Consider the following 113,464-nt stretch of genomic DNA (forward strand, 5'->3'; position numbering starts at 1 on the left):
CAAAACCCATCAGGGACAGCAAGCTCAGCTTGCAAGCAAAGTCCGAATGTACGGGTGCAATCTTCCTTCCTCGTCATTACGTCTGGAAGCTTGACAAACGGGGGCGTCCATGTACGTCCGGCGGCAAAACGCCGCCTGCGTGCCGGGCACTGAAGATTATTCAGTGCCGGATGCTAGCATGGCGCGCGGAAATATTGGGGCAATCCCTATTGGGGTTAACCCTGGTTTGACGTCAACTTTCCAGCAGGCCGGCCATGCCCTGTCGCTCGAGCAATGCATTGAGATGATCCCAGCCGTGAAAATCTATGAGCATCTGGCCTTTATTGCGTGCGCCCATCTTCAGCGTAACGCGTGTGCCAAGATGGTCGGACAGGGCGTCCTCGAGGCGCTTGGCGTCGCCCGACTTGGCTGCGTGCTTGCGCGCAGGGGAAGCCGCCTGACCGGCCTCTTGCTGGCTGCGCGCCACAAGCTTCTCGGCCTCGCGCACCGACAGTCTGCGCGCCACAATTTCATTGGCCAGCAGAATCTGGCTGGCGGCATCCGCCGCCAGCAGCGCGCGGGCATGGCCCATATCGATGTCGCCCGCCAGCAGCATGGTCTGCACCGGCTCGGCCAGATTGATCAGCCGCAGCAGATTGCTGGTGGCCGATCGGGAACGCCCTATGGCCTGGGCCGCCTGCTCATGGGTCAGGTTGAACTCGTCCAGAAGGCGGCGAACGCCATGCGCCTCTTCAAGCGGATTCAGGTCTTCACGCTGGATGTTTTCTATGAGCGCCATGATGGCGGCGTTTTCGTCGGCCACTTCTCGCACGAGCACGGGGACCTCGGCCAGCCCGGCGAGCTGGGCTGCGCGGAAACGCCGCTCGCCCGCTATGATCTCGTACTTGCCGGCCGCCCTGCCGCCAAGCGGCCGAACAAGAATAGGCTGCATGATTCCCTGGGCCCGGATCGAGTCAGCCAGTTCCGCAAGCGCGCCTTCGTCCATGCGCGTGCGGGGCTGGTATTTTCCCGCTTTCAGGGCGTCGATGCGCAGAGAGGAAGGCTGCTTTTCTTCCGGCGCATTCCCCAGGGTGCCGATCACACCCGCATCCTTGCCCAGCAATGCGTCCAATCCACGGCCAAGGCCTTTGGGTTTCTTCGTAGCCATATCGATTTCCTGTTCCAGTATCTATCAGATTCAGATGCGCGGACGTGCCTGCAGGCGCAACGCTTCCTTCTTGACCCGACGTATGAGTTCGTTGCCGAACTCCACATAAGCTTTGGCGCCTCGTGAGCTCTTGTCGTACACAATACCCGGAAGGCCATGACTGGGCGCCTCCGCCAGCCGCACATTGCGCGGCACTATGGTTTCAAAAACCCGATCGCCGAAATGCGATACGATTTGAGCGGAGACCTGCTGCTGCAACGTGACGCGCGCATCGAACATGACGCGCAGCAGGCCTATCAGACGCAAGTCCGGATTGAGATTGTTGTAGACTCGTTTGATCGTATTGACGAGATCCGAGAGGCCTTCCAAGGCAAAATATTCGCACTGCATGGGTATGATGACGCCATGGGCCGACGACAAGCCGTTCAATGTGAGCAGCGACAGGGTCGGAGGGCAGTCTATCAGCACAAAATCGTAGTCGTCGGCAATCTGGGCTATCGCGTTCTTCAGCTGGCGTTCGCGATCATCCATTTCGATCAGGTCGATTTCTGCGCCTGACAGCTCGCGGTTCGAGGGCAGCACATCGTAACCGCCAGCCTCGGACTTCACACGCGCTTGCGCTATGCCCGCCTCACCGAGCAATACCTGGTATAGATTGACATCGGCCGCGTTCTTGTCGACCCCGCTGCCCATCGTGGCATTTCCCTGAGGGTCCAGGTCGATCAGCAGCACCCGCTTGTCCAGCGCCGCCAGGGCTGCAGCCAGATTGATGGCCGTGGTCGTCTTGCCGACGCCACCCTTCTGGTTGGTAATGCAAAAGATGCTGGCGGTATTGTTGGCGTTCATGGTTATCCTTTGCGACTCATCCAGACCAGGCAACGCTGCGCGTCCAGTTCCGGTACATGCAATGCCTGTACATGATCTATGCGCCAATCGGTGAGCTGCTCGAGCGCAGTGGCTTCTTCCGAAGGCTGGTGCCCTTTCATGGCAACCAGCCACCCTTGTGGACGCACATGGCGCCCCGCAAGTCCGGCAAAGTCCGCCAACGCGGCAAACGCGCGCGAAATGACGAGATCTGCATTACCAGACTCCAGCGATTCTACCCGCCCATGTGTGGCATGGAGATTGGGCAGGGCTAAAACGCCCGCCATCTGACGTATGAAGGCTATTTTCTTTTCCACCGCATCGACACAGGTGACCTGCCACGACGGTCGCATGATGGCCAGGATGAGTCCGGGCAGGCCGGCTCCCGCACCAATATCCATGACAGATACTGTTTTTTTATACAGCATTTTATCCAATGATGGCAAAATCGACAGGCTGTCGAAGACATGCTGCACAAGCATCTGCCCCGGCTGGCGAATTGCCGTCAGGTTATAGGTGCGATTCCATTTGTGCAACTGCCCCACATACGTCTGCATGGCTTCGGCCTGGAGATTGTCAATAGACAGGCCCATGGCCTGGCCCGCATCCACAATGCGGGAGAGATAACTCTCATCCCCCATCAGGCGGCCCGATTTCGGTATTGCATCCGCTTTATATGGATGAGCAACAGTGAGATGGCCGCAGGCGTCACACCAGAAACCCGGCTGGCCTGGCCTATGGTCTCGGGCCTGCTTGCCTTGAGACGCTGCCGCACTTCGAATGACAGGCTTGTAATGGCATCGTAGTCGAGATCATTGGGAATCACCTGCGATGCCTGCGATGCCTGGCGTTGCACTTCTTCCATCTGCTTGGCCACATAGCCTGCGTACTTGACCTGAATTTCCACCTGCTCGGATGCCACTTTGTCTTCCAGGCCTGGCGCAGCGACTCGCTGGCCGTCGGACGACTCCAGGCTTATCAGCGTTTCGTAGTCAAGCTGAGGACGCTTCAACAAATCGAGCAAGGAATAGTCTCGTTCCAAAGGCTTGCCAAACAAACGTACAGACGTGCTGTCATCGAACGTGCGTGGGTGAACCCAGGTGGACTTCAGGCGTTCTATCTCCGCGGCCACCGCATCACGTTTCCGGTTGAACCTATCCCACTGCCTATCGCCGACCAGACCCAGCTTCCGTCCTATTTCAGTAAGACGCATGTCCGCATTGTCTTCTCTCAGACTCAGTCTGTATTCCGCCCGTGACGTAAACATTCGATATGGCTCTGTCACGCCGCGCGTGATTAAGTCATCCACCAGCACACCCATGTACGCATCGCCGCGCCCAGGCGTCCAGCCTTCTTCGCCCTGCACGCGCCGCGCGGCGTTCAGCCCCGCCAGCAAGCCTTGCGCCGCCGCCTCTTCGTAGCCCGTTGTACCGTTGATCTGCCCCGCAAAGAACAAGCCGCTTATTGCCCGGGTCTCAAGCGTGGCATGCAATTCACGTGGATCGAAATAGTCATACTCGATTGCATATCCCGGACGCATGATCACGGCATTTTCCAGTCCACGAATTGACCGCAGCATGGCAAGCTGCACATCGAATGGCAAGCTGGTGGAAACGCCGTTGGGGTAAATCTCCCGCGTCGTCAGGCCCTCGGGCTCCAGGAATATCTGGTGGCTGCTTTTGTCGGCGAAGCGGTGGATCTTATCCTCTATAGACGGGCAGTAACGCGGGCCTATGCCTTCGATCGTGCCTGCATCGCTGTACATGGGCGAACGATCAAGCCCCGCCTTAATGATCTCGTGCGTACGGGCATTCGTCTGGGTAATCCAGCAAGGCAGCTGTTCAGGATGCATGGATGCCGCCCCAAGCACTGAGAATACTGGAACGGGATTGCTGTCCCCTGGCTGCATTTCCGTTTTACTGAAATCGATGGTGCGTGCATCAATTCGAGGTGGCGTCCCCGTCTTCAGGCGCCCTTGCGGAAGCTTTAGCTCCTTGAGGCGCTGTCCAAGACTGATGGCAGGTGGATCTCCCGCTCGCCCTCCGGAATAATGATCCAGTCCAACGTGAATCAAGCCATTCAAAAAAGTACCGGCAGTCAGCACAACTGCGCGCGCGCGAAAGCTCAACCCAATCTGTGTACGTGCGCCTACAACACGGTCGCCCTCGAGCAGCAGATCATCCACCGCCTGCTGAAAGATAGTCAGATTCTGCTGATTCTGTAGAACGGTGCGGATGGCCTTCCTATATAGGGAACGATCCGCCTGTGCGCGCGTAGCTCGCACGGCAGGCCCTTTTGACCGGTTCAATATACGAAACTGTATGCCTGCATGATCTGTGGCTAGCGCCATGGCGCCGCCCAGGGCATCCACCTCTTTGACGAGATGGCCCTTTCCTATCCCGCCTATGGAGGGATTGCAGGACATCTGTCCCAGGGTTTCCATGTTGTGTGTCAGGAGCAGGGTGCGCACGCCAATACGTGCAGCAGCCAAGGCGGCTTCTGTGCCCGCGTGTCCGCCGCCGACCACAATGACGTCGAATTCGTCAGGGTAAATCATTGAATCGCTTCAGCGAGGAAATGTGCAATGTTCAATTATACGTCGTGCGATCTAATGTTTCACGTGAAACAAACAACTGACGTTCAATGCATTGCTTATTTATACCGCGAACCGCACTTACTCCAGCCGCATGAAATGGGAGGTGAAATCTGACGCGTGTACACCTCGAACTCATCTTCTCGTCGGCATCTATCTCATTTAGAAAGAAGGAGGGCATGCTACTTTTCCACTTGTAATGGAACCCACGCACTTCCATTATCGGATTTTCCTCTCAGCCATAAGGCGTTTTCAAGTCAATTGATGTCCAATGGGGAGCATATCGCTTTAACAGGTAAGTGAGATTTCCCACAATGCTTGCGTATGGCTACACTGTTTCACGTGAAACATTACTATTGACGTCACAAAGTGCCGTCCACACGGCGCATAGCCATGCTACCAAAGCCAACGGGCTTCCAAATGCATACCAAGCACATATAGCGGAACATTTGCTAAGAGAAATGCTGCCCCAATTTTCTGAGAAAAATAGCCTTGCTAGCGAGAACGGTGCCACACATTGTCGCTCCGGGGTAAATTACGCCAAATACCTTGTCAGTTTGCTCGACCTATTGACGTCAACAACACACTTCTTTAACCGGCCCGCCCCAAGTAAATAGCATTGTTTCACGTGGAACAATCTCCTATTGCTCACCCTGTAGGAACCTTGTGGGCTAATAGCCATACCCCCAGTAAACATTGCCGCGACACGCTATCGCTATCTGCCCCTTAATAAGAGCATTGCTCATCTGCAGTTTCAGCGACATCCATCTGCCAGCATACAAGGCCTTATTAGTAGCTCAGTTGGGTACCACTAATCCATGGTATTTATCAGTTGGAAACCAATAAGATGGAACAGATCAACAGAAAGCGGCTTGGAAGAAATGTACCGGCCGCACTCTCAAACCAAGACGCACTCTCACAGCCCATAGGCAGTGGGGTTGCTGTCGCAAGTCTGGACCGTGCCTACAACGTGGTCTGTACATACGTTTCCCGCCACCCGCGTAACTCGAAAAGCCACTACTTCTCGTAGCTATCCTGCTAGCATCGTTTACTTATAGCGCCAGTGTTTTTTCGATGGCACCTCATTTCTGTAAAAGCCACGACTCATTAAGCTAACCCAGCCCCTTTCCGGACACAGACATAGGTAACCTGCTTTGATTAGTTCGACATTATCCCAACTGCACTAAGCAGAGCCGCGCACAGTCAGTTCCCGATAGATGAATATGAACGATCAAATTGTTCCACGTGAAACCATCCTTAGCGTGCCAAGAAGCTGTTGCTTAAAGTATTCAATTAAACTCTTGTCAACGCAGCTTGCGGTATTTCTAACGCGGCCCTAACCAAGCTGTGGATAACTTCGTGCATAAGCCTGTAGATAGCGTAGGGATAATCTGTGGAAAGCCAGGGATAACTTTTCCGCAATACAGCACTATGAGCCCAGCATTATCTTGATCTCGCGCTAACAAAAAACGCCTGCAGTTACCTGCAGGCGTCTTCAGATCAAACTATAGGGTGTCTTATAAAGGACGAATCTCCGCCGCCTGAGGGCCCTTAGGGCCGTCTTTCACTTCATACTCCACTTCCTGACCTTCGTTCAGGCTGCGATACCCGCGGCCCTCGATTGCCGAAAAGTGTGCAAACACATCGCTACCACCTTCATCCGGAGTAATAAAGCCGAAGCCCTTATCCGCATTGAACCATTTAACTTTGCCCTTCTGAGCCATATGCCTAGCGTCCTAAAAATATAAAAATATGCGTATAACCAAGAACGCCGACACGAAACGAAACAGACCGCATTAAATTCCGCCGATATCCATCAGCCAAAATTCAATATACCGCCACCCGCGAAACCTGCGACTACTTGATTAAAACTGCACATATGAGCATAACCACGCCCAAGTGGATTATCAAATGAATATTTACCCCAGTGTGGTATTTTGCCGTCATATATATAGTCGCTTCAGGCCGCATTTACCAACGCGGATAATTGAAGGGATAAAGTTGAATTGCCTCATCATTATTCCGGGGGCAATAAATAATCAAATCAGCAATCAGATAATCGAGAAATGAAACTCAAGTCAAAACTGCCGGAAATAGGCACAACCATATTCACAATAATGAGCCAACTGGCCACCGAGCATGAAGCCATCAATCTTGGTCAAGGCTTTCCGGATTTCAATCCCCCGGGGCAGTTGTTGGAGTTGGTAAACAAAGCCATGCTTGACGGCCATAACCAATATCCTCCCATGGCTGGCATACCTGCGCTGCGCCAGCAAATCGCTTCAAAAATGGAAAGCAGTTATGGGCATCACTATGACTGGAATACAGAAGTCACAGTGACCGCTGGCGCCAGCGAAGCCTTGATGGCAAGCATTCTTGCCTTGGTGGGTGCCGGCGATGAGGTGATCGTCATCGAGCCTTTTTATGACCTGTATATACCCGTCATTCGCCTGGCTGGTGGTACGCCGGTAATTGTCGCCATGGATGCGCCATCTGCGTCCTGCCCGTCATATCGCGTGAATTGGCAGGCTGTCCAGGATGCCGTTACACCCAAAACGCGCATGCTGATTCTCAATTTTCCCCATAATCCGACTGGTATCCGTCTACAGGAAAGCGACCTGGCCGCGCTGGAAACCATTATCCAGAAAACAGGCATTCTTTTGCTTTCGGATGAAGTTTATGAGCATCTGGTGTTTGATGGAGAGGGGCATCTGAGTCTTTCCTGCAGTCCTATATTGGCCGATCATGCCATTACTGTATTTTCTTTCGGCAAAACATACAGCGCGACCGGATGGAAAATAGGCTATTGCTGTGCGCCTGCTCCGATTACCGCCGAGATCCGGAAAGTACATCAATTCAATGTATTCACTGTGACTTCTCCCATGCAATTCGCGCTTGCGCAATATATGCAAGACCGAACCCATTGGCAGGATTTGCCCGCCTTTTATCAACAAAAGCGCGACCGCCTTGTCAAGGGCCTTTTGACCACCCGATTCAAACCGCTTCCGGCAAATGGCACCTTCTTTCTGCTTGCCGACTACAGCCAGATTTCAGACATGCCGGAAGCCGAATTCGCACGATGGCTGACAATCGAACACGGTGTTGGCGCGATTCCGGTATCCGCCTTTTACCGGGATCCTGCCGCTACCGAGTCCAATCACCGCCTGGTTCGCTTCTGTTTTGCCAAACGTGACGACACCCTGAATACCGCCATTGAAAAGCTCGCCGGTGCTTGAAGGGCCTGCGGCATGGCATTTGCAAGTTCGTCGTCGACTTGTCCGGCATGTCTGTGCCGACGCGATGCAGTATAGCCCCAGACGTGGCAATCTGGCCAAAGGCCCTGGGGCTGGAAATCCAGAGGTTTTTAATAACTGTTCTTATATCAAAAGATTGGTAATGATGGGTGTCTGTGGATAAGTGGCATAACTGAAAAATTCTCTTGGATATCAATTGATTGTGCGCTGGAGTTGGATGGGCATAACCAAGGTTTAATTGACGGATGGTTTGGGGACAACTTTCGCTGCTACATTGAAATGTTTCCTTATCCATAGCTCATCAACAGGCTATTCACAGTCGCTGTCTACAGTAGTTATCCACAGTCGTTGTCACGGCACCAGTGAAAATTTATTTTGAAACTATATGTAACCTGCTCTGCAGCCGTACCGCATTTGCTGCAAAGATTGGCTTCGTGGCTGCGGTGTATGGAGGCGCCCCTGACGGGCTTGGAAGCGGCAGCGATTTGAAGGCGGGGAGTGTCGCGGGTATCGGAGGACGCGATGAATACACGATACGATGTGGCTGGCTCGCAAGGCATGTTTCAGCCGGGTTCCGACGACAAAGTGCTGGCGAACAAGGTTGGCATAATCTTGCCGTCGGAAATGGATGAAGCCGAGCTTGTGCTGCTGCAGAAACTCTACGAGGCCGTGTTGGGACGTCTGCCCGCAGGGCGCATAACGATGAGTCTGTTACGCACCTGGCATAGGCGCTGGCTGGGAAATGTATACAGTTGGGCTGGCCAGCCTCGCACAGTGAATATGAGCAAGGGCGGTTTTCCATTTGCGCCTTCGGCGCAGGTGCCGCGTCTTATGTCGGAGTTCGATGCCTGTCTGGCGCGTTACACACCGTGCATCAATATGGACGTCGAGCAGGTTCAGGAAGCCATTGCCGTCACCCACGTCGAGTTTATTCTGATACACCCGTTCAGAGAGGGAAACGGACGCATATCGCGCCTGCTGGCAGATGTGATGGCGGGGCAGTCAGGCCGGGGTCCGCTGGATTACAGTTGCTGGGAGTCCAACCGGGATGCCTACATAGCGGCCATACAGCATGGGCTGGGCCGCAATTACGAGCCCATGAAATCCTGGGTGGAGAAAGCCTTGCGAAGCTGACAACAAGGCTGTGCCGATAGAGAGCGGCACAACCAGCGGATGGTTCAGGCAGCGGCCAACGAGAGTTGCTGGAACTTGCTGGTTTGCGCTTTGAGAAAAGCTTCGAGTTCTTTGACAGGCTGGCCCGTTTCGATGGCAGTGGAACTGGCCACTGCACGAATGATGCGCATCTGGAGGGACATTTCTGTGCCAGCGGGTTGAATGTTCATTGAATGAATTGGATTTTCCACGTTTCGATTATAGTCTTTGCGCACTCGATTAAGAAGTTTCACAGTCTGCCCCGGCCTTGTTTGTTACCCTGAAACCACAGGAAAGCAGCCATTCCAGCTTCTTGTATGTATTACAGGGGAAAACAGCCATATGGATACGATTCAGCATTACACCGATCTAGAGGCAGCCTTGCAAAAGCTCTTCGAGCAGCGCGCAAGTTGCCGGCGCTACGCATCAATGCCCGTTCCCTTGCGGGCGGTTGACATGATAATGCGCAGTGCGCAGGGGCGAAGGCACGATGATGCGGGCCGTTACACGCCGTCCGCTCACGCGCTGTATCCACTTAGACTGTACTTGCTCTCGCGCCGCGTAGCAGGGCTGGAGCGTGGGTTGTATCGGGTCGATACGGAATCATCGGGTGGTCACGTCAAGCTGGCCGATGCGCCGCCTGTTGGTGCGCTGCTGTCCGCGTCATTGGCCGACGACGCATGTCTGGAGGAGGCGCCGGCGATTGCGGTGGTGGCGGCGCGAACGGATGAGGCCTTGGCCCATTTCAGCGGCCAGCAGGCGGATGGGTTGCGCGGAGCGCGCTACGTGGACGTGGAGGCCGGTGCGGCAGTACAGAATATGTCTCTGTGTGCCGCTGCGCAGGGCCTGGGCGGCGTCCTGGTTATGGGGCTTGATGAGGCCCGTACGGCACAGGTGCTGGCCTTGCCGAAAGGCGACGCGATAGTGTGTCTTTACTGTATGGGTCTGCCGGCAAACCAATCTTGATGCGATGTTGACCTGTTTGTCAGGCAAAGCGGCGCGCTGCGGCAACACAGATTACGACACCGGCGGTGGGCAGGATCATTGTCCAGTCGACGTGCTCGTGCAGTATGAGCGCGGCAAGCATCAAGCCGAGAAAGGGCTGCAGCAGCTGTAATTGACCAACCGAAGCGATACCGCCGCGTGCCAGCCCGTGATACCAGAAGAAAAAGCCGACCAGCATGCTGAACACCGATACATAGATCAGCCCGAGCCAAGCCGCTGACTGTATACCTTGCCATGTCGCGGGGCGCCAGGCGACGCTCAACCCCAGCATGACAGGCAGGGAAAGAGCCAATGCCCAGGAAATGACTTGCCAGCCGGCAAAATCGCGCGCCAGGCGGCCGCCTTCAGCATAGCCGTAGCCGCACGTAATGATAGCCGCCAGCATGAGCAGGTCTCCCCGAAGCGTGCCTTCGGCATGTTGAGTCAGCGCAAAAGCCACTACGCACAAGCTGCCCAGTATGGTGAAACACCAGAACAGCGGTTTGGGCCTTTCTCCCGCGCGCAGGACGCCGAAGAACGCCGTGGCCAGCGGCAGCAAGCCGACAAACACCAGGGAGCGGGCCGCCGTGATGGACTCCAGTGCGAATGCCGAGAAGAGGGGAAAGCCCACTACCACGCCAAGCGCAACCACAGTCAGCGAGGCAAGGTCTTTCATCTTTGGCCGGCGCGCCCGCAAAAATACCAACAGCGCAATACCGAGCAATCCGGCAATGGCCGCACGAGCAGCGGTCAGGAATACAGGATCAAAGCCGGTGATGGCGACCCGCGTGGCGGGAAGCGACCCGCTGAAAATAGTGACGCCGATCATGCCGTGTATCCACGCACTGGCGGATTTATTCATCAGATGCTCCGGTAACCGCGGGCCATGCGCAGTCAGTCATTGAAAATCCGGGGGCGGTGTGCTTCCCTGCGGACAAGTGTGGATGTACTTATTGTGCAAACCGGAGGATAGTGTGTACATACACAATATATGTACAATCTGATGAAACTGTACCGGTATAAATTCAAGTACACATATGGCCTTCAAATTGCCGATACGCGGTGAGCCCAGTCACACCCTCACTGCCCAGGTCGCCGGACATATCAAGCAGCACATTGCCACGCGGCAACTGGCTGTCGGCATGCGGTTGCCCTCTATTCGAGGCCTGGCCGAGGCCATGGCTGTTTCGCGGTCAACGGTCATAGAAGCTTACGACCGCTTGGCGGCTGAAGGATTGATCCGTGCACGGCAAGGTTCCGGATTCTATGTCTGTCCAATGCCACAGCCTTTATCCCTAGCGGATATCGGCCCCAGGCTTGATCGTGAAGTCGATCCGTTCTGGGTGGCGCACCAGGCCCTGGCCGGAGGAGGCGGGCTGCTCAAGCCGGGCTGCGGCTGGCTGCCGCCAGAGTGGCTGGCGCAGGACAGCCTGCGGCGCGCCTTGCGGTCTATTGCGCGATCCGACGCGACGGAGTTGGCCGACTATGCCTCCCCATTGGGCCTGGGAAATCTGCGGCAGTGGATAGCCCGCCGTCTTGCCGATTTTTCCCTTGAAGCGAGTCCCGATCAGATACTGCTCACCGACTCGGGCACGCAGGCGCTGGACCTCGTCTGCCGTTTTCTGATCGAAGCGGGCGATACGGTACTGGTGGATGATCCTTGTTATTACAATTTCCATGCCCTATTGCGCGCACATCGCGCCAAAGTGGTGAGCGTGCCTTACACGCCCAACGGGCCGGACATTGCATCTTTCGAGCGCGTTTTGCGCGAGCACGCGCCGCGTCTTTATCTGACTAATTCCGTGCTGCACAATCCCACAGGTTCAAGTCTTGCGCCGGCGGTTGCGCATCAGGTGCTGCGCCTGGCCGAGCAGCATGCGCTTACCATTGTTGAGGACGACGTATTCGCCGATTTCGAGAGAGATCACGCAACGCGGTTGGCGGCATTCGACGGGTTGAAACATGTCGTGCATATCAGCAGTTTTTCAAAAATGCTGTCCGCATCTGTACGCTGCGGCTATATTGCCGCACGGCCGGATTGGATTGCCGCGCTCTCCGATCTCAAGATCGCAACCACTTTTGGCGGCAGCCGCATGTCGGCATTGCTTGTGTATCGCATGCTGAACGACGGCAGCTACCGGCGCCATTGCGAAACCCTGCGCAACAGGTTGGCGCGCGCCATGGGCCCGGTTGCTGCAAACCTGCGACGCCTGGGCATGAAGCCATGGATCATGCCGCGCGCGGGCATGTTTCTATGGTGCGAGCTGCCGCGAGGCATGAACGCCACCGAGATTGCGCGCGCCGCGCTTGCCAGGGATATTGTGCTGGCGCCCGGCAATGTATTCAGCATGTCTGGCTCGGCGGCCAATTTTCTGCGCTTCAATGTGGCGCAATCGCAGGACAGGCGTTTATACAGTGTTCTTGCGGACCTGCTGGTCAAGCCAGGCCGCAGAAAGACGCAGCAGGAATCAATGGCGGAATGATTTGCCGCTGATGCCAGCGCACGGGTCTGTTCGGTCGGCGGTGGGCACAACAAAATTGCGATCGTACGCCATGGTTGTTGCAGGCGCTTCAGTAATGCCGACCGAAAGGCTGTCCATGCCGGTCAGCATGCGCGGCACGCCCAGGTCGCGGCGAACATGACCGTTTCCGGCAAGCAGGGCCACAGGCTGCAGGGGCTTGCCCGCACCCGTTCCATTGCGCGCTGCCTTGCGCACGATACCGCTCATGACGGCATCGCGCGCGATCTGCGCGGTCGCCATGCCCTCGTGCAGGCTCTTGGGAAGCATGCCGCAGTGCGACTGCACCACCTCGTCAATCTGGCCTTGAAGCAGCGCGGGATCGGGCCCATGCGACAGGCCAAGGGCGGCTATCGTTTGTTGATCGAATACTGCCGAAAGGCCGCCCCGCATGACGCGCCCGGCATCCTTGCGTGACAGATTGGCGGCCCAGAGCGGCAAGTGGTATTGGAGAGCCAGGGAAATGACGGGCTTGTAGTAATCCCAATGCCAATGGCTCTTCCCGGGTGCTGCGGTTCGAATGACGCAATCCGCGTCCTGGCAAGACTGCATGGCCGCACTGAGCTGCGCCTGATGCTCGCGGTCAAATTGTTCCATGACAATAGCGGGACGCCAACCGTTCTTAATGGCAATCTCCATGGCCTGCCAGCGCAGGCGGTGCCCGTCTGGATTATCATGCACTTCGCCGAGCAACACCACCTGATGTTGCGGCAGAAGCTGCGCCAATGAAGAGGCCTTGCCGCCAGCATCCGCGACGGCGTTGGAAGGCGAGGACATTGAGCACGCGGTCAATAGCGCGGCTGGCGTCATGCCGAGCTGCATACGGAACGGGGTGCGGCCAAGCGTATTCATTGAGAACTCCATTCGGGACCTGTCGCGCGGGTTTGCGGCAACGTGGCGCGGGCACGGCGACGTTGCGTGCTCGGCCAGCCTGTACAGGCTCCGTCAGCCAGCGAATCCACCATCGTCGAGAAAGGCTTGCTCTTGCGGCGTGGTGTCGCGCCCGAGTATCGCATTGCGGTGGGGAAAGCGGCCGAACAGTTCAATGATGCGTAGATGTTCTCGCGCATGGTGCAGCCAAGGGTCGCCGATGCGTTGATTCAGTGCCAGGGCCCTGTGCTGATCTTCCATATTCTCGGAATGCGACAAGGGAAGGTAGCAGAATACACGCAGCTCCAGCGGCAGCTGGCCGTCCAGGTCCGCATCAAGCAGGATGCGCGCGTAGCGGCGGGCAAGAGGATCCGTGGCATACATATGACCCGTGCCGCGAAAGGCATTGCGTGGGAACTGGTCGAGGAGAATCATGAGGGCCAGCGCCCCTTCCGGGCTTTCCAGCCAGTCTTCCAGTTCCCGGCGGGCGGCCGCCATATGCAGATCCAGAAAGTCGGCGCGAAACCGGGCATCGAACGCGGTGTCTTTCTCAAACCATTTTTCAGGGCCGGCATCGCGCCAGAAGGTTACGACGTTGTTTGCGTTCTGCATGATGAAAAAAGCTCCTTGGGCTTGCTTCGTGCGCTGTTAGCATACCTCATGGTTGTGAGCTGTCGCCATGACGTGCTGTATGCGCGATAATTCCTCCATGTCGCTTGCTCTCGCCTATACCTATCTGATCGTCGCCATCGTTGCCGAGGTCATCGGCACGACCGCCTTGAAGGCGTCCGCAGGCTTCACGCGGCTCTGGCCGAGCCTGCTTACAGCCGCGTCCTATGCCCTGGCGTTCTATCTGTTGGCGCTGACGCTCCGGGTACTGCCCACGGGCATTGCCTATGCGATCTGGTCCGGCGTTGGGATCGTGCTTGTGTCGCTGGCCAGCTGGTTCGTCTACAGGCAGGCGCTGGATTTCGCCGCCATGCTGGGCATGGGCCTGATCATTGCCGGCGTCGTCGTGTTGAACTTGTTCTCAAAAAGCGTTGGACATTGAGGCTGCCCAAGCGCTTCTCATCTGACTTGCAGGGAGACAGGCCCATGGTTTCACCTGAGACACCATCAGCGAGCATATCCGCACAGCGACCGGTCGCTGCCGTCATCGCAGTGGTCGAGCGCCAGGGCCATTTATTGCTGGTCAGGCGCGGCAACGCGCCCGATGTAGGCCGTTGGGGATTTCCGGGAGGAAAGATAGAGTTTGGTGAAACCGTCTTTGAAGCCGTCGTGCGGGAGCTGCGGGAAGAAACCGGTGTGCGGGGCCAGGCGCTTTACACGATGGATTCCGTGGATGTGTTGGTGCCGGGAAAGGGCCGGCTGGCGCGTCACCATTATGTACTGATCGCCGTTAAATGCCGCTGGCTGTCCGGAGAACCCGTGGCGGCCGATGATGCCCTGGAAGCGCGCTGGTTCACGCCAATGGAGCTGGGAAGCGGCCAGTGGGACCTCAGTGACCGGGTCATGGACATAACCCGGCAGGCCTTGCAGCCATAAAGATACACCCGAGCTTTCCGTCCGTGCTAGCGCTGCCCGATCTGCCACCAATCGGCCATGCCTGCCCGTTCCCATTGGCGGTGTACATAGCGGCGAATCTTGTCCGGGACGCTGTCGCCATTGGCTACCAGACGATTCAGCATGACCGCCAGATCCGTATCGGCAATACACCATGCGCCAAACAAGGGATCGCCTTCGTTGTCGATAAGCCGGCCGGCTGCCGCCAGAAGCTTGTCAGCGTCTTGTTGGGCCTGCGGTGACAGGGGCGCGGGCCTGCGCTCGCCATGAAAAATCCACGTGGGGCGCTCGCTGCGCAGTGCCGCCATGTCGCTGCGTATCCATGCCTGGATTTGCCTGGCCATGGCGCGCTGCTGGATATCTTGCGGCAGCGCGCAAGGGAACTGTGGCGGCGGGAAAGCCTCTTCCAGGTATTCGACTATGGCCGACGATTCCGACAGAGAAAAGTCGCCATGAACCAGGGTTGGCACACGCGCCGTAATCGACAGGCGCGTGTAATCCTGAGTGTGATGCGCGCCGGCACCCAGGTCGGTTTCCACCATATCGAACAGCAGGCCTTTCTCCATGAGCGTTGCATAGGCGGACAGGGCATAGGGACTGGCATGGTTGCTATCGACGTACAGCACGATGTTGGCTTTCATCGGATGCTCCGTATTCGAACGTTGATGACGAGGCTAGGCGAGGCGCGGCCCGGGTCGCGCAAGACGCACCCCGAGCCCTGGCGTCATTTTAAATGATTCCTTTCCGGCCTAGCACCATCCACAAACCGCAGAGAATGCCGGCCATGCCGATGAGCCCATAGGTGGACAGGGCATTGCCGAACACGAGGAAATCCAGCAGCACGGTCACCAGTGGAACAAGGTAGAAGAGGCTGGTGACATTGACGAGGTTGCCGCCACGTATCATGCGGTACAGCAGCAATTGCGCCGCCACGGATATGCCTAGCCCCAGCCACAACAGCGGTATCACAAAGCCCGGTTGCCAGCTTGCCTCGAAAGGCATGAACGGCGCGCAGACGAGAGACAGCACAAGGCTGACCACATATTGCAGCGGTAAAACGTCTGTCGGCGCCTGCTGAATGCGTTTCTGCAACAAGGATCCGCTGGTAATGCAGGCGAGTGCACACAGCGCCAACAGTATCCCCGTGACCGAAAATCGCGCCAGCACGACGCTCTGCCACACGACCAGTGCCAGGCCGGCAAGCGCCAGCAGGAGGCCGGCCAGGCGCGACGGAGAGTAGCGGCGCTCTGTCAGCAGCAAGGTCAGTACGGGCTGCACACCCAGCAGCGTTGACATGACGCCGGGCGTTACGCCGTGATCCATGGCCAGCAGATAGCATAACGAATAAAGGCCTATGAGCAGCGCGCCGGCCAATACCACCTGCAGCCGCGTGCCCGGCGCTGGCAGCCAGCGACCGCGACGCAGGCGCAGGGCGGACAGCACGCATAGTGCGAGAGAGAAGCGCAGCACGAGGAAAGCCAGCGGCGAACCGTTGTCCAGACCCCAGCGCGTGAAGAGCGGGGCGCTGCCCCAAAGCAGGACGAACAGGGCGATGGTGGATGCCATGCGCCATGACGTGTGTTTGTAAGTCATGATGTTTACTCATCTGTCGATGCATTTGAACGGCAGCAGCCCTCCGCAGGCACAGTAAGCCCATGGAAAGAAACTGAAGCCAGGAAACCGGCTGGAGATCAGCCTGCCACGACGACTGCGGCAACGCCGACAGGCGGCGCGCAGACGATCGTCGGCGGAGCGACAGATGAAACTGGCGGGGGAATTTGCGCGCACGCGCGCCGGCCCGCCCGAAGCGGCAGCCAAGATTGCGAATGTGCGCGTGCGTTCATGATGAGGTGTCGTTGTTCGGGACAACCGGCGAGTGCCGGATGGAAAATACTATATCACGTTTGAGACCCGGCCAAGATCGCAAGAATGCGGGCGGTGTATGACATGCAGGGCTTGCTGTCGCGGCTCAGTCGGAAATGGTTTCATGCACGCCGCTGGCGCCTTGGCGCCAGTAGCTGGCGGCGCGAATGTGTTGTTTGTCGATGCCGCATTCCTCTACCAGGTACGCGCGAATGCTGCGCACGACGGCGGATTCGCCCGCCGCCCACACATAGCCTTCGCCCTCGGGCAACTGCAGGCGCCGCACCACGCGCTCCATGACGGACATGCCGCCTGTATATCCCGCGCCGCGATAGGCCCAGTGGATGGTGGGATCGCTGTGTGTGGCTAATGGTATGCGGGCGTCGGGATGGCGTGTTTCCAGCACGGCCAGAATCCGAGCCTCTTCGGGCAGCGCTTCGAGGCGACGCGCCACGGCTGGCAATGCTGTCTCGTCTCCGATCAACAGGTGCCAGTCGTAATCGTGGGGAATGATGAAAGAGCCGCGGGGGCCGCCTATGCCCACGGTCTGGCCGGGACGTGCCTGGGCCGCCCAGCTAGCGCCTGGCCCATGCCCGTGGAGCACGAAATCAATATCCAGTTCGAGTTTCTGTGCATCGAAACGGCGCGGCGTGTAATCGCGACTGACAGGACGGGGTTGTCCTTCGGGGAATACGAGGCCCTTGGGGCCCAGTTCGGGCAGCACCAGGCCGTCTTGAATGGATGGCGGCAGAAAGATCTTGACGTGATCATCAAACCCGGGGCTGATGAAATCGTGCAGATCGGGGCCGGTGAAGGTAATGCGCAGCAGGTAGGGGTTCAGTGACGCGACGCGTTTTACCTGTAGAACGCGTATCTTGAGTGGGTGCATGACCTTGCGCACGATGCGTTGATCTTGCTGGACGGATGTTGTCATTGCGGCTCCTGGGTGTTGGTGGTGTCGCCTTCTCCTTCCTGGATATCCTTGGTTGCCCGCCGAAGTATGGCCGCGATGCGATGTTGCTGCGCCGCGGTCGCGTCGCTGTGCCGCCCCAGCGCCTCTTTCAGCGCGCGCCGCGCCTCGACGAATTCGCGCAGCCAGCCCGTGGCCGCGAACATCTCTTCATCGGTTTCACCGCCATGCCGCCACGCATGCCGCACCCACGCCATCTTGCGGGCGACGTGGCGCAGGCTCGCGAACATGCGCTCGGCCCGCTCGCGCTGGGCGTCAAGATAAATGCGGCCGGCTTCTGTGAGGCTGTATTGCTTGCGTGTACCGTGTGTACGCACGCTGGTGTAGCCGATGTCCTCCAGATAGCTGAGAGCCGGGTACACCACGCCGGGGCTGGGACTGTAAAAGCCATTCGATAGCGCCTGCAGTGCCTTGATGAGCTCATAGCCGTGGCGGGGCTGCTGTTCAAGCAATGCCAGCAACATGACTTGCAGCTCGTCGGCCGAGAATTTGCGGCCGCGCATGGGGCCGCCGCCATCGTCATCCATGTCGTGGGGATTGCCCCAGCCGCGTGAATGCCCGTCCCGGTGCCCATGACCCCTGCCATGGGCGAGGGACGAGGGCGAAGCGTTAAGCATGCGTGCGCGAAGAAGGAAGGGAAGATTGGGCCAGAAGAGCATACAGTGCATCTCTATGTTGTAAGTTATATCGTAAGATATATAAGTCTGCGCGGGAAGTCAAGGAAAGTCTGCGCAGTCCTGCAACGCTCAGACTTGTTGATGTGTTCATTATTGAGTATATTGAAGACATTAAGACTGCAAGGAGCTGACATGCCCCGCAGGAACACCACCACCATGACAGTGCGCCTCAGTGGCCCTCTGAGCGAATTCGTTGCCGCAAATGTTGGTGAGCAAGGCGACTATGAGAACGTCAGCGAGTATGTACGGGACCTCATTCGTCGTGACAAAGAAACCAGAGAGGCGACTGCATTCGAGCGGCTCAAGGCCGAACTCACCCATGCTTGGGCGGCGCCAGAGCCGTCATACAAGCCCTTGACGGCAGCAGACATTATCGCGCGTAACCGAGTCTGATCTGATTTCCGTTATGGTCAAGGCACAGATACGCGTTCAGGAAGCCGCATCCTGGCGGCTGGACGATATTTACCGCTATACGCACGAGCGATGGGGAGCGCAACAGGCCGAGCGCTACATCACGGGTATATTTGAGGCATTTGAGGGTATTGCCACACACCAGACAGTATCCCGTACTATTCCGGCCACGTTCGGCATTGATGGTTATTTCTTCCGTTATGAGCGGCACTTTGTCTATTGGCGCCGTCTCTCGAATGGTGACATCGGTATCGTGACCATTCTGCATGAGAAGATGCACCACATTGGGCGCTTGCGAGAGGATTTCGGTCTTTGAGTGCCCAACGTGTATGCGGTATGCGTGTCTCTTGAGGAATATCCAAGCGCATTGTGGAGCCATCGTTCGCCGCTAGGCTGTCAGAATGGGTGTAAAAGGGTTGTTAAATAGGGTGGATGAGCTAATTGGGTGTTCGAGACCGCTGCGCCTTTCGATACGCCACGCCTGATGGCCGAATTCGTGGCCTGGTTCAACGAGGAACGAGAAACGGGTCGCCTTCACTCACTGCTGCTGATTGGCATCTGGGTTGTGGTGTTTCTGGAGATCCACCCGTTCCAGGATGGTAACGGTCGCTTGAGCCGGGTGCTGACCACCTTGCTGTTGCTGCAGGCCGGCTATGCCTACGTGCCCTACAGTTCGCTGGAAAGCATGATCGAGCAGAACAAGGAAGCCTATTACCTGGCACTGCGCCAGACACAAGGCAGTATCCGCACCGATGCACCGAACTGGCAGCCTTGGCTGGTGTTCTTCCTGCGTGCATTGTCACAGCAAGTACGCCGCCTGGAACGCAAGGTCGAGCGCGAGAAGCTGGTGCTGGCCAAGCTGCCGGATCTGGCGTTGCAGATTGTCGAGTTCACGCGCGAGCATGGCAGGATCACCATGGCCGAAGCCATCCGCCTGACCGGCGGTAACCGCAACACGCTCAAGCAACATTTCCGGGCGCTGGTGGAACAGGGGCATTTGGTTCAGCAGGGTGGTGGGCGTGGGACGTGGTATGAGCTGCGCTGACATACCTGTCGAACCGGACAAGACGCCAATACCATGAGCGAATACCAATACTATGAATTCGCGGCCATTGACCAGCCGCTGACTCGTGCCGAGCTGGCCGAGCTGCGTGCTGTCTCCACCCGAGCTGTGATTCCCCCCAGACAGTTTCGTCAATCACTATGAATGGGGCAATCTCAGGGCCGATCCTGCTGATTGGATGCATCGCTACTTCGACGCCTTCGTCTATTCCGCTAACTGGTGCTGTTGCCAGTGGACGTCCATGGACCCCAACCTATTTCCCAATACAGAAGCTGGAAAAAATCTCCCCCAGCAGGTCGTCGCTTGTGAACTGCCCCGTGATCGCGCACAGCGCCTCGTGCGCCAGGCGCAGTTCTTCGGCAAACAGGTCCAGCACCTGATCATTGTGGCTGGCGTGGCCGGCTGCCACCGCCAGGCGGTCACGGGCGGATTCCAGCGCGGCCAGGTGGCGTTCGCGGGCAAGCCAGGGAGATTCGGCGCCGGGGTTCCAGCCGGCAATGTCGAGCAGGCGGCGGCGCAGCTCGTCCAGACCGGCGCCGGTTCGGGCTGAGATGTATAGCGTACGGTGTGGGCCGGCGTCCGGGTTGTTGGCCGCGTCATCGGCGGTTTCCCATGGCGCCTGACCGTCGGAAAGCAGATCCACCTTGTTATTGACTTTGAGCACGGGGGTTCCCGCCGGCAGGCGAGCGGTGATGGCGCTGTCCAGCGCATCTTGCGGATTGCGTGCGTCCTGCAGATGGAGAATGACATTCGCCTTCTCAATCTCGGCCCAGGTCCGCGCTATGCCTATGCTCTCAACCGTGTCTTCGGTTTCGCGCAACCCGGCAGTGTCGATGATGTGCATGGGCACGCCGTCGATATGGATCTGCTGGATGACCTTGTCGCGCGTGGTGCCCGCGATGGGCGTGACAATGGCGATCTCGTCGCCGGCCAGGGCATTGAGCAGACTGGACTTGCCGACGTTGGGCTGGCCGGCAAGCACTACATGAAGGCCTTCGCGCAGAATCATGCCCTGGCGGGCCTGGGCAGTCAGCGCCGCGAGATCCTGCCGTATGCCGCCCAGCGTGGCGGCGGCCTGGTACTTCTCGAGAAAGTCGATTTCTTCCTCGGGAAAATCGAGTGTGGCTTCGACCAGCATGCGCAGGCGCACAATGCGGTCGCTGAGCGCATTGACCTTCTCGGAGAAAGCGCCGCTGAGCGAGGCCATCGCACTGCGGGCGGCGGCCTCGGACGAGGCGTTGACCAGGTCGGCTACGGCCTCGGCCTGCGCGAGATCCATGCGGTCGTTCAGAAAGGCGCGCTGGGTGAACTCGCCGGGCTCGGCCAGCCGCAAGCCGGCATCGCGGCCGGCCTCCAGGCAGTGCTGCAGCACGCGGCGCAAAACGGCCGGGCCGCCATGCCCCTGAAGCTCCAGTACATCTTCGCCGGTATAGGATTGAGGCCCCTTGAAGAAAAGGGCGATGCCCGCATCCATGGCTTGGCCCCGGCTATCGTTGAAGGGCAGATAGTGGGCATGGCGCGGCTGTAGCGCCTTGCCGGTCAGCCGCACGACAAGCGGCTCGAGGTTGCGACCCGAGATGCGGATGACACCGATGCCGCCGCGCCCGGGCGCGGTGGCGATGGCGGCGATGGGCTCGTGGGCGCGAAGAATCATGGCAAATGAAACGTAGTATAAAAATGGCTTCGGCGCAGTTGCCGCCGCAGCGGCCCATGCGTATCCAGAACAGGAGTCATCATGCCATATCTCATCGAAACCTTCGACAAGCCCGATTCCCGCGAATTGCGTCTTGCGGTCCGGGACAAGCATTTGCAATTCCTGGAGACCAACAAGAAGCTGCTGCTGGCTTGTGGCGCCAAGCTTGATGATGAAGGCGTCGATGCGTCAGGTGGTATCTACATTCTGGATGTGGACTCGCGTGCCGAGGCCGAGGATTTCATCAATGCCGATCCGTTCACCGAAGCGCAATTGTTCCAACGCATTGATATCACGCGCTGGCGCAAGGCCTATTTCGACGGCGAAAACTGCCTGTAAAAGGCGCCAGGCGCAGGCGGCAAGCGCCGCCTGCGGTCCGGCTGGGGGCGGTTCCCCGCGCCTGGGCGAGATTCAGGCGCCGGCCTCGTCGGGCGAGCCTGAGTCCGCAGGCGTGCTGGCGGTTTTCTCGACTTCAGCGATGGCCGCCGACACGCCAGCGCCATAGGCGGGGTCAGCCTGGTTACAGTGATCGATGTGCAGTTGCTGCACATCCTTGCTTACCCCGGCAATGGCGCGCGCCGTGTTGTAGAACAGCGCATTCTTCTGTGCGTCGCTCATGAGACGGAACAGCGCGCCGGGCTGGGAGAAGTAGTCTGGGTCCTCGCGATGGTTCCAGTGATCGGCGGCGCCTTCCAGGGACAAAGGCGGCTCGCGGAACTCAGGCTGCTCTTCCCATTCGCCGCTGCGATTGGGCTGGTTGCCGGTAGTGCCGCCATAGTTGCCATCCACGCGCATGGCGCCGTCGCGATGGAAGCTGTGATAGGGGCATTTGGGCGCATTCACCGGTATCTGATGATGATTCACACCCAGGCGGTAGCGGTGCGCGTCGCCGTAGGAAAACAGGCGAGCCTGTAGCATGCGGTCCGGCGAAAAGCCAATGCCTGGCACCACGTTGGCGGGCGAGAAGGCGGCCTGCTCCACCTCGGCAAACACATTGTCGGGATTGCGGTTCAACTCGAGCTGGCCCACTTCTATCAGCGGATAGTCGCCATGAGGCCAGACTTTTGTCAGATCGAAGGGATTGAGGTGATATGAACCGGCATCTTTCTCCGGCATGATCTGCACATACAGCGTCCAGCGTGGGAAATTGCCGTTTTCTATGGCCTCGAACAGATCGCGCTGCGAGCTTTCACGATCGCGGCCGACCAGCTCGCCGGCCTCGGCGTCGCTCAGGTTCTTGATGCCCTGTTGAGTGCGGAAATGGAACTTGACCCAGAAACGCTCGTTTTCGGCATTGATGAAGCTGAAAGTGTGGCTGCCAAACAGATGCATGTTGCGATACCCGACCGGAATGCCGCGGTCGCTCATTACGATGGTGATCTGGTGCAGCGCTTCGGGCAGGCCCGTCCAGAACTCCCAGTTGTTCTGCGCGCTTCGCATACCCGTGCGGGGGTCGCGCTTGACCGCGTGGTTCAGATCAGGGAATTTCAGCGGGTCGCGGAAAAAGAAAACGGGCGTATTGTTGCCGACCAGGTCCCAATTGCCTTCCTCGGTATAGAACTTCATCGCAACACCGCGGATATCGCGTTCGGCGTCGGCTGCGCCACGCTCGCCCGCCACAGTGGAGAAGCGAATGAACATGGGCGTCTGTTTGCCGATTTCGGAAAAAATGCGTGCCCGGGTATAACGCGTGATGTCGTGTGTCACGGTAAACGTGCCATAGGCGCCCGATCCCTTGGCATGCATGCGCCGTTCGGGAATGACTTCGCGATCGAAGTGGGCGAGTTTCTCCAGGAGCCATACATCCTGGAGCAGAGCCGGACCGCGCGGTCCGGCGGTCATGATGTTTTGGTTGTCGGCGACGGGCGCGCCGGCGGCGGTGGTCAGTTTCTTCATGGGCCTTGCCTCCTGGCTGGTTGACGGTAGGCTCAGTGTATCGGGACACATCAATTTGGTAAAATTGATTATTACTAGATAGACAATAGATTATTACTATAAATCGTCTCGTCGCCTGCCAAATACCATCGTCGCTGGACCAGGTTCGCTGCGGCATGCGCCGGTGTCCACGCTACACACCAAGAGAGGACTGCAGGGTTTCGCGCTGTGCGGTCAGTTCGCCCGACGTGCCGCTCCATACCGCGCGCCCTTTTTCGACGATGTAGTGGCGATCGGCCAGGGGCAACAGGGAAGCCAGGTTCTTGTCTATGCACAATATGGTCATGCCTATTCGCTTCAGCTCGGCCAGGCAATGCCAGATCTCCGCGCGTATCAGCGGCGCCAGGCCCTCCGTGGCTTCGTCGAGGATAAGCAGCCGAGGGTTGGTCATCAACGCGCGGCCTATGGCCAGCATCTGTTGTTCTCCCCCGGACAGTTTGTCGCCGCCGTTGCGGGCGCGTTCCTTCAGGCGGGGGAACAGGGCGTAGATACGTTCCAACGTCCATGGCTCGAGCGCCGCCTGGCGGTTGTGCGCCGTTGCCACCAGGTTTTCCTCCACCGAAAGATTGGGAAAAATCTGTCGGCCTTCCGGCACCAGGCCCACCCCGGCACGCGCGATCTTGTAGGGAGCCAGGCCGGCGATGTCCTTGCCGGCCAGGGAAATTGTGCCGGCAACCGGGGCAGCCAGCCCTACGATGGCCTTGACGCTTGTGGATTTACCCATGCCGTTGCGGCCCAGCAGCGTAACGAACTCTCCGGCGCGAACCTCGAAACCCATGCCGAAAAGCGCCTGACTGGCACCATAAAACACGTTGATCGCATCAACCTTGAGCAAGGGCGCCGTCATTATTCTTCGTCTCCCAGATAGGCTGCGCGTACATCGGGATGCGAGCGTATGTACTGCGGATCTCCGGTGGCAATATTGCGTCCGTAAACCAGGACGCTTACCGTATCGGCCAGCCGGAATACCGCGTCCATGTCATGTTCCACCAACAGCATGCCATAGTCGCCCTTGAGCGAGTGCAGCAGTTCAGTCATCTGCGCCGACTCGGCCTGGCTCATCCCGGCCATGGGCTCGTCCAGCAGGAGCAATCGCGGCTTGCCGGCCAGGACCATGGCCAGTTCCAATTGGCGCTGCTCGCCATGCGCCAGGTCGGCGGCGGCAACATCGCGCCGGTGCGCCAACCCCGCACGAGCCAGCGATGCCTCGGCGGGACCCACCAGCGCGGCCTGCGACGATACGCGGGTCCAGAAGCGAAAGCTATGCCCCTGTTGCGCCTGCACGGCCAGCATTACATTCTGCAGCGCGGAGAATTCCGGAAAGATGGATGTGATCTGATACGAACGGGCCAGGCCGCGCAGGGCGCGTTGCGCCACCGGCTCGCCACTGATATCGGCGCCATCGAACAGAATGCGCCCGGAATCGGGGCGTATTTCGCCGGCAAGCTGCGTAATCAGCGTGCTCTTGCCCGCGCCGTTGGGTCCGATGACGGCATGGATTTCACCGGCGGCCACATCCAGGTCCACATTGTCTGTGGCTACCAGCCCACCGTAGCGCTTGACGAGATTCCGTACGGAAAGCAGGCTCATCTCCCGTCTCCCTGCCGTTGCGTGGCCATGCGCCTGCGATCCAGGGCGGTGAGCAGGCCGGCCAGGCCCTGTCGGCTTACAAGCACGACCAGCACGATCAGCGGTCCAAAAATCACCATCCAGTGGTTGGTCAACTGCTTCAGCCCCTCCTCCGTCAGTATCATGGCAAGCGCGCCGAACAAGGGGCCGAACAGGGCGCCGATGCCGCCGAGCATCACCATGACGATCAGCTCGCCGGACGTCTGCCATGACATATAGGATGGCGAGGCGAAATTGGTGAGATTGGCATACAACAGGCCTGCCACGCCGCACAGGGCGGCAGACAATGTGTAAGCGGCAAGCCGGTAGCGGAAGGTGGGAAAGCCCAGGGCGCGCATGCGCCGCTCGTTGCTCTTGCTTGCGCGCAATACAGTGCCGAAACGCGAGTGCACCAGCCGATGACAGCCGTACAAAGCCAGGCACAGCAGCGCAAAGGCCGTGAAGTAAAGCGTATTGGCGCCGTCCAGCCGCAGTACCCCGAAATCGCTGTTCTGGCGCAGGCGCAGTCCGTCGTCGCCGCCGTACTGGCTCAGGCTTACGAACAGAAAATAGAACATCTGGGCAAAGGCAAGGGTAATCATGATGAAGGAAATCCCGCGTGTGCGCAGCACGATGGCGCCGGTTACCAGCCCCACCAGGCCGCAGCACGCCATCGAGATCAGCAGTTGCAGCCAGCCGTTGTCTATTCCGTGAAAGCCGGGAATGGCCGCGCTGTAGACCCCCAAACCGAGAAACAATGCGTGGCCGAAACTGACCAGCCCGCCATAGCCCAGGATCAGATTCAATGACAAGGCGGCGAAGGCCAGGATCAAGATACGGGTGAACAAGGTGATGACGAAGGGATATGCGCCGGCGTACAGCGGCAGCAGGCCCAGCAGCACCAGCAAGGCCACGCCGAGCAGCGTGCTGGCGGAATGCCGTGTCGAGACGATGGTGCGAATGCTCATGCGAAGGAGGCGGAAAAGTGGGCGGGCATGGAAATCAGCCGCGGTGAACGGGAAACAGCCCTTCCGGGCGGATGGCGAGCACGACAGCCATCAGAATGTAAATCATCATGGATGCCAGCGCAGGCCCGGCGATGTCGGCGCTGCTGCGTTCCAGGAAGGTGCGCAGCAGCGCGGGCAGCAGCGTGCGGCCCAGCGTGTCCACGACGCCGACGATGAGCGCTGCGTAGAAGGCGCCGCGTATCGAGCCGATGCCACCGATCACAATGACCACCATGGTCAGGATCAATATCGGCTCGCCCATGCCTGCCTGCACCGACATGATGGGGCCGGCCAGCAAACCGGCCAGGCCTGCCAGCGCGGCGCCCAGCGCGAACAGCATGGCATTGAGTAGATTGATGTTCACGCCCAGCACGCCGACCATGGTACGGTTGGTTGCACCGGCGCGAATCAGCATGCCTATCCGGGTCCGGTGTATGAGCAGATAGCAACCCAGCGCCGTGAGCAGGCCGGCGCTGATGATGACAAGGCGATAGGCGGGATAGCGGATGCCGAACAGGTTGATGGTGCCGATCAGGAACTCGGGCACTTCCATGTAGTAAGGGGATGATCCCCATATCATGCGCGCCAGTTCGTTGAAGAACAGGATCAGTCCAAAGGTGGCCAGAACCTGGTCGAGGTGGTCGCGGCGGTACAGTTTGCGCAGGGCGATCCAGTTCAGCGCCAGGCCGAGCGCCATCATGGCAGGTATCAGCAGCAGCGCGGCCAGCACAAAGGAGCCGGTGTAGTTGTACAGCGAGGCCGCAAAAAAAGCGCCCATCATGTACATGGAGCCGTGTGCAAGGTTCACGAAGCTCATGATGCCGAACACGAGCGTCAGGCCCGCGGCCATGAGGAACAACAGCACACCCAGCTGAAGACCATTGAGCGTCTGCAGGACAAATAAGGTAAGGCTCAAGCAGGCCTCCGGGTTGGGGCGGAAGAAATGAAGCGCGCCGATGCGGAATCACGCGTCCGCATGGCGGCAATGGGTCGGGGGCGGCCACGCAAAAGGGCGCCCCCGGACCGACTTGCGGCTACTTCATCGGACATTGCGCGGCAAAATTGGCGCGCGTCTTGATGACAATAGGCGTCTTGGCTTGGAGCTCGGCGCCGTTGCTGCCCTCCACCACATCCACGCGATAAAAAGGCGCATTGGGGAACTGATTGGATGCAAAGGAGAAGTCTCCCCGCACCGATTCGAAATCGGCTTCCTTCAGGGCCGCGCGGAAAGCCTCTTTATCGCCCAGGTCGCCGTTGACCTTGGCCAGCGCCGAGTCGAGGAGGTTGGCTGCGTCGTACGACTGGGCCGCGTACATGGACGGCTGACGTTCATAGGCCTTGACGAAGGCTTCGACGAACTGCTTGTTCTGCGCGTTGTCGAGATTGGGAGCATAGGGAGCGCTGGTAATTGCGCCCACGGCCAGCGACTTGAGGGCCGGCAACGTGGAGCCGTCGATGGTGGACACCGAGATGAGGGGCAGCGTGCCCAGCAGCCCGGCCTGGCGGTACTGTTTGACGAAGTTCACGCCCATGCCCCCGGGATAGAACACATATACGGCATCGGGCGAGGAGGCCTGCAGCTGTGCGAGCTCCGCCGAGTAATCGGGCTGATTGACGGTGGTGTACACCTCGTTGACGATGTTGCCGGTATAGTCGCGCTTGAAGCCCGACACGGCATCGCGGCCAGCTTGGTAGTTAGCCGCCATCACATACATGTTCTTGTACCCGAGGTCGGTTGCCAACTGGCCGCCGGCCTCATGCAGCTGGTCATTGTCCCAGGAGGTGGAGAAGAAAAAGGGCGAGCAGTCCTTTCCGGCAATGGGCGCCGGGCCGGCATTGGATCCGATCAGGAAGACTTTGGCATCGGTGATGGGCTTGTGTATGGCCATCATCACATTGGAAAAGGTTACCCCTGTAATGATGGGCACTTTTTCGCTCTCGAGCAGGCGCGTTGCCGCTTGCACGCCGACGTCGGGCTTGAGTTGATCGTCTTCGCGGATAACTTCCACCGGAACGCCGCCCAGCTTGCCGCCCTTCTGTTCGATGGCCAGCATGAAGGCGTCGAGCTGATCCTGACCAAGCGCGCCGCCGGGACCCGAAAGCGTGCCGATAAAGCCGATCTTGATGGGCTCCTGTGCATGGCTGGTACCCGCGATCCCAAGCGCCGCGCAGACCAGGGCGCTGGCCAGTCCCAGGCGCAGAAGCTGGCGCCGGGCGGGTAATGTGGCTGAATTCATGTATGTCCCCTTTTGATCAAAATAGCCGCAATGGCCATGCGAGTGAGTTTTATATTAATGATGCGGCAATTTACATTAAGCCTAAAGCTTTTTGTATCAGGATTTACCCAATGGCGGCGGCGCGCCGCTTAGCGCATGTAAAAGACGTGCAAAAGAAAACGCCCCCTCGCCGACTGGGCTCGCAGGTGCCGGATAAGCATCCGGCGTTCGCGAGAACAGCCTTGAGGGGGCGCCGGGGCTGGCTGCCGCGGGACGGGGATTAGCGGCTGGCCGCCGCCTTTTCCTGGTCCAGCTTGTGCATGATGTAACGCTGCTGTGCGATGGACACGGCGTTGTTGACACACCAGTACAGCACCAGGCCAGCGGGGAAGAAGAACATCATGCCGCCGAATACCAGAGGCATGATCATCATGACCTTGGCCTGGGTGGGGTCTGGCGGCGTGGGGTTGAGTTTGATCTGCAGGAACATGGTGGCCATCATGATGGCCGGCAGAATGAAATAGGGATCGCGTGCCGAGAGGTCGTGAACCCATAGTATCCAGGGCGCACCGCGCATTTCGACGCTGCCCAGCAGCACCCAGTACAGGGCGATGAAGACGGGAATCTGAACCACCATGGGCAGGCAGCCGCCCAGAGGATTGATTTTTTCAGTGCGGTACATCTCCATCATGGCCGCATTCAGCTTGGCCTTGTCGTCGCCGAACTTGTCCTTCAGGGCCTTCATGCGCGGGCCCACCTGCTTCATCTTGGCCATGGAGCGGTAGCTGGTGGCCGACAGCGGATAGAACACCGCCTTGATCAGCAGCGTGAGCACCACGATGGTCCAGCCCCAGTTGCCCAGCACGCTGTGGATCCAGGTCATGAGCTTGAAAACGGGCTTGGCGATGATGGTAAGCCAGCCGTAGTCGACCACCAGTTCCAGGCCAGGCGCCAGGGCGCTCATGGCTTTCTGGTCTTGCGGGCCAACCCATAGATGGGCATCGACCGCGTGGTGCTGCCCGGGCTGTATCGTGCCAACCGGCTCTATGCTACGGATGGCATACAGGTTGTCGGACAGGCGCAGGGCCTCGTTGTGGCGCTTGGTGCCTTCTGGCGGAACCCACGCCGTGGCAAAGTAGTGCTGCACCATGCCGATCCAGCCGTTATCGGCCTGCTTGGTGTAGGTGGCCTTGCCCTTGTCGATATCCGAGAACGCGATCTTCTGGAATTTGTCTTCCTCGGAATACAGCGCCGGGCCGGTGAAGGTGCGGTAGAAATGGGAGGAGTCGGCCGGCGCATCGCCGTCGCGGGTGAGCTGCAGGTACAGGGAGGGCGAAATCGCCTGTCCGCCGGTGTTGTAGATGTCGTGCCGAACGTCGATATCGTAGCGGCCGCGATGCAGGGTATAGGTTTTGACCACCTTCACGCCGTCCGATTCCGCCTCGAACACCACGTCCAGCTTGTCGCCCGTGAGCGAGGTCTGGGTTGACACGAGCTTGAAGGGGGTAAGGTGGGTGGGGAACTGCTCGCCCTTGGGCGCGCCCACCACACCGGTCTGGGCCACGTACAGGTCGTCCTTCGTGTCGTTCAGCAGCACCATAGGCTGGTCTTCGGTGCCGGGTGCGTTGTAGTTCAGAAGCTGGGCCCTGACAAGCTGCGCGCCCAGCGTGTCGAAAGTCAAGGTGTAGACGTCTGTATGAATGGTGACCTTCTCGGACGCCGGCTGCTGTGCCTGCGTCTCGGCCCTGCCGGGCACCGTGGCGTCCTGGGCCGCGTGCGCGGCAGACTGCTGCACGCCTGCGGGCACGCTGGTATCTTCGGCCTGGGCCGCGTCTTGCGAGCCGGACTGTGCGCCCTTCTTGTCGCCGGACTGGGTGACGGCGGGCGTTGTGCCGAACAGCGAAGCCTTGCCATTGTGGACCTGCCAGTTGTTCCAGAGCAGCAGGAGCGAGAAAGAGAAAATCATCCAGAGGATGGTGCGTCGGATGTCCATAGCGCCTGTTATTGAATATATAAGCGGGGCAAAAGCCCAACAGTTTAACCTAGCCCACCTGAATGGGAATTGAGCCCGGAGCGGGGCGGGACGGGATCATGTCCGCCTTTGCACCAGGGATGGCAGCGGCCTATGCGACAGGCCGCGAGATAGCTCCCTTTTACCGCGCCATGGGTTTCTATGGCTTCGATGGCGTAGGCGGAGCAGGTGGGCGTGAAGCGGCAGCCGTGACCGACCCAGGGGCTAAGGAAATACCGGTAGAACCGGATTGGGGCGACAAGCAGTGCGCGCATCATTGCGCAGCCCTGGCCAGCAGAGCATCCGCCTCGGCGCGCACTCGCCGTTTGAGCTCGCAAAGTGAGGATGGTTCCACGCGGACGTGCAGCCGAAAGACCAGATCGCGGCCGGGCAGCATATGCCGCTTGTGCCGGAAGGCTTCCCGCAACACGCGTTTTATCGCATTACGCGTGACGGCATGCGGGGCAAATCGCTTGGCGATGATCATGCCCAGCCGCGGCGAGGAGGCGTTCATGCCCTCGGTGCCGGTGTCGCGGGGTGTCATGACAACGAACAATGCCCCTCGGGCCAGCCGTCGACCCTTCAGGGCCGAGGCATACTCGGAGGGGCAATGCAAGCGTGCCGTGGCGGGAAAGGAGGCGCGCATGATGCGAACGCCAGCCGCTGGCCGCCGGCAGGAGCGGGAAGAAGCCGACTCAGACGGCCAGCTGCTTGCGGCCTTTTGCACGGCGCGCATTGATGACGGCACGGCCGCCACGGGTTTTCATGCGTACGCGGAAACCGTGGGTGCGCTTGCGGCGGGTAACAGAAGGCTGAAAAGTGCGTTTCATGGATAGTCCGGATATAAAAAGAGCAGTTGGGTTGGCGCAGGGGCCGCCTTGGCAAGGCCCGCGCTCGGCGAAGCCTCGGTACAGTACCCGGCCCTGCCTGGCCGTGCGCATATGGCGCGCATCTGCCCATTGGGTGAAAATTCTGCGTCAAGCCCGCCATTTCAGCAAATTTCTGCCATTTAGTCAAATGCTTAGGGGCCTGGCGTCCGCGCGGAAGTTGTTACCCCTGTGGATAACTCCGGCCTCGACAGGGTAGAATCGAGGTTTACTGAAATGACCGACATGAACGAATTCTGGCAGACCTGCGTTCGGCAACTCGAGCAGGACCTACCTCCGCAGCAAATCAGCGCCTGGATACGCCCACTGGTGCCGCTCGCCTTCGACGAAGCGCGCGCGGTGCTGCGCGTGTCCGCTCCCAATCGCTTCAAGCTGGACTGGGTGCGCAAGAATTTCTCACACCAGATCGAACAGCTCGCCACAGCCTGGTACGAACGCCCTGTGCAGGTGGCTTTCGAGCTTGCCAGCCACGGAAACGGCGCGGCACGCGGCGTCCGCGCGGCGTCCGCGCCCGCAGCGGCCACCGCCTCCGCCGAGGCTTCGGCCGCGGTGCCGCCGCCCCCAGCCAGCCGGCCGCCTGCCGGTGCTTCAGCCGGCGCCGTGGCCAATGCCGTTGCCGAGGCCGCCAACGATCGTTCCCGCCTTAATACCGACCTCACCTTCAAGAACTTCGTCACGGGCAAGGCCAACCAGCTGGCGCGCGCGGCGGCGCTGCAGGTCGCCGAGAATCCGGGCGTCTCCTACAACCCGCTGTTTCTGTACGGCGGCGTGGGCCTGGGCAAGACCCACCTCATTCATGCCATCGGCAATGCGCTGGTGGCCAACGGCACCGGCACGCGCGTGCGGTACGTGCATGCCGACCAGTACGTGTCCGATGTGGTCAAGGCGTATCAGCGCAAGGCGTTCGACGAGTTCAAGCGCTATTACCATTCGCTGGATCTGCTGCTTATCGACGATATCCAATTCTTTGCCGGCAAGAACCGTACCCAGGAGGAATTTTTCTACGCATTTGAGGCCATGGTGGCCCAGCGCAAGCAGATCATCATTACCTCGGACACCTACCCCAAGGAGCTGGCCAACATCGACAGCCGCCTGATTTCCCGTTTCGACTCCGGCCTTACCGTCGCCATAGAGCCGCCCGAGCTCGAGATGAGGGTGGCTATTCTGCTGCACAAGGCCGAAACCGAAGGGGTGAGCATGCCCGAGGAGGTCGCCTTCTTCATCGCCAAGCACCTGCGCAGCAATGTGCGCGAGCTGGAGGGAGCGCTGCGCAAGGTGTCAGCCTACGCGCGGTTCCACGGCCGCGAGGTCCTGACCGTGGATGTCTGTAAAGATGCGCTGAAAGATCTGCTGTCTGTCTCCAACGGCCAGATTACCGTCGAGAATATCCAGAAGACGGTGGCCGATTTCTACAAGATCAAGGTCGCCGATATGTACTCCAAGCGACGGCCGGCCAACATCGCCATGCCGCGTCAGGTGGCCATGTACCTGGCCAAGGAGCTGACACAGAAAAGCCTGCCGGAGATAGGCGATTTGTTCGGCGGCAGAGACCACACTACCGTACTGCACGCGGTACGCAAAATCGCTGATGCGCGGTCCAAGCAGACCGAGCTTAATCATGCCCTTCATGTACTGGAACAAACCCTTAAAGGATAATCATGCAACTCGTACAAGCGACTCGCGATCAAGTGCTCAGGCCGCTCTCGACGGTGGCGGGGATCGTCGAACGCAGGAATACCCTGCCGATTCTCGCCAACATCCTGCTGCGCAAGGAAGGCAAGAGGCTGGCCTTTATCGCCACGGACCTTGAAGTCCAGATCACGACGCATGGGGAGTTCGGTGTTGGTGACGACAACGAATCCACAACGGTTGCCGCACGCAAGCTGCTTGATATCCTGCGCGCCCTGCCCGACTCGGGCGATGTGAAGCTGGCGCTGTCCAGCGGCAAGCTGGCAGTGCAGGCCGGCAAGAGCCGCTTCGCACTGCAGACGCTGGCTGCGGCCGAGTACCCCACCCTGGCTCAGCCCGAAAAATGGGATATTTCGTTTTCGCTCCCGCAGAAAACCCTGAAGCATCTCTTCAACTCGGTGCATTTCGCCATGGCGCAGCAGGACATCCGCTATTACCTCAATGGCCTGCTGTTCGTGTTCGAGCCCGGCTTCGTGCGCGCTGTCGCCACCGATGGCCATCGCCTGGCGCACAATGGCACAGCGGTGGAGGGTATTGAAAGCAAGCACGACGTCATCGTGCCGCGCAAGACCGTGCTCGAGATGCAGCGGCTGCTTGAAGACAGCGAAGATCCGGTCACCATAGACGTGGCACCCGGCCAGATCCGTTTTCGTTTCGGCGATGTCGAGCTTGTCTCCAAACTGGTGGAAGGCAAGTTTCCCGATTTCACGCGTGTCATCCCCAGCAACTACACGCGGCACTTTTCCATCGACCGTGAAGTGCTGCAAGGCGCACTGCACCGCGCAGCCATTCTTACAACGGACAAGCTCAAGGGCGTACGCCTCCAGCTTGCGGAAAACCAGCTCAAGATCTCATCTTCCAATGCCGAACAGGAAGAGGCCCAGGAAGAGCTGGATATCGACTACAGCCACGAGCCGCTGGACGTCGGATTCAATGTCAGCTACCTGCTTGACGTGCTGGGCAATCTCAAGACGGACTCGGTACAGTGGTCTGTTCAACCCGATGTGAACGCGTCCGCGCTGATCACCGCTCCGGATGACGACCAGTTCAAGTATGTCGTGATGCCGATGCGCATCTAGCGTCACATCACGTTCCCGCGCGGCCACGGACAGGTCTTGTGCCTGGCCGCAGCTGCCTGCAAGGCTCTCAAAAGGTTTTTCGCACATTATGTCAGATCAAGCCACCAACGCCGCAACCCCCGGATACGGCGCCGATTCCATCAAGATGCTCAAGGGCCTGGAGGCCGTGCGCAAGCGTCCCGGCATGTATATAGGCGATACATCCGATGGCACCGGCCTGCACCATATGGTGTTCGAGGTGGTGGACAACGCCATCGACGAAGCGCTGGCGGGTTATTGCGACGACATCGTGGTCACCATCCACGCCGACAACAGCATTTCGGTCAGCGACAATGGGCGAGGCATTCCCACGGACATTCACAAAGACGACGAATACGGCCGCAGTGCAGCCGAAATCGTCATGACCGAATTGCATGCTGGCGGCAAGTTCGATCACAACTCCTACAAGGTTTCCGGTGGCCTGCATGGCGTGGGTGTTTCATGTGTGAATGCACTGTCGGAGTGGTTGCGGCTCACCATTTGCCGCAACGGCGCCGTGTATGAAATGGAGTTCCGCCGCGGCGAGCGCGTTGAGCCGCTGCGTGTCACCGGCGACTCGTCATCCACCGGCACGCGGGTGCAGTTCCTGGCTGACGCGGAAATCTTCGAGAACATCGAATACCACTACGACATCCTGGCCAAGCGTCTGCGCGAGCTGTCCTTCCTGAACAATGGCGTGAAGATACGCTTGGTCGACGAGCGCACGAGCAAGGAAGAAGATTTCGCCTTTCTCGGCGGCGTCAAGGGCTTCGTCGAGTACATCAATCGCGCCAAGACCACCTTGCATGGCAATGTATTTTCGGTCAGCACGGAGTCCATGGTGCACGACACCACGATAGGCGTCGATGTCGCCATGCAATGGAATGACAGCTACACCGAAACGGTCTTGTGCTTCACCAACAACATCCCGCAGCGCGATGGCGGTACTCACCTGACCGGCCTGCGCGCGGCCATGACGCGCGTCATCAACAAATACATTGCCGACAACGAGCTGGCCAAGAAGGCCAAGGTCGACACCACGGGCGATGATATGCGCGAAGGCCTGGCCTGCGTGCTGTCGGTGAAAGTGCCGGAACCCAAGTTCAGCAGCCAGACCAAGGACAAGCTGGTTTCCAGCGAAGTGCGGCCTGCTGTCGAGGAAGCGGTTGCGCGTACGCTGGAAACCTGGCTGCTGGAACATCCCAACGATGCAAAGGCGCTGTGCAACAAGATCATCGAGGCGGCCCGCGCGCGCGATGCGGCGCGCAAGGCCCGTGAAATGACACGGCGCAAGAGCGTCCTCGAAGGCGCCGGCCTGCCCGGCAAGCTGGCTGATTGCCAGGAGAAGGATCCAGCCCTTTGCGAAATCTATATCGTCGAGGGGGATTCGGCGGGAGGCTCGGCCAAGCAGGGGCGCGACCGCAAGTTCCAGGCCATCCTGCCGCTGCGCGGCAAGGTGCTGAACGTGGAAAAGGCCCGCTTTGACCGGCTGATCTCCAGCGAACAGATCGCCACGCTCATCACCGCTCTCGGCACGGGCATTGGCCCCGATTTCAATATCGACAAGCTGCGCTATCACCGCATCATTATCATGACCGATGCCGATGTGGACGGCGCGCACATCCGGACGCTGCTGCTTACGCTCTTCTATCGCCAGATGCCTGATCTGGTCGAGCGCGGCTATGTGTATATCGCGCAGCCGCCGCTGTACAAGGTCAAGGTTGGCCGCGATGAGCGCTATCTGAAGGATGATGCCGAAGAGGCGCAATTCATGCTGCAGGTGGCGCTCAAGGACGCGTCCCTGCTGGTTCGTGAGGGCGCACAGCCCATAACGGGCGATGCGCTGGCCGATCTGGCGCGCCAGTATGTGTTGGCAGACGGTGTCATTACGCGCCTGTCGCGCTACATGGACCACGATGCCCTGTCGGCCATGGCCGAAGGGGTGCAGCTCGATCTTTCCGATGCCGACAAAGCGGCTGCATCGGCCCAGCGTCTTTACGATGCTGTATACGACCCCGCCGTCCCCAACGCCGTGACCGTCAATGTGCAGGCCAGCGACGAGGGCGATGCGTGGCGCATTGTGCTCAATCGCATCCATCACGGCAATGTGCGCGTCAGTGTTTTCGATCGCGGCTTTGTGCGCGGCGCCGACTATGCCGTGCTCGCGCGCGCCGCGCAGACGTTCACAGGCCTTATGGGAGAAGGCGCGGTCATGGCGCGTGGCGAAGGCGACAAGCGCAAGGAAAAGCCGGTCCAAGACTTCCGCGAAGCCATGCAATGGCTCAGGGCCGAGGCCGAACGCAGCATCAGCAAGCAGCGTTACAAGGGCCTGGGCGAAATGAATCCGCAGCAGCTTTGGGAAACCACAATGGACCCGGCAGTGCGCCGCCTGCTTCGCGTGCAGGTCGAGGACGCTATTGCCGCCGACCAAGTGTTCACCACGCTCATGGGCGACCATGTCGAGCCGCGCCGCGAATTCATAGAAACGCATGCGCTGCAGGCGGGGAATATTGATGTGTGATTGTGTCTGTAAGTGAACCCATAATATGAGAACTTGAAACCCATAAGTTGAGACACTTATGGGTTTCTTGCTTTTGATTGCCTTCTTCTATAGTCCTTCAGGTGATTGGCAACTCACAAAGGACACTATAAAATTATTGCTGCTCCGGGGTGCACGAATTTGGCGTGCTGAGATGGCGGACCTAATCTGCCGGAACCGCGAACTTGATCTGGTTAGTACCAGCGTAAGAAGAGCTGTAGCCACAAGGGTGTCGATGCCGTGGTAGATATCCGTCCGGTGCCCGCTCCGGGAATAACAACAGGATATCCACCTAGCATGCCCAGCACCTGGCTGATGCGGAGCAATCCCTTTATTTCAGGAGACGCCCGCATGAATGCACCTACTTCCCCTCGCCATATCAATATCGCAACTGCATCAACCAAGGGTTTGACGCCCGAAGACTTTGCCACATCATTGGCGCGCGCACGAGAACCTTTTCCAGCATCCAGCCGAAGTCACATACAGGGTTCACGCGTTGATCTGCGCATCCCCGTCCGCGAAGTTGCGCTTACCAACGGAGAGCAGGTATGTCTCTACGACACCTCGGGTCCCTACGGAGATGCAACCGTAGAGCTTGACGTAAGGAAGGGACTGCCCGCCATGCGTGCCCCTTGGATTGAAGAGCGCGCTGATACCAAGTCATATTCAGGCCGCATTGCAAAACTGCTAGATGATGGTGGCCGAAGCGAACGTGACAACCCACGCATCGCCGTGTTGCGTGAACAGGCCAGCGGCTTAATGCGCCAGCCACGCAAGGCCAAGATCGGAGGCAATGTCACGCAAATGCATTATGCACGGCGCGGCATCATCACCCCCGAAATGGAATATGTTGCCCTGCGCGAGAACGGCAAGCGGGAGTGGATGGCCGAGTATCTGGCCAATGAAGAGCGTGCCCGTCGTGTGGCCGGAAACCCCATGGGTGCCAATATCCCCAAGATCATCACACCGGAATTCGTACGCGATGAAATAGCACGAGGCCGCGCCATATTGCCGGCCAATATCAATCACCCTGAAGTGGAACCCATGGCCATTGGGCGAAATTTCCTGGTGAAAGTGAACGCAAATATTGGCAACAGTGCGGTCACATCTAGCATTGAGGAAGAGGTCGAAAAACTGGTCTGGTCAACCCGCTGGGGGGCCGATACCGTGATGGACCTTTCCACGGGCCGGAACATTCATACCACGCGCGACTGGATCATCCGCAACAGCCCTGTACCCATCGGCACGGTACCGATCTATCAGGCTCTGGAAAAAGTGAGTGGTATTGCTGAAGACCTGAGTTGGGAAATCTTCCGTGATACGTTGGTCGAACAAGCCGAGCAAGGTGTTGACTATTTCACCATCCACGCGGGAGTGCGGCTAGGCTTCATACATCTGACCGCAGATCGCATGACTGGGATTGTCAGCCGTGGCGGCTCTATCATGGCCAAGTGGTGCATGGCTCATCACCGCGAGAGTTTCATCTATGAGCACTTCGAGGATATCTGCGACATCATGAAGCAATATGACGTGAGTTTCTCGCTAGGTGATGGCTTGCGCCCAGGCTCTGGTGCTGATGCCAATGATGAGGCGCAGTTTGCTGAACTGCGTACGCTTGGCGAATTGACGCAAGTGGCCTGGAATCACGACGTACAGACCATCATAGAAGGTCCGGGTCATGTACCTATGCACATGATTCAGGCCAATATGGACGAACAGCTGAAAACCTGCCACGAAGCTCCTTTCTACACCCTTGGGCCTCTAACCATAGACATTGCACCGGGCTATGACCATATCGCCAGTGCTATCGGCGCAGCTATGATTGGCTGGATGGGGACTGCTATGCTGTGCTATGTGACTCCCAAGGAGCATCTGGGCCTGCCTGATAGGGAAGACGTCAAGCAAGGTTTGATCGCTTATAAGATCGCTGCTCATGCTGCCGATGTGGCTAAAGGTCATCCGGGCGCCCGCGCGCGTGACGATGCACTCAGCAAGGCTCGCTTCGAGTTCCGCTGGCAGGATCAGTTCAACCTGGGTCTAGATCCTGAAACGGCACGCGAATTCCATGACGAAACGCTGCCCAAGGACTCCAGCAAAGAGGCGCACTTCTGCAGTATGTGCGGACCCAAATTTTGCTCCATGAAAATTACGCAAGAAGTTCGTGATTTCGCAGCAGCCAAGGGTCTGTCCGAAAGTGAAGCCGTGCAGGCCGGCCTGCACGAGAAGTCACAGGCATTTCGTCAGTCAGGTGGAGAATTGTATGTACCCATTCAACCATCATGACTGTAGTTACTGGCGAATGCTGCTCCCCCTTTTTAAGGGGGGTAATCCCCCGCACTCATATGAAGGAACGCCTCCGGACACTTTGTCTTAGCGGGGCGATGTGGGGTTAATTTTGGGTGACCGGCGCGTTATTGTCAGGTGGAAACATCCACGCATGTCCTATGAGGACGAGATTCAGGATTGGACGTGGAGCGATGCGGGAGAGCCTCCTGCCCGAAGGTTCTTCGTTCGCCGGTAGATCAGCGTGGCCTTTGTTTGGCGCGTGGTGCGCGTTCCATACCCCGTAGGGTCTAACCCTAGGGAAAATGGGGTTTCTTCAGTCAGAGGTTGCTCGGTATTTTGGAATACCAGTTTTAGAAGCAGAAATGTCGGTGCATCAGCTGTCCAAGTTAACCGGCTGGAAAATGGAAAGCATTAAACATTGGATGGATTACCTATCGAATTTCATAATTAATGAAAAATCCGCAGCGACAGCCCAAGCGACTGTATATTACATTGACATATACATCCATGCGTGCCACTATATGTATATACCATGTGCATATACAAAGGTGGTGGCCATGTCCCGCACTACTGTTTTCATGAACAACCGCAGCCAGGCCGTCAGACTTCCCAAAGCGCTTGAGCTGCCGGAAAACGTCAAGCAAGTCGAAGTGACCGCCATCGGTCGCGCTCGTTTGATCAGCCCTATCGACGCCACATGGGATAGCTGGTTTGACGGCCCTGGCGTGACGGAGGACTTCATGAATGAGCGCAGCCAGCCGGAATCCCAAGCACGCGAGACGCTATGATGCTTCGCTACATGCTCGATACCAACATCTGCATCTTCACGATCAAAAATAAACCGCCCTACATCAGAGATACATTCAATTTGAATCAAGGGCGGCTTTGCATCAGCGCTGTAACCCTTAGCGAGTTGATCTTCGGGGCGGAGAACTCACAGGCTCCTGCACGGAACCTGGCAGAAATCGAAGGCATGGCCGCAAGGCTTGAGGTGTTGCACTTTGACAATGCCGCAGCCTCTCACAGTGGCCAAATCCGGGCCGAGTTGAAAACTAAAGGAGCACCAATTCGCCCTTATGATGTGTTGATCGCTGGTCACGCCCGGTCACTTGGCTTGGTACTGGTAACAAACAACACGCGTGAGTTTGAACGAGTCGATGGCCTACGCATAGAAGATTGGATCAAAGGCCATTGAACCCAAGCCATGCCCCTCTCTTCATATCTGGGGCATGTTCATTATTGCGCTGACATCTGGCTGCATTAGAAATTTTCAGCAGTGGTGAGAAAAATCGGGTTTCTCCATTAGTTGTGTGAATGTGCTCACCAACGTATTGTGAGAACCGACAGGACAGGTGTGTAGGCTTGTTGACCCGTCCGTATCGCAGAGAGAAGATTTTCATGTTATGGGTTCTCCTACAGCACCGTCCCCAGGTAAAGGCACATCCCACAGCCAAACGACTGGAAGGCCGATGAAAAAGCTACCAGACCTGGAGGCATGGGCGATTTTTGCAAAGGTTGCGGAGATGGGTTCTTTTGCCCGTGCTGCCGCCGAGCTGTCTTTGTCCCAAGCCACGGTGTCCAAGGCGATTGGCAGGTTGGAGGCTCGCACGGGCACGGTGCTTTTTCACCGCACGCCGCGCAGAATGTCCTTGACCGAAAGCGGTCAGGCGGCTCTGGAGCGCGCATCCCGCATTCTTGAAGAAGGAGAGGCGGTCGAGGCTGAAATCGCCGAGCAGGCCGTCAGCCCGCGCGGATTGATTCGGGTGTCAGCGCCCATGTCCTTTGGGCTGAGCCGCCTCGCGCCGATCACGCCAGGCTTTCTCGCTGCCTATCCTGAGGTGGAGCTCGATATCCAGTTCGACGACAAGCAAGTGGACCTGGTGGCGGAGCGGTTTGACCTTGCATTGCGGATCGCCAGCCTTGCAGACTCAAGCCTGCTGGCGCGCCGCCTATGCGAAGTGCGTATCCTGCTGGTGGGCTCGCCGGCCTATTTTGCGCAGCACGGAAAGCCGCGGCATCCTCGAGATCTCCAGCGGTACAAGGCCTTGTGGTATTCCTATTCCCGTGGCGGAACCAGCTGGCGGTTTCGGCATAAGAAGCACGGCGATTTCGCTCAGGCCGTGCCCTCGCAGATGCGCGCCAACAATGCCGAGGCCTTGACGCCAGCGCTTCTGGCGGGGCTTGGCCTGGCGCTCCAGCCAGAGTTTCTTGTCTGGGATGAGCTTCAGTCGGGGCGGCTGGAGACGGCTCTGGACGAGTGGGAAGTCGCGCCCATCGCGCTCTACATCGTGACGCCGCCCGGGCGCAGACGGACCGCGCGCGTACAGGCTTTCATCGACTATCTGCTGCAAAGCCTGGTCCGCGAGCCATGGGCGCGGCTGCCCGCCACCACCTCCGAATAGATTACCTACCCGTAAAAGTACACCATGACGGAAATTGCCAATCCCGACTTCGCCGTTGATGTCCGCGCCAGCTTTGACCGGCAGGGGGCGATGCATTTGATACGCGCCGCATTGCCTGTCGTTGAACACGGGTATACGGAGATCCATGTACCGCATTGGGACGGCATCCTGCAGCAGCACGGCTTTGTGCATGGGGGTGTCGTTGGCATGATTGCCGACTCGGCGGGCGGCTATGCGGCCATGACTGTGGCGCCACCCGCGGCATCCGTTTTGACGGTGGAGTACAAGATGAACCTCATGGCGCCTGCGAACGGCGAAAAGCTGGTTGCGCGGGGGCAGGTCGTTCGGCCGGGCCGGACGCTGATTGTGGTCAAGGCGGAAGTCTTTGCCGTCAACAGTGGCAAGGAAACGCTGTGCGCGCTCATGCAGCAGACCATCATGGTGATGCAGGGAAAGACGGAAAAAACATGACAGCCGGTGTTTGCGAATGGAAACAGACAGGACGGCCTTGGCGGTATAGAGTTGACGTGCGGTGCGCGGCCTGATGGCCTATGGCGGGCGGCCTGCTCAACTCTGGGGGAATTGATCATGACGACCGGAACAGTCCAGCTGCACCGTGTGCTGCGTGCGCCGCCCGAGCGCGTCTATCGCGCGTTTCTTGAACCCGATGCCATGGCGAAGTGGCTGCCGCCTTATGGCTACACCTGCCAGGTCGAACACATGGATGCGAAAGAGGGTGGCACGTTCAGAATGTCCTTTCGCAGCTTCGGCAGCGGCAACAGCCATTCGTTTGGCGGCGAATACCTTGATCTGGTGCCGGGCGAAAAAATCCGCTACACGGATCGCTTCGATGATCCAGACCTGCCGGGGGAAATGATCACCACGGTGCTGCTGAGACAAGTGACATGCGGCACTGACCTCGACATTACGCAGGAAGGCGTACCTTCGGCCATTCCAGTCGAGATGTGCCATTTGGGCTGGCAGGAGTCGCTGGCGCAGTTGGCAAAGCTGGTGGAAGCGGAGACCTCCGAGTAGGCCGCAGCCGTAAAAAGGTCATTCGGCCGGGATGTGATCAATAGACATCCCGCCGATACCGCCCATCCCGCATCAGTGCTTGTACGGTCTGCGTACCCAGTACATCAACCAGCGCCTTGTGCACGCCCGGGGCCATGCTGTCCCGGCTGCCGCACACATAGATTGCCGCGCCCTGTTCCACCCAGTTTCTTATATCGGTCGCGGCGCCGCGCAGCCTATGTTGCACATAGATCCGCTCGGCCTGATCCCGGGAAAAAGCCAGGTCAAGCCGCGCCAGCGCGCCATTGGCGTGCCAGCTTTCGATATTCTCGCGGTAGTGATAATCGTGGGCGCGAAAACGTTCTCCGAACAGCAACCAGGTCTGATGCTGCCCGGCCCCGATGCGCGCCTTGAGGTGTGCGCGCAGCCCGGCCAGCCCGGTTCCGTTGCCGATCAGAATCAATCGGCGCGCTGAATCGGGTGCATGAAAGTTGCGATTGCCACGGATGCGTAGAGGAATAGCAGTGCCGTGCGCGGCAGTCTCGGTAAGCCACCCGCTTACGCGGCCCAATTGCCCATCGGGCTTGCGTACCTGTCGAACAAGCAGGTGTATGGCGCCATCTTCGGGCAGCGACGCAATGGAGTATTGCCTATGCTGTGGCAGGGCATCAACGGTGCCGGCGGACAATTCGATTTCCGCAATATCACCGGCCTGCCAGGCGGGCTGAAGGCCGGCAGGCGGACGCAGCTCGATATGAAAGCAAGGCGCCTCGGCGTTGCCGGGATTGAGCCGCTGGCGCCGCGCCAGCGTCCAGCCATCATAAGATATGGGCGCGAGACTGATGGGGTTGGAAAGAGCCAGCGCTCGCGACAGTTCAAGACTCCACTGGTCGAGGGACTCCGGACGCGCGTTGTCGACATCGATACGGTCGAAAAGCGGTCGCGCTCCGTGCCTGCGCAACCAGTCGTCCAGGCTTGCGCCGAAAGCGCAGAAACGCGCGTACTCCCTATCTCCCAATGCAAGCAGGGCGAAGCGCATATGCGCCAGGGTGCTCATGGCAGCCGGTGCGGCGCCGTCGGCGGGCTGCGGCGCCATCAGCGCCGACACAAAGGAAGAAGCGGCATCGGGCGGATCGCCCTCGCCCGTCGTGCTTACCACGAACAGCATGCGCTGCGCGCGTTTCATCAGGTTGGCATCGATATGGCCAAGCGGCAGGCAGAGCGCGGCCTTGCCTGCGCCGCGAAGGCTGGCCGCGGTGCGGTTGGCGAGATCTTCGGCAACGCCGGTCTGGCTTGCGTAGGCCACGATGATGTCACCGTCGGCGGCATGCGCCAGGGTGGACGCCTCCTGCGTGGCCTTGCGGCGATGGGTGCGCCAGGCGCGCAGGCACAGTACGCACCACGCTGCGGCAATACAGACCGCGATGAGGTATCGCTCGAGCATGGTGCCTATCCCGCCGACGCCAAGGCGGAGAAGGCGGGCGTTTCGTGTTGTATGAATCCGGTGTCGGTGGCGACGATGAACAGGGCGGCCAGATCGTGATTGCGCGCATATTCAAATCCCGCCCTGGGGCCGAGCACAAACAGGGCAGTGGCCAGGGCATCGGCCTGCATGCATTGCGCGTGCACCACGGTTACGGATGCGCTGCCGTTGTCCGCCGGCAGGCCCGTGCGCGGATCGATAATGTGCGCGTAGCGAGTATGCCCTTCCTGGAAATAGCGGCGATAGTTGCCCGATGTCGCTACCGACAGGCCATTCAGGGGAATGACCGCGGCGGCCTCGGCGCGCTGCGTCGTGGCCGGGCGTTCTATGGCCACATGCCAGGGGCCTCCGCTTGGGCGATGGCCATGCCCGCGCAGTTCACCACCCACTTCCAGCAAGTAGTCCGTCACGCCCAGTGCCTCCAGCGCGAGCGCGGCCCGATCCACACCGTATCCCTTGGCGATCGAGGACAGGTCCAGGTTCGCGTTGCCAGGTTGATACGCCCGCGAGGTGGCGGCGTCGAGCTGGACCCTGCGCCAGCCGACGCGCGCGCGGGCCTGGGCCAGCGCGGATGGGTCGGGCCGGCGCCGTTCGTGATGTGCGGCACCGAAGCCCCATGCGTCGACCAGCGGGCCTACGGTGGGATCGTAGGCGCCGTCGGTGCCTGCCGCGATAGCCATGGCCTGATGCAGAACCTCGAAGAATGATTTGGGAATGCTGTGCCAACCGGCGGGTGCGCGGTTCCAGTGGGAGATGTCCGAGCCGGGCTCCCAGGTGCTCATCTGGGCAACAACCTGGTCCAGTGCTGCCTGGATATCGCGGCGCGCCCGATTGGCCGCAACGCCGACAGGCAGCACAGCCTGGGCCGACCATGTGGTGCCCATGGTGGCACCGCGAAGAACAACGGCATCGGGCTCGGCCGCTGTGGCGCAGGCCGACAGGGCCAGCATCAATGCCCACAGCGCGTGCAGGAAACGCTTATGGGCTGTTGCCGCGCGCATCACTGAGGAAGGACCTCGAATGTCGCCACATAGGCCAGTCGCCGTTCGCTTGCACGGCTGGAGGCGGTCTTGTTGTCCTGTGCGTCGGCATCCAGCCAGTACATGCCGGCATGGGGCCATTGCACCGAGAACTTGCCCTGTTCGTCCGAAGTCAGCTTGATGGCCTCAAGCTGATCGCGATAGCGGCTTGCGCCCGGCACGACCTGAATTTCGACGCCGGATGCGGGTTTGCCGTCGAGCAGCATCTGGAAGGTTGCGGTTTCTCCCGCATAAAGGTCGTTGGGATGCGTGATTGGCAGTAATTCCAGGCCCTTGCCGACAGGCTTGATCTCGGTGGGCTTGCCGGCGGTCACGAAGGCTTCGATGCGGCGCACCGATTGCCACACCCTGAGCTTGTCGGCCTGGGCGGGCACTTGGTCAGCAACCTCGTCGGGCGTGCCGAACCAGCGCTTGCGTTCGCCGTTTTCTTCCCAGGCGGCGGCGATGGCGTCGCTGGCAATGGCAAGGCGGTAGGTGCCGGGCTTGGTCAGCTTCAGATCGAATGTGCTGCGTAGCTCGCCGGTGTTCTGGTTTTGAGGCTCAATCGCGGAACCGTCGGCGGCTGTCACGGTAAGGCCGTTAAGGCGCAGGGGGCGATGGTTGAAATAGAACTTGTCATTGCCCGCGGCGGCGTCCACGGTAATCCAGGCGTTTTCCGCGGACAGCACGGTGGCGGACGGCAGCAGCCAGACGTCGTGCGCGCGGGCCGCAAGGGATGTGCAGAGCAGCAGTGCCGCCAGAGCGCATTGGTGTATCGGTTTCAAGACAGACTCCTTGGAAAAACAGCGGTTTCTAGGGTTCAAGATCGAGGTCGACGCGGCCAAGCTCATGCTTGCCCTGCGCGCTTTTCTGTTCGGCCTGGGCCGGCGGCCAGGAGAACGGCAGCCGCAGTTGCTCGCGCCCGCCCAGTTCGCGCGCGGCCTCGACAACCAGCCCGTACTCGCCCGGGGCAAGGCCCGCAAGCGGTGCGGTCTTGCCGTCGAACGTCAGCGTGTGCGTGCCTACCGGTTTCGTGGCGCCGCTGACCCCATCTATGGGATAGCTGTGATCGCGGCCGCTGCGGCGCCACCACTGGCGCAGGTCTTTGAGCCATTTGGTGCCTTCGCCTTCCTCGGTGTCGTACCAGACAGCCAGGTCGGCGGCGACACTGCGGTCGGGTCGTTCCAGCCAGATTGCGACGTAGGGCCGGTGATAGGCGGCGACATTCAGCTCGGGTATCTCCACGCTGACGGTGAAATTGGCGGCTTGAGCCGTGCCTGCGAGCAGCGCCGCCAGCCAAAGGGAGCGAAACAATATGCGCATGAATACCCCAGTCAATGAATGAAAAGAAGCGCCAGCAATGCCGGTATCAAGACGCCGAGGCCGACCACGGGCCAGGTTGCGAAGCGACCTCCCGCGTGCATCTTGAGCAGAAACAGCCCCGTAAGCGAAAACACCAGACAGGCGGCGGCGAAAATATCGATGAACCAGCGCCAAACCACGCCGGTGTTGCGGCCTTTGTGCAGGTCATTCAGGTAGGAAACCCATCCGCGGGTGGTCAGCTCGTATTCGACTTCGCCGCTGGCCAGATCCACGGCCAACCAGGCGTCGCCGCCAGGGCGCGGCAGGGACAGGTAGATTTCATCCTCAGACCACTCAGCGTCGCGCGACCCGGCCTCCACGGATAACTCGTGTTTCAGCCACGCTCGCAGCGTGGCGGGCAGCGGCGCCTTGCGGGGGGCAGCGCCGCCGTCGGACTGGATCTGGTCCAGCATGGCGTCGGGCAATTGCGCGACGAGGGATTGGACCTGGGGCGCGGATTCGATGGAGGCCGCATGATTGAGTGTAATGCCGGTGGCCGCGAAGATGATCATGCCGATCAAACACAAGGCGGAACTGATCCAGTGCCATCGGTGCAGTGTTTTCAGCCAATAGGCGCGGCGCGTGGAATCGGACATGGCCTGGTTCGACAGGGAGAAAAGAAGCGCAAAAAATATTTCGGGATATTATCACGAATGAGAATTAATATCAGGTATATTCGCGTAATTTTCAGTATTTTCGAATAATTCCTATTTAATCCCGTTTGACCGCCATTCTGTGGGCGTTGGCGGCATGGTGCGCACCCAAACGATTAAATTATAATCATTATCATTCAATATGGTCCGCCACAAACCTGGAGCATCTCATCATGCTGGGTTTCCTTGCTTTTCTGCTTACTTCGACGGGCGCAGCCTGCTTTTATCTCGGCTCGCCCAACCAGACATGGCGCCGCAAGCCCCTGGATAGCGGCCTGATAGCCCCTGCTGCGGCGGTGCTGCTGGTGCTCGGCATGGGGATGTGGGGTCTGGCCATGCGGCCGGTCACCGGCTTCTTTGTGTTTCTGACGCTTCTGATGCTGTTATGGGTTATTTTTCCGTTTATAGGCGCATTGCGGCGGAGCCGGCAATGAGGCGGGCGCGGCGCCATCATGGCGGCTGGATGGGCAAGACGCTGGCCGGCACCCTATGCGGTCTGGCGCTTGCGCTGATCGCCAGCGGGCTTTTCATGCATGCCGGCAGCCAGGGCAGCATGGTGTTCGACAAATACCAGATCGCGCTGTGGATAGTCCCGCCGGTCTGGCTTGCCGTATTGTCCTGTTGTTTTCTCTTCCGTGACGCCGTGCGGGCCTGGCTTTGGCTGGGAGGGGCAAGCATCGCTAGCTACCTTCTGCTTCTGGCGGTTGCGCCATGAAGATTCAAGCGGACGTCCTCCGCATATACAAGGCGGTTCATACCTGGACAGGCATCATCGCGGGCCTGGCGCTGTTCATTGCTTTCTATGCCGGTGCGCTCACCGTGTTCAAGTACGACCTGGCGGCCTGGGTGTCCCCGCCCATGCACGATACGCGTCCCGTCGCCATACAGGATGCGGGCCGCCTCATCGACCAGACGCTTGCCGCGCATCCGGAGGCCTCGCGCGACTTCCGGCTGACGCTGCGCGCAACCGACGCCGAGCCGGCGCAGCTCTCATGGAAAAGCCAGGACGGCACGCGCCAGTACCACGCGGTTCTTGATGGCGAGGGCGCATTGAAAATCAGCGAGCGCGCACCCACGGATGTGGCGGAACTGGTCGACTATCTGCACCGCACGGCGGGCTTTGTGCCGGGCAATCTGGACGCCGGCGTGCTGGCGATAGGCGTGATTGCCATGATGTACGGCCTGGCGCTAGTGTCGGGCATCGTTATCCTGCTTCCCACCCTGGCCAAGGATCTCTTTGCACTGCGCCTGGGCAAGAACCTGAAGGTGCTATGGAAGGATGCCCACAATGCCATTGGCTTCTTCAGCTTGCCTTTTCACGTGATCATCGCGTTGACGACAGTTGTCTTCGCTTTTCACGAACCGATATACGACATTCAGAATCATCTGATCTACGACGGCAAGCTGCGAACCTTGTGGACCCTGCCCGCCCCGCCGATTGACGTGCCGGACGCTGCGGCAACGGGCGCGGCGCAAACCGCCACGCGGCAAGGGGCGGCTGTGCCTCCGGCGCAAGCGGTGCCATCAGCCCCGAGCAGATCGGCCATTGCCCCGGTGGCGCCGCCCGCGCAGCTTCTGCACACACTGCGGGTGCTGTCTCCCGGGTTCGAGCCTGAATATATGCATTATCGTGGCCTGGCCGGCGATCGCCCGACCGTGCGTGTGCATGGTGTCGATCCCGACTACATGATGCGCTACGATGCCTTTGCGATCATGGATCCGTTTACCGGCAGCATCATCAACGGCGCCTATCTGCCAGGCCACACCACAGGTTGGACGCGTTGGCTGGCGGTATTTTTTGCGCTGCACTTCGCCACGTTTGGCGGCGCCGTCGTGCAATGGCTGTATTTCCTGCTTGCTCTTGCCGGCGCCTTTCTGTTCTATTCAGGCAACCTGCTATGGATGGAATCGCGCCGTCGCCGTGCGCGCGAATCTGGGCTGCCGGAGCAAAAAACCTCGGTGCGCATATTGTCGGCGCTTACGGTCGGCGTGTGCCTGGGCTGTGTGGCGGGCGTCTCCGCCAGTCTTGTGACGGGAAAATGGCTGCATGGCCTGGTGCCGAACCTGAACAGCTGGCATATTGTTGTTTATTACGCTGTGTTCTTCCTGAGCATCGTCTGGGCTTTCCTGCGCGGCGCCGCGCGTGGCGCGGTGGAATTGTTGTGGTTGTGCGCCGCCGCCACAATCGCCATACCGCTGACCAGCCTGGCGGGATGGCTGCAGCCAGCCACGGGATTATGGGCCAATACCTCGCAGGCCAGCGTGGGCGTCGATCTGACGGCTGCGGTCGGCGCGCTGTGCATGATATGGATGGCCAGGGCCGCACGGCGGCGTCAGGCGCGCGGCCAGCGGGACAGCATATGGGCCGGTGCGGCCTGAGGCATGCAAGCGTCGCGCCGCAACCGCTTGCGCATTCAAACCAGGCGTCGGCGCAGATAGTCCCGCACCTCCCGGCGATTGCCGCTGAAGATAATGCGATCCTGGCGCTGCCGCCGCTGGTAGGCGTACATAGGATCATAATAATGGCGCAGCAACTGGTCTATCCATACGCGATGGCTCGCGGTTCCGTTGCCCGCCGCCTGCGACTTCAGCGCCTGTCGCATATGGGCGGCCAACTGGCGGTAGCGCTCCTCGCCCAGCCGCCTGGCGATTCGGGCGAGGCCAGCCAGCAGATGATCCGAAAAGGCCGCCATGCCGGCCTCAGGGCCGTGCAAGGCCACAAACTCGCCTGATAGGTCCAGCACGTAGTCCCGCAGGATGCGGTCTGTGCGTGCGGACAGATCTTCGTCCAGCCATACCAGGGGATAGCGCTGCATGCCATCCCGCAAAGGCAGCGGCAGGTTGCAGCTGCCTATCATGCGGCCTTCTTCCTCCAGTGCCAGCTCGCGCAGGCCCAGCGCCTGCTTTTTGAGCAAGGCTATGGCCAGCGCGTTCTCGAAGTCGATTTGCGTGGGCTGCGGTGTTGCGTGGCGGCCGAAGCTTGAGCCCCGATGATGCGCCAGGCCTTCCAGGTCGATTGCATGTTCCAGCTCGTGCAGCAGCGCCGTCTTGCCGCTACCGGTCAGCCCGCCAACCAGTACGAAACGGCCGGTTTGAAAGGCCTGCGCCATCACACCGGCGAGATAGGCGCGCAGCGCCTTGTAGCCGCCCGCGACACGAGGATAGTCTATGCCGGCTTGCGCCAGCCATTGCTGGGCGATCTGGGAGCGCAGCCCGCCGCGGAAGCAGTACAGATACCCGTCCGGATGCCGGCGCGCGAAACGGACCCATGCGGCGATGCGTTCGTCGCGCACGGCGCCCGAAACGAGTTTGTGGCCCAGCGCAATGGCTGCCTGCTGGCCTTGCCTGGCATAGCAGGTGCCCACGGCCTCGCGCTCGCTGTCGGTCATCAGCGGCAGGTTTACGGCATGTGGAAACGCACCCCTGGCGAACTCCACGGGTGCGCGCATGTCCATCATGGGCGTATCGGCCAGGAACAGCGCGCGATAGTCCTGCGTGTCGCCGCGCATCAGTTCACCACGACGCCATGAGGCTGCCGCGGCCCCAGGTGCCCAATGGGCGAGAGCCGCAGGCCCAGCGCGGCGGCCTGTGCCAGAAAGTCGTTCACCTCTGCCGGTTCGACCGCCACGAGCAGGCCGCCGCTGGTCTGGGGATCGCAAAGCAGCAGGCGCTGTTCTTCCCGCATGGGGGCGACGCCCTGCCCATAGCTGTCGAAGTTGCGCTGTGTCCCGCCCGGGACGCAACCTTGAGAAAGATAATGATCGATGCCTGGAATGCGGGGTACCGCGTCGTAGTCGAGATATGCCGTCAGCCCGCTGCCATCGGCCATTTCCAGCAGATGGCCCAGCAGGCCGAAACCGGTGACATCCGTCATGGCCTTGACGGCGGGCAGGGTGCCGAAGCGGCTGCCTGCCGTGTTGGGCGTGCACATCCAGTCGCGTGCCACATGCCTGTCTTGCGGCCGCAGCCTCCCCTGCTTCTCGGCGGTGGTCAGAATGCCCACGCCCAAGGGCTTGGTCAGGAACAGCACGCATCCCTGGGTGGCGGTGTCATTGCGCTTGAGATGCTCACGGCGCACCGCGCCGGTCACGGCCAGACCGAAAATAGGCTCGGGCGCATCGATGGAGTGTCCGCCCGCCAGGGCAATGCCCGCCGCATCGCAGGCTGTGCGCCCACCCCGCACGACTTCGCGGGCGATTTCCGGCGGCAGCACATTCACGGGCCAGCCCAGGATGGCGATCGCCATGAGAGGGGTGCCGCCCATGGCATAGATATCGCTGATGGCATTGGTGGCGGCAATGCGCCCGAAGTCGAATGGATCGTCCACGATAGGCATGAAAAAGTCGGTGGTGGATACGATCCCTTGCTGTTCGTCGATGCCGAACACGGCGGCGTCGTCGCGCGAAGCGTTGCCCACCCACAGGTTGACATCATGGTTCTGCGCGCCGCTGCCTGCCAGGATGACGTCCAGCACACGCGGAGAAATCTTGCAGCCGCAACCCGCGCCGTGGCTGTATTGGGTGAGGCGTATGGGTTCTGACATGCTGGATGCTCCGGAAAGAAATCGCCAAAAATTGTACCCCCGCCGCCGCGGGGAAAGCCGGTTGCGCGGCGAAAGCGGCCGCTGCGTCATAGGTTGGCGGCCACCTGCGCCGTGGCACAGGAATCTATGAAATGGCATATTTGACGCGGGTTTCAGCCATTTTCCCGCGTTCGCTCCAGCATAAGCATATGACAAAAATCCTAATAAATAGGATCTATGTACTAAAAGTTGAGCAATGGAAATTTTTCCATTAGCATTGCCCACACGATGTTCCTCACGAGGCGAGGCATGAAGCAGGAATCTACGCTGGAAGGCGTCCGGGTTATCGAGATCTGCAACGTGGCGGCAGGCCCCTTCTGCGGGTTGCTGCTGGCGGACATGGGAGCCGATCTCATCAAGATCGAGCACCCAGGCGGCGGCGACACGCTGCGTAGCTGGGCGCCCATCACGCAGGGTTACAGCGAGAATTTTGCGTCGCTCAACCGGAACAAGCGGTCGGCGGCACTTGATTTGAAGAATGAGCAGGATCGCGACGCGGCCCGCCGGTTGATCGCTTCGGCCGATGTGCTGATCGAGAACAATCGACCTGGGGTCATGGATCGCCTGGGGCTGGGTTATGAGCACATGCGCGCGCTGAACCCTCGCCTGCTTTACTGCTCTATTTCGGCCTATGGGCAGTCGGGGCCGCGCAGCCAGGAAGGCGGATTCGACCTGACGCTGCAGGCCATGAGCGGCCTCATGAGTGTTACCGGAGAGCAGGGCGGCGCGCCCGTCAAATGCGGTGTGCCCGTGTGTGATTTTGCCGCCGGTCTGTACGCCGCTTTTGCCATTGCCTCGGCGCTGCGCGCAGTGGAGCGCGACGGGCGGGGTGCGCATATCGATATTTCCATGCTGGGTGCGACGCTGGGCATCGCGGCATTGCAGACATCGCAGTATTTCGGCACGGGCATCAATCCTGAGAAACTGGGCTCGGCGCATCCACGCAACGCGCCGTATCAGGTATTTCGCTGCCGCGGCGGCTATTTCGGCATGGCTGCGGGCAACGATGCGTTGTGGAAAGCGGTGTGCGCCACCGTGGAACGCATGGACCTGCTTGCGGATCCGCGCTTTGCGAGCACGACGCTCAGGGCGGAACACCAGGAGGCGTTGCGCGACATCCTGGAAGAAATTTTCGCCGAACACGATGCCACGGCCTGGCTGGCGCGGTTTCGCCAGGCGGGTGTGCCCTGCGCGCCCATCAACACTTATTCGGATGTGCTGGACGACGAGCAGGTGCGGCACATGAATTGGGTGCAGGCCCTGGATCTGCCCAATGGCGTGCAAACGCGGACGTTTGCATCGCCCATACGCATGGACGGCAGGACGGCGGATATCCAGCGTCGACCGCCGGCGCTGGGCGAACACACAGACGAAGTGATTGCCGGCATATCGGTGCAGTCATGAGCGCGCAGCCTTTGAACGCCGCCCTGCGCATTATGCGCCAGCCCGACCACTGGGTTTTTCTTCTCAACAGGCCGGCCAAGCGCAATGCGTTAAGCGCCGATCTGGTGGAGGCATTGCTGCAGGGCGTGATGTCGGCATTGCAGGAGGATGTGCCATTGCTTGTGTTCCAAGGCGAGGGCAGGAATTTCTCCGCAGGCTTCGATTTCACGGATTACGAAGAGCAAAGCGAAGGCGATCTGCTGCTGCGTTTCGTTCGCATCGAGATGTTGCTGGAGACGCTGGCCACTGCGCCCTGCATGACGCTGGCGCTGGCGCAGGGACGCAACTATGGCGCCGGCGCGGATCTGTTTGCCGCCTGCAGGCGGCGCATCTGCACGTCCGATGCCAGCTTTCGCATGCCGGGCTTGAACTTCGGGCTGGTATTGGGTTCGCGGCGCCTGCGCGCAATCGTGGGCGAGGCTGAGGCGCTGCGCATATTGGGCGAGAGCCTCAGCTTCGACGCCGGCCAGGCGCGTGCCAGCGGCTTCGTCCACGATTTGGCGGACGAGGCAAGTTGGGGTGGAATCATCGAGCAAGCGCGCGAAGCGGCAGCGGCGCTGGACAGCGATACCAGACACCGCCTGTACGCGGCACTCGACGGACCCGGCGCGAGCGTCCAGCGTCAGCACGACATGGCGGCACTCGTGCGGTCGGCTGCCAGGCCGGGGCTGAAGGCCCGCATCGGGCAGTATCTGGAAACGCAGAAACCGGCGCTGGCGGGCCGGACGAGTTTGGCGACCGGCGCGTCCGACAGGACATGATGCGGCGCGCGCAGGCGTGAATGACGGTGCCGCTCTGGCACCGCCGCGCAGTATCCACGTAAGGAGAAGGCGGTGAAGATTACGCGGGTGGAGACGCTGAGTTGCGATGCGGGATGGCGCAACTATCATTTTCTGAAGATGGAGACCGACGAAGGCCTGACTGGCTGGAGCGAGTATGACGAAGGCTTTGGCTCGCCCGGCGTGACGGCGGTCATCTCGCAGCTGTCAGGCCTGTTGGTGGGTCAACCTGTGCCGGGTCTTGAGTATTTTCATGCCCAGGCATATAGCCGCACGCGTCCCGCCGCCGGCGGCGTGGTGGCCGAGGGCATGGGTGCGCTGGAGAATGCCCTGCTGGACTTGCATGCCAAGGCGCTGAATGTGCCTTGCCATGCCTTGCTGGGTGGCAAGGTGCGCGATCGGCTGCGTGTATATTGGTCGCACTGTCCTGCCTGGCGCATCAACCATCCCAAGTACTTCGGTCCGGCTGTCACGGATCTGGACGGTGTCAGGGCCATGGGCGCGGAAGCTCGGGAGCGGGGCTTCACCGGCCTGAAGACCAATACATTTATTTTTGACGACGGGCCCGCCTATGCATGGCGCCCGGGCTTTGCGGCACCGTTCTATCCGGAGCTTAACGTGGAGCGCGGGCTTGTACGCAACCTGCAGGCATGCATCGAGGCTTTGCGCGATGGCGCGGGGCCGGACATGGATATTCTGCTGGACCTGAATTTCAACGCCAAGACCGAAGGCTATCTGAAGCTGCTGCGCGCGATTGCCGATCAAGACATTTTCTGGGTGGAGATCGACAGTTACAGTCCCGATGCGCTGGCCTACATCCGGAACCACAGCCCGCATCCCATCAGTTCCTGCGAAACACTGTTCGGCGGGCGGGAGTTCCTGCCTTACTTCCAGAAGAACGCGGTGGATGTGGCCATTGTGGATGTGGTCTGGAACGGTGCGTGGCAGTCACGAAAAATTGCCGACCTTGCGGACATCCATGAAGTGAATGTGGCGCCTCACAACTTCTACGGCCATTTGTGCACCATGATGAATGCGCAGTTTGCCTGCACGGTGCCGAACTTCCGGATCATGGAAACCGATGTGGACCGGCTTGCGTGGGATGACGAGCTGTTCACGCACGTGCCCGAATACCAGGACGGCCACCTCGTCGTGCCCGACCGCCCGGGCTGGGGCACTGACCCCATCGAAGAAGCAATACGGGCGCATCCGCCGAAGGCCGGCGGAGGCCTGATCAAGCCGCGGCCCCGTTCCTGACGCGGGCACTTGTTCAATTGGATGGAGAGGAAAGACAGCATGTGGATAGATTGGAAAAGCACCCTGAGCAACCTGCGCAAGGCTGGAAGCGCGCTGGCCGAAAAGAACCCGCCCCTTGTCAAGGCCTATCAGGGGCTGAACAAATCACTGGGCGAGGGCACGGCGCTTGACGCCAAGACCCGCGAGTTGATCGCGCTGGCCGTGGCCGTCACCACGCGCTGCGATGGCTGCATTTCTTCGCATTCGGCGGCGGCGCGCCAGGCGGGCGCAACAGCCGAGGAGGTAGCCGAGGCGCTTGGCACAGCCATTGCCTTGAACGCCGGGGCCGCGTATGTGTATTCCGCGCGCGCCATGGAAGCGTTCAATCAGTTTTCGGAGTAAGGCCGCATGCCGCCGGCGCATCGGCGCAGCACCTGCTCGCCGGCAACCACAAGGATTGATTCAGTGTCGCACAAACCATAAAAGGCCCGACGGCGGCAGTTCAGCCCACGGCGCAAAGGAGCGTGGAATGAAGAACGAGGCAAGAAAAACGATAGGCATGGGATTGACGGCGGCATTTGCCGCGCTGGCATGGCTGGCGCCACCGTCGGCACAGGCCGCCTGGCCCGACGACCAGCCCATACGGATGATCATTCCCTATGCGCCAGGCGGCGCAACAGATATTCTCGGACGAGCCATTTCCGATAAGCTCGGGCCGCAACTGGGGCAGACCATCGTGGTGGAGAACAAACCCGGTGCGGGCAGCATGATCGGTTCGGAGTATGTGGTGCGCGCCGAGCCCGATGGCTACACCTTGGTGCTGGGTAGTATTTCCAACGTGCTCAATGCTTATTTCTACAAGAAGCCTTTGTACAACCTGCTTACCGACCTGAAGCCGGTCACGCAGATCGTGACGGTGCCCAACTATCTTGCCGTGAACAAGTCGCTGCCGGCGAAGAACGTGAAAGAGTTGATCGAGCTGGCAAAAAAAGAACCCGGCAAGTTGAGCTGCGCCGTTTCGGGTGTGGGTTCGTCGCCCTATCTGTCCTGCGAACTGTTCAAGACACTGGCCGACGTCAATATCATCACCGCGCCTTTCAAAGGTGGTGCGCCGGCGATCCAATCCACCTTGGGCGGGCAGACCAGCATGGTGTTCGCCAATGAAGTGTTTCCCTACATCAGCTCGGGGCAGCTGCGCGGGCTGGGGGTGACCACCAAGGATCGCTCGTCGTATTCGCCGGATCTGCCCGCAATCTCGGAAACCCTGCCTTCCTATGACGTTACGGCTTGGTACGGTATCTGGGCGCCAATCAAGACGCCCGATGCGATTGCCGAACGGCTCAGCAAGGAGGTCAATGAAGTGCTGAAGGATCCGGCCGTGCTGCAAGTGCTCCAGAAGTTGGGTGCAACGCCGGTGCAGAGCAGTCCGCAGGCATTCGACCGCTATGTGCGGGCCGAAATGGATCGTTGGGGCAAGCTCACCAGAAAGATGAACGTCGAGCCGCAATAGGAGGCATCATGAAACGTCTGGCGGACTGCCTGTCGCAATGGGCGCAAGCCACGCCCGATGCGCCGGCAGTGTCTGACGCGCATCACGATTGGTCGTATCGCATGCTTGCAATGCGAGTCGATGAGGCGGCATGTTTTCTGCGTGAACGAGGCGTGGGTGCCGGCGATCGCGTGATGCTGATAGGCGAGAATGGCGCAGCGCTTGCCGCGCTCATTCTTGCGGCGGGCAGGCTGGATGCCTGGGCTGTGCTTGAGAATGCACGCCGCGCCGCAATGGAGGTTGATGCCGTCCATGCGCACGCGCAGCCGCGTACGGTGGTCTTTGTGGTGGACAACTCCCCTTCCGCACAGGCGCATGCCGAGCGGCATCAGGCGGCAGCAGTGGCCGCGCCGTTCGGCAATGTTGCGGTGGGAGACCTGGACGGCGCAAGCGAAGCCGAGCCCGTGGATTCGGATCCGGCCAGCCAGGTGGCCGCGATGATCTATACCACCGGTAGTACAGGCAAGCCCAAGGGCGTCATGCTTACGCATGCGAATCTGCTCCACATCGGCGCCCTCATGGTTCGGCAGCGCCATCTGACGCACGCCGACCGGGTCTATGGCATATTGCCGATTACGCATGTCATGGGCCTGTCTTCAGGGCTGATTGGCACCTTGTCGGCCGGCGCGCATATCCGTCTGGTGCCGCGCTTCTCCAAGGACGATTGCCTGCGGGCGCTGCGCGAGGACGGCATCACCATCCTGCAGGGAGCGCCCGCCATGTTCGCGCGACTGGTCCAGGCCATGCCGCGAGGAGAGCGGCTGCAAAGCGCCCTGCGCTTCATCGCCGTGGGCGGCGCGCCCCTGGATCCGGCGCTCAAGGCGCAGACCGAGTCGGCGTTTGGTCTGACGCTGCACAATGGCTACGGCCTGACGGAAGCGTCGGCAAGCGCCTGGACGAGGCTCGAGGAGGAGAGTGCCGATTGCTCGGTGGGCCCGCCCAACCCGGGCATGGAGGCGCGCGTGCTTGATGCGCGCGGCAAGCCGGTCGGGATGGGCGGCACGGGCGAACTATGGGTGCGGGGCCCTTGCGTGATGAAAGGCTATTTCCGCATGCCGGAGCGTACACGCGAAGTGCTCAAGCCCGACGGCTGGTTCAATACCCAGGATCTCGCACGCCTGACACCCGACGGGCGCATCCATATCGAAGGACGCAGCAAGGACTTGATCATCAGATCGGGCTTCAATGTGTCGCCGCTGGAAGTGGAAACCGCCCTTAACGCCTACGAGGGAGTGCAATATTCGGCCGTGCTGGGCGTTGCGCAGGACGGCAACGAGGAGATCGTCGCCATCGTCGAACCGGCACCGCTCCGACAGTTGACCGAAGCCGCGCTGCGCGATTTTCTCACGCAGCGGCTGTCGCCATACAAGCGACCCAGCCGCATTCTCTTCGTGCAGTCCTTGCCTGTCGCACCCAACGGCAAGGTGCTGAAACATCGACTCAGGGAGCAACTTGGAGACATGCTGTGAATGATGCCGTAACCTACGAATCGAAAGACGGAATCGCCGTCATATCCATCAACCGGCCGGACAGGCTCAACGCCATCGGGCCGGAAGTGGAGGCCGGCTTGGCCAAGGCGTGGGAGCGCTTGCGCGACACCGAGGAAGATCGCGTCGGTATTCTCACCAGCGTGGGGAACAAGGCCTTCTCGGCGGGCAAGGACATGAAGTCCTCCGCGCCACCCGACTACCGCAGCTTCACACCGGGTGTGGGCGTGCTCATAGAAAAGCCGCTTATTGCCGCGATCAGCGGCTGGTGCATAGGCGGGGCCATTGTGCTCACGCAGATGTGCGACCTGTGTGTGGCGACCGAAGACGCCAAGTTCACGTATCCGGAAGCCAAGATGGGTTTCGCCGGCGGCATGATCGCATCGCTGGCGGCACGCATACCGCTCAAGGTCGCGATGGAGCTCATGCTTCTGGGCGAGGTCATTGACGCGCGCAGGGCCTACGAGGTAGGCATGGTCAATCGCCTGGTGCCGCCGGGGCAGCATCTGGAGGAGGCGATGAAGCTTGCGCGCCGTCTGGCTGACAACGCGCCGCTGGTCATGACCATGCTCAAGCGGTTCGCCGCCGCGACTGTGCCGCAAAGCCCTGTCGAAGTGGCCGGACATGCCTGGCGCGAGAACGAGCGTGTGTTTCGCAGCCATGACTTTCAGGAAGGCCTCGACAGCTTTGCGCAGAAGCGCAATCCCATGTTCAAAGGAAACTAGCGACCGCGTTGCCCAGCCTGCTGCGCGGGGGCGAAGGAGCAGGAAATGGAACCAGGAATTGATCGACTACGCCAGTTTGTCGTGCAGGCCACGCGGCTGGCGGATCAGGGACTTCTGGCGGAGATGCCGCCGGCGTCGCTTCTCACGGCATTCCAGCGTCTGGTGAGTCATGACGACTGGCTGCCGGCCGATTGTGCGCGTCCGGATCCGGCTCACTATCAACAGTACCTGCTGCATTGCGATCCATGTGAGCGTTTCTGCATCGTGAGCTTTGTATGGGGCCCCGGCCAGTCCACGCCGGTGCACGACCATACGGTCTGGGGCTATGTGGGTATGCTGCGCGGCGGCGAGATGAGCCAGCGCTATGCCCGTACCGCCGAGGGGGGCTACGAAGCGCTTGGCGAGCCGGTTCGGCTCGCTCCCGGCGAGGTTGAGGTACTGTCGCCGCGCGACGGCGACATACATAAAGTCTGGAATGCGCAGCGCAGGCGCGCCTCGATCAGCGTGCATATGTACGGCGGCAATATCGGGGCCATCGTGCGGCATGTGTACGACACGCGCACGGGCCAGGCGCGGCCGTTCGTGTCCGGCTACTCATCCAGGCAGGTGCCCAATCTGTGGGACCGCTCCGCCAGCGTCCGCGCGGCCTAGTCCGCCGGCGCGGAAGATTGCCTGTCCTGCGGCCCATGCTATCTTCTCAGCATTGCAAACTGGGTTCTGGGCAATGGACAAGACACTATTGAAGGGGCTCATGGTCCTTGAGGCCGTGACCGACATGGACCAGCCGCCCCGCACCGTGGACGAGCTGGCTGCGCTGGTTGGCCTGACGCGCAGCAATGCGCATCGTACGCTGCAGACGCTGATACATGCGGGCTATGTGGCCCGGGACGAGCGCGGCGGCGGCTATCGCGGCACGATACGCCTGTTCGAACTGGGTGCGCGGCAGCTGGCGCAGCTCGATATCCGCAAGGTGGCCTCGCCCCTGATGCAGGCGCTTGCCGACAAGACGGGAGAAACCGTGCATCTGTCTGTGCTTGACGGCTTCGATGTGGTGTACATCGACAAGATCGATTCGCCGCAGCCTATACGCGCCTATTCCATGGTTGGCGGACGTGCGCCCGCCTATGCCGTGGCCACGGGCAAGGCCTTGCTGGCCTATCAGCCAGCCAGCTATGTCGAAGCGCGCGCCGATGCCTTGATATCGCATACGCGCGCAACGCTCACCAGCCTTTCCGCGCTGCGCGATGACCTCGCGCGCACACTGAAGCAGGGTTATGCCGTCAACAGAGGGGAGTGGCGCGAAGGCGTGGGTGGCGTGGCGCGGGTAGTTTTCGACAGCCTGGGCCAGCCCATGGCGGCGGTGGGCATATCGGGGCCGCTCGACCGGCTTACACCGGCTCAGGTCAGGCGTTTCGCACCCGAGGTGGTCAGCTGCGCTGTGGCCATATCGCGCGACATGGGCTACAGAGACGCGGCGCCGCGGCGCCGCGGCGCCAAGGCCGGGCTATCATAAGTTCGACGCACGTTCCCGCGTCGCGATATAAAACCCATGCGTATTGTCGGCAAGACCGGCACCGGAGGAAGAGAGAAATGAATGCTGCACAGACTGTAGCGCCGCGCTCGACGGCGAGCCGCGACAAGGCAATGGGGGGCCAGCCATGATGCGATCGCTGCTGTTCGTACCCGCCGATAGCGAGCGCAAGCTCGAGAAATCGTTGCAAAGCGGCGCCGATGCGCTCATTTTCGATCTTGAGGACGCCGTGTCGCTCGCGCGCAAGGAGGATGGGCGCCGCTGCCTGGCGGGTTTCCTGGATGCGCAGCGCGACGCAGATGATTTGCCCGCACTGTATGTTCGCGTCAATGCGCTGTCCACCGGCATGACGCTGGCTGACCTTGCCGCAGTCATGCCTCATCGGCCAGCCGGGGTGGTTTTACCCAAATGCGCCGGGGCAGCCGATCTGCTCAGGCTCGCGCATTACCTGGAAGCCTTCGAGCACCTGCACCCGGGCGGGCGTACCGGCCGCGAGACATCCATCATCGCCATCGTCACAGAGACCGCCGAATCGCTGGCGCACCTCAATGAATATACGCAGGCCGGGCCTCGTCTCGCGGGAATGATGTGGGGTGCCGAAGACCTCTCGGGTGATGTGGGCGCCCTGGCCAGCAAGTGCGAGGAGGATGCGCAGGCATGGACGGCGCCTTTCACGCTGGTGCGCTCGCTTTGTCTGTTTGCCGCTGCCGCGGCGGGTGTGCCCGCCATCGATACCGTACCCACCGAGATCAATAATCCGGATGGCCTCCGACGCGAAGCTCGCCAGGCTTATCGGGATGGATTCACGGCCAAGGCGGCCATCCATCCGGGCCAGGTGCCTGTCATCAACGAGGCGATGACCCCGGATGCAGCATCGCATGAATGGGCGACGCGCGTTATCGCCGCGTTTGAGGCCAGCGCGGATGTCGGTGTGGCCACCCTGGACGGCAAGATGCTGGATACGCCGCATCTGAAGCTCGCGCGCAAGATACTCGGCGTGGCCTAGCGCGCAGCGCGCCGTGGCGCCACCGCCGCCGGCAACGCCTTGCCGAGCAAACCATCAAAGGAGGATCTCTCATGTCGGGGCCGCTTGCGGGAGTACGCATCATTGATCTGACCGCTGTGGGCATGGGTCCGCATGCAACGCAGATACTGGGCGACATGGGCGCCGATGTCATCAAGGTGGAGTCGCCCGAAGGCGATCTGTTTCGGCATGTGGCGCCCGCTGTGCATCCTGGCATGAGCGCCGCTTTCATGCAGCTGAACCGCAACAAGCGCAGCGTGGTGTTGAACCTGAAGCAGGAAGCTGACGTTGCTGTGCTCAAATCCCTGCTTGCGGATGCCGACGTGCTGGTTTCGAGCATACGCCCGCAGGCCATGCGAAGGCTGGGTCTTGCCTATGAGGCGTTGCAAAAGGAGAATCCCAGGCTGATCTACTGCGGCGTCTACGGCTTTTCTGAAAAGGGCCGCTACGCGGGGCGCCCGGCCTTTGACGACATCATCCAGGCGCGTAGCGGGCTGGCCGGTCTCCAGGGGCGTGGCGAGGGCCGCGAGCCGGCCTATGTCAACACGGTAGCCGCCGACAAGATTGCAGGCATGGCAGCCGCGAGCGCCATAGGCATGGCGCTGTACGAGCGCGAAAAGTCCGGCCTGGGCCAGGCCATCGAGGTGCCCATGTTTGAAACCATGGTGTCGTTCAATCTGGTCGAGCACATGGCCGGTGCGACCTTCGAGCAATGCGATGCGCCCATGGGCTATGGCCGTGTTCTGTCGCCTCATCGCAAGCCTTACCGCACGTTGGACGGCTACATCAGCATGCTGCCCTACACCACGGAGCAGTGGCGCCGGTTCTTCGAACTGGCGGGCCATCCCGAGCATGCACGCAATCCCCGCTTCATGGATCCGGCGCAGCGTGCGGCAGAGATCGGACACATGTACGCCCTGGTGGCGGATATCGTGGCCGGGCGCAGCACCCAGGCCTGGATCACGCTGCTTGAAGATGCCGACATTCCGGTGGCGCCGGTGTCGGCATTGGAAGACCTGCTGGATGACCCGCATCTGCGCGATATCGGTTTTTTTCATACGGCAGTGCATCCGACCGAGGGGCGAATCACGCTTACCGGTATTCCGGTGACGTTCTCTCGCACGCCCGGCGACATCCGCCGCCTGCCGCCCAGCCTGGATCAGGACGGCGATGTGATACGCCGGGACATCGCCGGCACCGACTGATACATAGCGCCGACTGACACATAGCGCCGACTGACACATAGCAAATAATGCCGTGCATTAGTGTAAGCCCCCAGAAAGAGGGGCTTGTCGCGCGCTGTGCGCCTTGTTATTCTTTTGCTGGATACAGAAAAACAATTCGCATCTGTGAAAAGCAGGATGGCGCATCAAGGCGCCCGCAGGCTCGAAAAACAGGAGAGCGGCAGCAATGGGTGGTCCACTGGAGGGAGTGCGGATACTGGACATGACAACGGTCCTCATGGGGCCGTACGCGTCCCAGGTTCTGGGCGACATGGGCGCGGAAGTCATCAAGGTGGAGTCTCCGCAGGGCGACCTGGTGCGCGGTCTGGGGCCCCTGCGGCATCCCGGCATGGGCGCCTTGTTTCTGCACATCAATCGCAGCAAGCGCTCGGTGGTGATAGATGCCAAACAGCCGCGCGGGCGGGAAGCGCTGCTTCGCCTCGCCGCCAGATCCGACGTGCTGCTGTACAACGTGCGGCCGCGGGCCATGGCGCGTCTGGGCCTGGACTACGAGACTGTTTCGGGTGTTAATCCGCGCATCATATACCTGGGCACCTTCGGCTTCGGCCAGGGCGGCCCTTATGCCGCCAAGCCTGCATTCGACGACCTCATCCAGGGCGCCATAGGGCTGCCTTCCCTGATCAAGGCATCGGGATCCGATGTGCCCAGATATGTGCCGTCCAATATCGTGGATCGCACCGTCGGGCTGTACGCCGTGGCGGCGCTGTGCGGGGCGCTTTATCATCGCGAGCGAACAGGCCGGGGCCAGCGCATCGATGTGCCCATGTTCGAGACCATGGTCAGCCATCTGCTCAGCGACCACATTGCGGGGGAGACATTCGATCCGCCCGAGGGCCCCACCGGCTATGCGCGACTGCTGGCCGCCAACCGCCGCCCCTATCGCACGCGCGATGGCTACGTGTGCGCAGTCATCTACAACGACAAGCAGTGGGCGTCATTCTTCCGCATCATCGGGCGGCCGGAGGCCATGTCCGATCCGCGCCTGGCCGATCTGGATACACGCACGCGCAACATCGACGACCTGCAGGCCATGGTGGGCAAGATCTTTCTTGAGCGCGGGACAGAGGAATGGCTGGCTTTGCTGGAGGAAGCCGATATCCCCTGCATGCCGCTGCACGACATGGATTCCATTCTGGAAGATCCCCATCTGCGCGAAGTTGGTTTTTTCCAGTGGGAAGACCATCCGAGCGAGGGCCGCGTGCGGTCGGTTGGCGTGCCTGCGAGCTGGTCGGATTCTCAGCCCAGGCCGGGACGCCCCGCGCCGCGTTTTGGCGAGCATAGCGCAGAGGTTCTGGCCGAGGCCGGCTATGACGCCGACGAGATTGCCGCCATGGCGCGTGATGGAATCACCCATCTGGCCGAAGCCCCGCAGGAGGCCGAATGACGCTGGCGCACGTGACACCGGCATGCGCGGACCAGCTGCGGACGTTGTCCGCGGATCAGCTCGATCTGCGTCGCTTTATCCGTCCGGGCGACACTATTCTGTGGGGTCAGGGGCCAGCCGAGCCGCTTGCCCTCTCCCGGGCCGTGGTACGTCAGCGACACGCCTTGGGCGGCTGCCGGGTTTTCGTGGGGCCTTCATATTGCGGCACATTGCGGCCGGGCGGTGTCGATGGGCTTGCGCTGCAGAGCTATTGCGGCATTGGCGACAATAGCGCCCTGATCTCAGACGGTCTCATGGACGTCATTCCCGTTCATTGTTCGACCATCCCTCGGCTTATCGACGAGGGCCTGCTGGCATGCGACGTGGTGTTTCTGCACCTGAGCGAACCGGGGCCCGATGGGAAATGCAGCCCCGGCATTGCCAACGACTACCTGCTGGAGGCGGCGCGCAGGGCGCGCGTGGTCATTGCGCAGGTCAACGCGCGCATGCCCTGGACGTACTGCGGCGAGGATGCGCTCGATGGCATACGCATTGACGCCGTCGTGCCGGTAGACGATGCCTTGCCCGAATTGCCCTCGGCGCCGGCGGGCGAAACGGAAAAACGAATTGCCCGGCACGCCTGCGCGTTTATTCCGGATGGTGCCGTATTGGAAACCGGCATAGGCGCGATTCCAGATGCCATTCTGGGCGGGCTGCGCGGGCATCGCGACCTGGGCATCCATTCGGGCATGATTTCCGACGGCGTGGTCGATCTGATCGAATGCGGCACGGTGACCAACGCACGCAAGACGCGTGATCGCGGCCTGACAGTGACGGCCGTGATGTTTGGCACGGAACGCCTGTACCGCCATGCGCAGGGCAATCCCGGCTATCGCCTGCACCCATACCGCTATACGCACGATATCGGCACGCTGGCGGACCTGGATCGATTCGTGGCCATCAATTCCGCCGTCGAAGTCGATCTTACGGGGCAGGTCAACGGCGAAGTCGCCAACGGGCGCTATGTCGGCGCGGTGGGCGGCCAGCTCGACTTCATTCGCGGCGCGTTGCGGTCGCGGGGCGGGCGCTCCATCATTGCCCTGCCATCCACCGCCCGTCGGGCAAGCGTCAGCCGCATCGTTTGCCAACTGACGCAGGATGTGGTGACCAGCCCGCGCGCCGACGCCGACATCATCGTCACCGAATGGGGGGCCGCGCAATTGCGCGGCCAGCCGCTGGCTGAACGCGCGCGGCGCATGATTGCCATTGCCCATCCCGACCACCGGGCGGGGCTCGAGGCAGCGCTGCGGGCAGCGCGGCCTACTTTTTTTCAGGACGGAAATCGCGCATGACAGTCAAGACCGCCGCCCGTACTCTGGATCTTTTCGAGGCCTTTGCGCGCACGCAAGAGCCATTGACGCTGTCCGAGCTCGCCAGCGCCCTGAACATGCCGGTATCGAGCTGCTTCGCACTGGTGCGCACGCTCGAGTCGCGTGGCTATGTGTACATGGTGGCAGCCCGCAAGAGTCTCTATCCCACCAAGCGTCTGCTGGATGTGGCGCATCGCATCGCCGAGAACGACCCCATTCTGGAGCGCGTGGCGCCCTTTCTCGAGCGCTTGCGCGATGCCACCGGCGAAACCATCGCTTTCAGCAACCGTCGCGGCGACCATATTGTCTATCTCGATGTCTTCGAGTCCTCCAACAGTGTGCGTTATCACGCACAGGTGGGTGACGCGAAGTTTCTGCATTCCAGCTCCGTGGGCAAGGCCTTTCTTGGCGCCATGGCCGATGACGACCTGCGCAAGCTCGTATCGCGCATGAAACTCACGCGCCTGACGTCCGCCACGCTCACCAGCCGCAAGGCGCTGCTTGACGACATCGCGCGGTCGCGCAAGCGGGGCTGGTATTGCAATGTCAAGGAAAGTGTGGAGGACCTGGGCGGCGTTGCCGTTACGGTCTCCATGGGCGGGGAACGTTATGGCATTTCCATCGCCGGCCCCGTATACCGCATGCAGGCCAATCTGGAGGCGCATGCAAAAAAGCTCCTGAAGACTCAGCAGGCCATCGAAGCGGGCCATTAGTGCCTGCACCGTTTTCAGATCAACAACAATATTCCAGGAGGAGATTCTGTGGCACATATAGAACGGGTCAATCGCATCCTGACGGCATGCGAACGCGCGTTGAACTATGTCGCATGCCTCATGATGTTTCTGATCATGATCATCGTGGTCATCGACGTGGTGCTGCGCTATTTCTTCAATTCACCGCTGGGCTGGTCCTATGAACTGATCTCGCTGTATCTCATGGTGGGTCTCTTTTTCTTCTCGCTGTCGGATACGCTCAATGCCAACGGCCACATAGCCGTCGATCTGCTGTTGCATCGAATGTCGGACCGCCTGCGCCACGCCGCCGATGCCGTGGGCTATGGCTGCGCAAGCCTGGTTTTCGCAGGCATCGTATACATGGCCATTGTGCGTACCATCGTAAGCTATACGGGCGACGAGGTGATAGCGGGCAATATCGCGTGGCCAACGTGGCTTGCGAACCTGCTCGTGGCAATCGGTTCTGGCGTCATGCTGCTGCGCATGGTGTTCCGCTTTGCTGGGCATCTGCTGTCCTGGGCCGCGGGGCGTTCCATCATTGCGCTGCCTCCCGTGTCCGGATCCGGGGAGGCGCACTGATGCTGACGACCTGGATATTGCTTTTTCTGGTTGTGCTGCTGGCCATGGGTACGCCTGTGGGCCTGGCCATGGCTGTTGCGGGAGCCGCGGGCCTGTATGGCATGGGTGGCCTGTCAATGGTGCTGGGCATTCTGGACACCAGCCCGATGTCATCGGCAAGCTCCTACGAGTTGATCTCCATCCCCATGTTCCTGCTCATGGCCGAGTTCGTCATACTGAGTGGCGTGGCCGATAACTTGTTCAAGGCCGCGGCCACTTGCGTGGGGCGCGTGCCCGGCGGCCTGGGCATGGCCACGGCGCTCGCGGGGGCGGGCTTTGGCGCCATCTCGGGCTCAAGCACGGCATCGGCGGCCACCCTGTCGGCGACAACGATTCCGGCCATGCTCAAGCAAGGCTACGAGCCCAAGGTCGCGTGCGGCGTGGTGGCCATCTCGGGCACCCTTGCCATGCTCATACCGCCGAGTATTGCGCTGGTCCTGTACGGCATCATTGCCGATGTCAGCATAGGACGCCTGTTGGTGGGCGGCGTCATCCCCGGCATCCTCGTCACGCTCACCATCATGGCCACGGTGTACCTGCTGGTCATGACGGACCGTTCGCGCGCGCCAACGGGGCGGGCCTACTCCTTCGTGGAAAAGCTGCGCTCGCTCAAAGTGGTATGGGCCATGCTGTTTCTGTTCATGGCGGTGACCGGCCTCATCTACACGGGCGTGGCGACACCCACGGAAGCGTCGGGCATTGGGGCCTTCGGCGCCTTCCTGCTGGCATGGCGCGCAGGAAAAATAACCCTGCGCACGGCCACGGGCGCGCTGAGCCGCGCGGCGCATACAAGCTGCATGATCGTTCTCATCATTTTGGGGGCGCATATATTCGGATATTTCTTCACCCTGACCCAGAGCACCCAGAACATGGTGCAGTGGGTGAGCGAGCTGGGCGCTTCGCGCTGGGTCGTCATCGCCATGATTCTGTTCGGCTATGTGCTGCTGGGCTGCGTCATGGATCAGGTTGCCATTCTGATCCTGACCGTCCCCATTGTTCTGCCGCTCGTGACATCGCTGGGGTTTGACCCGGTCTGGTTCGGCGTGATCGTGATCGTCACCGCGGAGGTGGGCATGGTGACACCTCCGGTGGGGCTCAATGCCTTTGTCGTGGCGCGCTATACAGGCAGGCCGCTGGCGGAGATCTTCTGGGGTGTGACACCGCATGTGATTGCCCATGTGTTCATCATTGCCCTGTTTGTCATTTTCCCGCAGATCATTCTGTGGCTGCCATCGACCATGCGGGGTGAATAATCCGATTTTGCTGCACACGCACTGCCCGCGACCCCGCACCGGGGAAACGGCATTCATAAGGAGACAACAAAATGAAAACCGCAACGATAAGACGCCTATTGCCCTATTCATGCGCCGCGCTGCTTGCCGCGCTTTGCCAGCCGGGGCACGCTGCCGACACGGTGTCGCTGCGAGTGGCCGACTCGTTCCCGCCGGGACACTATATCCCCAAGGCGGCCACCCACCCCTTCATGGAAGAAGTCAAGAAGCTGACCGACGGCGCGGTGGACTTCAAGTACTTCCCCGGGCAGCAACTTGGCAAGGCTAAGGACATGCTGTCGCTGACGCAGTCCGGTGTTGCCGACATCGCCTATGTGGCGCCATCGTTCGTGAGCGACAAGATGCCGCTGGCCGCGGTGGCGGAACTGCCGGGCGAGTTTTCATCTTCATGCGAAGGAACACAGGCCTATTGGAAGCTGGCTAAACCCGGCGGCCTGCTGGATCAAAAGGAATTCGCCCCCCAGGGCGTCCGCGTGCTGTTCACGCTGGTGCTTCCGCCATACCAGGTGTTTCTTGGCGAGAAGACCATAGACGGCCTGGACAGCCTGCAGGGCCTGAAGATACGCACCAGTGGCGGCGCCAAGGAAATCGCGGTGCGCAAGCTGGGTGCGGTGCCCATTCAGATGGCAACGCCCGAAGTGCACGAGGCGTTGTCGCGCGGCACCATAGACGGCATGCTGTTTCCTTATTCAAGCATCCTGTCCTACGACTTGCAAGGCATGGTCAAGAACTCGACCGTGGGCGAAAACTTCGGCAGCTTCATCGTGAATTACGTCATCAGTGAGAAACGCTGGAAGGCGCTTCCCGAGAACGTGCAGCAGGCCATGATCAAGGCTGGCGAGGACATCACGGCCAGTGCGTGCAAGATATCCCAGGAACACGAAAGCGCCGACGCCAAGACCATAGAAAAGGCCGGCGACAAGCTGGTAACCCTGTCCGACGCGGACAAGAAGAAGGCGCACGCGCTGATGAGCAGTGTGGGCCAGGAATGGGCCAAGGAATTGGATGGCCGCGGCAAGGCCGGTACGGAGGTTCTCAAGGCTTTTCAGGAGGCATTGAAATGAAAATCAGGACATTGATGGCGGTTGCCTTCACGGCGGGCCTGGCGTACGCCGGCCAGGCGGCGGCTGACGTGACGCTGCGGGTGGCGGACTCGCTGCCCGTCGGCCATTTTTTCTCGAACTATGCCACGAAGTACTGGATGGAGGAGATCACGAAACGCACCAAGGGCGAAGTCAAGTTCCAGTATTACCCGGCGGAGCAGCTCGGCAAGGCCAAGGACCTGCTGGCGCTGACGCAATCCGGCGTGGCGGACGTGGGGTATGTCGTGCCGTCCTATGCGTCGGACAAGATGCCGCTCACGGCCGTGGCCGAGTTGCCGGGCAGCTTCTCGGACTCATGTTCGGCCACCATGGCTTATGAAAAACTGGCGCGCGACGACGGAATTCTTGCGCAGAAAGAATTCAAGCCCAATGGGGTGAGGCTCATGTTTACCCTGGTTCTGCCACCGTACCAGGTATTTTCGGGCAAGAAGCCGATAGAAAACATCAAGAGCCTGGAGGGGTTGAAGCTTCGCACATCCGGCGGCGCCATGGAGGCCACGGTGCGCAGCTTCGGCGCGGTGTCGGTACGCATGGCCGCGCCCGAGCTGTACGAGTCGCTGTCGCGCGGAACAGTGGACGGCATGCTGTTCCCCTATGCGAGCCTCCTGTCCTACGATCTTGCCGGCATCACGGGCTACGGAACAGTCGGCGAGAATTTCGGCAGCGCGGTCCTGACCTACGTCATGAGCGAATCGCGCTGGAACAAGCTTTCTCCCGAGGCGCGCAAGATCATGGATGAGGTTGGCCGGGAGACCAGCAAACGCGCCTGCAGCATGACGGATAAAGACACCAAAACGGACATCGAGAAAATCAAGGCCAAGGGGGTGCAGTTCGTGCACTTCGAAGGCGGTGATCGCGATGTGATCAAGAAGAAGACGACGGACGTCAGCAAGGCCTGGGCGGAAGCGCTGGATGCGCGGGGCAAGCCGGGCAGTGAATTGCTGGCCGCATTCCACAAGGCGCTGGAGCAGTAGGGGACTTTCATGGATTTTTCATTTACGCAAGAGCAGGAAACCATACGCGATGCCATCGCGAAGATCTGCGAGCGTTTCGACGATCAGTACTGGCTGGAGAAAGACAAGAAGGGCGGATTTCCGCAGGAGCTGCACCAGGCCCTCGCGCGTGACGGCTGGCTGGGCATCTGCATTCCCGAGGCCTATGGCGGCACTGGCCTTGGCATCACCGAAGCAGCGGTCATGATGCAGGCCATCAGCCAGTCCGGCGCGGGCCTGAGCGGCGCATCGGCGGTGCACATGAATATCTTCGGACTCAATCCTGTGGTGGAGTTTGCCACCGAGGAGCAGAAGCAGCGCATGCTGCCGCCGCTCGTGCAGGGCAAAGAGAGGGCTTGTTTTGCCGTGACCGAACCCAATACCGGGCTCAATACGACGCAGCTCAAACTGCGCGCAGACCGGCACGGCGACAAGTATGTGATGAACGGCGCGAAAGTGTGGATCTCGACGGCCCAGGTGGCGGAGAAAATGTTGATACTTGCGCGCACGACGCCGCTGGAGGAAGTGAGGAACCATACCGATGGGCTCAGCCTGTTCTACACCGATCTTGATCGCACCCGCGTTCAGGTGCGCGAGATAGAGAAAATGGGGCGCAAGGCGGTGGATTCGAACGAGCTGTTCATCGATGGCCTCGAAGTGCCCGTCGAGGACCGTATTGGCGAGGAAGGGAAAGGCTTTCGGTACATTATGCATGGCATGAACGCCGAACGCATCCTGATTGCATCCGAGGCGGTGGGTCTGGGCCGCGCCGCGCTGCGCCGGGCCACGGACTATGCGCGCGAGCGCGTGGTGTTCAATCGGCCCATAGGGCAAAACCAGAGCATCCAGCACCCACTGGCGAAGTGCTGGATGGAGCTGGAGGCGGCGAACCTCATGGTGTTCAACGCCGCCACGCTTTATGACCGGGGCGAGTCTTGCGGCGCGCAGGCCAATGCCGCCAAGTACCTGGCGGGCGAAGCGGGTTTCAACGCCTGCCAGACGGCGGTGATGACGCATGGCGGCTTTGGCTACGCCAAGGAATATCATGTGGAGCGCTACATGCGGGAAATATTCATCCCACGCATTGCGCCGGTCAGCCCGCAGCTTGTACTGTGCTTCATTGCGGAAAAGGTGCTGGGCCTGCCCAAATCCTATTGACCATCAATCATCAACGAGGAGATCCCATGTCTGGGCTGTATTTTGAGGAATTCGAGCCGGGCCGCGTATTCAAGCATGCGTTTACCCGCACGGTTACGGAAATGGACAACACCCTGTTCTCCGCGCTGACCATGAACCCCCAGCCGCTGCATGTGGATGCGGAGTTTTCGGCGGGCACGCAGTTCGGGCAGCGCCTGGTGAACAGTCTGTTCACCCTGGGACTGGTCATAGGCATCACGGTAACGGAGACAACGCTGGGTACGACGATTGCGAACCTGGGCATGAGCGATGTCCGCTTCGACAACCCCGTTTTCCATGGCGATACCCTGCGCGTGGAGACCACGGTCGTGTCGGTGCGGGAAAGCAAATCGCGCCCCGACGCGGGCATTGTGGAATTCGAGCATCGGGGCATCAATCAGCGCGGGGAAACGGTCTGCCTGTGCCGGCGCGCCGCTTTCATGAAACGTCGTCCGGCCTGACGGGAGCGAGACATGACGCAGGCAATACGCACCATAGGACAAGGCTGCTACTGGGACGATCTGGCACTGGGCGAGCGACTTCGCACCGTGGGCAGGACCATCACGGAAACCGATCTCGTCAATTTCGTGAATCTGAGCTGGCTGACGGAGGAGCTGTTCGCCAATGCCCACTCGCGGGAAGGCATGGCCATCAAGGGCCGGCCGGTACCCGCCGCGCTGGTGTACGCCTGCGCCGAAGGCCTGCTGACGCCATTCATGCAGGGCACGGGCCTTGCGTTTCTCAACGCGCAGCTCGATGTAAAGGCGCCTACGCAGGTCAATGACACGATACACGTGGAGTGCGAGGTGATCGAGCTGCGTGAAGCCAGCAAGGGGCACAGAGGCCATATACGCACCCGCAACCAGGTTGTTAATCAGGATGGGGTCACGGTGCTTGAATACACACCGCTGCGCATCATGAAGCGCAGGCCTGCCTAGCGCCCCGCGCTGTGTTCAGGCGACCTGCACCTCGATGCGCCGTGCCCGCTCCTGTGAAACCTTGGGAATGCGCAGGCGCAGGACGCCATTGAGATACGAGGCATCCACCTTGTCGGCGTCCAGATCGCGCGACAAGGTGAAGACGCGCCGGTACCGAGCGTGCATGATCTCGGCGTGAATGGCCTGCATGTCGGGCGGCACGTCCAGCGTGATGGCGCCCTCGATGGTCAGGGCGTTGTCATTGATATGAATGGACAGCTTGTCCTTGGGGACGCCGGGCATGTCGGCCCAGAGCGTGATGCCCTGGACGTCCTCGCAGACGTCGACCGCGGGCACGACGGATGCGGGCGTCTCGCCGCTTTCTTCGGGCAGCGTGGTGTCGGAGTCATTATTGACCATGATAGTCCCTCGCTTATTGAATGGTGATTTTCCGCGGCTGGGCGACCTGCTTGCGTGGAATCCGGATCTGCAGGACGCCGTCGCGAAAGCGCGCGTCCACGGTACTTTCGTCCGCATCCTCGGGCAGGGTGACCACACGGCGAAAGCGTCCCGAGAAGCGCTCATCGATATGGACGGCCTGATAGTCCGTATCTTGCTGCCGTTCTATGCCGCGCTGACCGGCGATGACCAGCACGCCTTTCTCGATGTGGGCGTCGATTTCATCGGCGTTGACACCCGGCACAAATACATAGACCAGGACTGCGTCGGGTGTGTGGCCCATGTTCATGGCGGGAAAGCCGCCCCAGGTGGAGCCGCGTATGGTCGGAGCCAGGCCGAGGGCCTGCTGCATGTCGCGCTGCATGCGGTCCAGCTCCGCGAACAGATTGCGCGAAAAGGGAGATCGGTAGATCATGCTGCCTCCTTCAGAGTGTGCGCCGGCATCCCCTGTCGGGGCTCCGGAAGGACGCGGATTGCGCCGCGCCCCCGCACACCCAGCCGGCAAACGCCGTGCCGGGAGAGGCTGGAGCGCTATGCCACGGCGGCGTCCGCGCCGTGGAAGGTCACGAACTCGTCCAGGCCGATACGGTCGGGCCGGTAGCGGTTAGCTACGCAGTCGGGGTCTTCGTAACCCATGGAAATGCCGCATACGATGGTCTGGTCTTGTGCGATGCCAAGTATTTCCTTGACGATATCGGGATAGTTGGCCAGCGCGGCCTGTGGGCAGGTGTGCAGGCCATGGCCGCGTGCGGCCACCATGATGCTTTGCAGAAACATGCCGTAATCCAGCCAGCTGCCTTTTTCAAGATCGTCGTCTATGGTAAACAGCAGCACGACGGGCGCGTCGAAGAATACATAGTTGCGCCCATGCTGCACGGCGCTGGCCTCGCGGTCGCCCTTCTTGATGCCGAGCATGCTGTACAGCCCCCAGCCGGTTTCCCGGCGGCGCGCCAGATAGGGTTCGCGCCAGCTCACCGGGTAGTACTGGTACTCGCGCTGCGCGGGACGGCCTTCTTCATGGGCCTGCAGCAGGGCGCGCGACAGGCGGTCGCGTACCTCGCCCTGCACGACATGGACCTTCCACGGCTGGATATTGCTGCCGCTGGGCGCATGGGCGGCGGCTCGCAGTATTTCGCACAGCACGGCATGCTCCACAGGCCGCGGCAGGAAGCCCCGCACGCTGCGGCGCGAGGTAATGGCCCGGGTGACGGAATCGGACAGGGGGGAAGAGGCACTGTGTAGCGTCATGGCCGGGCGAGTTCGGTGTAGCGGAAACAGTCTGTAGTGTGATCCATGATGCAGCCTATGGCCTGCAGGTAGGACTGGCAGATGGTGGGGCCGACGAACGTGAAGCCCGCTTTCTTGAGCACACGGCTCATGGACTCGGCCTGGGGCGTCACCAGGGGGATATCTTCGTGGCGCGCATAATGGTTGACCAGCGGATGCCCCTGCGTGAATGACCACATTGTTTCCACAGGGTCGTCGAGGGTCAGCCATGCGCGCGCGTTGCGCCGTGCAGCATTGAGCTTGAGGCGATTGCGGATGATGCCGGCATCCCGCATGAGCGTGTTCTCGATATAGTCGTCGCTCATGGCAGCGACTTTGCCGGGGTCGAAGCCGAACAGAACCTGGCGGTAGCGGGGTCGCTTCTTGAGGACGGTGATCCAGGATAAGCCCGCCTGGAATCCCTCCAGCAACAGCATTTCGAACAGATGCCGCGGGTCGCGCGAAGGCGTGCCCCACTCGGCATCATGGTATGCAATATAGTCAGGGTCGTTCGTGCACCAGTGACAGCGTTTCATGAAATGAGGCTCCGGGGGCGCCGGCGCACGGGCCGGGCATGCTGTATTCGATCAGGGTGATAGCGTCTATTCTATCCTCGACCGCACAGCGGTGGGCCACGGCCTCGCCCAGAATGATGACGGCGGGGCTGCGCAAGCCGCGCAGGGCAATGTCGCGAGGCAGATCGCGCAGGCGGGTCACCAGCGCGCGCTGATCGCTGCACGATACCCGCTCTGCCACGGCCACCGGCAGATCGGGTGCGAAGCCGGCCTGCAGCAATGCCTGCACCAGCGGCGCTGCCTTGCCCATGCCCATGTAGCAGACAACAGTCAGGCCGCTGCGTGCGAGCGCTTCCCATGCGGGATGGCTATCGTCGGCTGTGCGCGCCGTGACGAATATCACGCCGCGCGACACTTCGCGGTGGGTCAGCGGGATGCCCAACGCGCTGCCGGCGGCCAGCCCGGCGGTAACACCGCTGACGCTGTCCACGCGTATGCCGCGTTCGGCCAGCCATGCGCTCTCCTCGCCGCCCCGTCCGAAGATGAAAGGGTCGCCGCCCTTTACGCGCGCCACCATGCGGCCTTGGCGCGCATGGCGTGCCATCAGGCGCAGGATGAAAGCCTGGGGTGTGGATGTGCACCCGCCGCGTTTGCCCACGCGCAGGATGCGGGTGCCGGGTGCGGCCAGCTCCAGGATACCGGGGCCGACCAGATCGTCGACCAGCCAGACGTCGCACTGACGCAGCACGCGTAGGGCTTTCAGGGTCAACAGCTCGGGATCGCCCGGTCCCGCACCTACCAGCCACACGCGGCCCTGCGCGGGTGGCGGCGCGGCAGCGGTTTCGTGCGCCGTCCCGGAACGGCCGGATGCGGGCTTGCGCCGCGGCAATGGCAAAGGATGGGAAGAAGGAGGCGTCATGTCATTCATGCCGTCAAGGGCCGTGCCCTGGGTTCTGCTGCCATACGCTGTATCTGCGGCACGCAGGCGCCGCAGAAAACACCGCACTGAAGTGTGGTCTTGACCTGTTCCACATCCATGCCTTCGTCCAGCGCCTGGCGGATTGCCGCGTCGCTGACGTTGCCGCAGGTGCAGACGATGGCGGGTCGGGGCGCGGCTGACGCGCGGCCCATGAGTATCTGGCCGGGGCTGGCTGGCGCCTCGCCGCTGTCCGCCCATTGCAGCAGGGCGGGGGCGGCGCGCACGTCGCCGGCCAGCAGCCAGGCATGCAGTGCCGAACCCTGTCGCCTGATGCGCCGGACGATGCCGCGTGCGGGATCGTCAAAGGACAGATCGGCCTCCCGCAGTTCCAGCGCGCATGCAAGTTCATGCAGCGTATCCGCGGCGGGAGGGGTGTCGCCGGCCATCCTCAGGCGCACGCTTTCGCCGCCCATTGCGCTGGGCAGCAGCATGGCAAATGGAAAACGTCGCAGCCAGGGCATGAGGCGCAGGCGCAGTGCGGGGGCGGGCCCATGCAACCAGGCCTGGGCCGACCAGGCGAACGGCGCGGCCTGCACGCTGGCCGCGCTGTGTTTGAGTTCGGGTTGATGCGACAGCGGGTCTCGGGCGCTGCTGGTCAGTGCATTGATGCCGTCGCCCGCCATAAAGGCGCTGCCCCAGTGCATGGGCAGGAACGTATGGCCGGGCCGCAGGGCGTCATCCTGCCTGGCGGGCAGCACCAGTACCCCCCGGCGTGTCCGCACGCGCACGAGGTCGTCGTCGGACACGCGGCCGCGCCGCATGTCCGACGGGTGGAGATAAATGCGCGGCTCCTCGGCATGGCGGGTCAGCGCGGTTTCAAGACTGCTGCGCGTCATGCTGTGCCATTGATCGCGCATGCGGCCCGAAGTCAGCCGCAATGGATACTGCGCCGACACCGGTTCAGCTACCGGCGCATAGCCGCCGTCATGAAAACGGGCCCTTCCGTCCCCGGTGGGGAACACGCCGTCTTGGTATAGGCGGGCCGACGCGGCGGGGTCGGGGGCCTTGCCTGGCTTGTAGGGCCACTGCAGCGGCCCGTCCCGATCCAGGATTTCATGTGTCAATGCGCTGTAGTCCAGGTCCTGTCCGGCCGTCATGCGCGCATGTTCGGCGAAGATGGCCGCTTCGCCGTCATAGTCGAACAGCGCGGCCTTCCAGGGCGCAATGCGCCGCGCCAGCCTGCGCGCCACGGCGCACGCCAGTTGCCAGTCGGGACGCGCATCCCCGGGTGGGGTAATGGCCGCTCGAACCCGGCTGATGCGGCGTTCGGAGTTGGTGACCGTACCGCTTTTTTCCGGCCAGGTGGCGGCGGGCAGTACCAAGTCCGCGTAAGCCAGTGTTTCCGCATGACTGAAGGCCTCCTGTACGATCACCAACTCCGCTCGCGACAACGCGGCCCGTACGCGGGCCTGGTCAGGCAGCGATTGCGCGGGATTGGTGGCGGCGATCCATACGGCCTTGACCCGCCCCTGGCGCAGGCCTTCGAATATATCCAGGGCTGTCCTGCCGGGCAGTTCGGGAAGGCTGTCCACGCCCCAGAGCCTGGCGACTTCATGACGGTGAGCAGCGTTGCCGGGGTCGCGATGCCCCGGCAGCAGCGTGGCCATGGCGCCGGCCTCGCGTCCTCCCATGGCATTGGGCTGTCCGGTCAAGGAGAACGGGCCTGTGCCAGGCCGGCCAATCTGCCCGGTTGCCAAATGCAGGTGAATGAGCGCCGTATTCTTGGCTGTACCGCTGCTGGACTGATTCAGGCCCATGGCGTAGAGCGACAGCGCCGAGCCGGCGCGGCCAAACCAGTGCGCGGCTTTGACGATGTCCTGGGCCGGCACGCCACAGATATTCTCGGCGGCGCCAGGCGTGAATTCATGGATGCGTTGTTTGAGCGGCGCGAAGCCGGCGGTGTGCCGGGCGATGTAGTCGTCGTCCACCAGGCCGTCCCACACCATGATGTTGAGCATGGCATGAAAGAGCGCAACGTCGCTGCCTGCCAGAATGGGAAGGTGCAGATCGGCCAGCGCGCAGGTGTCGGTACGGCGTGGATCGACGACGATGACTTTCATGTCCGGCCGCGCGGCCTTGGCGGCCGCCAGCCGCTGATACAGCACGGGATGCGCAAAGGCTGGATTGGCGCCCGCGATCAGGACAGTGTCGGCCAGTGCCAGATCGTCGTAGCAGGCGGGCGGCGCGTCGGCGCCCAGCGTGAGCTTATAGCCCGTCACGGCACTGGACATGCACAGCCTGGAGTTCGTATCGATGTTATTGGTGCCCACCAGTGCGCGCGCCATCTTGTTGAAGACCGCATAATCCTCGGTAAGCAACTGGCCCGATACATAGAACGCAACGGCATTCGGTCCGTGCGTTTCGATAATACGCGCCAGTTCGCGTGCCGCGATATCGTAGGCCTCGTCAAGGGCGATGTCGCGTCGGCGCTCGCTGCGTGAGCCTCTCCACTGCGCGGACAGGACGCGGCTGCCATCATGATGCACTGTGCCGGCCAGCGCCCGGCCCTTGCTGCACAGAAGGCCCTGGTTTGAAGGATGCAGTGGGTCTGCGTCGACAGTCAGTACGCGCCCAGCCGAGCTGTGTATGCGCACGCCGCAGCCCGTGCCGCAGTAGCAGCATATGGACCGCGTTACGCGCGCGTCGTCTCCGGCCGCCGATATGTATTCCGGGGGCAATGCGTTCCGGGCTGCCCTTGATGGGGCGCGAGGTCCGGGATTTGCGCGGGACATGGTCATCGTTCCGCAGGCAGTGCAAGGTAGATGCGCCCGTCCTCGACGCGCACGTTGATGATGCGGGCGCATCCTTCATCGGGCTCGCGAGCCCTGCCGCTGGTCAGATCGATGTTCCAGCCGTGCAGTGGGCAGCTTACCGCATGACCATGCACCAAGCCGTCTGAGAGCGGTCCGCCCCGATGGGGACATCGGTCCACGACGGCGAAGATATGATCGTCTGAGGCGCGGAAAACGGCAATGGGCTCCTGGCCCGCCTTGCGCACCGCGCGCGCGCCCGAACGGGGAATGTCCTGGATGCCGCAGATCGCGGTCCATTCAAGTGCGTCGGTCATGGTCGGAAATTCCTGTAAGAAATGTTGTGGTCTATGTGGATCCGGACGCTATGCGCTCAGCGTCTCGAACTCACGGCGCGCGGGCGTTGCCTGGATGCGCTCGGCCCATGGATCGGTGTGGAAGGACAGCGCAAACTTCAGCCGTGCATACAGCGCGGCACGCAGCGCAGCATCCTCCACCACGCGTGACTTGGCATGCGCCAGGCCGACCCGGGCGAGATAATGGCAGGTGCGCTCCAGATAGAAACCTTCCTCCCGATACAGCTGCAGAAATGCACCGCAGTATTCCAGCACTTCGTCGGGCGTCTGTACTTTCGCGAAGAACTGCGCAACCTCTGTCTTGATGCCGCCGTTGCCGCCCACGTACAGTTCCCAACCCGAGTCCACGGCAATGATGCCGATATCCTTGATGCCGGATTCGGCGCAGTTGCGCGGGCATCCGGATACGGCCAGCTTTACCTTGTGCGGGCTGCCCATGCCCACCAGATCTTTTTCAAGGGCAATGCCCATTGCGGTTGAGTCCTGCGTGCCGAAACGGCAGAATTCCTTGCCCACGCAGGTCTTCACGGTGCGCAGACCCTTGGCGTAGGCATGGCCCGATGGCATGTCCAGATCCTTCCAGACAGCGGGCAGGTCCTGCTTGCGCACACCCAGCAGATCGATGCGCTGGCCTCCAGTGACTTTCACCATGGGCACTTTGTAGCGGTCGGCCACATCGGCGATGCGGCGCAGTTCGGCGGGCGTTGTTACGCCGCCCCACATGCGCGGCACTACGGAATACGTGCCATCCTTCTGGATGTTGGCGTGGGCGCGCTCGTTGATCAGGCGCGACTGGCCATCGTCGCGCGCTTCGCCAGGCCACGTGGACAGCACGTAATAGTTCAGTGCCGGGCGGCAGCTGGCGCAGCCGTCCGGGGAGCGCCATTCGAGAAAATGCATGGCGGCTGCTACGCTGGTCAGATGCTGTTCGCGGATGGCCTTGCGCACCTCTGCATGGGTATAGTCAGCGCAGCCGCAAATGGCTTTTTCTGTGGAGGGCTTGATGTCGGCGGCACCTCCCACGCAGTTCACCAGTATCTGCTCGACCAGGCCCGTGCACGAGCCACAAGAGCTGGCGGCCTTGGTGTGCTTCTTGATTTCATCCACTGTGAACAGGCCCTGTTCGCGGATGGCCTTGACGATGGTGCCTTTGCATACGCCGTTGCAGCCGCAGATCTCGGCGCTGTCCGGCAGGCCTGCCACGCTGTTCTCTCCGGCATGCCCGGTGTCTCCGACCGCGCTCTCGCCAAACATCAGATGGTCACGCAGACCGGTTATGGCTTTGCCTTCTCGGATCAAGCGAAAGTACCAGGCGCCGTCGACCGTGTCGCCGTAGAGGCACGCGCCCACCAGTTTGTCGTCCTGGATCACCAGCTTTTTGTAGACGCCACCCACCGGGTCGGCCAGCGTAATGGCTTCCGTCTGCGGGCCGCCCATGAAGTCGCCGGCTGAGAAGACGTCAATGCCGGTGACTTTGAGCTTGGTGGAGGTAATGCTGCCGGCATAGCGGCCTATGCCCAGCATGGCAAGGTGATTGGCGGCAACGCGCGCCTGTTCAAACAGCGGCGCCACCAGCCCGTAGGCGGTGCCGCGATGGCTGACGCATTCGCCCACGGCATAGATGCGCGGATCGAAAGTCTGCAAGGTGTCGTTGACCACCACACCGCGATCTGTGTGCAGGCCGGCGCTTTCGGCCAGCGCGGTATCGGGCCGTATGCCCGCGGCCATTACCACCAGGTCCGTGTCGATCTGGCTGCCGTCCGCGAAGCGAATGCCGCACACGGCGCCATGCGCATTGCCGAGAATGGCTTCAGTCTGGCATCCCATGAGGAACTTGAGGCCGCGCTCCTGGAGATGGGTGCGAAGTAGCGCGGCGGCATCGCCATCCAACTGCCTGTCCAGCAGCGCATCGCCCAGATGCACCACGGTCACATCCATGCCGCGCACAGCGAGCCCATTCGCGGCTTCGAGTCCCAGCAGCCCGCCGCCGATGACGGTGGCGCGCTGCAGGCGGCCGGCGGCCTCGATCATGCGGTTGACGTCGCCGATATCGCGAAAGGCGACCACACCATCCAGGTCCTTGCCAGGCACCGGCAGGATGAACGGGCGCGATCCGGTCGCCAGCAGCAGGCGGTCGTACTGCGCCGTCAGGCCTGTGTCGGTTGAGACTGTCCGCCGGCCCCGGTCTATGCGCGTGATGGTGCTGCCGGTATGCAAGGCGATATCGTTGTCCCGGTACCAGTCCAGGTCGTTGAGCACGATATCAGTTAGCGTCTGTTCTCCAGTCAGGACCGGCGAGAGCAGGATGCGGTTGTAGTTCGGGTGTGGTTCGGCGCCGAATACTGTGATGTCGTAAAGATCCGGGTCGATCTTGAGCAGTTCTTCGAGGGTACGTATGCCGGCCATGCCATTGCCGACGACGACGAGTCTATGTTTCTTCATGAAGTTGCAAACCGATAGCGGGGTTGGCGGACGCGCGGTCGATGGGCGCCCTTGCTTCACGTTCACGCAAGTTCCATGCCAATCGCTTCCGCCGTCGCGCAGGGCGCGCGAGGCGGGCCAGCGCCGCGCGCCATTGTTGCCCTGCACCAACACCGTGCGCAATCCGGTGCATGGCACCGCCCGTGTGCCTTGACCTATAATGCCTGTCTATTCATACAGCCGCGCCGCCGCCATGGAGCCTCCTTCCGCAGCCGCCCCCGCCTGTGCCGCGCCATCCCGACGCGTTGCCCATCTCGACATGGACGCCTTCTATGCGTCGGTGGAATTGCTGCGCTATCCGGAGCTGCGCGGCCTCCCCGTCGTCATAGGCGCCGGCACCCGGTACCAGCCGCACGTCAATGCGGATGGCAGCCGCAGCTTTCACCGCCTGCGCACCTATGCGGGACGGGGCGTGGTCACCACGTCCACATACGAGGCGCGTGCGCTGGGCGTGTTTTCCGCCATGGGCATGATGAAAGCCGCCCAGTTGGCGCCGGATGCGGTTCTGCTGCCGGTCGATTTTGCGGCCTATCGCGACTGTTCGCGCCGCTTCAAGCAGGCCGTGGCGGCCATTGCGCCGCACATCGAAGACCGCGGCATCGATGAAATCTATATCGACCTGACTGCGCTGCCCGAAGACAGCCTGACGCTTGCGCGGCGCCTGAAAGAAGCGGTCAAGCAGGCCACCGGGCTCAGCTGCTCCATCGGTATTTCGCCCAACAAGCTGCTTTCCAAGCTGGCTTCCGAGCTGGACAAGCCCGATGGCATCACCATCATCGGACCGGGCGATCTGCAGCGCCGCATCTGGCCACTGGATGTCAGCAAGGTCAATGGCATCGGCCCCAAGGCCACAGAGCGCCTGCGCGCGCTTGGCATAGACACGATTGCACGTTTGGCGCAGACGCCTCCCGCTCTGCTGCAGGCGCAGTTCGGGCTGAGCTATGCGCGCTGGCTGCTCGATGTAACCCAAGGTGTGGACGACAGGCCGGTGCGCACATGGTCCGTGCCCAAGTCCATAAGCCGCGAGACAACCTTCGAGCGTGACCTGGATGTGCGGCGCGACCGGGCCGAGCTTTCAACCATACTTGTGCGCCTCTGCACCCAGTTGGAGGGCGACCTGGAGCGCAAAGGCTATCTGGGGCGCACGGTCGGGGTGAAACTGCGCTTCGATGATTTCCGCACCGTGACGCGCGACCTGACGCTGCCGGATGCCGTTGCCGATGCGGCCGCCTTGCTGCGCGGGGCTCGCGCCTGTCTCAAGCGCATTGCATTCGACCATAGGCTTCGCTTGCTCGGCGTGCGCATCAGCGCGCTCGAAAAGCGGAACGATTCCACGCGTGCCGGGACCCAGCTCAGCCTGTACTGAAGAAGGTGGGGAAGGCAGCGTCTGCGGCCGCCGGCACGCCCTGTGTGCAGGCGCAACACTAATAACAAAACAAACAGAGTCTGCGCTACACTTATTTCAACGAGAAATATATAAGTAAGTATCCATTCGTTATGTATTGGGTGCGGGGCTTGCTAGCATGTGGATTCCGGCAGGTCGGAGGGCGGCGATGGTGCACTGCCCCGACCTGCTTCAACGCTTTTTCCGCAGGACAGAATCAATGAAGCTTTCCGCATTGCTGCGCGGCCTCGCAGCCGCCGTTATCGTCGTTACCCCGTTGTTGGCCGCGCCGCTGGCGCAGGCTGCCGGCTTGCTTGATACGGTCAAGGAGCGCGGCGCCTTGATCGTTGGTCTGGAAGGCACCTACCCTCCCTTCAATTATGTCGATGCCAAGACGGGCGAGCTGGACGGTTTCGACGTCGATGTCGCAAAACTCATTGCCGAGCGCCTGGGCGTCAAGGCGGAGTTTGTGAAGACGGAATGGAGCGCCATCCTGGCGGGGCTGGGCTCGGGCAAGTTTGATGTCATTGTCAATCAGGTCGGCATTACCGATGCGCGCAAAAAGGCCTTCGATTTCTCGGTGCCCTACGTGGCCTCCAGCCCGCAGCTCATCCTGCGCAAGGATGACGACAGCCAGTACAAGACTTTCGCCGACCTGAAGGGCAAGAAGCTGGGGGTGGGCCAAGGCAGCAACTACGAGGCGCTCGCCAAGGCGCAGGAAGGCGTCATCGTCAAGAGCTACCCGGGCGCGCCCGAGTATCTTTCCGATCTGGTCAACCGGCGCATCGATGCGGCGCTCAACGACCAGCTCATGACAGCCTACCTGGTCAAGACCGCCAATCTGCCCATTCGGGGTGGCGCCATCGTGGGAGAGCCACGCTTCAACGGAATTCCGTTCCGCAAGGGCAATCCCAAATTCGAAGCGGCCATCAACAAGGCATTGCAGGACGCCTTTGCGGACGGCTCGTTCGCCCGCATTTCCACCAAGTGGTTCGGCATTGATGTCAGCAAGGTGCGCAAGCCCGGGCAGTAAGCGGCCATGAATCTCGTCGACCTGCTGGCCCTGGCCGCGCCCATCCTGCTCAAGGGCACGCTCTATACGCTCATCTTCGCATTCTCGGCGATGTTCGGCGGGCTGGTGGTGGGTTTTATCCTTGCCGTGGCCCGCATCATTCCCAGCCGGGCGGTGCAGGTGCCAGCGATCGTGTACGTCAGCATGATGCGCGGCACGCCGCTGCTGGTGCAGGTGTTCATCATCTACTACGGCCTGCCCAGTATAGGGATTTCATTCGAGCCGCTGACGGCGGGCATCATTGCCCTGAGCCTGAACGCCGGCGCCTATATTTCCGAGAGCCTGCGCGGCGCGATTCAGGGGATTTCCGCAGGACAGTGGTCGGCAGGGTACAGCCTGGGACTGAATTATTGGCAGAACCTGCGTTATGTCGTTTTGCCGCAGGCGCTTCGGCTTGCGGTTCCCGCCATGAGCAACTCCCTGATCAGCCTGATCAAGGATACGTCGCTGGTGTCTGTCATCACGGTCACGGAACTGCTGCTGGCCACCAAGGATGTCATCGCCACCACATTCCAGCCACTGCCGCTATATCTGGCGGCTGCGGCCATCTACTGGGTGCTCTGTTTGATACTGGAGCAGGTGCAGGCGCGTCTGGAAAGGCATTTCGGGCGTGCCACCCGCAGCGCCTGAGGCCGCACTACAAATCGTATTCCGGCTCCACCGCATCGCCCACGCATAAGATGGCGCCCGGCCCCGCCCCGCCGACCACCGCGTTCACGCCAAACAGTACACCTTCGGGAAACTGACGATGCCTCGCCAGGGTGATGCCAGGCTCAGGAGCCGATATAGCCGTGGCTTGATCTATGTTGGGGATGGGGCAGCGGGCGCACCGCTTGACGAATGCGAAGGTGAGCGAGCCGATTTGCATGCCGCCCAGATAGTCTTCTTCGTAGCCGTCCAGCCCTTCCACCACGATACTGGGCCGGAAGCGGTTCATGGGCACGGGCGCCACGCTTCTTTCGGCGAGCTGCTGGTTCAATTCGTCCAGCGAGCCCTGATTGCAGATCAGAAAAGGAAAGCCATCGGCAAATCCGAACTGATGGCGGGCTGGAAATCCGGGTGCCCAGGCCTGATGACGCTCGCGCCAGAAGTCGACATGATCCGGGCTGGCAATGCGCTGCGCTTCGGGGTGCACCCGCAGCAGGCGGCAGGGTACGCCAAGGAAGGTCTCCAGCCATTGGGCCGCGGCGTCGCCTTCATCGAAGCCCAGTGTGTCGGCCGCCCAGATGCGCACATGAACACGCGGTGGGTGCGCCGTGTCGACCAGCCAGGGAATGACGATTGCCGGCATGCCTGGGGCGTTCAGTGTGAGGTCGCCATGAGTGCCGTGCTGGAGGCTGGGCTGTATCAGCGCCATGCGCGCGCAGGTGCGCTGCGTCATGAAAATACCCTGGTGGTCAACGATGACCCATTGGCGATCCAGCGGCATGCCGCCCTGGCTGACGGCGGCTTCTTCGTGGCTGATGCCGGCGCAGGATTTGACCGGATAACTGTGCAGACTGAGAATGCGAACGCTCATGGAAACGGAAGGGGAGTGGGGAGCCGGCAACCGCGGCGGCAATATGGAAAGGTCTTCTGGCGCATAATACAGCTTTTGCCCAGACAGGCAGGTTAAAATTCCCGCATGGGCTGGCTTTCATCACTTTTGCACAGGAAGGCATCATGAACTTCGATCGGTCGGGCGCAGACGCTCTCATGGAAATCACCTCGCGGCCTGAGCTGGTTTTCGTGCGAGGCCAAGGCTCCTGGCTCGAGGACCACGAGGGCAAACGATATCTCGACTTCATCCAGGGCTGGGCGGTCAACTGCCTGGGCCATTGCCCGGAGCCCGTGGTCAAGGCGTTGCAGCAGCAGGCCGCGACGCTGCTGAATCCCTCGCCAGCCTTCTACAACGAACCGTCCATGAACCTGGCGCGGCGCATCACGTCGGCATCGTGCTTCGATCGCGTTTTCTTTGCCAACAGTGGCGCCGAAGCCAACGAAGGCGCCATCAAGCTCGCCCGCAAGTGGGGCCAGCTCAAGCGCAACGGCGCCTATAAAATCATCACCATGGACCACAGCTTCCATGGCCGTACGCTGGCCACGATGTCGGCCTCAGGCAAGCCGGGCTGGGACCGCATCTTCGCGCCCCAGGTCGATGGCTTTCCCAAGGCCGACCTCAACGACCTGGATTCGGTACGCGCCCTCGTCGACGACCAGACGGTGGCCATCATGCTCGAGCCGGTCCAGGGCGAAGGTGGCGTCATTCCCGCCACACGCGACTTCATGCAAGGCCTGCGCGCGCTGGCCGACGAGCACGGCCTGCTGCTCATCGTGGACGAAGTGCAGACCGGCTACGGCCGCACAGGCAAGTTGTTTGCCTACGAGCTGTCGGGCGTGGAGCCCGACATCATGACGCTGGGCAAGGGCATTGGCGCGGGCGTGCCGCTGGCTGCACTATGCGCGCGCGAGGCGGTCTCGGTATTCGCGCATGGCGACCAAGGCGGCACCTACAACGGTAATCCGCTCATGACGGCGGCCGGCATCGCCGTATTCGATACGCTGACAGCACCCGGTTTCCTGGACTCGGTGCAGGCGCGGGCACAGCAGTTGTCCGAAGGACTCTGGGATCTTTCCGCCAAGTGGGGCATGGGTGGCGAGCGTGGCGAAGGCCTGCTGCGCGCCCTGCTGCTTGGCCGCGATGAAGGCCCGGCCATTGTCGACGCCGCACGCAACTGGGCACCCGAGGGCATGTTATTGAATGCGCCTCGCCCTAATCTGCTGCGCTTCATGCCGGCCTTGAATGTCACTGAGCAAGACATGGACACCATGCTGGCGCGCCTGGACGAAGTCATCGCCAAGGTGCGCAGCTAGGGTGCACCGGCTCGGCGCTGCGTCTGTCGTATTCTTCTAGAAGATATCGGGCTCGCCAGCCGGCTGGCCAAAACCGGTTTGTAGAAAGTCGAAGTCGCAGCCGCTGTCCGCCTGCTGGATATGCCGGGTGAACATCCAGCCATAGCCGCGTTCATAGCGGGGTGGAAGTGGCGCATGGGCGGCCTTGCGTCGTGCCAGCTCCTCGGGCGATACCTCGAGATGAATGCGGCGGGCCGGCACGTCAATGGAAATCTCATCGCCCGTCTGGACCAGGGCCAGCGGGCCGCCAATGAAGGATTCGGGTGCCACATGAAGAATACAGGCGCCATAGCTGGTGCCGCTCATGCGCGCGTCCGAGATGCGAACCATGTCACGCACGCCCTGCTCCACCAGCTTCTGCGGAATGGGGATCATGCCCCATTCAGGCATGCCTGGCCCGCCTTGCGGGCCCACATTGCGCAGTACGAGCACATGATCTGCCGACACGTCCAGATCGGCGCGGTTGATCCTCGCCTTCATGTCTGGATAACTGTCGAACACCAACGCCTTGCCCGTGTGCTGCAACAGGCGCTGATCAGCTGCCGCGGGCTTGATGACGCAGCCGTCGGGAGCGATATTGCCGCGCAATACCGCCAGCGACCCTTCCGTGTAGATGGCATTGTCAAGGCTGCGGATAACGTCGTCGTTGTAGACTCTGGCACCTTCCAGGTTCTCTCCTACCGTCTTGCCGCTCACGGTCATCAAGCCCAAGTCGAGATGCGGCTTGAGCCGCGCCATCAGGGCGCGCAGGCCGCCGGCATAATAGAAGTCCTCCATCAGATAGGTATCGCCGCTGGGCCGAATATTCGCAATGACAGGGATATTGCGGCTGGCCGCGTCGAAGTCTTCCAGGCCGATGTTGCAGCCGGCGCGCCGCGCCATCGCAACCAGGTGGATGATCGCATTGGTCGAGCAGCCCATGGCCATGGCCACGTGTATCGCGTTGATGTAGGCGGCGCGCACCTGGATCTTGTCCGGCGTCAGGTCTTCCAGCACCATCTGGACGATGCGCCGGCCCGACTCGGCGCACATGCGGATATGGTTCGCATCGGCCGCCGGAATGGAGGATGCGCCGGGCAGCGACATGCCGATGGCTTCGGCAATGGCCGTCATGGTGCTGGCCGTTCCCATGGTCATGCAGTGCCCATGAGAGCGCGCTATGCCGCCTTCAATGCCCAGCCACTGCACGGGCGTGATGTTGCCGGCGCGGCGTTCGTCCCAGTACTTCCAGGCATCCGAGCCCGATCCCAGAGTTTTGCCTTCCCAGTTGCCGCGCAGCATGGGGCCGGCGGGCACATAGATGGCGGGCACGCCTGCGCTGGTGGCACCCATGAGCAAGGCCGGCGTGGTCTTGTCGCATCCGCCCATCAACACCGCGCCGTCGATGGGATGGCAGCGGATGAGCTCTTCCGTTTCCATGGCAAGCAGATTGCGGTACAACATGGTGGAAGGCTTGACGTATTGTTCGGCCAGCGACTGCGCGGGCAGCTCGACGGGAAAGCCACCCGCTTGCAGAACGCCGCGCTTGACATCCTCGACCCGCTGCTTGAAGTGCGCGTGACAGGGGTTGATGTCCGACCAGGTGTTAATGATGCCGATCACGGGCTTGCCAGCCCAGTCTTCGGGGCTGTAGCCCATCTGCATGATGCGGGAGCGGTGCCCAAACCCGCGCAGGTCGTCCGGCGCGAACCAGCGCGCACTGCGCAGTGTTTCAGGTTTCTTCATGACATATTCCTGAGATTATGATGTGTGCCACTGCGGATGGCGCCGTTGCTTTTCGCCGACGCAGCCGGCGCAATGCCGGCCGCGGTCGCGGGACTGTGTTGTCAGGCGCCGGCCTTGACCTTCTGGCGCCAGGCATGCAGGAGCGGCTCGGTGTAGCCGTTCGGCTGTTCAAGCCCCTTGAATACCAGGTCGCAGGCGGCCTGGAAGGCCGCTGATTTCTCGAAATTGCCTGCCATCGGACGATAGTTCGGGTCGCCAGCGTTCTGTTTGTCGACCACTGCGGCCATGCGCTGCATGGTTTCCTGCACCTGTTCGCGGCTGACGATGCCATGGCGCAGCCAATTGGCCATGTGCTGGCTGGAGATGCGCAGGGTGGCGCGATCTTCCATCAGGCCGACGTCATGGATGTCAGGCACCTTGGAGCAGCCAATACCTTGGTCGACCCAGCGCACGACGTAGCCCAGTATGCCCTGAGCGTTGTTGTCCAACTCCTGCTGCTTTTCCTCGTCGGACCAGTTGGTGTCGGCTGCGACAGGCACCGTCAAGATGCCGTCCAGAAGGTCTTCGTGCCTGCCTTCCATGCTGCGCTGGACTTCCTGGACATCGACTTGATGATAATGCAGGGCGTGCAGCGTGGCGGCGGTGGGCGACGGCACCCATGCCGTATTGCCGCCAGCCTTGAGGTGCCCGATCTTCTGGGCCAGCATGTCGGCCATCAGATCGGGCATGGCCCACATTCCCTTGCCGATCTGGGCTTGGCCGCGCAGGCCGCATTCCAGGCCGGTCTGTACGTTGTTCCGCTCATAGGCGTCTATCCACACGCTGCGCTTCATATCGCCCTTGCGCACCATGGCGCCGGCCTCCATGGAGGTGTGGATTTCATCGCCGGTGCGGTCGAGAAAGCCCGTATTGATGAATGCCACCCGCTCGCGGGCCGCGTCGATGCAACCTTTCAGGTTCACGCTGGTGCGGCGCTCTTCGTCCATAATGCCCATCTTGATGGTATTGGGCGCGAGGCCAAGCAACTGTTCGGTGCGAGCAAAGAGTTCGTTGGCGAAAGCGACCTCGTCGGGTCCGTGCATCTTGGGTTTGACGATATAGATGGAGCCCGCCCGCGAATTGCCCTTGTGTTTCAGATCGTGCATGGCAATAAGGGACGTGAAGACAGCATCCAGGATGCCTTCGGGCACTTCGTTGCCCTGCTCGTCAAGCACGGCGGGATTGGTCATGAGGTGTCCGACGTTGCGGATGAACATCAGCGAACGGCCATGCAGGGTATGCGTCTGGCCATCGACCCCTGTATAGCTGCGGTCTGGGTTGAGCTTGCGTGTGAAGGTTTTGCCGCCCTTGGACACGTCCTCGGACAGATTGCCCTGCATCAGGCCCAGCCAGTTTCGGTAGGCCAGCACCTTGTCCTGGGCATCGACCGCGGCGATGGAATCCTCGCAGTCCATGATGGTGGTGATGGCCGACTCCAGGACAACATCCTTGACGCCAGCCTTATCCTGAGCGCCAATCGCGTGCGATTTGTCGATCTGGACTTCGAAGTGAAGCCCGTGATGGCGGAACACTAGCGCCTCGGGCGCGCTCGCATCGCCGCGCCAGCCCAGGAACAGGCCTGGATCAGCGAGCGCGGTGGCGCTGCCGTCGCCCAAGGTAACGCGCAAGGCATTCTCGTGGACCGAGTAGGCACTGGCGTCGGCGTGGGAACCCTTGGCCAGCGGAATGCTGTCGTCAAGGAACTTGCGCGCGAAGGCTATGACCTTTTCGCCGCGCACCGGGTTGTAGCCGCCGCCGCGGGTGGCGCCGCCGTCTTCGGAAATCGCATCGGTGCCGTAGAGCGCGTCGTACAAACTGCCCCAGCGGGCATTGGCGGCGTTCAGCGCGTAACGGGCGTTGGTGATGGGGACGACCAGTTGGGGGCCTGCCTGTGCGGTGACTTCAGTGTCCACGCGCTCGGTCTTGACCGCCACATGGGCGGGAGCGGGCTTGAGGTAGCCTATGCTTTCCAGGAAGGCGCGGTATGCGCCCGCATCTTTGATCGGACCGGGATTATTCCGATACCAGGCATCGAGTTCGCCCTGGAGACGGTCGCGCTCGGCCAGCAGGGCTTGGTTGCGCGGCGCCAGATCATGGACCAGGGCGTCGAATCCCGCCCAGAAGGCCTGCGCATCGACGTTTGTGCCGGGAAGAGCCTGTTTCTCGATAAATTCGTACAGTTCGGTCGCAACCTGCAGCCGATTGCAAGGCGTTCGCTCGCTCATGTGGTTTCCTCGTTATATCTGACTGTTTACTGCCTGCATTGTGGCCCGTATCGCGCATGGCGCAGCCGTTGCATGGGCTGCGCCATGCGCGTGGATGGCTTGGCGGATGCGGATATGCCAGCCTGGTGGGCTGGCTGCACTCGGGCTTTTGTTGTTTTGGCGGACGCCGATCAGGGCGCCGTGGCTACAGTCTACTATAAGACCTGGATATTGAGCGGGACCAGGCGGGCCGGTTAACCAACGCAAACGGGGAGCGCATTGCCCTCCCCGTCCGGCTTGATTTTCGCAGTGTTCAAACGATGACCGTTTCGTGCGCGCTGGCGGCCTGCCGGGGGGCGGGCGCCGGCAGGCTTGCCAGGCTGCCCGCATTCACTGCGGCAATGTGCAGAAGATTGGTGCTGCCGCTGCAGCCGAAGGGCAGTCCGGCAACGATGGCGATGTGGTCGCGATCGGCAGCCAGGCCTTGCCGCAGTGCGGCCGCCGAAGCCTGTTCCATCATTTCGGACGGGCTGTCCAGTTGCGCATCGAAAGCAAGAGGATGCACGCCCCAGGCAAGGGCCAACTGGCGCGCGACCAGGGGGCTGGGCGTGAGTGCGAGTATGGGCGCCGTGGGGCGTTCCCGGCTGGCGCGCAAGGCGCTGAAACCCGAGGCGGTGTAAGCCACTGTCGCGGCCAACTGAAGCAGCGCCGTCACGCGGCGCAACGCGCAGCAGATGGCATCGGGTGTCGTGGCCTGCGCGGCGCTGTGCGTGGCATCCAGGCCGGCGCGCCAGGCGGGATCCCGTTCCACTTCGCTAATGATGCCAGCCATGATGCGCACCGCCTCGACGGGATATTGTCCCGACGCGGATTCCGCCGACAGCATGACGGCATCGGCGCCGCTGTAGACGGCGTTGGCTACGTCGGAGGCCTCGGCGCGCGTGGGTACCGGCGCCGCAATCATGGATTCCAGCATTTGAGTCGCCACGATGACGGGGCGGCCGGCATTGCGGGCGGCACGCACGATGCGCTGCTGCAGCACGGGCACGCTTTGCGGCGGCATTTCGACGCCCAGGTCACCGCGCGCCACCATGATGCCGTCGGCGCGGTCCACGATGGCATCCAGGTGTTCGATGGCCGCCGGCTTCTCAAGCTTGGCCATGATGCGAACGCCGTGTCCCTTCACAAGGTCGCGGGCCTCATCGATATCTTCAGGCCGCTGGACGAACGACAGGGCGATCCAGTCCACGCCCAGGGACAGGCCGAATGCCAGGTCGGCCCTGTCCTTGGCGGTCAGTGGCGAGATGGGCAATACGACGCCCGGCACGTTGACGCCTTTGCGATCAGAAAGCGGTCCGCCCACGACGACTGTCGTTTGGGCGAAATCGGCGCCGCAGGCATCGATGCGCAGGCGCAGCTTGCCGTCGTCAAGCAGCAGTTCGGTGCCGGCGTGCAGGGCGGAAAAAATTTCTGGATGAGGCAAGTTGACTCTATGCGAGTCGCCGGCGGCAGGGTCCAGGTCCAGGCGAAATGGCTGACCCGCCTGCAGCAGGATTTTTCCACCCTGTATGCTTCCCACGCGCAACTTGGGGCCCTGGAGATCCTGGATAACACCGATAGGCTGCCCGCGCTGTTCTTCCAGGACGCGAATGGTGCGCAGGCGTTCGGCGTGATCATCATGGCTGCCGTGACTGAAGTTCAGGCGAAAGACATTCACGCCTGCATCCAGGAGCGCGGCAATACGTTCGATGGAGGATGTCGCGGGGCCCAGTGTGGCAACGATGCGGGCGCGGCGCTGCGCGTTTGGTTGTGTCATGTCGGTCTCAGAGCACCAGGATGGCGCGGAAATCATTCACGTTGGTCAAGGTGGGGCCGGTGATGAGTGCATCGTCCAGCGCTTCGAAGAAGCCATGGCCGTCATTGTTCTCGAGGCTGTGTCGAGGACGCAGGCCGTACTCCAGGGCGCGAGCGAGGGTGTCGGGGCCGATGAATGCGCCTGCGCGCTCCTCCTGGCCGTCCACGCCGTCAGTGTCGCCGGCAACCGCGTGAATACCGCTCGCGCCATTCAGCGCCACAGCCAGCGACAGCAGAAACTCGACATTGCGGCCGCCGCGTCCCTGGCCGCGCACGGTGACTGTGGTCTCGCCGCCCGAGAGCAGCACACAGGGCGGCTTGACGGGTTGGTGGTGTGCATGGGTTTGCAGCGCGATGCCGGCCATGACCTTGCCCACCTCACGCGCTTCCCCTTCGATACGGTCGCCCAGGACAAGGCTGCGTACACCCGCCTTCTGGGCGACCGCAGCGGCGGCGGCGAGCGCATGCTGGGCCGTGGCAATGAGATGTGTTTCAACCCCGGACACGCGTCCATCATTGGATTTAATGGTCTCCCCAGCGCCGCTTTCCAGTAGCTGGCGGGCCGCATCAGGCAGGTCGATGCCATAGCGGCGCACAATATCCAGAGCATCGGCGCAACTGGTATGGTCGGTCGTGGTCGGGCCCGAAGCGATATCGGCGGCTTGGTCGCCAGGCACGTCGGAGATAAGCAGGTTTAGCACGCGTGCCGGGTGGCATGCAGCCGCCAGCCGGCCGCCCTTGATGGCGGACAGGTGGCGGCGCACGCAGTTCATTTCCGAGATGTTTGCGCCCGACTTGAGCAGCGCACGATTGATGGCTTGCTTGTCGTGCAATGCAATGCCTTCCGCAGGCAAGGAAAGCAGTGATGATCCGCCGCCCGAGAAAAGGCCTATGACCAGATCATCGGGGGTAAGATCATGCAGCATCGCCAGCATGCGCCGGGCCGCCTCCGTGCCCGCGCTGTCGGGCACGGGATGTGCGGCCTCGACAATTTCTATATGGCGGCAGGGCACCGCGTGGCCATAGCGGGTGACGACCAGCCCTTCCAGCGGCCCCGCCCAGTGGTCCTCGACGACGCGGGCCATGGCGGCCGAAGCCTTCCCCGCGCCGATGACGAGAGTCCGGCCTCTGGGCTGCGCGGGCAGGAAGGGCGGCAGGCAGCGCGCCGGCTGGGCGGCCTCCACGGCTGCGGCAAACATGCGGGCGAGCAGTTCGCGCGGGATGAAGGGTGGTGCGGATTTCATGGCGGTCGCTATGTCGGGTGCTACGCTCGCCCGCCAATCTCATAGTTGGCGGCCTTTTCCAGGGCGCGCACCATGGCGGAGTGGTCCCATCCCGCACCATCGTGCGCGGCGCAGGCATTGAACAGCTCCTGCGACACGGCCGTGCTGGGCAGCGAGACGCCGATCTGGCGCGCCGTGTTCAGCGCCAGATTGAGGTCCTTCTGGTGCAGGGCAATCCGGAAACCCGGTTCGAATGTGCGCTTGATCATGCGTTCTCCGTGCACTTCAAGCACGCGCGAATTGGCGAAACCGCCCAGCAGCGCTTGCCGTACCTTGCCGGCATCTGCGCCGGCCTTCGAGGCCAGCAGCAGCGCTTCGCTCACGGCTGCGATATTCAGTGCGACGATAATCTGGTTGGCAACCTTGGTGATCTGGCCATCGCCGTTTGCGCCGACCAGCGTCACGTTCTTTCCCATCAGGTCAAACAGAGGCTTGACCTTGTCGAAGGCTTCCTGGGGGCCGCCGACCATGATGGTCAACGTCGCAGCCTTGGCGCCGACTTCGCCGCCGGAAACCGGCGCATCCAGGTAGTCGCAGCCCAGTTCGTTGATGCGCTTGGCGAAATCTTTGGTTGAAACCGGCGAAATAGAACTCATGTCCACCACGATGCTGCCCTTGCGCAAACCGCTGGCCACGCCCTTTTCCCCAAACAGTGCTTTCTCGACATCGGGGGTGTCGGGCACCATGGTAATGATGATGTCTCCCTTGGCTGCCGCGTCGGCGGCGTTGGCGCATCGGCTGGCGCCCGCCTCCATCAGGGCCGCGGGCGTGTCGCCAAGCGTGTAGGTATGGAGCGTGTGGCCGCCCCTGATGAGATTCAGTGCCATGGGGGCGCCCATGATGCCCAGTCCGATGAATGCGATGTCAGCCATGTGATGCTCCTTGATTCAGAGTGCGGGTTCAGTTGTGTGCAATGCCTGGATCCAGCCCAGGCCTTCGGTGGTTCCGGACAGCGGCTTGTATTCGCAGCCTATCCATCCTTCGTAGCCCAACATGTCGATATGGTCGAACAGCCAGCGATAATTGATCTCGCCCGTCCCCGGCTCGTTGCGTCCAGGGTTGTCGGCGAGTTGGATGTGCGCGATCCGGCTCAGATTGTTCCGTATAGTGGCGGCCAGTTCTCCTTCCATGCGCTGGGCATGGTAGATGTCATACTGAATGAACAGGTTGTCCGAGCCCACTTCGTCGATCAAGGCACGCGCCTGGTCTGTGCGGCTGAGATGGAAGCCAGGGATATCGAAGGTATTGATGGGCTCTATCAGCAGCCGGATCCCGGTCGCCTTCAATTTTTCCGCTGCGAAACGCAGGTTCTCGACGACGGTGGCACGGACGGCGTCCGCATCGATACCTGTCGGTGTCTTGCCGATCAGGCAATTGACCTGGGGGCAGCCCAGCGCGGTGGCGTACTCGATTGCGCGCCCTACACCGTCCTGGAATTCGCCCTTGCGTTCGGCAAGGCAGGCGATGCCGCGCTCGCCTGCATCCCAATCACCGGCAGGCAGGTTGTGCAGTACCTGCTGCAGGCCGTTTTCATGCAGCTGCGTGGCCAGCTCGTTTTTATCGTAGGCATAGGGAAACAGATACTCCACGCCAGCAAAGCCGTTGTCGGCGGCAGCCTTGAAGCGATCCATAAAATTCAGCTCGCCGAAGAGCATGGAAAGATTGGCAGCAAACCTGGGCATAGATAAACTCCTTGTTGCAGTCGATGCTGTGAGCCGGCTCATGCTGCGAGCGCCATGCTCGCGGCGTGGCCGGCGCTGTATTCAGTCAAGCAGCGCGAGCGCGGTGGGTGCATCCTCTCTTTGCTCGGCCAGTGGCTCGAATTCGTTGATGTTGTCGATTTCGGCGCCCATGGCGATGTTGGTCACGCGCTCCAGAATCAACTCCACGACGACAGGAACCTGATGCTCCCGCATCAGCTTGCGAGCCTGTTCGAGCGCGGGCTGAATGTCTTCGGGGCGCTCCACGCGAACGGCCTTGCAGCCCAGGCCTTCGGCCACGGCGACATGGTCCACGCCATACCCCTTGGTGGCGGGGTTGTTGATGTTGTCGAAAGACAGCTGCACGCAGTAGTCCATATCGAAGCCGCGCTGCGCCTGCCGGATCAGGCCCAGGTAGGCGTTGTTGACGAGAATGTGCAGGTAGGGCAGCTTGAACTGCGCGCCCACGGCAAGCTCTTCCAGCATGAACTGGAAGTCATAGTCGCCCGATATGGCGACGATTTCATCTTCGGGGCAGGCGGCGCGCACACCGAGCGCGGCGGGGATAGTCCAGCCCAGCGGGCCCGCCTGGCCGCAGTTGATCCAGTTGCGCGGTCCGTATACGTGCAGAAACTGGGCCGCGGCGATCTGCGACAGGCCGATGGTCGCCACGTATCGGGTGTTGCGGCCAAGTATGGCGTTCATTTCCTGATAGACGCGCTGCGGCTTGAGCGGGGTGTCGTCGAAGCGCGTCTTGCGCAGCATGGCGGGGTCGCGCTTGCGCGCCTGGCACTCGAGAACCCAGGCGCTTCGGTCCCGTAGCACGCCCGCTTTTTTCAAGTCCTGTGCCGCTTGTATCATCAGGCCGAGGGCGGCGCCCGCGTCGGAGACGATGCCGAAATCCGGGCCGAACACCTTGCCGATCTGTGTCGGCTCGATATCGATATGAACGAATTTGCGTCCCTTGGTATAGATTTCGGTGGACCCTGTATGACGGTTCGCCCAGCGATTGCCGATTCCCATCACGAAGTCGGATGCCAGCAGCGTGGCGTTGCCGTAGCGATGCGCGGTCTGCAGGCCAGCCATGCCTGCCATCAGCGGATGGTCATCGGGGATGACGCCCCAGCCCATGAGAGTAGGAATGACCGGCACGCCGAGCAATTCCGCAAAGGCCTGCAACTGATCGGACGCATTCGCGTTGAATACGCCGCCGCCGGACACAATGACCGGCCGGTCGGATTCGTTTAGCATCTGCACGGCGCGCATGGCCTGGGCGGCGGTGGCGGCAGGCTTGTACACCGGCAGCGGCGTGTAGGTGTCGGGATCGAATTCAATCTCGGCCATCTGCACGTCGATGGGCAAGTCGATCAGCACCGGGCCGGGTCGGCCCGACCGCATGATGTGAAATGCCTGCTGGAAGGTGCCAGGCACCTGCGCGGGCTCACGCACGGTCACGGCCCATTTGGTCACAGGCTTGGCGATGGATTCGATATCCACCGCCTGAAAGCTTTCCTTGTGGAGCTGGCTGCGGGGCGCTTGCCCGGTAATGCACAGAATGGGAATCGAGTCCCCGGACGCGGAGTACAGGCCTGTGAGCATGTCGGTGCCTGCGGGGCCCGAAGTGCCTATGCACACGCCGATATTACCGGCGCGCGCGCGGGTGTAGCCTTCCGCCATATGCGACGCGCCTTCCACATGACGCGCCAGAATATGCTCAAAGCCGCCGTGCTTGCGCAGTGCGGAGTAGAGGGGGTTGATGGCGGCACCGGGCACGCCGAACAATGTACTGGCGCCTTCTTTCTGCAGTATGGTCGCTGCGGCGTCGACGGCTCTCATTCTGGCCATGATTGCTCCTTGGGTTCGGGGGATGCTTCTTGCGGCATGCGAGTTCGCGGATCGCGAGCGGCGCGGGCGGCCAATTGCGCATGACGGGCTTGAGAGTCAGGATAGGGAATGCGCGTACAGAATTGAATTGCACTGCGTATCGTTTTTGTCGATACTTTTAGTATGTAATTGGATAATTAAAGACGTATTGGAAGACAAAGCCTCAGAGGGGTGGCGCCGATTTTCCAAGAGGGCTGGCCGCTCACTCTTTGGGAGCACTATTTAAAATCCATATAAAAGGTATGCAATGGATCGATATACGGCGATACGCAGTTTTGTGCTGGTAGCCGAGCACGGCAGCTTTGCAGCCGCGTCGATGGTGGAGGGCGTGACGCCGGTCATCATGGGCCGGCGGCTTACGGCGCTGGAACGCCGTCTGGGCGTACAGTTGCTGCACCGGTCCACGCGCGGGCTGACGCTGACGGAGCTGGGAGAACGTTTCCTGGAAAATTGCCAGCAACTGCTGCAGGATTTCGACATGGCGGAAGACAGTATCCGCTCTGGCCGCGGCGCGGTGCGGGGGCATCTGGTGGTGTCTGGCCCGGCCGCGTTCGGGCGCCGTCATATTGCGCCGCACGCGGCGGCGTTCCGCAGCCGCTATCCGGATCTTCGTCTGTCGTTCAACTTTACCGACAGCGTCGTGGATCTGGTGCGGGAGGGTTACGATCTGGCGATACGGGTCGGCGAAGTGCGCGATCCCAATTACGTAGCGATCAGACTTTACCCGAATCAACGCGTGGTGTGCGGGACGCCTGATTATTTCCGCAGGCACGGCTTGCCAGCGCGGCCGGAGGAACTGGCCCGCCATAATTGCCTGGCCTTCAATCTGCAGGGCGGGCAACAGCGTGGCTGGACGTTTGTGCGCGACGGCAAGCCTTTTGCGGTGCGGGTTGATGGGGATCTGGCGTGCAACGATGGCGAACTGCTCTACGACTGGGTGAAGCAGGGCTTGGGCATAGGGTGGCGCTCAACGTGGGAGATTCAGGCGGCGCTGAAGCAAGGAGCGCTGATGACGGTACTGGATGAATACGCGCTGCCGGCCTACGATATTCAGGCGGTTTATCCTCAGCAGCGGTACTTGCCGGCGAAGGTGCGGCATTTTATTGAGTACCTGCGGAGGGTATACAACAGGGCGGGGTATTGGGAGAAAACATGACGGACTTCTTCCAGCACACCCCCGGGCACGAGGCTGTTGTTGGTAGCGGGCATGTGCGGCGAAGTGGTGACGGGCGGCTGCGGGCGCCAAAGCTTAAAGGTCCAGCGCTGGAATCTCCCTGGTCTCTGGCAGTGGCACCACGTCGCAGTTGTCCCCAGGTCCGCTGCGATCGATGATCAGAAAATCGGATGTCGCCTCGAGCGCCAGCAGTGGGTGGTGCCATACGCCTGCCGCATAGTTCACGCCCTGGTTGCCCTGGCACAGAAACACGCTCAGGTCATCCGGCGCAGGCGGCGCGCCGGCCGGCGCCACAACCACCAGGTATGGCCTGCCTTGTAGGGGAACGAATGCCTGGCTGCCTCGGGGGTGGCGCTCCATGAGCGTTACCGGTAAGGGTAATGTGCGGGCAAGTCCGCGGAAAATCGATACGATGGCCCTGCCATCCGGGCCAGGGTCGATATGCGCCAGATCGTGATAGCGTTCAGTGTTGCCGTCATTGATGGTGAAATGCCGCGCCGCGTCGGAGACCTCGATGACTTCGCCATAGGGCGCAAACGCCTCCCGCGTGAGCGGTTCTATGTGCAGTTGCCGCAGGGCCGTCGTCATGGCGCCTCCATAAAAAGTGTTGCCAGCCGGAATCGCGCTATTTTGCCTATCTGCTGCAGGCATGCTTCAAATTCCGCCTGCTCGCTGTTGTGCATGCGGGCTTCGATGGCATCCATGATCTGATGGCGGCTCAGGCCCTTTACCGCGATAACAAACGGAAAACCGAAACGCGCGCGATAGCCCGCATTGAGCGCTTGCAGGCGGGCCAACTCCTGGGCACTGCACTGATCCAGACCCGCGCCGCGCTGTTCGTGGGTGGAGGCTGCGGTCAATGTGCCGCGGGTTGCCTCCTTGCCCGCCAGTTCGGGGTGGGCGGTGATCAAGGTCATTTTGGCATCGTCGCTTGCGGCGCGCAGCACGGCCATCATGGCGCTGTGCAGAGCATCGATGTCGGTAAATGGGCGTGCATGCCAGGCCTCGCGCGCGATCCAGGGCGAGTGTTCGAAGATGTCGCCAAGACGCTCGGTGAACGCCTCCTGGGTCAGCGAGGAAATGTCTGTCAGAGTAAGGTCTGGAGCCTGGGTTTGCGTCATGATGAGAATCCGGACTATGCAAAGTTGGCGGCGCGGCGCGCGGCTGGCGTTGGCCGACGCTGGCGCGCCGTTTCGCCGCTGAAGCTAGTGTAAGGGTTTCAGGGCCGCCGGGGGTGGCGCGGCGCGAATAAGGACTATGTGCGCACGCATATGATGGCGCCGCATCATATGGCCCAGCCTCCCAGATAGAATGCCGCCAGCGCCAGGGCGATTGCCACGGTTCCAACATTCAACCTGCGCCATTCTCCTGCGAATACCCGGCCTATCACCAGGGTGCAGAACCCGATCATGATGCCCGTCACGATATTGCACGTGAGCACTATGAACACCGCGCATGCCAGCCCCGCCAGCGCGTCCACCGTGTCATCCATGTGTAGTTTGCTGATGCTGCCCAGCATCAGTAGCCCGACATACATCAGGGCTGGCGCCGTCGCATACGCCGGCACCAGGCCGGCCAATGGCGAGAGGAAAATCAATGCGAGAAACAGCAGGCCTGTCAGTGTGGGTGCCAGCCCCGTCCGAGCGCCCGCCGCGACGCCCGCTGCCGATTCAATATACGCGGCGGCCGGCGCGCCGCCCGCCAGAGCGGAAAAAATCGAACTGAGCGAGTCGCTCGCAAGGGCTTTTCCGCCGTTGATAATGTGGCCTTTTTCATTCAACTGCCCAGCCTGCCCCGCCACGGCGCGTATGGTGCCCGTGGCGTCGAATACCGCGGTCATTACCAGCGCCAGTACGCTGGGGATGACCGCGGCGTTCAGGGCGCCCTTCAGATCCATGGCGCCAAAGGCCGACCCACCGCCGGCAAGGCCAAAGGATGGCAAGGCAAAGAAGCCATTGAAATGTACAGCGGGATCCACCGCCAGACCGATGACTGACAATGCCAGGATCACAAGCAGAATGCCACCCGGCACACGGCGCCGCTCCAGGCCGAAGATGGCGGCGAGGCCCGCTACCGACAGCAGAGCGGGCAGGCTGCCCAGTTGACCCAAGGCTACCGGCAGGCCGGGTCCTGGATTGCGCACCACCAGGCCGACGCTGTTTGATGCAATGAGCAGCAGAAAGAGCCCGATTCCCACGCCTGTGCCATGCGCCACCCCCGCGGGCAATGTGCGCAGTATCCAGGACCGCACGCCGGTGACGGAAATCGCGGTGAATACGACGCCCATCAGGAAAATCGCGCCCAGCGCCACCGTTGGCGGCAGCCCCTTGCCCAGTACCAGGTCGAAGGCGGTGAATGCCGTCAGCGAAATAGCGCAGCCGACAGCGATGGGCAGATTGGCCCAAAGGCCCATCAGTAGGGATCCGAAGGCACTGGTCAGACAGACGGCGATGAATACCGCACCTGGATCAAAGCCCGCCTTGCCCAGCATGCCGGGCACGACGAATACGGCATACACCATGGCCAGGAAGGTCGTTATGCCACCGATTGCCTCCTGTCGCACGGAACTTGATCGTGCGCTAATTTCGAAGCGCCGATCCAGCTTGTCCGCCAGCGAGCCGGCGCCAGCAGCCTTTCCTCCCGCTGATACGCCTGTCGGGGCATGATCGTCCCTGGCATGAGGCGAGGCGGGGCCTGTTGCGGCCGCCTCCGCAGGGGTCAACAGATATTCCTGGTCTGCCATGGTTGAAGCTCCTTTATCAACAGCGTGAAACGGGCTTGTGGCGCCCGCCATCAGGTATGCCCGGGGCGCGGCTGCGACAGGAGAGCAAGGGCTCGCGGTCGTCCTATGCGGACGGCCGGGGGAATTCCGGGTCGGTCCTGGAACCGCCGATGGATTTTGTCTCCTCGCTTTCTCAGCATGGCTGCTGGTTGGCAGCCAGGGCTTCCTGGGCGAAGCCGCGTTGTTGTGAGACCATTTTAGGGAGGTGTTTTTGACGCCAGGATTATCCCCGCGTGATGAGGTTTATATGTTCGCGCTGATAATGGGGATGCGTCGCGAGGTATGCAGTCAGGGCCGCGCGGGGCGTCGGCACGCTCGTTTCATAGCGGAGGTCGCCGCGCGGCTTGCCGGCGCACACTGCCTTGGCAGCCTGCCGGCCGGGCCATTATATGGAAAATGCAATACTGCTTATTGCGGCGGCTTGCCTGCCAGCCGTGCCGCGACATCTGCGATGCGCCGGCGCAGCCAGACGATTTCGGGCGCATTGTGCGAACGCTTGTGCCAGAGCTGATAGAAGCACATGGGCGGAAAGGGAAAAGGCGAGGGCAGTATGGTCACAGGCAGATAGCGCGCGTAGTGCTGCGCAAACTGGCGTCCGGTAGTGAACACCAGGTCGGTGCTCATCAGCACATAGGGTACTTGCCCGAAATACGGAATCGTCATGTGGATGTTGCGGCGCAGGCCCTGCTCCGCCAGGCAGCCGTCGATGAAGCTCGTGCGCTCAGATACATAGGGTGTTGGCGCCAGGTGCTTCATTTGCAGATAATGATCCAGGGAAATACCCTTGCCCGCCAGCGGATGATGGTTGCCCAGCATGCAGACCACCTCGTCCTCGAACACGCGTGACGTGTGCAACTGGGGCGGGGGGGCCAGCCAATTTCCCACCACGATATCCAACTGGCCGTTTTCCAGCGCGTCTTGATAGTCGAAGTCGGCATTGATGGGATGCACCATAAGCCTTGCCAGCGGCGCCTGTCGGGACAGCATTTCCGCGATATGGGGCAAAAATAGGGTATCCAGATAGTCGGGGGCGCCCAGCCTGAACTGGCGTGTGGAGGCCTGGGGCGAGAATTCCGCCGCCGGTTGGGTGATGTGCTCTATGGCGGCCAGCGCGTCGCTGGCGTAGGCCAGCAGTTCGCGCCCGCGCTCGGTGGCCACCATGCCGGTTTTGCAGCGCACCAGAAGCGGATCATTCGTGATGCCGCGCAGGCGCCGCAGCGAATTGCTGACGGCCGGCTGCGAAAGGCCGAGCCGCACAGCCGCGCGCGACACGCTTTGCTCTGTGAGCAGCACATGCAGCACACGCAGCAAAGAGGTCTCCAGCTGTTCACGGTTTCGTTCCATCAGGATATTATGCTTGATATATACCGGATATAAGCGCCCGCCATGGCTGCCAATGATGCCGGGCGTCATATTTCCCGCACATGATGGCGAACATCATGCACGGGAAATGCCCTGGGCGCCAGTGGATGGTACCTTGATTGCAAACTTCGAATCTACAGGTTTGGTCATGGAGACACAGAATATCCGTATTTATTATCGCGGCAAGGTGCATGAGATCGCTGGACAGGCCACCACGCGCACGCTGCTGCAGTTCCTGCGCGAAGACTTGCGCGCCACGGGCACCAAGGAGGGCTGCGCGGAGGGCGATTGCGGCGCCTGTACGGTGGTGGTGGGCGAACTCGATGCCGAAGGCAGCGTGTCCATGCGAGCCGTCAATGCCTGCATACAGTTCCTGCCCGCGCTCGACGGAAAGGCCGTCTACACCATTGAGGATCTGCGCGCGCCGGACGGCAGCCTGCATCCGGTTCAGCGGGCCCTGGTCGAGCTGCACGGCTCGCAGTGCGGCTTCTGTACTCCAGGCTTTGCCATGTCGATGTGGGGCCTGTATCTGAATCACGACCATGGCGGTCCCAGGCCGAGCCGTGAAGAAATCGACACTGCGTTGTCAGGCAACCTGTGCCGCTGCACCGGCTACCGGCCTATCATCGACGCCGCCGTGGCCATGTTCGATATGCCGGCTGTGCCGTTTGATCGTGCCGCGCTGGCTCGGGTGCTGCAGACGCTGCGGCGGGAGCAGGCGCTGTGCTACCAGCATGGCGGGCATGTGTTTCACGCGCCGCGCACGATGGACGAGCTTGCCGCCATGCGTCTGGCGTGGCCGCAGGCTCGCATCGTGGCGGGCAGCACCGATGTGGGCCTGTGGGTCACGAAGCAGCTTCGCGATCTGCCCGAGCTTATCTATATCGGGCAGGTTGCCGGCTTGCGCGAGATTTCGCATGAAGTCTCCCGGGACGGCGAGGGCCATATGTACATTGGCGCCGGTGCACTACTTAACGATGCCTTCGCAGCGCTGCTCACGCATTACCCCGACCTCGACGAGCTGCACCGGCGCTTTGCATCCCTGCCGATACGGAATGCGGGCACGCTAGGCGGCAATGTGGCCAATGGCTCGCCCATAGGTGACTCGATGCCTGCCTTGATCGCGCTGGGTACAAGAATCGTGCTGCGCCAGGGCAACCGTGTGCGCGACATGGCGCTGGAGGATTTCTATCTCGACTACCAGAAAAATGCCCTGGAGACCGGAGAATTTGTCCAGGGTATCAAGGTACCCCTGCCCGCGATGGGACGGCGGTTTCGCACCTACAAACTCTCGAAGCGGTTCGATCAAGACATTTCGGCGGTATGCGCGGCCTTTGCCGTTTCACTGGATGGCGAAGGCGTCATTCGGGAGGCACGTATCGCTTATGGCGGCGTTGCGGCAATTCCCAAGCGCGCCTTGCATGCCGAACAGGCAATGCGGGATATGCCCTGGACCGAAGCGACAGCGCGGGCCGCCATGCAGGCCATGCAGGAAGACTACAAGCCGCTCTCCGATATGCGGGCAAGCAGTGAATACCGTGAACTCGCAGCTCGCAATCTGTTGATGCGCTTTTTCCTGGAAACCCGTCCCGATGCGCCGCTTCAGGCCGACCAGCTCAATGTCTTTGCTTGCGCTGCAGGCAAGGAGGCAGCATGAACACGCAAGTTGAAGCGTTTATGCAGCAGGCGCGCGAGGCCGCCGATGGCCGTGCGACAGGCAAAAGCCTGCCGCATGAATCAGCCATCCTGCATGTGAGTGGAGAAGCCACCTATACCGATGATATTCCCGAGCTTGTCGGCACGCTGCATGCGGCCATAGGCATGTCCGCCAAGGCCCATGCGCGCATCGTATCCATGGACCTGGATGCTGTTCGCCGGGCGCCGGGCGTGGTAGATGTGCTGACGGCCCGTGACATTCCTGGCGAGAACAATTGCGGTCCCGTCGTTCACGATGATCCGTTGCTGGCGGAGGATGTGGTGCAGTATATCGGCCAGCCTGTTTTTGTTGTTGTGGCCGGAAGCCATGATGCAGCGCGCCGCGCCGCGCGTCTGGCAACGATAGGGTACGAAGACCTGCCCGCCGTGCTGTCGCCGCAGCAGGCAAAGGCGGAGCAGTCGATGGTGTTGCCCCCGATGAAGCTCACGCGTGGCGATGCCGTCAAGGCGATCGAATCCGCGCCGAACCGGCTGACGGGTACGTTCGAATGTAACGGCCAGGAACAGTTTTACCTTGAGGGGCAAGTTTCCTACGCGGTGCCCAAGGAGGGTATGGGCGTGCACGTCTGGTGCTCCACGCAGCATCCCAGCGAGATGCAGGCGCTCGTTGCGCACGCGCTGGGCTGGCATTCTCACCAGGTGCTGGTGGAGTGCCGCCGCATGGGAGGCGGCTTTGGCGGCAAGGAGTCGCAGTCGGCGCTGTTTGCCTGCCTGTCGGCAGTGTGCGCCACGCGCTTGCGCAAGCCGGTCAAGCTGCGCGCGGACCGCGATGACGATATGATGATCACCGGCAAGCGTCATGGCTTCTACTACGAATATGACCTGGGCTATGACGCAGACGGCCGTATTCTGGGTGTGACGCTCGACATGACGCTACGGGCGGGTTTCTCAGCAGATCTGTCCGAGGCGGTGGCCACCCGTGCCGTGTGCCACTTCGACAATGCCTATTATGTGCCGGAGGTCGAGATTTCGGCCTTGTGCGGCAAGACGCATACCCAGTCGAACACGGCGTTCCGCGGATTCGGCGGCCCGCAGGGCGCCCTGATGATGGAGGTGCTGATCGACATGATCGCGCGCAAGCTGGGGCGCGACGCGCTCGACGTGCGCCGCCTGAACTTCTATGGCACAAGTGATCGCAACATTACACCGTACGGACAGATCGTCGTCGATAACATTCTCGATCCGCTGGTGGATCAGTTGGAGGCGGAAAGCGACTATCGCGCGCGGCGCCAGGCGATCATTGCATTCAATCGCGGCAGCCGTGTGCTCAAGCGCGGGCTCTCCCTGACGCCGGTGAAGTTCGGCATCTCCTTCAACGTGCCCGCCTTCAACCAGGCGGGTGCGCTGGTTCATGTCTATCGGGATGGTTCCGTGCTGGTGAATCACGGCGGCACGGAGATGGGCCAGGGCCTGAATACCAAGGTGGCCCAGGTGGCGGCCGCGGAGCTCGGGCTGGATTTCTCCCATGTGCGGGTAACGGCTACCGACACCAGCAAGATCGCCAATACCTCCGCAACGGCGGCCTCCACGGGCTCGGATCTGAACGGCAAGGCGGCCCAGGATGCCGCTGTGAAAATACGCCGCAGGCTGGCCCGCTTTGCGGCCGGGAAGTGGGGCGGTGCGCCGGATGCCGTGGTTTTCGCCGACAGCCATGTGTTCGTGAATGGGCGCCGCCTGCCTTTCGCCGAGGTGGTGGATGCCGCTTACTGGGGCCAGGTGCAACTGTGGTCGGAGGGTTTCTACGCCACGCCGGGCATCCGCTGGGACAAGGCAACGATGTCTGGAAAACCGTTTTACTACTACGCCTATGGCGCCGCGGTATCGGAAGTCGTGATCGATACGCTGACTGGCGAATGGAAACTGCTGCGCGCCGACGCGTTGCACGATGTGGGGCGATCCATCAATCCGGCGCTCGATATCGGCCAGGTCGAGGGCGCCTTCATCCAGGGCATGGGCTGGCTGACCATGGAAGAATTGGTCTGGAACAAGGAGGGCCGCCTGATGACGCACGCACCGTCCACCTACAAGATTCCCGGCGTCAGCGACTGCCCGGCGGTATTCAATGTGAAGCTGTTTGAGAACCGCAACGTCAAGGATACGATCCATCGCTCGAAGGCTGTCGGGGAACCGCCGCTGTTATTGCCGTTCAGTGTTTTCAATGCCATTCGCGACGCGGTCGCCAGCGTCGCCGGTTATCGCCGTGAACCCCAACTGAATGCCCCCGCCACGCCCGAGGCCATTCTGAATGCGGTCATGGATCTGCGTGGCGCGGGAGCCGCACCATGAACGCCTGGCTTGAACCTGCGCTACATCTGATCAGGGTGGGGCGTCCCGTTGTGCTGGTGACGTTGGTGCGTACCGAAGGATCGACGCCCCGCGAAGCGGGGGCCCACATGCTGGTGGCTGACGATGCGCAGTGGGACACCATAGGCGGTGGCCATCTCGAATGGCGCGCGTTGGCGTTGGCGAGAACGCTGTTGAAGGTCGGCGCGGATACGGGGCCTTGCAGGCTCGATCGGCTTGCATTGGGCCCGAGCCTGGGCCAGTGCTGCGGCGGCGTGGCCACCCTGCTGCTTGAACTGCTGAGCGTGTCCGATCTGCCGTGGATTGAGGAACTGGATGCCGCGCTGCAGAATCGCAGCGCGCGCATACGGCAGCGAACGCTGAGCGGGGCGCTGAAAGGATCCGTCGCGGGCGCCGTATCTCTTTTTGCGCCCGATGATACGGGCCGAGGGCCGGCGGCGGCGCGTATGATCCAGACTGCGGGCGTCGATGTGCGCTGCAATCTGAGCGAGCATGATGGCCATCTGGTGCTGACTGAAAAATTCGAACCGCCTGCACTGCATGTGGTGCTATTCGGTGCGGGCCATGTTGGCCAAGCTGTCGTGCGCGTGCTGGCAACGCTGCCCTGCACCGTGACATGGGTCGATGAACGCGATGCGCAGTTCCCCGGATATTTGCCTGGCAATGTTGCGGTTGACGCCACAGACGCGCCCGAAGCCGTCGTGGCGCAGGCCCCGCCGCACAGCAGCTTTCTCGTCATGACGCACTGCCATGCATTGGACCAGCGTCTGTGCCAGGCCATTTTCGAGCGCGACGACTTTGCTTATTTCGGCCTGATTGGCTCGCGCACCAAGCGCAGAAAATTCGAGCGCCGCCTCGCTGCGCGCGGTGTGGCCGAGCATAGCTTGGAGCGGATGACGTGCCCCATCGGCGTGCCGGGTATTCGGGGCAAGGCGCCTGAAATCATTGCGGTGGCGGTTGCGGCCCAACTGTTGCAGGCGCACGAGCAACGTCTGTCGGCGCAAGGTCGTGCGCGGAACATCAAGCCCGAGATATTGCGCCTGTCCGGCTACGAGGACGAGTTGGTCTACGCGGACTGAAGAGAGTACACATGGAACTGAACATGGACAACGCTGCAGGCGGCCAGGCGCGGCTTACGGCCTATCGATCCGGGCTACTGTACTTCATTGGGGCGCCCAGTGAGGGTGAGCACGCAGCCGTGCATTGTGAAGACGGTCTGCTGGTGATCGAGGACGGCCGCATCGTGGCGGCGGGCGACTACGCCCGCGTGGCGCCCGGACTGGAGGCCGATGTGCCGATTGTGGACTGGCGCGGAAAGCTGATTGTGCCGGGCTTCATCGACACGCACGTGCACTATCCGCAGACCGACATGATTGCGTCGCCCGCGGCGGGCCTGCTGCCTTGGCTGGAGACATGGACGTTTCCGACGGAAGCGCGTTTTAACGATCCCGGCCATGCTGCCGAGGTGGCTCGATACTTCCTTGATGAGCTGCAGCGCTGCGGCACGACCACGGCACTGGTGTACTGTACCGTGCATCCTGTATCCGCCGATGCTTTTTTCACTGTCAGCCACGCGCGCAACATGCGCATGGTGGCGGGCAAGGTGCTGATGGACAGGAACTGCCCCGAGGCCTTGCGCGACACCGCTGAATCCGGCGCCAGGGACAGCGAGGCGCTGATACAGCGCTGGCATGGCACAGGACGCCAGATGTACGCGCTGACACCGCGTTTCGCCCCTACGTCCACGGCAGCGCAATTGGGCGTATGCGGGGAGCTGGCGCAGCGCTATCCGGATGTATTCATTCAGAGCCATGTGGCCGAGAATAGCGAGGAAGTGAAATGGGCCGGTGAACTGTTTCCGGGCCACCGCAGCTATCTGGACATCTACGATCGTTTTGGCCTTCTGCGTCCCCGTGCGGTATACGGGCACTGTATCTGGCTGGACGATGACGACAGGCGCCGCATGCGTGATGCGGGGGCGCTGGCGGCACACTGTCCCACATCCAATCTGTTTCTGGGCAGCGGACTGTTCGATGTGGCGCGCGCCCGCCAGTGTGGTATGCATCTGGCGCTGGCCACGGACGTCGGCGGCGGGTCGTCCTTCTCCATGCTTCAGACCATGAATGAAGCGCACAAGATCGCGCGCCTGTGCGGGTACAATCTGGATGCGCAAAGCATGTTCTACCTGGCGACACAGGGTGCGGCACAGTCGCTCGGCCTGGCAGGGCAGATAGGCACGCTGGCGCCGGGCGCCGAGGCGGATTTCATCGTGCTCGACCCGCAGGCCACGCCCCTGCTGGCACGCCGTACATCCCAGGCGGGTTCGCTGGAAGAGCTGCTGTTCGCCTTTGCCATGCTGGGAGACGACCGCGCCGTGGCCGCCACGTATGTAGCGGGGCGCAGGCTGCATGTGCGGTCCAATGAGATCATGCAGGCGCAAACGGAACGCGTTGTCGCCTGGGTCTGAACCGCAAGGGCGTGCGCGGCCTGCAACACAAGGAGTGCACATGACGGCGCAGCGCCACACCGAACTGCTTGATACCTATCTGCTCAATGTCTTCTGCCTGCTGCTGGCCGAACGTAATGTCTCGCGCGTCGCCCTCAAGCTGAACCAGTCCCAGCCCACCGTCAGTGTGGCACTGCGCCGACTGCGCGGCATTCTGGGCGATCCGCTGCTGGTCCGCGAAAAAAGCGGCATGGTGCCCACCGAGCGGGCCCTGAAGCTGCTCCCGCATGCGCGCGCGGCGCTGGCCCAGATCGACAGCATGCTTTCCCAGCCGGATACTTTCGATCCGGCAACCACACGGCAGCCCTTTCGCATCGGATCTCCGGATTATCTGGCGCCCGTATACATGAGCAGCGTCTGTGCGCGTGTTCGGCGCGAGGCGCCCGACGCGCAGGTGACGGTGCATGCTTTGGGCCCCGACTTCGATTTCGAACGCTCCCTGGCCGAAGGCGATCTGGATGTTGTCATAGGAAACTGGCCTGCGCCGCCGGATCGTATGCACATGTCCATTCTGCTTGAGGATGAAATCGTGTGCCTGGTTGCTGCCGATCATCCCCTGGCTGCCGGCGGGATGACGCTTGCGGATTACCGCCAGGCCGTTCATGTGGTGCCGCTGCCCTATTCCATGACCCAGCGCGGTGTCATTGATGGCGTGTTGGCCTCGGAGCGGCTGGAACGCGACGAGCGCCTGGTTGTCCAGTCCTTCAATCTGGCGCCCTATGTTTTGCCGGGCACGGATCTGGTGTTCACGACATCCAGGCATTTTGCGGCGTTCTACGCCAAGCTGCTGCCGCTGGCGATCGTGCCCGCGCCCCTGCCCTTTCCATCCATGCGCTTCTACCAACTATGGCACGAGCGCAATCACCAATCGCAGGCGCATCGCTGGTTGCGCCGGCTGCTCGGTGACTGCGGGCGCGAGTTATCGCAGATCAGGCCGCCCGCCTGAAAGCCGTCTCCAGGCGTGGCGCCGAAAACTGGTACATGCCGCGGGGGGCGTATCCGCATCACTCAAGCCTCGCCCTGATAGGGGTGATATTGCAGCCAATGGCGGGCGATGGCGGCACGGGTGGGAATCCATACGCGATCGTGTCGCTGGATGTAGTCCAGGAAGCGCTGCAAGCCCGCAAAGCGGCCTGGACGGCCGATCAACCGGCAATGCAGCCCCACCGACATCATCCGGGGCCGCTCCTCGCCTTCGGCGTACAGAACATCGAAGGTATCCTTGAGGTAGCTGAAAAAATGATCGCCCGTATTGAAGCCCTGCGGCGATGCAAATCGCATGTCGTTGGCATCCAGGGTGTAGGGCACCATGAGTTGCTGCACGCGCGAACCATTGGCCAGCGGAACGGTAGCCCAGAAAGGCAGGTCGTCGCCGTAGTGATCGGCATCATAGAGAAAACCCCCTTCTTCCGCGACCAGCCGCAGCGTATTGGGGCTGTCGCGGCCGGTGTACCAGCCGTCGGGGTGGCGTCCGAGCAACTTCGAAACCACCTCGATACAGCGCTGCATATGTGCTCGTTCGATATCTTCGGCCACGTCCTGGTAATGAATCCATCGATAGCCATGACAGGCGATTTCATGGCCGAGTTCGACAAAGGCCTTGGCGACGTCGGGATTGCGCTCCAGCGCCATGCCGATGGCAAAAACGGTAAGCGGCAGACTCCGCCGCTCGAATTCGCGCAGAATGCGCCACACGCCGGCACGCGACCCGTATTCGTAGATTGACTCCATGGAGAGGTGGCGCGCAGGGTAGGCCGCAGCGCCAATGATCTCGGACAGGAATTGTTCCGAGCCGGGATCGCCGTGCAGCACGCAGCTTTCGCCACCCTCTTCGTAATTCAGCACGAACTGGACCGCGATGCGCGCCCCGCCGGGCCAGTTGGCTTCGGGTATATCGCGGCCATAGCCGATGAGGTCGCGCGGGTAGTCGCACTGCTGCATTTCTTGAACTCCGTGTTCTATCGCTTTACGGGAAAAGCACGCCAGGGGTCGGGTGGCTGCGTACTTGGGGTGGACATGCGCTCCTCGCAGTCAGCCAAATGATGATGCATGGCCTGGCGCGCGCCATTCCCGTCGCCTTGGGCGAGATGGTCAAGTATGGTTTCGTGTTCGATATAAGAGCATGCGGTTTCGCCCGGCGTATCGTGCAGCGCGATGATGAGCGTGGTGCGCGCGCACAGGCTGTGCATGATTTCGGTGAGCACATGGTTGTCCAGCAACTGCGCCATGACGACATGGAAGGCGTTGGAGAGTCGGATCCAGCTGATGCGATCACCGCGCTCAAAGGCCTGCCTCTCGCGGCGCACCATGTCGTATAGCGGCTGTAGGCGGGTGGCCAGATCGGGCAGAGCCAGCAGCATATCGACGATCATGCATTCCATGCGGCGGCGCATCTCGAAGATGTCGCGTGTTTCCTTTGCGTCGGGCTGCCACACGAAGGCGCCGCGATTGGGTTCGATATCCACGATCTTATCGTGAGCCAGCGCGGACAGGGCCGCGCGCACAGTGCTGCGCGAGCAGTCGAACACCTTGCACAGCGTGGTTTCAGTGAGCTTGGCGCCAGGCAGCAGGCGCCTGTCCATGACGGCGTCGAAGATGTCGTCATAGACGCGCTCGGCATCGCCCCGGCTCCCCGCTGAGCAAGCCGCGCGCCAGGAAGAGGCTTTTGGGGCTTCCTGTTCCTGTGTTGCATCGCGATACGAAGAAATCTGCAGCATGACCGTATTGAGGAGAAGAATCTATTGACAATTATTGGGCAGCAATTCAGAATCGTCAACATAAATTGTTGACAATTATTGGAGACAAGCATGGGTAAGCTTTCCACCCACGTTCTGGACACCATGCATGGCACGCCCGCCCAGGGCGTACGCATCAATTTGTTCCGCCTGGAAGACGGCCGGCGCGAGCATCTGGCCGAAGCGGTCACCAACAGCGACGGGCGTTGTGATCAACCGCTTTTGCAGGGCAGCGCACTGCGGCAGGGGGTCTATGAGCTTGTGTTTCGCATTGGCGATTACTTTGCGGACAAAGGCGTACACGCACCTGAACCGCGCTTCGTGGATGAAGTGGTGCTGCGCTTCGGTGTGGCAAACCCAGCTGAAAACTATCATGTGCCTCTTGTTGCCACGCCTTGGACGTGGTCGACTTATCGGGGTAGCTGAGCATCGTCCGGGTCGCGCCGGCGGGCCGCGTTCCGGATCAGGCAGCACGCACGCGGCAGGGCTGGCAAGAAGGCCGTGCTCCGCATCCCCGCCAAAGCGTTACCGGACTCTTTTTCATGGAAGCTTTTCTATATGAATATGGCAACCTGTTGTTGCGTTGGTTGCACGTCATCGCCGCTATTTCCTGGATAGGCGAATCCATATACTTCGTGATGCTGGACAACAGCCTGCATGCGCCGCGCGACGAACGCGGCAAGAAGCTGGGCGTGTTCGGCGAAATGTGGGCCGTGCATGGCGGCGGCTTTTACCATAACCAAAAATACCTCACCAACCCGCCGGAGCTGCCGGCCGATTTGCACTGGTCGTTCTGGAAATCCTATACCACATGGCTGTCGGGCTTTGCGCTGTTTTCGATCATGTACCTGATGAAGCCCGCGTTCTACCTGGTCAATCCTAACAGTCCATGGACATGGGCCGCCTCCATGAATGGCTTGCAGGCCGGCATACTGGCCGTGGCATTTCTCGTGGTGGGCTACATTATCTATTCGCAGCTATGCCGGCGCATTAGTCCCAACATGGAGCGTGATGGCCTGCTGAGCCTCGCGGTGGGCATCATGATGGTGGCAGTCGCCTGGCTGACAGTGCAGATTTTTCCGGGCCGAGCCGCTTTTCTGATTACCGGCGCGCTCATGGCGACCTGCATGTCCGCCAATGTGTTTTTCTGGATTATTCCCGGCCAACGCAGGATGGTTGCCGCGCTGAAGGCGGGCCAGGCACCTGATCCGCTGGATGGAAAGCGGGGCAAGCAGCGTTCGGTGCACAACACCTACTTCACGCTCCCTGTCGTGTTTCTGATGCTCAGCAACCATTATTCGTTCACATATACCAGTCCATATGCGTGGATCATTATGGTGCTGTTCATTTTCGCGGGCGCCGTTATCCGCCAGTACTTCGTGCTGCGCCATATGGGCAAGAATCAGCTTGGCTATCCGGTTGCCGGCGTTGTGCTGCTGGCGCTGGTGGGCTGGCTTGCGGCGCCCTCTACGGCGGACAAGCCAGCGGCCAATGTACCCGCCAAAGCTGCGCAGCAAGTGCCAGGCAGCGCCGGGATGGCAGAGACCGGGATGGCCGCGGGCACCGCCGAAGAGGCGGGCGGCCAGGATACGGCGCCTGCTTCTGATCGCGGTGCGACCCTAGAGCGGGTGCATGCCATTGTGGTCGCGCGTTGCACAGAGTGCCACTCGGCCAAACCGACGTTTGCGGGCATCGCTTCCGCACCGGCCGGCATCGTGCTGGACACCAATGAACAGACCATCATGCATGCCGCACAAATCAAGCAGGTGGTAGGCAGCAAATACATGCCGCTAGGCAATATAACCAAGATGACGGACGACGAACGCGCCGTTATCGCGGCATGGGCGGGGCAGTAGCGCTCTTGAGGCTGGCATTTTGCCCGCTGTGCTTGTGCGCATGCTGAATGCGCGCTGCCTGCCCCCGAGGCGCAGGTTGCGCAGTGGTCGTTCTGGCGCTGGACTGTCATCATGCGGTCAGGTTATTGTTGCAGTATTGCGGCGATACCGTTCCGGGTGCTGAAAGGACTGGCCATGAAAAACCAGCTCA

The 113,464-nt window shown here is 61.3% G+C and carries 111 protein-coding genes, 1 pseudogene and 1 riboswitch (1 of these 113 cut by a window edge); of the genes and pseudogenes, 58 read left to right on the forward strand and 54 right to left on the reverse strand.

Going from position 1 to position 113,464, the window contains the following annotated elements:
• Nucleotides 1-232: 232 nt before the first annotated feature.
• The 5 genes from ERD78_RS12830 to ERD78_RS12850 form a co-directional block, all read right to left on the reverse strand.
• Nucleotides 233-1,147: a ParB/RepB/Spo0J family partition protein gene (locus tag ERD78_RS12830; protein WP_129969730.1), complete on the reverse strand. Its 915-nt coding sequence runs from the start codon at nt 1,145-1,147 to the stop codon at nt 233-235.
• A gap of 30 nt (nt 1,148-1,177) precedes the next feature.
• Nucleotides 1,178-1,993 carry a ParA family protein gene (locus ERD78_RS12835; protein ID WP_129969731.1) on the reverse strand — a complete coding sequence of 272 codons (816 nt, stop codon included), beginning with the start codon at nt 1,991-1,993 and terminating at the stop codon, nt 1,178-1,180.
• A 2-nt stretch (nt 1,994-1,995) separates the two neighbouring features.
• A complete protein-coding gene (rsmG, locus tag ERD78_RS12840) occupies nt 1,996-2,652 on the reverse strand; it encodes a 16S rRNA (guanine(527)-N(7))-methyltransferase RsmG (RefSeq protein WP_129969732.1) in 657 nt (218 codons plus the stop codon).
• On the reverse strand, nt 2,652-4,568 hold the full coding sequence (gene mnmG / locus ERD78_RS12845; protein WP_129969733.1) for a tRNA uridine-5-carboxymethylaminomethyl(34) synthesis enzyme MnmG: 1,917 nt from the start codon (nt 4,566-4,568) through the stop codon (nt 2,652-2,654). Before mnmG ends, rsmG begins: the two co-directional genes overlap by 1 nt.
• A 1,553-nt stretch (nt 4,569-6,121) precedes the next feature.
• Nucleotides 6,122-6,328, reverse strand: a complete 207-nt coding sequence (locus tag ERD78_RS12850; protein WP_129969734.1) for a cold-shock protein — start codon at nt 6,326-6,328, stop codon at nt 6,122-6,124.
• A gap of 342 nt (nt 6,329-6,670) precedes the next feature.
• On the opposite strand from ERD78_RS12850, the gene ERD78_RS12855 reads away from it, so the two are divergent.
• Both ERD78_RS12855 and ERD78_RS12860 read left to right on the forward strand, forming a co-directional pair.
• Nucleotides 6,671-7,840, forward strand: coding sequence for a methionine aminotransferase (locus ERD78_RS12855; protein ID WP_129969735.1), 1,170 nt, complete (start codon nt 6,671-6,673; stop codon nt 7,838-7,840).
• A 540-nt stretch (nt 7,841-8,380) separates the two neighbouring features.
• Nucleotides 8,381-8,992, forward strand: a complete 612-nt coding sequence (locus tag ERD78_RS12860; RefSeq protein ID WP_129969736.1) for a Fic/DOC family protein — start codon at nt 8,381-8,383, stop codon at nt 8,990-8,992.
• 44 nt (nt 8,993-9,036) lie between these two features.
• Here ERD78_RS12860 and ERD78_RS12865 read toward each other — a convergent pair whose 3' ends face one another.
• Entirely contained in the window at nt 9,037-9,264 is a 228-nt protein-coding gene (locus ERD78_RS12865) for a hypothetical protein (protein WP_129969737.1), read from the reverse strand.
• An 88-nt stretch (nt 9,265-9,352) separates the two neighbouring features.
• Here ERD78_RS12865 and ERD78_RS12870 point away from each other — a divergent pair, with 88 nt between their 5' ends.
• A complete protein-coding gene (locus ERD78_RS12870; protein WP_129969738.1) occupies nt 9,353-9,976 on the forward strand; it encodes a nitroreductase family protein in 624 nt (207 codons plus the stop codon).
• 19 nt (nt 9,977-9,995) lie between these two features.
• Here ERD78_RS12870 and ERD78_RS12875 read toward each other — a convergent pair whose 3' ends face one another.
• Nucleotides 9,996-10,856 (reverse strand): DMT family transporter, encoded by an 861-nt coding sequence (locus tag ERD78_RS12875; protein WP_129969739.1) that lies wholly within the window; start codon nt 10,854-10,856, stop codon nt 9,996-9,998.
• 175 nt (nt 10,857-11,031) lie between these two features.
• Between ERD78_RS12875 and ERD78_RS12880 the strand changes: the two genes are divergently transcribed.
• Complete coding sequence (locus ERD78_RS12880; RefSeq protein WP_129969740.1) at nt 11,032-12,477, forward strand: aminotransferase-like domain-containing protein; 1,446 nt, start codon at nt 11,032-11,034, stop codon at nt 12,475-12,477.
• Here ERD78_RS12880 and ERD78_RS12885 read toward each other — a convergent pair.
• Together ERD78_RS12885 and ERD78_RS12890 are read right to left on the reverse strand one after the other, a co-directional pair.
• Entirely contained in the window at nt 12,463-13,365 is a 903-nt protein-coding gene (locus ERD78_RS12885; protein ID WP_167668933.1) for a ChaN family lipoprotein, read from the reverse strand. The genes ERD78_RS12880 and ERD78_RS12885 overlap by 15 nt on opposite strands.
• 93 nt (nt 13,366-13,458) lie before the next feature.
• Nucleotides 13,459-13,995 (reverse strand): DUF924 family protein, encoded by a 537-nt coding sequence (locus tag ERD78_RS12890; protein WP_129969742.1) that lies wholly within the window; start codon nt 13,993-13,995, stop codon nt 13,459-13,461.
• Nucleotides 13,996-14,092: 97 nt separating this feature from the next.
• On the opposite strand from ERD78_RS12890, the gene ERD78_RS12895 reads away from it, so the two are divergent.
• Both ERD78_RS12895 and ERD78_RS12900 read left to right on the forward strand, forming a co-directional pair.
• The gene (locus ERD78_RS12895; protein ID WP_129970115.1) at nt 14,093-14,434 is read left to right on the forward strand and encodes an SMR family transporter; all 342 of its coding nucleotides are present in this window, start codon (nt 14,093-14,095) and stop codon (nt 14,432-14,434) included.
• A 44-nt stretch (nt 14,435-14,478) separates the two neighbouring features.
• Entirely contained in the window at nt 14,479-14,928 is a 450-nt protein-coding gene (locus tag ERD78_RS12900; protein ID WP_129969743.1) for an NUDIX hydrolase, read from the forward strand.
• A gap of 26 nt (nt 14,929-14,954) precedes the next feature.
• On the opposite strand, the gene yfcF is transcribed toward ERD78_RS12900, so the two are convergent.
• The 4 genes from yfcF to ERD78_RS12920 all read right to left on the reverse strand — a co-directional run bounded on the left by yfcF (nt 14,955) and on the right by ERD78_RS12920 (nt 18,438).
• Nucleotides 14,955-15,587: a glutathione transferase gene (gene yfcF, locus ERD78_RS12905; protein ID WP_129969744.1), complete on the reverse strand. Its 633-nt coding sequence runs from the start codon at nt 15,585-15,587 to the stop codon at nt 14,955-14,957.
• Nucleotides 15,588-15,675: 88 nt separating this feature from the next.
• Nucleotides 15,676-16,539, reverse strand: coding sequence for a DMT family transporter (locus tag ERD78_RS12910; RefSeq protein WP_129969745.1), 864 nt, complete (start codon nt 16,537-16,539; stop codon nt 15,676-15,678).
• A 376-nt stretch (nt 16,540-16,915) separates the two neighbouring features.
• A complete protein-coding gene (locus ERD78_RS12915; RefSeq protein ID WP_129969746.1) occupies nt 16,916-17,743 on the reverse strand; it encodes a siderophore-interacting protein in 828 nt (275 codons plus the stop codon).
• A complete protein-coding gene (locus ERD78_RS12920; RefSeq protein WP_129969747.1) occupies nt 17,740-18,438 on the reverse strand; it encodes a PadR family transcriptional regulator in 699 nt (232 codons plus the stop codon). Before ERD78_RS12920 ends, ERD78_RS12915 begins: the two co-directional genes overlap by 4 nt.
• 150 nt (nt 18,439-18,588) lie before the next feature.
• Here ERD78_RS12920 and ERD78_RS12925 point away from each other — a divergent pair, with 150 nt between their 5' ends.
• The 3 genes from ERD78_RS12925 (at nt 18,589) to ERD78_RS12935 (ending at nt 19,912) form a co-directional block, all read left to right on the forward strand.
• A complete protein-coding gene (locus ERD78_RS12925; protein ID WP_129969748.1) occupies nt 18,589-18,849 on the forward strand; it encodes a ribbon-helix-helix domain-containing protein in 261 nt (86 codons plus the stop codon).
• Between the two features lie 13 nt (nt 18,850-18,862).
• Complete coding sequence (locus tag ERD78_RS12930) at nt 18,863-19,183, forward strand: type II toxin-antitoxin system RelE/ParE family toxin (RefSeq protein ID WP_129969749.1); 321 nt, start codon at nt 18,863-18,865, stop codon at nt 19,181-19,183.
• A gap of 129 nt (nt 19,184-19,312) precedes the next feature.
• On the forward strand, nt 19,313-19,912 hold the full coding sequence (locus tag ERD78_RS12935) for a Fic family protein (RefSeq protein WP_245152467.1): 600 nt from the start codon (nt 19,313-19,315) through the stop codon (nt 19,910-19,912).
• Nucleotides 19,913-20,183: 271 nt separating this feature from the next.
• Here ERD78_RS12935 and mnmE read toward each other — a convergent pair whose 3' ends face one another.
• The gene (gene mnmE, locus ERD78_RS12945) at nt 20,184-21,584 is read right to left on the reverse strand and encodes a tRNA uridine-5-carboxymethylaminomethyl(34) synthesis GTPase MnmE (protein ID WP_129969750.1); all 1,401 of its coding nucleotides are present in this window, start codon (nt 21,582-21,584) and stop codon (nt 20,184-20,186) included.
• 81 nt (nt 21,585-21,665) lie between these two features.
• Between mnmE and ERD78_RS12950 the strand changes: the two genes are divergently transcribed.
• Nucleotides 21,666-21,962 carry a YciI family protein gene (locus ERD78_RS12950; RefSeq protein WP_129969751.1) on the forward strand — a complete coding sequence of 99 codons (297 nt, stop codon included), beginning with the start codon at nt 21,666-21,668 and terminating at the stop codon, nt 21,960-21,962.
• A 72-nt stretch (nt 21,963-22,034) separates the two neighbouring features.
• Here ERD78_RS12950 and ERD78_RS12955 read toward each other — a convergent pair whose 3' ends face one another.
• The 6 genes from ERD78_RS12955 to ERD78_RS12980 all read right to left on the reverse strand — a co-directional run bounded on the left by ERD78_RS12955 (nt 22,035) and on the right by ERD78_RS12980 (nt 28,410).
• Complete coding sequence (locus ERD78_RS12955; protein WP_129969752.1) at nt 22,035-23,519, reverse strand: catalase; 1,485 nt, start codon at nt 23,517-23,519, stop codon at nt 22,035-22,037.
• Between the two features lie 172 nt (nt 23,520-23,691).
• Nucleotides 23,692-24,405 (reverse strand): ABC transporter ATP-binding protein, encoded by a 714-nt coding sequence (locus tag ERD78_RS12960; RefSeq protein WP_129969753.1) that lies wholly within the window; start codon nt 24,403-24,405, stop codon nt 23,692-23,694.
• Complete coding sequence (locus tag ERD78_RS12965) at nt 24,405-25,148, reverse strand: ABC transporter ATP-binding protein (protein WP_129969754.1); 744 nt, start codon at nt 25,146-25,148, stop codon at nt 24,405-24,407. Before ERD78_RS12965 ends, ERD78_RS12960 begins: the two co-directional genes overlap by 1 nt.
• Nucleotides 25,145-26,134: a branched-chain amino acid ABC transporter permease gene (locus ERD78_RS12970; RefSeq protein WP_129969755.1), complete on the reverse strand. Its 990-nt coding sequence runs from the start codon at nt 26,132-26,134 to the stop codon at nt 25,145-25,147. The genes ERD78_RS12965 and ERD78_RS12970 overlap by 4 nt, the downstream gene beginning before the upstream one ends.
• 34 nt (nt 26,135-26,168) lie before the next feature.
• Entirely contained in the window at nt 26,169-27,089 is a 921-nt protein-coding gene (locus tag ERD78_RS12975; protein ID WP_129969756.1) for a branched-chain amino acid ABC transporter permease, read from the reverse strand.
• A 118-nt stretch (nt 27,090-27,207) separates the two neighbouring features.
• Complete coding sequence (locus ERD78_RS12980) at nt 27,208-28,410, reverse strand: ABC transporter substrate-binding protein (RefSeq protein WP_129969757.1); 1,203 nt, start codon at nt 28,408-28,410, stop codon at nt 27,208-27,210.
• Between the two features lie 2 nt (nt 28,411-28,412).
• On the opposite strand from ERD78_RS12980, the gene ERD78_RS19780 reads away from it, so the two are divergent.
• On the forward strand, nt 28,413-28,673 hold the full coding sequence (locus tag ERD78_RS19780) for a hypothetical protein (protein WP_167668934.1): 261 nt from the start codon (nt 28,413-28,415) through the stop codon (nt 28,671-28,673).
• Here the strand turns inward: ERD78_RS19780 and yidC are convergent.
• From yidC to rpmH, 4 genes are read right to left on the reverse strand one after another with little or no spacing between them, the layout of a single operon-like run.
• Complete coding sequence (gene yidC, locus ERD78_RS12985; RefSeq protein ID WP_129969758.1) at nt 28,670-30,382, reverse strand: membrane protein insertase YidC; 1,713 nt, start codon at nt 30,380-30,382, stop codon at nt 28,670-28,672. The two genes, ERD78_RS19780 and yidC, sit on opposite strands and share 4 nt — an antisense overlap.
• Nucleotides 30,383-30,426: 44 nt before the next feature.
• Nucleotides 30,427-30,678 (reverse strand): membrane protein insertion efficiency factor YidD, encoded by a 252-nt coding sequence (gene yidD, locus ERD78_RS12990; RefSeq protein ID WP_129969759.1) that lies wholly within the window; start codon nt 30,676-30,678, stop codon nt 30,427-30,429.
• Nucleotides 30,675-31,049 (reverse strand): ribonuclease P protein component, encoded by a 375-nt coding sequence (rnpA, locus tag ERD78_RS12995; RefSeq protein ID WP_129970116.1) that lies wholly within the window; start codon nt 31,047-31,049, stop codon nt 30,675-30,677. The genes yidD and rnpA overlap by 4 nt, the downstream gene beginning before the upstream one ends.
• Nucleotides 31,050-31,095: 46 nt before the next feature.
• Nucleotides 31,096-31,230, reverse strand: a complete 135-nt coding sequence (gene rpmH / locus ERD78_RS13000) for a 50S ribosomal protein L34 (protein WP_128355903.1) — start codon at nt 31,228-31,230, stop codon at nt 31,096-31,098.
• 282 nt (nt 31,231-31,512) lie between these two features.
• On the opposite strand from rpmH, the gene dnaA reads away from it, so the two are divergent.
• The 4 genes from dnaA to thiC all read left to right on the forward strand — a co-directional run bounded on the left by dnaA (nt 31,513) and on the right by thiC (nt 38,895).
• On the forward strand, nt 31,513-32,943 hold the full coding sequence (gene dnaA / locus ERD78_RS13005) for a chromosomal replication initiator protein DnaA (RefSeq protein WP_129970117.1): 1,431 nt from the start codon (nt 31,513-31,515) through the stop codon (nt 32,941-32,943).
• 2 nt (nt 32,944-32,945) lie between these two features.
• Nucleotides 32,946-34,055, forward strand: coding sequence for a DNA polymerase III subunit beta (gene dnaN / locus ERD78_RS13010; RefSeq protein ID WP_129969760.1), 1,110 nt, complete (start codon nt 32,946-32,948; stop codon nt 34,053-34,055).
• An 88-nt stretch (nt 34,056-34,143) separates the two neighbouring features.
• Nucleotides 34,144-36,594: a DNA topoisomerase (ATP-hydrolyzing) subunit B gene (gyrB, locus tag ERD78_RS13015; protein WP_129969761.1), complete on the forward strand. Its 2,451-nt coding sequence runs from the start codon at nt 34,144-34,146 to the stop codon at nt 36,592-36,594.
• 135 nt (nt 36,595-36,729) lie between these two features.
• Nucleotides 36,730-36,841, forward strand: a riboswitch (TPP riboswitch).
• 122 nt (nt 36,842-36,963) lie between these two features.
• Complete coding sequence (gene thiC / locus ERD78_RS13020) at nt 36,964-38,895, forward strand: phosphomethylpyrimidine synthase ThiC (protein ID WP_129970118.1); 1,932 nt, start codon at nt 36,964-36,966, stop codon at nt 38,893-38,895.
• Nucleotides 38,896-39,105: 210 nt separating this feature from the next.
• Here thiC and ERD78_RS20035 read toward each other — a convergent pair.
• Nucleotides 39,106-39,198 (reverse strand): annotated as a pseudogene (locus tag ERD78_RS20035) (tyrosine-type recombinase/integrase); the annotation flags it as partial.
• Between the two features lie 257 nt (nt 39,199-39,455).
• Between ERD78_RS20035 and vapB the strand changes: the two are divergent.
• The 5 genes from vapB (at nt 39,456) to ERD78_RS13050 (ending at nt 42,335) form a co-directional block, all read left to right on the forward strand.
• Complete coding sequence (gene vapB, locus ERD78_RS13030; protein ID WP_129969762.1) at nt 39,456-39,686, forward strand: type II toxin-antitoxin system VapB family antitoxin; 231 nt, start codon at nt 39,456-39,458, stop codon at nt 39,684-39,686.
• Nucleotides 39,683-40,093, forward strand: a complete 411-nt coding sequence (gene vapC / locus ERD78_RS13035) for a type II toxin-antitoxin system tRNA(fMet)-specific endonuclease VapC (RefSeq protein WP_306669788.1) — start codon at nt 39,683-39,685, stop codon at nt 40,091-40,093. Before vapB ends, vapC begins: the two co-directional genes overlap by 4 nt.
• A 274-nt stretch (nt 40,094-40,367) precedes the next feature.
• Entirely contained in the window at nt 40,368-41,300 is a 933-nt protein-coding gene (locus ERD78_RS13040) for a LysR family transcriptional regulator (protein WP_129969763.1), read from the forward strand.
• Nucleotides 41,301-41,324: 24 nt separating this feature from the next.
• Nucleotides 41,325-41,771, forward strand: coding sequence for a PaaI family thioesterase (locus tag ERD78_RS13045; protein ID WP_129969764.1), 447 nt, complete (start codon nt 41,325-41,327; stop codon nt 41,769-41,771).
• A gap of 117 nt (nt 41,772-41,888) precedes the next feature.
• The gene (locus tag ERD78_RS13050) at nt 41,889-42,335 is read left to right on the forward strand and encodes an SRPBCC family protein (protein ID WP_129969765.1); all 447 of its coding nucleotides are present in this window, start codon (nt 41,889-41,891) and stop codon (nt 42,333-42,335) included.
• 37 nt (nt 42,336-42,372) lie between these two features.
• Here ERD78_RS13050 and ERD78_RS13055 read toward each other — a convergent pair whose 3' ends face one another.
• Genes ERD78_RS13055 through ERD78_RS13075 form a run of 5 tightly spaced genes read right to left on the reverse strand, consistent with a single transcriptional unit; the run spans nt 42,373 to nt 46,774 of the window.
• Nucleotides 42,373-43,758 (reverse strand): sulfite reductase subunit alpha, encoded by a 1,386-nt coding sequence (locus ERD78_RS13055; protein WP_129969766.1) that lies wholly within the window; start codon nt 43,756-43,758, stop codon nt 42,373-42,375.
• Between the two features lie 5 nt (nt 43,759-43,763).
• A complete protein-coding gene (locus tag ERD78_RS13060; RefSeq protein ID WP_371734602.1) occupies nt 43,764-44,798 on the reverse strand; it encodes an FAD:protein FMN transferase in 1,035 nt (344 codons plus the stop codon).
• A complete protein-coding gene (locus ERD78_RS13065; RefSeq protein WP_129969767.1) occupies nt 44,798-45,601 on the reverse strand; it encodes a DUF4198 domain-containing protein in 804 nt (267 codons plus the stop codon). The genes ERD78_RS13060 and ERD78_RS13065 overlap by 1 nt, the downstream gene beginning before the upstream one ends.
• Before the next feature lie 28 nt (nt 45,602-45,629).
• Nucleotides 45,630-46,139 (reverse strand): DUF2271 domain-containing protein, encoded by a 510-nt coding sequence (locus tag ERD78_RS13070; RefSeq protein WP_129969768.1) that lies wholly within the window; start codon nt 46,137-46,139, stop codon nt 45,630-45,632.
• A gap of 11 nt (nt 46,140-46,150) precedes the next feature.
• Entirely contained in the window at nt 46,151-46,774 is a 624-nt protein-coding gene (locus tag ERD78_RS13075) for a PepSY-associated TM helix domain-containing protein (RefSeq protein WP_129969769.1), read from the reverse strand.
• A 230-nt stretch (nt 46,775-47,004) separates the two neighbouring features.
• Between ERD78_RS13075 and ERD78_RS13080 the strand changes: the two genes are divergently transcribed.
• Genes ERD78_RS13080 through ERD78_RS13090 form a run of 3 tightly spaced genes read left to right on the forward strand, consistent with a single transcriptional unit; the run spans nt 47,005 to nt 49,210 of the window.
• Complete coding sequence (locus ERD78_RS13080) at nt 47,005-47,265, forward strand: hypothetical protein (protein WP_129969770.1); 261 nt, start codon at nt 47,005-47,007, stop codon at nt 47,263-47,265.
• Nucleotides 47,262-47,546, forward strand: a complete 285-nt coding sequence (locus tag ERD78_RS13085) for a hypothetical protein (RefSeq protein WP_129969771.1) — start codon at nt 47,262-47,264, stop codon at nt 47,544-47,546. Before ERD78_RS13080 ends, ERD78_RS13085 begins: the two co-directional genes overlap by 4 nt.
• Nucleotides 47,543-49,210, forward strand: a complete 1,668-nt coding sequence (locus tag ERD78_RS13090) for a PepSY-associated TM helix domain-containing protein (protein ID WP_218940859.1) — start codon at nt 47,543-47,545, stop codon at nt 49,208-49,210. The genes ERD78_RS13085 and ERD78_RS13090 overlap by 4 nt, the downstream gene beginning before the upstream one ends.
• Before the next feature lie 35 nt (nt 49,211-49,245).
• Here ERD78_RS13090 and mnmH read toward each other — a convergent pair whose 3' ends face one another.
• Nucleotides 49,246-50,340: a tRNA 2-selenouridine(34) synthase MnmH gene (mnmH, locus tag ERD78_RS13095; protein WP_129969772.1), complete on the reverse strand. Its 1,095-nt coding sequence runs from the start codon at nt 50,338-50,340 to the stop codon at nt 49,246-49,248.
• A complete protein-coding gene (gene selD / locus ERD78_RS13100) occupies nt 50,340-51,374 on the reverse strand; it encodes a selenide, water dikinase SelD (RefSeq protein WP_129969773.1) in 1,035 nt (344 codons plus the stop codon). Before selD ends, mnmH begins: the two co-directional genes overlap by 1 nt.
• Before the next feature lie 288 nt (nt 51,375-51,662).
• Here selD and ERD78_RS13105 point away from each other — a divergent pair, with 288 nt between their 5' ends.
• The 21 genes from ERD78_RS13105 to ERD78_RS13205 all read left to right on the forward strand — a co-directional run bounded on the left by ERD78_RS13105 (nt 51,663) and on the right by ERD78_RS13205 (nt 72,017).
• Nucleotides 51,663-52,817, forward strand: a complete 1,155-nt coding sequence (locus ERD78_RS13105) for a CaiB/BaiF CoA transferase family protein (RefSeq protein ID WP_129969774.1) — start codon at nt 51,663-51,665, stop codon at nt 52,815-52,817.
• Nucleotides 52,814-53,617: an enoyl-CoA hydratase/isomerase family protein gene (locus ERD78_RS13110; RefSeq protein ID WP_129969775.1), complete on the forward strand. Its 804-nt coding sequence runs from the start codon at nt 52,814-52,816 to the stop codon at nt 53,615-53,617. Before ERD78_RS13105 ends, ERD78_RS13110 begins: the two co-directional genes overlap by 4 nt.
• 72 nt (nt 53,618-53,689) lie before the next feature.
• Nucleotides 53,690-54,892 (forward strand): mandelate racemase/muconate lactonizing enzyme family protein, encoded by a 1,203-nt coding sequence (locus tag ERD78_RS13115; protein ID WP_129969776.1) that lies wholly within the window; start codon nt 53,690-53,692, stop codon nt 54,890-54,892.
• Nucleotides 54,893-54,931: 39 nt separating this feature from the next.
• On the forward strand, nt 54,932-55,273 hold the full coding sequence (locus tag ERD78_RS13120) for a carboxymuconolactone decarboxylase family protein (RefSeq protein ID WP_129969777.1): 342 nt from the start codon (nt 54,932-54,934) through the stop codon (nt 55,271-55,273).
• A gap of 127 nt (nt 55,274-55,400) precedes the next feature.
• A complete protein-coding gene (locus ERD78_RS13125; protein WP_129969778.1) occupies nt 55,401-56,381 on the forward strand; it encodes a Bug family tripartite tricarboxylate transporter substrate binding protein in 981 nt (326 codons plus the stop codon).
• 8 nt (nt 56,382-56,389) lie between these two features.
• Entirely contained in the window at nt 56,390-57,889 is a 1,500-nt protein-coding gene (locus ERD78_RS13130; RefSeq protein WP_129969779.1) for a class I adenylate-forming enzyme family protein, read from the forward strand.
• A complete protein-coding gene (locus ERD78_RS13135) occupies nt 57,886-58,632 on the forward strand; it encodes an enoyl-CoA hydratase/isomerase family protein (protein ID WP_129969780.1) in 747 nt (248 codons plus the stop codon). The genes ERD78_RS13130 and ERD78_RS13135 overlap by 4 nt, the downstream gene beginning before the upstream one ends.
• A gap of 45 nt (nt 58,633-58,677) precedes the next feature.
• Nucleotides 58,678-59,283, forward strand: coding sequence for a cysteine dioxygenase family protein (locus ERD78_RS13140; protein ID WP_129969781.1), 606 nt, complete (start codon nt 58,678-58,680; stop codon nt 59,281-59,283).
• A gap of 73 nt (nt 59,284-59,356) precedes the next feature.
• On the forward strand, nt 59,357-60,145 hold the full coding sequence (locus ERD78_RS13145; RefSeq protein ID WP_129969782.1) for an IclR family transcriptional regulator: 789 nt from the start codon (nt 59,357-59,359) through the stop codon (nt 60,143-60,145).
• Nucleotides 60,146-60,290: 145 nt separating this feature from the next.
• Complete coding sequence (locus ERD78_RS13150; RefSeq protein WP_245152469.1) at nt 60,291-61,169, forward strand: HpcH/HpaI aldolase/citrate lyase family protein; 879 nt, start codon at nt 60,291-60,293, stop codon at nt 61,167-61,169.
• 71 nt (nt 61,170-61,240) lie between these two features.
• Complete coding sequence (locus ERD78_RS13155; protein ID WP_129969783.1) at nt 61,241-62,392, forward strand: CaiB/BaiF CoA transferase family protein; 1,152 nt, start codon at nt 61,241-61,243, stop codon at nt 62,390-62,392.
• A 205-nt stretch (nt 62,393-62,597) separates the two neighbouring features.
• Nucleotides 62,598-63,815 (forward strand): CaiB/BaiF CoA transferase family protein, encoded by a 1,218-nt coding sequence (locus ERD78_RS13160; protein WP_129969784.1) that lies wholly within the window; start codon nt 62,598-62,600, stop codon nt 63,813-63,815.
• Entirely contained in the window at nt 63,812-65,146 is a 1,335-nt protein-coding gene (locus tag ERD78_RS13165; RefSeq protein ID WP_180029211.1) for an acetyl-CoA hydrolase/transferase family protein, read from the forward strand. Before ERD78_RS13160 ends, ERD78_RS13165 begins: the two co-directional genes overlap by 4 nt.
• The gene (locus ERD78_RS13170) at nt 65,143-65,877 is read left to right on the forward strand and encodes an IclR family transcriptional regulator (RefSeq protein ID WP_129969785.1); all 735 of its coding nucleotides are present in this window, start codon (nt 65,143-65,145) and stop codon (nt 65,875-65,877) included. The genes ERD78_RS13165 and ERD78_RS13170 overlap by 4 nt, the downstream gene beginning before the upstream one ends.
• 48 nt (nt 65,878-65,925) lie before the next feature.
• Nucleotides 65,926-66,477: a TRAP transporter small permease gene (locus ERD78_RS13175; protein WP_129969786.1), complete on the forward strand. Its 552-nt coding sequence runs from the start codon at nt 65,926-65,928 to the stop codon at nt 66,475-66,477.
• Nucleotides 66,477-67,769, forward strand: coding sequence for a TRAP transporter large permease (locus ERD78_RS13180; protein ID WP_129969787.1), 1,293 nt, complete (start codon nt 66,477-66,479; stop codon nt 67,767-67,769). The genes ERD78_RS13175 and ERD78_RS13180 overlap by 1 nt, the downstream gene beginning before the upstream one ends.
• Nucleotides 67,770-67,840: 71 nt before the next feature.
• On the forward strand, nt 67,841-68,872 hold the full coding sequence (locus ERD78_RS13185) for a TRAP transporter substrate-binding protein (RefSeq protein WP_129969788.1): 1,032 nt from the start codon (nt 67,841-67,843) through the stop codon (nt 68,870-68,872).
• Complete coding sequence (locus ERD78_RS13190) at nt 68,869-69,885, forward strand: TRAP transporter substrate-binding protein (protein ID WP_129969789.1); 1,017 nt, start codon at nt 68,869-68,871, stop codon at nt 69,883-69,885. Before ERD78_RS13185 ends, ERD78_RS13190 begins: the two co-directional genes overlap by 4 nt.
• Before the next feature lie 9 nt (nt 69,886-69,894).
• Nucleotides 69,895-71,061 carry an acyl-CoA dehydrogenase family protein gene (locus tag ERD78_RS13195; protein WP_129969790.1) on the forward strand — a complete coding sequence of 389 codons (1,167 nt, stop codon included), beginning with the start codon at nt 69,895-69,897 and terminating at the stop codon, nt 71,059-71,061.
• Nucleotides 71,062-71,087: 26 nt separating this feature from the next.
• Nucleotides 71,088-71,540 (forward strand): MaoC family dehydratase, encoded by a 453-nt coding sequence (locus ERD78_RS13200; protein WP_129969791.1) that lies wholly within the window; start codon nt 71,088-71,090, stop codon nt 71,538-71,540.
• Nucleotides 71,541-71,552: 12 nt separating this feature from the next.
• Entirely contained in the window at nt 71,553-72,017 is a 465-nt protein-coding gene (locus tag ERD78_RS13205) for a hotdog family protein (protein ID WP_129969792.1), read from the forward strand.
• A gap of 15 nt (nt 72,018-72,032) precedes the next feature.
• On the opposite strand, the gene ERD78_RS13210 is transcribed toward ERD78_RS13205, so the two are convergent.
• The 8 genes from ERD78_RS13210 to nirB form a co-directional block, all read right to left on the reverse strand.
• On the reverse strand, nt 72,033-72,416 hold the full coding sequence (locus ERD78_RS13210) for an Hsp20/alpha crystallin family protein (protein ID WP_129969793.1): 384 nt from the start codon (nt 72,414-72,416) through the stop codon (nt 72,033-72,035).
• 13 nt (nt 72,417-72,429) lie between these two features.
• A complete protein-coding gene (locus tag ERD78_RS13215) occupies nt 72,430-72,870 on the reverse strand; it encodes an Hsp20/alpha crystallin family protein (RefSeq protein ID WP_218940860.1) in 441 nt (146 codons plus the stop codon).
• Nucleotides 72,871-72,986: 116 nt separating this feature from the next.
• Nucleotides 72,987-73,703 carry a nitroreductase gene (locus ERD78_RS13220; protein WP_129969794.1) on the reverse strand — a complete coding sequence of 239 codons (717 nt, stop codon included), beginning with the start codon at nt 73,701-73,703 and terminating at the stop codon, nt 72,987-72,989.
• Nucleotides 73,700-74,257: a DNA-3-methyladenine glycosylase I gene (locus ERD78_RS13225; protein ID WP_129969795.1), complete on the reverse strand. Its 558-nt coding sequence runs from the start codon at nt 74,255-74,257 to the stop codon at nt 73,700-73,702. Before ERD78_RS13225 ends, ERD78_RS13220 begins: the two co-directional genes overlap by 4 nt.
• Entirely contained in the window at nt 74,223-75,155 is a 933-nt protein-coding gene (cobA, locus tag ERD78_RS13230; RefSeq protein WP_129969796.1) for a uroporphyrinogen-III C-methyltransferase, read from the reverse strand. The genes ERD78_RS13225 and cobA overlap by 35 nt, the downstream gene beginning before the upstream one ends.
• Before the next feature lie 5 nt (nt 75,156-75,160).
• A complete protein-coding gene (locus tag ERD78_RS13235) occupies nt 75,161-77,947 on the reverse strand; it encodes a nitrate reductase (protein WP_129969797.1) in 2,787 nt (928 codons plus the stop codon).
• 2 nt (nt 77,948-77,949) lie between these two features.
• Nucleotides 77,950-78,282, reverse strand: coding sequence for a nitrite reductase small subunit NirD (gene nirD, locus ERD78_RS13240; RefSeq protein WP_129969798.1), 333 nt, complete (start codon nt 78,280-78,282; stop codon nt 77,950-77,952).
• Between the two features lie 48 nt (nt 78,283-78,330).
• The gene (gene nirB, locus ERD78_RS13245; protein ID WP_129969799.1) at nt 78,331-80,763 is read right to left on the reverse strand and encodes a nitrite reductase large subunit NirB; all 2,433 of its coding nucleotides are present in this window, start codon (nt 80,761-80,763) and stop codon (nt 78,331-78,333) included.
• On the opposite strand from nirB, the gene ERD78_RS13250 reads away from it, so the two are divergent.
• The 4 genes from ERD78_RS13250 to ERD78_RS13265 all read left to right on the forward strand — a co-directional run bounded on the left by ERD78_RS13250 (nt 80,762) and on the right by ERD78_RS13265 (nt 83,888).
• Nucleotides 80,762-80,956, forward strand: a complete 195-nt coding sequence (locus ERD78_RS13250) for a hypothetical protein (protein WP_129969800.1) — start codon at nt 80,762-80,764, stop codon at nt 80,954-80,956. The genes nirB and ERD78_RS13250 overlap by 2 nt on opposite strands.
• A 39-nt stretch (nt 80,957-80,995) precedes the next feature.
• A complete protein-coding gene (gene dinB, locus ERD78_RS13255) occupies nt 80,996-82,168 on the forward strand; it encodes a DNA polymerase IV (protein ID WP_129970125.1) in 1,173 nt (390 codons plus the stop codon).
• A 238-nt stretch (nt 82,169-82,406) separates the two neighbouring features.
• Entirely contained in the window at nt 82,407-83,219 is an 813-nt protein-coding gene (locus ERD78_RS13260; RefSeq protein WP_129969801.1) for a transporter substrate-binding domain-containing protein, read from the forward strand.
• Nucleotides 83,220-83,225: 6 nt separating this feature from the next.
• Nucleotides 83,226-83,888, forward strand: a complete 663-nt coding sequence (locus ERD78_RS13265) for an amino acid ABC transporter permease (RefSeq protein ID WP_129969802.1) — start codon at nt 83,226-83,228, stop codon at nt 83,886-83,888.
• 7 nt (nt 83,889-83,895) lie between these two features.
• Here the strand turns inward: ERD78_RS13265 and ERD78_RS13270 are convergent, their stop codons facing one another.
• Nucleotides 83,896-84,777, reverse strand: coding sequence for an MOSC domain-containing protein (locus ERD78_RS13270; RefSeq protein ID WP_129969803.1), 882 nt, complete (start codon nt 84,775-84,777; stop codon nt 83,896-83,898).
• A 143-nt stretch (nt 84,778-84,920) separates the two neighbouring features.
• On the opposite strand from ERD78_RS13270, the gene ERD78_RS13275 reads away from it, so the two are divergent.
• Nucleotides 84,921-86,111: an acetylornithine transaminase gene (locus tag ERD78_RS13275; protein ID WP_129969804.1), complete on the forward strand. Its 1,191-nt coding sequence runs from the start codon at nt 84,921-84,923 to the stop codon at nt 86,109-86,111.
• Between the two features lie 36 nt (nt 86,112-86,147).
• Here the strand turns inward: ERD78_RS13275 and araD are convergent, their stop codons facing one another.
• The 7 genes from araD to gcl all read right to left on the reverse strand — a co-directional run bounded on the left by araD (nt 86,148) and on the right by gcl (nt 96,800).
• Entirely contained in the window at nt 86,148-87,875 is a 1,728-nt protein-coding gene (gene araD / locus ERD78_RS13280) for an L-arabinonate dehydratase (protein ID WP_129969805.1), read from the reverse strand.
• A gap of 101 nt (nt 87,876-87,976) precedes the next feature.
• On the reverse strand, nt 87,977-90,139 hold the full coding sequence (locus ERD78_RS13285; protein WP_129969806.1) for a malate synthase G: 2,163 nt from the start codon (nt 90,137-90,139) through the stop codon (nt 87,977-87,979).
• 292 nt (nt 90,140-90,431) lie between these two features.
• The gene (gene pyk, locus ERD78_RS13290) at nt 90,432-91,934 is read right to left on the reverse strand and encodes a pyruvate kinase (protein WP_129969807.1); all 1,503 of its coding nucleotides are present in this window, start codon (nt 91,932-91,934) and stop codon (nt 90,432-90,434) included.
• A 7-nt stretch (nt 91,935-91,941) separates the two neighbouring features.
• Nucleotides 91,942-93,216, reverse strand: a complete 1,275-nt coding sequence (locus tag ERD78_RS13295; RefSeq protein WP_129969808.1) for a glycerate kinase type-2 family protein — start codon at nt 93,214-93,216, stop codon at nt 91,942-91,944.
• Between the two features lie 20 nt (nt 93,217-93,236).
• The gene (locus ERD78_RS13300; RefSeq protein WP_129969809.1) at nt 93,237-94,127 is read right to left on the reverse strand and encodes a 2-hydroxy-3-oxopropionate reductase; all 891 of its coding nucleotides are present in this window, start codon (nt 94,125-94,127) and stop codon (nt 93,237-93,239) included.
• Nucleotides 94,128-94,142: 15 nt separating this feature from the next.
• On the reverse strand, nt 94,143-94,937 hold the full coding sequence (hyi, locus tag ERD78_RS13305) for a hydroxypyruvate isomerase (RefSeq protein WP_129969810.1): 795 nt from the start codon (nt 94,935-94,937) through the stop codon (nt 94,143-94,145).
• 81 nt (nt 94,938-95,018) lie between these two features.
• Nucleotides 95,019-96,800, reverse strand: coding sequence for a glyoxylate carboligase (gcl, locus tag ERD78_RS13310; protein WP_129969811.1), 1,782 nt, complete (start codon nt 96,798-96,800; stop codon nt 95,019-95,021).
• A gap of 286 nt (nt 96,801-97,086) precedes the next feature.
• Between gcl and ERD78_RS13315 the strand changes: the two genes are divergently transcribed.
• A complete protein-coding gene (locus ERD78_RS13315; protein WP_129969812.1) occupies nt 97,087-97,995 on the forward strand; it encodes a LysR family transcriptional regulator in 909 nt (302 codons plus the stop codon).
• 93 nt (nt 97,996-98,088) lie between these two features.
• Here ERD78_RS13315 and ERD78_RS13320 read toward each other — a convergent pair whose 3' ends face one another.
• The 4 genes from ERD78_RS13320 to ERD78_RS13335 all read right to left on the reverse strand — a co-directional run bounded on the left by ERD78_RS13320 (nt 98,089) and on the right by ERD78_RS13335 (nt 102,139).
• Nucleotides 98,089-98,601, reverse strand: coding sequence for an ureidoglycolate lyase (locus ERD78_RS13320; protein WP_129969813.1), 513 nt, complete (start codon nt 98,599-98,601; stop codon nt 98,089-98,091).
• A complete protein-coding gene (uraD, locus tag ERD78_RS13325) occupies nt 98,598-99,134 on the reverse strand; it encodes a 2-oxo-4-hydroxy-4-carboxy-5-ureidoimidazoline decarboxylase (protein WP_129969814.1) in 537 nt (178 codons plus the stop codon). The genes ERD78_RS13320 and uraD overlap by 4 nt, the downstream gene beginning before the upstream one ends.
• Before the next feature lie 164 nt (nt 99,135-99,298).
• Nucleotides 99,299-100,756 (reverse strand): NCS2 family permease, encoded by a 1,458-nt coding sequence (locus tag ERD78_RS13330; RefSeq protein WP_129969815.1) that lies wholly within the window; start codon nt 100,754-100,756, stop codon nt 99,299-99,301.
• Between the two features lie 447 nt (nt 100,757-101,203).
• Complete coding sequence (locus tag ERD78_RS13335; protein ID WP_129969816.1) at nt 101,204-102,139, reverse strand: LysR family transcriptional regulator; 936 nt, start codon at nt 102,137-102,139, stop codon at nt 101,204-101,206.
• 166 nt (nt 102,140-102,305) lie between these two features.
• Here ERD78_RS13335 and xdhA point away from each other — a divergent pair, with 166 nt between their 5' ends.
• Genes xdhA through ERD78_RS13360 form a run of 5 tightly spaced genes read left to right on the forward strand, consistent with a single transcriptional unit; the run spans nt 102,306 to nt 109,629 of the window.
• On the forward strand, nt 102,306-103,814 hold the full coding sequence (gene xdhA / locus ERD78_RS13340) for a xanthine dehydrogenase small subunit (RefSeq protein ID WP_129969817.1): 1,509 nt from the start codon (nt 102,306-102,308) through the stop codon (nt 103,812-103,814).
• Nucleotides 103,811-106,159, forward strand: a complete 2,349-nt coding sequence (gene xdhB / locus ERD78_RS13345) for a xanthine dehydrogenase molybdopterin binding subunit (RefSeq protein WP_129969818.1) — start codon at nt 103,811-103,813, stop codon at nt 106,157-106,159. The genes xdhA and xdhB overlap by 4 nt, the downstream gene beginning before the upstream one ends.
• The gene (xdhC, locus tag ERD78_RS13350) at nt 106,156-107,256 is read left to right on the forward strand and encodes a xanthine dehydrogenase accessory protein XdhC (protein WP_129969819.1); all 1,101 of its coding nucleotides are present in this window, start codon (nt 106,156-106,158) and stop codon (nt 107,254-107,256) included. The genes xdhB and xdhC overlap by 4 nt, the downstream gene beginning before the upstream one ends.
• An 11-nt stretch (nt 107,257-107,267) precedes the next feature.
• The gene (gene guaD, locus ERD78_RS13355; protein ID WP_245152470.1) at nt 107,268-108,644 is read left to right on the forward strand and encodes a guanine deaminase; all 1,377 of its coding nucleotides are present in this window, start codon (nt 107,268-107,270) and stop codon (nt 108,642-108,644) included.
• A gap of 40 nt (nt 108,645-108,684) precedes the next feature.
• Entirely contained in the window at nt 108,685-109,629 is a 945-nt protein-coding gene (locus ERD78_RS13360; protein ID WP_129969820.1) for a LysR substrate-binding domain-containing protein, read from the forward strand.
• A gap of 62 nt (nt 109,630-109,691) precedes the next feature.
• Here the strand turns inward: ERD78_RS13360 and puuE are convergent, their stop codons facing one another.
• Entirely contained in the window at nt 109,692-110,624 is a 933-nt protein-coding gene (gene puuE / locus ERD78_RS13365) for an allantoinase PuuE (protein WP_129969821.1), read from the reverse strand.
• Between the two features lie 17 nt (nt 110,625-110,641).
• The gene (locus ERD78_RS13370) at nt 110,642-111,400 is read right to left on the reverse strand and encodes a GntR family transcriptional regulator (protein WP_129969822.1); all 759 of its coding nucleotides are present in this window, start codon (nt 111,398-111,400) and stop codon (nt 110,642-110,644) included.
• A gap of 90 nt (nt 111,401-111,490) precedes the next feature.
• On the opposite strand from ERD78_RS13370, the gene uraH reads away from it, so the two are divergent.
• The 3 genes from uraH to ERD78_RS13385 all read left to right on the forward strand — a co-directional run.
• Nucleotides 111,491-111,844, forward strand: a complete 354-nt coding sequence (uraH, locus tag ERD78_RS13375; protein WP_129969823.1) for a hydroxyisourate hydrolase — start codon at nt 111,491-111,493, stop codon at nt 111,842-111,844.
• A 116-nt stretch (nt 111,845-111,960) separates the two neighbouring features.
• Complete coding sequence (locus tag ERD78_RS13380; RefSeq protein WP_129969824.1) at nt 111,961-113,274, forward strand: urate hydroxylase PuuD; 1,314 nt, start codon at nt 111,961-111,963, stop codon at nt 113,272-113,274.
• Between the two features lie 174 nt (nt 113,275-113,448).
• A protein-coding gene (locus ERD78_RS13385; protein WP_129969825.1) for a 4a-hydroxytetrahydrobiopterin dehydratase crosses the window boundary here: on the forward strand, nt 113,449-113,464 show its start. It continues 272 nt past the right edge of the window; only the first 16 of its 288 coding nucleotides appear in the window; the start codon lies at nt 113,449-113,451; the stop codon falls past the right edge of the window.

This window comes from Allopusillimonas soli (assembly GCF_004153445.1).
GTDB lineage: Bacteria > Pseudomonadota > Gammaproteobacteria > Burkholderiales > Burkholderiaceae_B > Allopusillimonas > Allopusillimonas soli.

Coding starts and splice junctions, on each gene's coding strand:
- ERD78_RS12830 (WP_129969730.1), bottom strand. CDS start 1,147: ATGGCTACGAAGAAACCCAAAGGCCTTGGCCGTGGATTGGACGCATTG.
- ERD78_RS12835 (WP_129969731.1), bottom strand. CDS start 1,993: ATGAACGCCAACAATACCGCCAGCATCTTTTGCATTACCAACCAGAAG.
- rsmG (WP_129969732.1), bottom strand. CDS start 2,652: ATGGGGGATGAGAGTTATCTCTCCCGCATTGTGGATGCGGGCCAGGCC.
- mnmG (WP_129969733.1), bottom strand. CDS start 4,568: ATGATTTACCCTGACGAATTCGACGTCATTGTGGTCGGCGGCGGACAC.
- ERD78_RS12850 (WP_129969734.1), bottom strand. CDS start 6,328: ATGGCTCAGAAGGGCAAAGTTAAATGGTTCAATGCGGATAAGGGCTTC.
- ERD78_RS12855 (WP_129969735.1), top strand. CDS start 6,671: ATGAAACTCAAGTCAAAACTGCCGGAAATAGGCACAACCATATTCACA.
- ERD78_RS12860 (WP_129969736.1), top strand. CDS start 8,381: ATGAATACACGATACGATGTGGCTGGCTCGCAAGGCATGTTTCAGCCG.
- ERD78_RS12870 (WP_129969738.1), top strand. CDS start 9,353: ATGGATACGATTCAGCATTACACCGATCTAGAGGCAGCCTTGCAAAAG.
- ERD78_RS12875 (WP_129969739.1), bottom strand. CDS start 10,856: ATGAATAAATCCGCCAGTGCGTGGATACACGGCATGATCGGCGTCACT.
- ERD78_RS12880 (WP_129969740.1), top strand. CDS start 11,032: ATGGCCTTCAAATTGCCGATACGCGGTGAGCCCAGTCACACCCTCACT.
- ERD78_RS12885 (WP_167668933.1), bottom strand. CDS start 13,365: ATGAATACGCTTGGCCGCACCCCGTTCCGTATGCAGCTCGGCATGACG.
- ERD78_RS12890 (WP_129969742.1), bottom strand. CDS start 13,995: ATGCAGAACGCAAACAACGTCGTAACCTTCTGGCGCGATGCCGGCCCT.
- ERD78_RS12895 (WP_129970115.1), top strand. CDS start 14,093: ATGTCGCTTGCTCTCGCCTATACCTATCTGATCGTCGCCATCGTTGCC.
- ERD78_RS12900 (WP_129969743.1), top strand. CDS start 14,479: ATGGTTTCACCTGAGACACCATCAGCGAGCATATCCGCACAGCGACCG.
- yfcF (WP_129969744.1), bottom strand. CDS start 15,587: ATGAAAGCCAACATCGTGCTGTACGTCGATAGCAACCATGCCAGTCCC.
- ERD78_RS12910 (WP_129969745.1), bottom strand. CDS start 16,539: ATGACTTACAAACACACGTCATGGCGCATGGCATCCACCATCGCCCTG.
- ERD78_RS12915 (WP_129969746.1), bottom strand. CDS start 17,743: ATGACAACATCCGTCCAGCAAGATCAACGCATCGTGCGCAAGGTCATG.
- ERD78_RS12920 (WP_129969747.1), bottom strand. CDS start 18,438: ATGCTCTTCTGGCCCAATCTTCCCTTCCTTCTTCGCGCACGCATGCTT.
- ERD78_RS12925 (WP_129969748.1), top strand. CDS start 18,589: ATGCCCCGCAGGAACACCACCACCATGACAGTGCGCCTCAGTGGCCCT.
- ERD78_RS12930 (WP_129969749.1), top strand. CDS start 18,863: ATGGTCAAGGCACAGATACGCGTTCAGGAAGCCGCATCCTGGCGGCTG.
- mnmE (WP_129969750.1), bottom strand. CDS start 21,584: ATGATTCTTCGCGCCCACGAGCCCATCGCCGCCATCGCCACCGCGCCC.
- ERD78_RS12950 (WP_129969751.1), top strand. CDS start 21,666: ATGCCATATCTCATCGAAACCTTCGACAAGCCCGATTCCCGCGAATTG.
- ERD78_RS12955 (WP_129969752.1), bottom strand. CDS start 23,519: ATGAAGAAACTGACCACCGCCGCCGGCGCGCCCGTCGCCGACAACCAA.
- ERD78_RS12960 (WP_129969753.1), bottom strand. CDS start 24,405: ATGACGGCGCCCTTGCTCAAGGTTGATGCGATCAACGTGTTTTATGGT.
- ERD78_RS12965 (WP_129969754.1), bottom strand. CDS start 25,148: ATGAGCCTGCTTTCCGTACGGAATCTCGTCAAGCGCTACGGTGGGCTG.
- ERD78_RS12970 (WP_129969755.1), bottom strand. CDS start 26,134: ATGAGCATTCGCACCATCGTCTCGACACGGCATTCCGCCAGCACGCTG.
- ERD78_RS12980 (WP_129969757.1), bottom strand. CDS start 28,410: ATGAATTCAGCCACATTACCCGCCCGGCGCCAGCTTCTGCGCCTGGGA.
- ERD78_RS19780 (WP_167668934.1), top strand. CDS start 28,413: ATGTCCCCTTTTGATCAAAATAGCCGCAATGGCCATGCGAGTGAGTTT.
- yidC (WP_129969758.1), bottom strand. CDS start 30,382: ATGGACATCCGACGCACCATCCTCTGGATGATTTTCTCTTTCTCGCTC.
- yidD (WP_129969759.1), bottom strand. CDS start 30,678: ATGATGCGCGCACTGCTTGTCGCCCCAATCCGGTTCTACCGGTATTTC.
- rpmH (WP_128355903.1), bottom strand. CDS start 31,230: ATGAAACGCACTTTTCAGCCTTCTGTTACCCGCCGCAAGCGCACCCAC.
- dnaA (WP_129970117.1), top strand. CDS start 31,513: ATGAACGAATTCTGGCAGACCTGCGTTCGGCAACTCGAGCAGGACCTA.
- dnaN (WP_129969760.1), top strand. CDS start 32,946: ATGCAACTCGTACAAGCGACTCGCGATCAAGTGCTCAGGCCGCTCTCG.
- gyrB (WP_129969761.1), top strand. CDS start 34,144: ATGTCAGATCAAGCCACCAACGCCGCAACCCCCGGATACGGCGCCGAT.
- thiC (WP_129970118.1), top strand. CDS start 36,964: ATGAATGCACCTACTTCCCCTCGCCATATCAATATCGCAACTGCATCA.
- vapB (WP_129969762.1), top strand. CDS start 39,456: ATGTCCCGCACTACTGTTTTCATGAACAACCGCAGCCAGGCCGTCAGA.
- vapC (WP_306669788.1), top strand. CDS start 39,683: ATGATGCTTCGCTACATGCTCGATACCAACATCTGCATCTTCACGATC.
- ERD78_RS13040 (WP_129969763.1), top strand. CDS start 40,368: ATGAAAAAGCTACCAGACCTGGAGGCATGGGCGATTTTTGCAAAGGTT.
- ERD78_RS13045 (WP_129969764.1), top strand. CDS start 41,325: ATGACGGAAATTGCCAATCCCGACTTCGCCGTTGATGTCCGCGCCAGC.
- ERD78_RS13050 (WP_129969765.1), top strand. CDS start 41,889: ATGACGACCGGAACAGTCCAGCTGCACCGTGTGCTGCGTGCGCCGCCC.
- ERD78_RS13055 (WP_129969766.1), bottom strand. CDS start 43,758: ATGCTCGAGCGATACCTCATCGCGGTCTGTATTGCCGCAGCGTGGTGC.
- ERD78_RS13060 (WP_371734602.1), bottom strand. CDS start 44,798: ATGCGCGCGGCAACAGCCCATAAGCGTTTCCTGCACGCGCTGTGGGCA.
- ERD78_RS13070 (WP_129969768.1), bottom strand. CDS start 46,139: ATGCGCATATTGTTTCGCTCCCTTTGGCTGGCGGCGCTGCTCGCAGGC.
- ERD78_RS13075 (WP_129969769.1), bottom strand. CDS start 46,774: ATGTCCGATTCCACGCGCCGCGCCTATTGGCTGAAAACACTGCACCGA.
- ERD78_RS13080 (WP_129969770.1), top strand. CDS start 47,005: ATGCTGGGTTTCCTTGCTTTTCTGCTTACTTCGACGGGCGCAGCCTGC.
- ERD78_RS13085 (WP_129969771.1), top strand. CDS start 47,262: ATGAGGCGGGCGCGGCGCCATCATGGCGGCTGGATGGGCAAGACGCTG.
- ERD78_RS13090 (WP_218940859.1), top strand. CDS start 47,543: ATGAAGATTCAAGCGGACGTCCTCCGCATATACAAGGCGGTTCATACC.
- mnmH (WP_129969772.1), bottom strand. CDS start 50,340: ATGCGCGGCGACACGCAGGACTATCGCGCGCTGTTCCTGGCCGATACG.
- selD (WP_129969773.1), bottom strand. CDS start 51,374: ATGTCAGAACCCATACGCCTCACCCAATACAGCCACGGCGCGGGTTGC.
- ERD78_RS13105 (WP_129969774.1), top strand. CDS start 51,663: ATGAAGCAGGAATCTACGCTGGAAGGCGTCCGGGTTATCGAGATCTGC.
- ERD78_RS13110 (WP_129969775.1), top strand. CDS start 52,814: ATGAGCGCGCAGCCTTTGAACGCCGCCCTGCGCATTATGCGCCAGCCC.
- ERD78_RS13120 (WP_129969777.1), top strand. CDS start 54,932: ATGTGGATAGATTGGAAAAGCACCCTGAGCAACCTGCGCAAGGCTGGA.
- ERD78_RS13125 (WP_129969778.1), top strand. CDS start 55,401: ATGAAGAACGAGGCAAGAAAAACGATAGGCATGGGATTGACGGCGGCA.
- ERD78_RS13130 (WP_129969779.1), top strand. CDS start 56,390: ATGAAACGTCTGGCGGACTGCCTGTCGCAATGGGCGCAAGCCACGCCC.
- ERD78_RS13140 (WP_129969781.1), top strand. CDS start 58,678: ATGGAACCAGGAATTGATCGACTACGCCAGTTTGTCGTGCAGGCCACG.
- ERD78_RS13145 (WP_129969782.1), top strand. CDS start 59,357: ATGGACAAGACACTATTGAAGGGGCTCATGGTCCTTGAGGCCGTGACC.
- ERD78_RS13150 (WP_245152469.1), top strand. CDS start 60,291: ATGATGCGATCGCTGCTGTTCGTACCCGCCGATAGCGAGCGCAAGCTC.
- ERD78_RS13155 (WP_129969783.1), top strand. CDS start 61,241: ATGTCGGGGCCGCTTGCGGGAGTACGCATCATTGATCTGACCGCTGTG.
- ERD78_RS13160 (WP_129969784.1), top strand. CDS start 62,598: ATGGGTGGTCCACTGGAGGGAGTGCGGATACTGGACATGACAACGGTC.
- ERD78_RS13165 (WP_180029211.1), top strand. CDS start 63,812: ATGACGCTGGCGCACGTGACACCGGCATGCGCGGACCAGCTGCGGACG.
- ERD78_RS13170 (WP_129969785.1), top strand. CDS start 65,143: ATGACAGTCAAGACCGCCGCCCGTACTCTGGATCTTTTCGAGGCCTTT.
- ERD78_RS13180 (WP_129969787.1), top strand. CDS start 66,477: ATGCTGACGACCTGGATATTGCTTTTTCTGGTTGTGCTGCTGGCCATG.
- ERD78_RS13185 (WP_129969788.1), top strand. CDS start 67,841: ATGAAAACCGCAACGATAAGACGCCTATTGCCCTATTCATGCGCCGCG.
- ERD78_RS13190 (WP_129969789.1), top strand. CDS start 68,869: ATGAAAATCAGGACATTGATGGCGGTTGCCTTCACGGCGGGCCTGGCG.
- ERD78_RS13195 (WP_129969790.1), top strand. CDS start 69,895: ATGGATTTTTCATTTACGCAAGAGCAGGAAACCATACGCGATGCCATC.
- ERD78_RS13200 (WP_129969791.1), top strand. CDS start 71,088: ATGTCTGGGCTGTATTTTGAGGAATTCGAGCCGGGCCGCGTATTCAAG.
- ERD78_RS13205 (WP_129969792.1), top strand. CDS start 71,553: ATGACGCAGGCAATACGCACCATAGGACAAGGCTGCTACTGGGACGAT.
- ERD78_RS13210 (WP_129969793.1), bottom strand. CDS start 72,416: ATGGTCAATAATGACTCCGACACCACGCTGCCCGAAGAAAGCGGCGAG.
- ERD78_RS13215 (WP_218940860.1), bottom strand. CDS start 72,870: ATGATCTACCGATCTCCCTTTTCGCGCAATCTGTTCGCGGAGCTGGAC.
- ERD78_RS13220 (WP_129969794.1), bottom strand. CDS start 73,703: ATGACGCTACACAGTGCCTCTTCCCCCCTGTCCGATTCCGTCACCCGG.
- ERD78_RS13225 (WP_129969795.1), bottom strand. CDS start 74,257: ATGAAACGCTGTCACTGGTGCACGAACGACCCTGACTATATTGCATAC.
- cobA (WP_129969796.1), bottom strand. CDS start 75,155: ATGACGCCTCCTTCTTCCCATCCTTTGCCATTGCCGCGGCGCAAGCCC.
- ERD78_RS13235 (WP_129969797.1), bottom strand. CDS start 77,947: ATGTCCCGCGCAAATCCCGGACCTCGCGCCCCATCAAGGGCAGCCCGG.
- nirD (WP_129969798.1), bottom strand. CDS start 78,282: ATGACCGACGCACTTGAATGGACCGCGATCTGCGGCATCCAGGACATT.
- ERD78_RS13250 (WP_129969800.1), top strand. CDS start 80,762: ATGAAGTTGCAAACCGATAGCGGGGTTGGCGGACGCGCGGTCGATGGG.
- nirB (WP_129969799.1), bottom strand. CDS start 80,763: ATGAAGAAACATAGACTCGTCGTCGTCGGCAATGGCATGGCCGGCATA.
- dinB (WP_129970125.1), top strand. CDS start 80,996: ATGGAGCCTCCTTCCGCAGCCGCCCCCGCCTGTGCCGCGCCATCCCGA.
- ERD78_RS13260 (WP_129969801.1), top strand. CDS start 82,407: ATGAAGCTTTCCGCATTGCTGCGCGGCCTCGCAGCCGCCGTTATCGTC.
- ERD78_RS13265 (WP_129969802.1), top strand. CDS start 83,226: ATGAATCTCGTCGACCTGCTGGCCCTGGCCGCGCCCATCCTGCTCAAG.
- ERD78_RS13270 (WP_129969803.1), bottom strand. CDS start 84,777: ATGAGCGTTCGCATTCTCAGTCTGCACAGTTATCCGGTCAAATCCTGC.
- ERD78_RS13275 (WP_129969804.1), top strand. CDS start 84,921: ATGAACTTCGATCGGTCGGGCGCAGACGCTCTCATGGAAATCACCTCG.
- araD (WP_129969805.1), bottom strand. CDS start 87,875: ATGAAGAAACCTGAAACACTGCGCAGTGCGCGCTGGTTCGCGCCGGAC.
- ERD78_RS13285 (WP_129969806.1), bottom strand. CDS start 90,139: ATGAGCGAGCGAACGCCTTGCAATCGGCTGCAGGTTGCGACCGAACTG.
- pyk (WP_129969807.1), bottom strand. CDS start 91,934: ATGACACAACCAAACGCGCAGCGCCGCGCCCGCATCGTTGCCACACTG.
- ERD78_RS13295 (WP_129969808.1), bottom strand. CDS start 93,216: ATGAAATCCGCACCACCCTTCATCCCGCGCGAACTGCTCGCCCGCATG.
- ERD78_RS13300 (WP_129969809.1), bottom strand. CDS start 94,127: ATGGCTGACATCGCATTCATCGGACTGGGCATCATGGGCGCCCCCATG.
- hyi (WP_129969810.1), bottom strand. CDS start 94,937: ATGCCCAGGTTTGCTGCCAATCTTTCCATGCTCTTCGGCGAGCTGAAT.
- gcl (WP_129969811.1), bottom strand. CDS start 96,800: ATGGCCAGAATGAGAGCCGTCGACGCCGCAGCGACCATACTGCAGAAA.
- ERD78_RS13315 (WP_129969812.1), top strand. CDS start 97,087: ATGGATCGATATACGGCGATACGCAGTTTTGTGCTGGTAGCCGAGCAC.
- ERD78_RS13320 (WP_129969813.1), bottom strand. CDS start 98,601: ATGACGACGGCCCTGCGGCAACTGCACATAGAACCGCTCACGCGGGAG.
- uraD (WP_129969814.1), bottom strand. CDS start 99,134: ATGACGCAAACCCAGGCTCCAGACCTTACTCTGACAGACATTTCCTCG.
- ERD78_RS13330 (WP_129969815.1), bottom strand. CDS start 100,756: ATGGCAGACCAGGAATATCTGTTGACCCCTGCGGAGGCGGCCGCAACA.
- ERD78_RS13335 (WP_129969816.1), bottom strand. CDS start 102,139: ATGGAACGAAACCGTGAACAGCTGGAGACCTCTTTGCTGCGTGTGCTG.
- xdhA (WP_129969817.1), top strand. CDS start 102,306: ATGGAGACACAGAATATCCGTATTTATTATCGCGGCAAGGTGCATGAG.
- xdhB (WP_129969818.1), top strand. CDS start 103,811: ATGAACACGCAAGTTGAAGCGTTTATGCAGCAGGCGCGCGAGGCCGCC.
- xdhC (WP_129969819.1), top strand. CDS start 106,156: ATGAACGCCTGGCTTGAACCTGCGCTACATCTGATCAGGGTGGGGCGT.
- guaD (WP_245152470.1), top strand. CDS start 107,268: ATGGAACTGAACATGGACAACGCTGCAGGCGGCCAGGCGCGGCTTACG.
- ERD78_RS13360 (WP_129969820.1), top strand. CDS start 108,685: ATGACGGCGCAGCGCCACACCGAACTGCTTGATACCTATCTGCTCAAT.
- puuE (WP_129969821.1), bottom strand. CDS start 110,624: ATGCAGCAGTGCGACTACCCGCGCGACCTCATCGGCTATGGCCGCGAT.
- ERD78_RS13370 (WP_129969822.1), bottom strand. CDS start 111,400: ATGCTGCAGATTTCTTCGTATCGCGATGCAACACAGGAACAGGAAGCC.
- uraH (WP_129969823.1), top strand. CDS start 111,491: ATGGGTAAGCTTTCCACCCACGTTCTGGACACCATGCATGGCACGCCC.
- ERD78_RS13380 (WP_129969824.1), top strand. CDS start 111,961: ATGGAAGCTTTTCTATATGAATATGGCAACCTGTTGTTGCGTTGGTTG.